This window comes from Bacteroides sp. AF25-5LB (assembly GCF_003602965.1).
GTDB lineage: Bacteria > Bacteroidota > Bacteroidia > Bacteroidales > Bacteroidaceae > Bacteroides > Bacteroides uniformis.
Genome location: NZ_QTMC01000013.1, coordinates 1 through 115,343 on the forward strand (window position 1 = coordinate 1; position 115,343 = coordinate 115,343).

Annotated in this window: 98 protein-coding genes, 3 pseudogenes and 1 riboswitch (1 of these 102 running past the window's edge); of the genes and pseudogenes, 69 read left to right on the forward strand and 32 right to left on the reverse strand. The window is 46.0% G+C overall.

Features of this window, described 5'->3' with window-relative positions; genetic code table 11:
- From DWY57_RS14205 to DWY57_RS20940, 4 genes and pseudogenes are all read right to left on the reverse strand, one after another.
- Positions 1-542: outer membrane beta-barrel protein (locus DWY57_RS14205; protein ID WP_147392722.1), on the reverse strand; the 542-nt coding region annotated here is incomplete at its 3' end.
- A gap of 42 nt (positions 543-584) precedes the next feature.
- On the reverse strand, positions 585-1,508 hold the full coding sequence (locus tag DWY57_RS14210) for a DUF3869 domain-containing protein (protein WP_119961958.1): 924 nt from the start codon (positions 1,506-1,508) through the stop codon (positions 585-587).
- Between the two features lie 13 nt (positions 1,509-1,521).
- Positions 1,522-2,505 (reverse strand): annotated as a pseudogene (locus tag DWY57_RS14215) (hypothetical protein); the annotation flags it as partial.
- Between the two features lie 455 nt (positions 2,506-2,960).
- Positions 2,961-3,164, reverse strand: coding sequence for a hypothetical protein (locus tag DWY57_RS20940; protein WP_165853611.1), 204 nt, complete (start codon positions 3,162-3,164; stop codon positions 2,961-2,963).
- Between the two features lie 205 nt (positions 3,165-3,369).
- On the opposite strand from DWY57_RS20940, the gene DWY57_RS14220 reads away from it, so the two are divergent.
- The 18 genes from DWY57_RS14220 to DWY57_RS20950 all read left to right on the forward strand — a co-directional run bounded on the left by DWY57_RS14220 (position 3,370) and on the right by DWY57_RS20950 (position 22,917).
- Positions 3,370-4,374, forward strand: coding sequence for a site-specific integrase (locus DWY57_RS14220; protein WP_243634691.1), 1,005 nt, complete (start codon positions 3,370-3,372; stop codon positions 4,372-4,374).
- A gap of 429 nt (positions 4,375-4,803) precedes the next feature.
- Positions 4,804-5,697 (forward strand): phage integrase SAM-like domain-containing protein, encoded by an 894-nt coding sequence (locus tag DWY57_RS14230; RefSeq protein WP_004289225.1) that lies wholly within the window; start codon positions 4,804-4,806, stop codon positions 5,695-5,697.
- Between the two features lie 46 nt (positions 5,698-5,743).
- The gene (locus DWY57_RS21375; RefSeq protein ID WP_004289226.1) at positions 5,744-6,073 is read left to right on the forward strand and encodes a hypothetical protein; all 330 of its coding nucleotides are present in this window, start codon (positions 5,744-5,746) and stop codon (positions 6,071-6,073) included.
- A gap of 386 nt (positions 6,074-6,459) precedes the next feature.
- Positions 6,460-6,652, forward strand: a riboswitch (cobalamin riboswitch).
- 154 nt (positions 6,653-6,806) lie between these two features.
- Positions 6,807-7,724, forward strand: coding sequence for a DUF4465 domain-containing protein (locus tag DWY57_RS14240; RefSeq protein ID WP_118431864.1), 918 nt, complete (start codon positions 6,807-6,809; stop codon positions 7,722-7,724).
- Between the two features lie 64 nt (positions 7,725-7,788).
- Positions 7,789-9,570: a PKD-like domain-containing protein gene (locus DWY57_RS14245; protein WP_004293827.1), complete on the forward strand. Its 1,782-nt coding sequence runs from the start codon at positions 7,789-7,791 to the stop codon at positions 9,568-9,570.
- A 14-nt stretch (positions 9,571-9,584) separates the two neighbouring features.
- On the forward strand, positions 9,585-11,675 hold the full coding sequence (locus DWY57_RS14250) for an epidermal growth-factor receptor (EGFR) L domain protein (protein WP_118431866.1): 2,091 nt from the start codon (positions 9,585-9,587) through the stop codon (positions 11,673-11,675).
- 28 nt (positions 11,676-11,703) lie between these two features.
- Positions 11,704-12,804, forward strand: a complete 1,101-nt coding sequence (locus DWY57_RS14255) for a YncE family protein (protein WP_004293828.1) — start codon at positions 11,704-11,706, stop codon at positions 12,802-12,804.
- Positions 12,805-12,822: 18 nt separating this feature from the next.
- The gene (locus DWY57_RS14260; protein ID WP_004311295.1) at positions 12,823-14,901 is read left to right on the forward strand and encodes a TonB-dependent receptor; all 2,079 of its coding nucleotides are present in this window, start codon (positions 12,823-12,825) and stop codon (positions 14,899-14,901) included.
- Positions 14,902-14,912: 11 nt separating this feature from the next.
- Positions 14,913-16,052 (forward strand): ABC transporter substrate-binding protein, encoded by a 1,140-nt coding sequence (locus tag DWY57_RS14265; RefSeq protein ID WP_004289233.1) that lies wholly within the window; start codon positions 14,913-14,915, stop codon positions 16,050-16,052.
- The gene (locus tag DWY57_RS14270; protein ID WP_004311292.1) at positions 16,053-17,033 is read left to right on the forward strand and encodes an iron ABC transporter permease; all 981 of its coding nucleotides are present in this window, start codon (positions 16,053-16,055) and stop codon (positions 17,031-17,033) included.
- On the forward strand, positions 17,030-17,788 hold the full coding sequence (locus tag DWY57_RS14275; protein ID WP_004289235.1) for an ABC transporter ATP-binding protein: 759 nt from the start codon (positions 17,030-17,032) through the stop codon (positions 17,786-17,788). Before DWY57_RS14270 ends, DWY57_RS14275 begins: the two co-directional genes overlap by 4 nt.
- Complete coding sequence (locus DWY57_RS14280) at positions 17,785-18,351, forward strand: DUF2284 domain-containing protein (protein ID WP_004289236.1); 567 nt, start codon at positions 17,785-17,787, stop codon at positions 18,349-18,351. The genes DWY57_RS14275 and DWY57_RS14280 overlap by 4 nt, the downstream gene beginning before the upstream one ends.
- A gap of 1,203 nt (positions 18,352-19,554) precedes the next feature.
- Positions 19,555-19,842 carry a hypothetical protein gene (locus tag DWY57_RS14305; protein ID WP_178285291.1) on the forward strand — a complete coding sequence of 96 codons (288 nt, stop codon included), beginning with the start codon at positions 19,555-19,557 and terminating at the stop codon, positions 19,840-19,842.
- Between the two features lie 120 nt (positions 19,843-19,962).
- Entirely contained in the window at positions 19,963-20,379 is a 417-nt protein-coding gene (locus tag DWY57_RS14310; protein WP_004329593.1) for a DUF3408 domain-containing protein, read from the forward strand.
- Positions 20,380-20,408: 29 nt separating this feature from the next.
- On the forward strand, positions 20,409-20,795 hold the full coding sequence (locus DWY57_RS14315; RefSeq protein WP_004329592.1) for a DUF3408 domain-containing protein: 387 nt from the start codon (positions 20,409-20,411) through the stop codon (positions 20,793-20,795).
- A gap of 27 nt (positions 20,796-20,822) precedes the next feature.
- A complete protein-coding gene (locus tag DWY57_RS14320) occupies positions 20,823-21,611 on the forward strand; it encodes a ParA family protein (protein ID WP_004329591.1) in 789 nt (262 codons plus the stop codon).
- Between the two features lie 146 nt (positions 21,612-21,757).
- Complete coding sequence (locus DWY57_RS14325; protein ID WP_004329590.1) at positions 21,758-22,687, forward strand: amidoligase family protein; 930 nt, start codon at positions 21,758-21,760, stop codon at positions 22,685-22,687.
- Complete coding sequence (locus DWY57_RS20950; protein ID WP_004329589.1) at positions 22,684-22,917, forward strand: hypothetical protein; 234 nt, start codon at positions 22,684-22,686, stop codon at positions 22,915-22,917. Before DWY57_RS14325 ends, DWY57_RS20950 begins: the two co-directional genes overlap by 4 nt.
- 863 nt (positions 22,918-23,780) lie before the next feature.
- On the opposite strand, the gene DWY57_RS14340 is transcribed toward DWY57_RS20950, so the two are convergent.
- Together DWY57_RS14340 and DWY57_RS14345 are read right to left on the reverse strand one after the other, a co-directional pair.
- Complete coding sequence (locus DWY57_RS14340; RefSeq protein ID WP_243634692.1) at positions 23,781-24,788, reverse strand: IS110 family transposase; 1,008 nt, start codon at positions 24,786-24,788, stop codon at positions 23,781-23,783.
- A 254-nt stretch (positions 24,789-25,042) separates the two neighbouring features.
- Positions 25,043-26,008: pseudogene (locus tag DWY57_RS14345) on the reverse strand (IS110 family transposase).
- 261 nt (positions 26,009-26,269) lie between these two features.
- Here DWY57_RS14345 and DWY57_RS14350 point away from each other — a divergent pair.
- Together DWY57_RS14350 and DWY57_RS14355 are read left to right on the forward strand one after the other, a co-directional pair.
- Complete coding sequence (locus tag DWY57_RS14350; protein ID WP_005680425.1) at positions 26,270-26,878, forward strand: master DNA invertase Mpi family serine-type recombinase; 609 nt, start codon at positions 26,270-26,272, stop codon at positions 26,876-26,878.
- A gap of 2 nt (positions 26,879-26,880) precedes the next feature.
- Positions 26,881-27,822 (forward strand): annotated as a pseudogene (locus tag DWY57_RS14355) (TaqI-like C-terminal specificity domain-containing protein); the annotation flags it as partial.
- Here the strand turns inward: DWY57_RS14355 and DWY57_RS14360 are convergent.
- Complete coding sequence (locus DWY57_RS14360; protein ID WP_119961960.1) at positions 27,819-31,595, reverse strand: TaqI-like C-terminal specificity domain-containing protein; 3,777 nt, start codon at positions 31,593-31,595, stop codon at positions 27,819-27,821. The pseudogene DWY57_RS14355 and the gene DWY57_RS14360 overlap by 4 nt on opposite strands.
- 661 nt (positions 31,596-32,256) lie before the next feature.
- Between DWY57_RS14360 and DWY57_RS14375 the strand changes: the two genes are divergently transcribed.
- A complete protein-coding gene (locus tag DWY57_RS14375; protein WP_032849094.1) occupies positions 32,257-32,460 on the forward strand; it encodes a helix-turn-helix domain-containing protein in 204 nt (67 codons plus the stop codon).
- Between the two features lie 12 nt (positions 32,461-32,472).
- A complete protein-coding gene (locus DWY57_RS14380) occupies positions 32,473-32,766 on the forward strand; it encodes a helix-turn-helix domain-containing protein (RefSeq protein WP_004311261.1) in 294 nt (97 codons plus the stop codon).
- A gap of 64 nt (positions 32,767-32,830) precedes the next feature.
- Here DWY57_RS14380 and DWY57_RS14385 read toward each other — a convergent pair whose 3' ends face one another.
- Positions 32,831-34,042 (reverse strand): site-specific integrase, encoded by a 1,212-nt coding sequence (locus tag DWY57_RS14385; protein WP_004311260.1) that lies wholly within the window; start codon positions 34,040-34,042, stop codon positions 32,831-32,833.
- A gap of 19 nt (positions 34,043-34,061) precedes the next feature.
- Positions 34,062-35,291 carry a site-specific integrase gene (locus DWY57_RS14390; RefSeq protein ID WP_119961961.1) on the reverse strand — a complete coding sequence of 410 codons (1,230 nt, stop codon included), beginning with the start codon at positions 35,289-35,291 and terminating at the stop codon, positions 34,062-34,064.
- Positions 35,292-35,497: 206 nt separating this feature from the next.
- Here DWY57_RS14390 and DWY57_RS14395 point away from each other — a divergent pair, with 206 nt between their 5' ends.
- The 5 genes from DWY57_RS14395 to DWY57_RS14420 all read left to right on the forward strand — a co-directional run bounded on the left by DWY57_RS14395 (position 35,498) and on the right by DWY57_RS14420 (position 40,285).
- Complete coding sequence (locus DWY57_RS14395; RefSeq protein WP_310591600.1) at positions 35,498-35,746, forward strand: tyrosine-type recombinase/integrase; 249 nt, start codon at positions 35,498-35,500, stop codon at positions 35,744-35,746.
- A 342-nt stretch (positions 35,747-36,088) separates the two neighbouring features.
- Positions 36,089-37,336 carry a hypothetical protein gene (locus tag DWY57_RS14405; protein ID WP_119961963.1) on the forward strand — a complete coding sequence of 416 codons (1,248 nt, stop codon included), beginning with the start codon at positions 36,089-36,091 and terminating at the stop codon, positions 37,334-37,336.
- Between the two features lie 13 nt (positions 37,337-37,349).
- Positions 37,350-38,225: a DUF3869 domain-containing protein gene (locus tag DWY57_RS14410; protein ID WP_005827864.1), complete on the forward strand. Its 876-nt coding sequence runs from the start codon at positions 37,350-37,352 to the stop codon at positions 38,223-38,225.
- Positions 38,226-38,265: 40 nt separating this feature from the next.
- Positions 38,266-39,405 carry an OmpA family protein gene (locus tag DWY57_RS14415; RefSeq protein ID WP_005827866.1) on the forward strand — a complete coding sequence of 380 codons (1,140 nt, stop codon included), beginning with the start codon at positions 38,266-38,268 and terminating at the stop codon, positions 39,403-39,405.
- A 127-nt stretch (positions 39,406-39,532) separates the two neighbouring features.
- Positions 39,533-40,285: a YjbH domain-containing protein gene (locus DWY57_RS14420; RefSeq protein WP_034523133.1), complete on the forward strand. Its 753-nt coding sequence runs from the start codon at positions 39,533-39,535 to the stop codon at positions 40,283-40,285.
- Positions 40,286-40,359: 74 nt separating this feature from the next.
- On the opposite strand, the gene DWY57_RS14425 is transcribed toward DWY57_RS14420, so the two are convergent.
- The 9 genes from DWY57_RS14425 to DWY57_RS14465 form a co-directional block, all read right to left on the reverse strand.
- Complete coding sequence (locus DWY57_RS14425) at positions 40,360-41,325, reverse strand: PCMD domain-containing protein (RefSeq protein ID WP_117600909.1); 966 nt, start codon at positions 41,323-41,325, stop codon at positions 40,360-40,362.
- Positions 41,326-41,350: 25 nt separating this feature from the next.
- Positions 41,351-42,457, reverse strand: coding sequence for a sulfotransferase (locus DWY57_RS14430; protein ID WP_057256401.1), 1,107 nt, complete (start codon positions 42,455-42,457; stop codon positions 41,351-41,353).
- Between the two features lie 55 nt (positions 42,458-42,512).
- Positions 42,513-43,976, reverse strand: coding sequence for a sulfate adenylyltransferase subunit CysN (gene cysN, locus DWY57_RS14435; RefSeq protein ID WP_117600910.1), 1,464 nt, complete (start codon positions 43,974-43,976; stop codon positions 42,513-42,515).
- Between the two features lie 40 nt (positions 43,977-44,016).
- On the reverse strand, positions 44,017-44,928 hold the full coding sequence (cysD, locus tag DWY57_RS14440; RefSeq protein ID WP_005826557.1) for a sulfate adenylyltransferase subunit CysD: 912 nt from the start codon (positions 44,926-44,928) through the stop codon (positions 44,017-44,019).
- Positions 44,929-44,934: 6 nt separating this feature from the next.
- The gene (gene cysC, locus DWY57_RS14445; RefSeq protein WP_117600911.1) at positions 44,935-45,540 is read right to left on the reverse strand and encodes an adenylyl-sulfate kinase; all 606 of its coding nucleotides are present in this window, start codon (positions 45,538-45,540) and stop codon (positions 44,935-44,937) included.
- A gap of 20 nt (positions 45,541-45,560) precedes the next feature.
- Positions 45,561-47,114, reverse strand: coding sequence for an SLC13 family permease (locus DWY57_RS14450; RefSeq protein WP_117600912.1), 1,554 nt, complete (start codon positions 47,112-47,114; stop codon positions 45,561-45,563).
- Between the two features lie 7 nt (positions 47,115-47,121).
- Positions 47,122-47,946: a 3'(2'),5'-bisphosphate nucleotidase CysQ gene (gene cysQ, locus DWY57_RS14455; RefSeq protein WP_117600913.1), complete on the reverse strand. Its 825-nt coding sequence runs from the start codon at positions 47,944-47,946 to the stop codon at positions 47,122-47,124.
- 535 nt (positions 47,947-48,481) lie between these two features.
- Entirely contained in the window at positions 48,482-48,982 is a 501-nt protein-coding gene (locus DWY57_RS14460; RefSeq protein WP_117600914.1) for an SPOR domain-containing protein, read from the reverse strand.
- Positions 48,983-49,029: 47 nt separating this feature from the next.
- Entirely contained in the window at positions 49,030-49,434 is a 405-nt protein-coding gene (locus tag DWY57_RS14465) for a lipocalin-like domain-containing protein (protein WP_171030443.1), read from the reverse strand.
- Positions 49,435-49,608: 174 nt separating this feature from the next.
- Here DWY57_RS14465 and DWY57_RS14470 point away from each other — a divergent pair, with 174 nt between their 5' ends.
- The 4 genes from DWY57_RS14470 to DWY57_RS14485 all read left to right on the forward strand — a co-directional run bounded on the left by DWY57_RS14470 (position 49,609) and on the right by DWY57_RS14485 (position 51,835).
- Positions 49,609-50,886, forward strand: a complete 1,278-nt coding sequence (locus DWY57_RS14470; protein ID WP_117600916.1) for a DEAD/DEAH box helicase — start codon at positions 49,609-49,611, stop codon at positions 50,884-50,886.
- Between the two features lie 93 nt (positions 50,887-50,979).
- On the forward strand, positions 50,980-51,189 hold the full coding sequence (locus DWY57_RS14475) for a YtxH domain-containing protein (RefSeq protein WP_005826568.1): 210 nt from the start codon (positions 50,980-50,982) through the stop codon (positions 51,187-51,189).
- 19 nt (positions 51,190-51,208) lie between these two features.
- Positions 51,209-51,562 (forward strand): phage holin family protein, encoded by a 354-nt coding sequence (locus DWY57_RS14480; protein ID WP_005826569.1) that lies wholly within the window; start codon positions 51,209-51,211, stop codon positions 51,560-51,562.
- A gap of 12 nt (positions 51,563-51,574) precedes the next feature.
- On the forward strand, positions 51,575-51,835 hold the full coding sequence (locus DWY57_RS14485; RefSeq protein ID WP_005826570.1) for a hypothetical protein: 261 nt from the start codon (positions 51,575-51,577) through the stop codon (positions 51,833-51,835).
- A 75-nt stretch (positions 51,836-51,910) separates the two neighbouring features.
- Here DWY57_RS14485 and DWY57_RS14490 read toward each other — a convergent pair whose 3' ends face one another.
- Positions 51,911-52,882, reverse strand: a complete 972-nt coding sequence (locus tag DWY57_RS14490) for a type I phosphomannose isomerase catalytic subunit (RefSeq protein WP_117600917.1) — start codon at positions 52,880-52,882, stop codon at positions 51,911-51,913.
- Between the two features lie 197 nt (positions 52,883-53,079).
- Here DWY57_RS14490 and DWY57_RS14495 point away from each other — a divergent pair, with 197 nt between their 5' ends.
- From DWY57_RS14495 to DWY57_RS14590, 20 genes are all read left to right on the forward strand, one after another.
- Complete coding sequence (locus DWY57_RS14495) at positions 53,080-54,177, forward strand: aldose epimerase family protein (protein WP_117600978.1); 1,098 nt, start codon at positions 53,080-53,082, stop codon at positions 54,175-54,177.
- Between the two features lie 42 nt (positions 54,178-54,219).
- Positions 54,220-55,530 carry a sugar MFS transporter gene (locus DWY57_RS14500; RefSeq protein WP_005826573.1) on the forward strand — a complete coding sequence of 437 codons (1,311 nt, stop codon included), beginning with the start codon at positions 54,220-54,222 and terminating at the stop codon, positions 55,528-55,530.
- A gap of 49 nt (positions 55,531-55,579) precedes the next feature.
- Positions 55,580-56,734: a galactokinase gene (gene galK / locus DWY57_RS14505; RefSeq protein ID WP_117600918.1), complete on the forward strand. Its 1,155-nt coding sequence runs from the start codon at positions 55,580-55,582 to the stop codon at positions 56,732-56,734.
- Between the two features lie 266 nt (positions 56,735-57,000).
- Positions 57,001-58,140: an aldose epimerase family protein gene (locus DWY57_RS14510; protein WP_119961964.1), complete on the forward strand. Its 1,140-nt coding sequence runs from the start codon at positions 57,001-57,003 to the stop codon at positions 58,138-58,140.
- 27 nt (positions 58,141-58,167) lie between these two features.
- Positions 58,168-59,862 (forward strand): sodium:solute symporter, encoded by a 1,695-nt coding sequence (locus tag DWY57_RS14515; protein ID WP_119961965.1) that lies wholly within the window; start codon positions 58,168-58,170, stop codon positions 59,860-59,862.
- 59 nt (positions 59,863-59,921) lie between these two features.
- Positions 59,922-60,599, forward strand: coding sequence for an NUDIX domain-containing protein (locus DWY57_RS14520; RefSeq protein WP_117600921.1), 678 nt, complete (start codon positions 59,922-59,924; stop codon positions 60,597-60,599).
- A gap of 42 nt (positions 60,600-60,641) precedes the next feature.
- Positions 60,642-61,328, forward strand: coding sequence for an L-ribulose-5-phosphate 4-epimerase (locus DWY57_RS14525; RefSeq protein ID WP_119961966.1), 687 nt, complete (start codon positions 60,642-60,644; stop codon positions 61,326-61,328).
- A gap of 38 nt (positions 61,329-61,366) precedes the next feature.
- A complete protein-coding gene (araA, locus tag DWY57_RS14530; RefSeq protein ID WP_117965442.1) occupies positions 61,367-62,875 on the forward strand; it encodes an L-arabinose isomerase in 1,509 nt (502 codons plus the stop codon).
- 110 nt (positions 62,876-62,985) lie between these two features.
- Positions 62,986-64,584, forward strand: coding sequence for an FGGY-family carbohydrate kinase (locus DWY57_RS14535; RefSeq protein WP_119961967.1), 1,599 nt, complete (start codon positions 62,986-62,988; stop codon positions 64,582-64,584).
- A 23-nt stretch (positions 64,585-64,607) separates the two neighbouring features.
- Positions 64,608-66,152: an alpha-N-arabinofuranosidase gene (locus tag DWY57_RS14540; protein ID WP_117965446.1), complete on the forward strand. Its 1,545-nt coding sequence runs from the start codon at positions 64,608-64,610 to the stop codon at positions 66,150-66,152.
- Between the two features lie 190 nt (positions 66,153-66,342).
- Positions 66,343-68,352 (forward strand): transketolase, encoded by a 2,010-nt coding sequence (locus tag DWY57_RS14545; RefSeq protein WP_117600924.1) that lies wholly within the window; start codon positions 66,343-66,345, stop codon positions 68,350-68,352.
- A 90-nt stretch (positions 68,353-68,442) separates the two neighbouring features.
- Positions 68,443-68,880: a ribose 5-phosphate isomerase B gene (gene rpiB / locus DWY57_RS14550; protein ID WP_117600925.1), complete on the forward strand. Its 438-nt coding sequence runs from the start codon at positions 68,443-68,445 to the stop codon at positions 68,878-68,880.
- Positions 68,881-69,055: 175 nt separating this feature from the next.
- On the forward strand, positions 69,056-69,331 hold the full coding sequence (locus DWY57_RS14555; RefSeq protein ID WP_005826598.1) for a tetratricopeptide repeat protein: 276 nt from the start codon (positions 69,056-69,058) through the stop codon (positions 69,329-69,331).
- Positions 69,332-69,347: 16 nt separating this feature from the next.
- Complete coding sequence (locus tag DWY57_RS14560) at positions 69,348-69,575, forward strand: 4Fe-4S binding protein (RefSeq protein WP_005826600.1); 228 nt, start codon at positions 69,348-69,350, stop codon at positions 69,573-69,575.
- 19 nt (positions 69,576-69,594) lie between these two features.
- Positions 69,595-70,680: a 3-methyl-2-oxobutanoate dehydrogenase subunit VorB gene (locus DWY57_RS14565; protein WP_117600926.1), complete on the forward strand. Its 1,086-nt coding sequence runs from the start codon at positions 69,595-69,597 to the stop codon at positions 70,678-70,680.
- Positions 70,677-70,850, forward strand: coding sequence for a hypothetical protein (locus tag DWY57_RS14570; protein ID WP_005826603.1), 174 nt, complete (start codon positions 70,677-70,679; stop codon positions 70,848-70,850). Before DWY57_RS14565 ends, DWY57_RS14570 begins: the two co-directional genes overlap by 4 nt.
- Positions 70,851-70,862: 12 nt before the next feature.
- Positions 70,863-71,624, forward strand: coding sequence for a thiamine pyrophosphate-dependent enzyme (locus tag DWY57_RS14575; protein ID WP_117600927.1), 762 nt, complete (start codon positions 70,863-70,865; stop codon positions 71,622-71,624).
- Positions 71,625-71,646: 22 nt separating this feature from the next.
- On the forward strand, positions 71,647-72,192 hold the full coding sequence (locus DWY57_RS14580) for a 2-oxoacid:acceptor oxidoreductase family protein (RefSeq protein WP_005826606.1): 546 nt from the start codon (positions 71,647-71,649) through the stop codon (positions 72,190-72,192).
- Between the two features lie 254 nt (positions 72,193-72,446).
- A complete protein-coding gene (locus DWY57_RS14585; protein ID WP_117878056.1) occupies positions 72,447-74,657 on the forward strand; it encodes a putative porin in 2,211 nt (736 codons plus the stop codon).
- Positions 74,658-74,668: 11 nt separating this feature from the next.
- Complete coding sequence (locus DWY57_RS14590; protein WP_119961968.1) at positions 74,669-75,499, forward strand: transporter substrate-binding domain-containing protein; 831 nt, start codon at positions 74,669-74,671, stop codon at positions 75,497-75,499.
- 273 nt (positions 75,500-75,772) lie between these two features.
- On the opposite strand, the gene DWY57_RS14600 is transcribed toward DWY57_RS14590, so the two are convergent.
- A complete protein-coding gene (locus DWY57_RS14600) occupies positions 75,773-77,698 on the reverse strand; it encodes an NAD(+) synthase (RefSeq protein WP_119961969.1) in 1,926 nt (641 codons plus the stop codon).
- Positions 77,699-77,994: 296 nt separating this feature from the next.
- On the opposite strand from DWY57_RS14600, the gene DWY57_RS14605 reads away from it, so the two are divergent.
- The 6 genes from DWY57_RS14605 (at position 77,995) to DWY57_RS14630 (ending at position 81,526) form a co-directional block, all read left to right on the forward strand.
- Positions 77,995-78,429, forward strand: a complete 435-nt coding sequence (locus DWY57_RS14605) for a transcriptional repressor (protein WP_117600930.1) — start codon at positions 77,995-77,997, stop codon at positions 78,427-78,429.
- A 26-nt stretch (positions 78,430-78,455) separates the two neighbouring features.
- Positions 78,456-79,013, forward strand: a complete 558-nt coding sequence (locus tag DWY57_RS14610; RefSeq protein ID WP_005836026.1) for an NADH peroxidase — start codon at positions 78,456-78,458, stop codon at positions 79,011-79,013.
- 124 nt (positions 79,014-79,137) lie between these two features.
- Entirely contained in the window at positions 79,138-79,662 is a 525-nt protein-coding gene (locus DWY57_RS14615) for a sigma-70 family RNA polymerase sigma factor (RefSeq protein WP_119961970.1), read from the forward strand.
- Positions 79,659-80,117, forward strand: coding sequence for a hypothetical protein (locus tag DWY57_RS14620; RefSeq protein WP_005826626.1), 459 nt, complete (start codon positions 79,659-79,661; stop codon positions 80,115-80,117). Before DWY57_RS14615 ends, DWY57_RS14620 begins: the two co-directional genes overlap by 4 nt.
- A 12-nt stretch (positions 80,118-80,129) precedes the next feature.
- Positions 80,130-80,600 (forward strand): DUF4252 domain-containing protein, encoded by a 471-nt coding sequence (locus DWY57_RS14625; protein WP_005826627.1) that lies wholly within the window; start codon positions 80,130-80,132, stop codon positions 80,598-80,600.
- A 20-nt stretch (positions 80,601-80,620) separates the two neighbouring features.
- A complete protein-coding gene (locus tag DWY57_RS14630; protein WP_119961971.1) occupies positions 80,621-81,526 on the forward strand; it encodes an outer membrane beta-barrel protein in 906 nt (301 codons plus the stop codon).
- A gap of 111 nt (positions 81,527-81,637) precedes the next feature.
- Here DWY57_RS14630 and DWY57_RS14635 read toward each other — a convergent pair whose 3' ends face one another.
- Positions 81,638-83,299 carry an outer membrane protein transport protein gene (locus DWY57_RS14635; RefSeq protein WP_119961972.1) on the reverse strand — a complete coding sequence of 554 codons (1,662 nt, stop codon included), beginning with the start codon at positions 83,297-83,299 and terminating at the stop codon, positions 81,638-81,640.
- A gap of 36 nt (positions 83,300-83,335) precedes the next feature.
- Positions 83,336-84,700, reverse strand: coding sequence for a hypothetical protein (locus DWY57_RS14640; RefSeq protein WP_119961973.1), 1,365 nt, complete (start codon positions 84,698-84,700; stop codon positions 83,336-83,338).
- A gap of 281 nt (positions 84,701-84,981) precedes the next feature.
- On the opposite strand from DWY57_RS14640, the gene prmA reads away from it, so the two are divergent.
- Positions 84,982-85,824: a 50S ribosomal protein L11 methyltransferase gene (gene prmA / locus DWY57_RS14650; protein ID WP_119961974.1), complete on the forward strand. Its 843-nt coding sequence runs from the start codon at positions 84,982-84,984 to the stop codon at positions 85,822-85,824.
- 54 nt (positions 85,825-85,878) lie between these two features.
- Here the strand turns inward: prmA and DWY57_RS14655 are convergent, their stop codons facing one another.
- Together DWY57_RS14655 and DWY57_RS14660 are read right to left on the reverse strand one after the other, a co-directional pair.
- Complete coding sequence (locus DWY57_RS14655) at positions 85,879-86,751, reverse strand: glycoside hydrolase family 25 protein (RefSeq protein ID WP_165853613.1); 873 nt, start codon at positions 86,749-86,751, stop codon at positions 85,879-85,881.
- A 69-nt stretch (positions 86,752-86,820) separates the two neighbouring features.
- On the reverse strand, positions 86,821-88,467 hold the full coding sequence (locus DWY57_RS14660; RefSeq protein WP_117600938.1) for a diphosphate--fructose-6-phosphate 1-phosphotransferase: 1,647 nt from the start codon (positions 88,465-88,467) through the stop codon (positions 86,821-86,823).
- A 307-nt stretch (positions 88,468-88,774) separates the two neighbouring features.
- Between DWY57_RS14660 and DWY57_RS14665 the strand changes: the two genes are divergently transcribed.
- Both DWY57_RS14665 and DWY57_RS14670 read left to right on the forward strand, forming a co-directional pair.
- Positions 88,775-89,080 carry an RNA-binding protein gene (locus DWY57_RS14665; RefSeq protein ID WP_117600939.1) on the forward strand — a complete coding sequence of 102 codons (306 nt, stop codon included), beginning with the start codon at positions 88,775-88,777 and terminating at the stop codon, positions 89,078-89,080.
- Between the two features lie 79 nt (positions 89,081-89,159).
- On the forward strand, positions 89,160-89,666 hold the full coding sequence (locus DWY57_RS14670; protein WP_119961975.1) for a cold shock domain-containing protein: 507 nt from the start codon (positions 89,160-89,162) through the stop codon (positions 89,664-89,666).
- Positions 89,667-89,747: 81 nt separating this feature from the next.
- Here DWY57_RS14670 and DWY57_RS14675 read toward each other — a convergent pair whose 3' ends face one another.
- Genes DWY57_RS14675 through DWY57_RS14685 form a run of 3 tightly spaced genes read right to left on the reverse strand, consistent with a single transcriptional unit; the run spans position 89,748 to position 95,534 of the window.
- Positions 89,748-91,124, reverse strand: a complete 1,377-nt coding sequence (locus tag DWY57_RS14675) for an efflux transporter outer membrane subunit (RefSeq protein ID WP_117600941.1) — start codon at positions 91,122-91,124, stop codon at positions 89,748-89,750.
- Positions 91,125-91,141: 17 nt separating this feature from the next.
- A complete protein-coding gene (locus DWY57_RS14680; RefSeq protein ID WP_117965466.1) occupies positions 91,142-94,252 on the reverse strand; it encodes a multidrug efflux RND transporter permease subunit in 3,111 nt (1,036 codons plus the stop codon).
- Positions 94,253-94,259: 7 nt separating this feature from the next.
- A complete protein-coding gene (locus DWY57_RS14685; RefSeq protein ID WP_117600943.1) occupies positions 94,260-95,534 on the reverse strand; it encodes an efflux RND transporter periplasmic adaptor subunit in 1,275 nt (424 codons plus the stop codon).
- A gap of 303 nt (positions 95,535-95,837) precedes the next feature.
- Between DWY57_RS14685 and DWY57_RS14690 the strand changes: the two genes are divergently transcribed.
- From DWY57_RS14690 to DWY57_RS14700, 3 genes are read left to right on the forward strand one after another with little or no spacing between them, the layout of a single operon-like run.
- On the forward strand, positions 95,838-96,107 hold the full coding sequence (locus DWY57_RS14690; RefSeq protein WP_117600944.1) for a hypothetical protein: 270 nt from the start codon (positions 95,838-95,840) through the stop codon (positions 96,105-96,107).
- Position 96,108: 1 nt separating this feature from the next.
- Positions 96,109-96,663 (forward strand): 1-acyl-sn-glycerol-3-phosphate acyltransferase, encoded by a 555-nt coding sequence (locus tag DWY57_RS14695; protein ID WP_117600945.1) that lies wholly within the window; start codon positions 96,109-96,111, stop codon positions 96,661-96,663.
- Between the two features lie 22 nt (positions 96,664-96,685).
- Positions 96,686-97,492, forward strand: a complete 807-nt coding sequence (locus DWY57_RS14700; RefSeq protein WP_117600946.1) for an amidohydrolase — start codon at positions 96,686-96,688, stop codon at positions 97,490-97,492.
- Here the strand turns inward: DWY57_RS14700 and DWY57_RS14705 are convergent.
- Positions 97,464-98,165 carry an SIMPL domain-containing protein gene (locus DWY57_RS14705; RefSeq protein WP_117600947.1) on the reverse strand — a complete coding sequence of 234 codons (702 nt, stop codon included), beginning with the start codon at positions 98,163-98,165 and terminating at the stop codon, positions 97,464-97,466. The genes DWY57_RS14700 and DWY57_RS14705 overlap by 29 nt on opposite strands.
- Before the next feature lie 498 nt (positions 98,166-98,663).
- Here DWY57_RS14705 and DWY57_RS14710 point away from each other — a divergent pair, with 498 nt between their 5' ends.
- Positions 98,664-100,655, forward strand: a complete 1,992-nt coding sequence (locus DWY57_RS14710) for a glucosamine-6-phosphate deaminase (RefSeq protein WP_117600948.1) — start codon at positions 98,664-98,666, stop codon at positions 100,653-100,655.
- 88 nt (positions 100,656-100,743) lie between these two features.
- On the opposite strand, the gene DWY57_RS14715 is transcribed toward DWY57_RS14710, so the two are convergent.
- Positions 100,744-102,555 (reverse strand): glycoside hydrolase family 2 TIM barrel-domain containing protein, encoded by a 1,812-nt coding sequence (locus tag DWY57_RS14715; protein WP_117600949.1) that lies wholly within the window; start codon positions 102,553-102,555, stop codon positions 100,744-100,746.
- 140 nt (positions 102,556-102,695) lie between these two features.
- Here DWY57_RS14715 and DWY57_RS14720 point away from each other — a divergent pair, with 140 nt between their 5' ends.
- The 5 genes from DWY57_RS14720 to DWY57_RS14740 all read left to right on the forward strand — a co-directional run bounded on the left by DWY57_RS14720 (position 102,696) and on the right by DWY57_RS14740 (position 108,795).
- Complete coding sequence (locus DWY57_RS14720) at positions 102,696-105,617, forward strand: xanthan lyase (RefSeq protein WP_119961976.1); 2,922 nt, start codon at positions 102,696-102,698, stop codon at positions 105,615-105,617.
- A 126-nt stretch (positions 105,618-105,743) separates the two neighbouring features.
- On the forward strand, positions 105,744-106,064 hold the full coding sequence (locus DWY57_RS14725) for a hypothetical protein (protein WP_117600951.1): 321 nt from the start codon (positions 105,744-105,746) through the stop codon (positions 106,062-106,064).
- Positions 106,065-106,280: a sulfurtransferase TusA family protein gene (locus DWY57_RS14730; RefSeq protein WP_117600952.1), complete on the forward strand. Its 216-nt coding sequence runs from the start codon at positions 106,065-106,067 to the stop codon at positions 106,278-106,280.
- Positions 106,280-108,115 carry a YgiQ family radical SAM protein gene (locus tag DWY57_RS14735; RefSeq protein WP_117600953.1) on the forward strand — a complete coding sequence of 612 codons (1,836 nt, stop codon included), beginning with the start codon at positions 106,280-106,282 and terminating at the stop codon, positions 108,113-108,115. The genes DWY57_RS14730 and DWY57_RS14735 overlap by 1 nt, the downstream gene beginning before the upstream one ends.
- Positions 108,116-108,150: 35 nt before the next feature.
- Complete coding sequence (locus DWY57_RS14740) at positions 108,151-108,795, forward strand: hypothetical protein (protein WP_119961977.1); 645 nt, start codon at positions 108,151-108,153, stop codon at positions 108,793-108,795.
- Between the two features lie 18 nt (positions 108,796-108,813).
- On the opposite strand, the gene mfd is transcribed toward DWY57_RS14740, so the two are convergent.
- The 3 genes from mfd to DWY57_RS14760 form a co-directional block, all read right to left on the reverse strand.
- Positions 108,814-112,203, reverse strand: a complete 3,390-nt coding sequence (mfd, locus tag DWY57_RS14745; RefSeq protein ID WP_119961978.1) for a transcription-repair coupling factor — start codon at positions 112,201-112,203, stop codon at positions 108,814-108,816.
- Between the two features lie 752 nt (positions 112,204-112,955).
- Complete coding sequence (locus DWY57_RS14755) at positions 112,956-114,959, reverse strand: hypothetical protein (protein ID WP_119961980.1); 2,004 nt, start codon at positions 114,957-114,959, stop codon at positions 112,956-112,958.
- Between the two features lie 2 nt (positions 114,960-114,961).
- A protein-coding gene (locus tag DWY57_RS14760; RefSeq protein WP_131226002.1) for an O-antigen ligase family protein crosses the window boundary here: on the reverse strand, positions 114,962-115,343 show its 3' end. Its footprint extends 1,232 nt past the window's final position; the window shows 382 of its 1,614 coding nt (coding positions 1,233-1,614); its start codon lies off the right edge, out of view; it ends in the stop codon at positions 114,962-114,964.

Below are 115,343 nucleotides of genomic sequence, written 5' to 3' on the forward strand. Positions count from 1 at the left end.
TCTACGTCAATGGCCCACTTGGTGTTGATATTGAACTTCAAGCCCAAACCGGCAGAAGCACCTACACGTGCTCTAGCCTTTTCATCTCCATCAGGAATCATTGTTCCATCGTTTTGAATCAGCACATTTGCTGACTTTGCAACAGTTACTTGAGGACCCAAGAATCCATAAACTTCAAAGAAACGGTTAGGATTAACGCCTGCGAACAATGTAGAAAGATTGATCATTGCATCAATGTTACCACCAAAGTACGTCTTATTGTGTTCCCAATATGAGTTATCCAGACACAAGTGCTGAGTAACGCCATTGAACTGGGCACGTACACCCCATGTCGGAGTAATCAACTTACCAACTGATACGCTGAAATGCGGAGCCAATTTATTGAAACCATCATTGTTGATAGCGTGGACACCACCACCTACACTCACGAAAATATTATCGCTCCATTTCGGAGTGTAGTAGTTCGTTTTTTCTTGTGCATTCAGATTTGCTGCACAAGCGCCTGCTAATAATAAGGAGGCTATTACTAATTTACTTTTCATTATTCTTTTAGTTTAAAATTAAAATAATAACTAAAACTATTATTATTCAGCAGCACCGTCACCACCACCGGCATTGTTACCATTGCCATGACCGTGACCATGACCATGACCATGTTCAGTTGAAGTAAAGACTGGATCTACAACAGTCTTAACTACCTTCTTAATCTTTACATTAGGAATAGTGTACAGTTTGCCATCCACCACTGTAGAGATTGTATTATCAGAAGTTTCGTATTCTGTAGTAGTCTTCAAAGTTACAATAGTATAAGCAGGAACTGTTACTTTCTTAGTATAAGTTACATCTGTGATACCCGGGCTATATGATTTAACCAATGCTTTCAACACCTTTTTTACTTCATCATCAGACAATCCTCTAGTTATAGGCATAGCATCAATCGATGCATTTACAGCAGCAATATTAGTAACTTCTTGTCCAACTTTTGCTGTATATGGCAGATCCATTTCTTTTTCTTTACTACTTGTATTTTCACCACCTTTTTGTTCTCCTCCAACTTCACTAGGGGTAATAGTTTCCTCATCCTGATCAACAACAACATCTTCAGCAGCATTCAGTTCTTGTTGCAAGAAAATACTTACCGGAATCAAAGCAAATTGTCCTTTATTCAAAGCAGGAACAGTAGCTTGGCCTTCTCCAGACAGATACTCGTCTTTTGTAGCTGCAAAAGTTCTTGTTGTAGCAGCAATCTTTCCATCTGAACCAGCTTCAATTACGAAAGGATTGCTAGTAATAGCAGCACCATTTTCTGTAATGCTTGCACCATTTATGATAGAACCATCTGATAAATCATATACAGTAATAGCAACAGTAGCACTTGCAGGGTCCAATTCTACAGGCGCAACATTGAATTCTTCTTTTTCGCAGCTTGTGAACATCACACTTGTCAAAGCCACTGCCGCCAATGCTAATTTAGCATTTACGCCACTTAAAAAAATTTTCTTTTTCATCTCAATTAATTAATTAAAAATTTAACAATTCTGACTTAATAAAATATGGGTTAAAACTATTTCTTTCCATTATATTATCACTTGCTTCTGCCTTATAGTCCTTATAATAATACCTTTCATTACCCGCATTATAAGCAATGCCCATGTTAGTAGAAGTATTCACACGTGGGATATGCCCCCTTCTTTTATATTTGTAAGGAGGCAATGCCACTTGAAACCGAAATCCTCCATTTGCTTTGGCATGCTCCGCCTTCATCGCATAAAAGCCTATCGAACAATAGCGGAAATGACGGATCATTTCAAACCGAACCCCCTTTTCCTTCAACAAATACTGTTCAGCCTTCAGTGTGAACAGTGTATTAAATCGTGGCCAATAGAAATTTCCACCCAAAGACCACGTCATACGCCATAATGAAGGATCATATTGGAACCTAAATCCGTCCCAACGTCCAGCTCCCGTATATCCTATTCTTGCCAACAAAGAAAAACGTTCATCTTTAAAGGGGCGAAAGAAATCTACATCAGCACCATATCGGTTACCACTAAAATAGCCTACAGAGAATTTACCAAAAACATTATAAGGCAACCTGAAACGTTGTGAAAGAGTTAGGAAACCCGGATGAACCTTTCCTTCCCGAGCTCCATATCCATCATTATAAACCGGTATCTTCACTTGTGCTGTGGCTTTCATCCCCTTCCATAACGAAATTTCTATTGCAGGGCTCAAATCAAATAGAATTTGATAAATCTGCGTAATAATCACGTTCTTGAAAGAGAATTCCGGATACACCAATATATCAATCTTGAACAAAGAACTATTTTTCAACTTTATTTTTCGTGCATTTTTCCAAGTATCACCCAATTCATAGCTTACATTCCAGTCATCACGTTCTGCTTGGAGCACCGAATCTCCCTTTATGGGATGATAATAAAGAGAAATCTGGGGTACATTATTATCCAGAACTATTATGCGGCATGACTTTTCTTCCGGTACACCTGCTAATAAATGGGCTTTCTATCTAAAACACAGACAATCCTTGGCTTCTTTCTCTTTGTTTGTCTGCTGTTGCATAGGGGATTAATGACGCCTAACGGCCATGAACAACTCTGCTAATGGTCGTCAAACGATTGCTTTATGGCCGTAAGCAGGGTTGTTCATGACTGTTAGGCGTCACTAACCCCAAGACTTTTCGGATGAAGTACGTAGCTTGCATCTATTGTGGATAGGGCGCAAATGTATTGTACAACAACTTAAAGGACATTAGACGGCATTATTCATAGCCATGAGTTAGAAATCATCCGCTTGAATGGCTCACTCTACCGGTACCTTTCATAGTCCCTGCGGAATGATGCGTCCTACCGCTCAACTCAATATCCACCGATTTCGTAGAAGAGCAAGCTCGAAAATGCAGGAAAAACGAACTGATTAATTTATGTAGCTCTTACGTAATATTATGCTAGTAAACAGGTGGTTACTGCAAAACCTCGGCGTTTCAGGCAGGTGGAAGCAAATTTTGCTTCCACCTTTTCGGCTTGCTTCCACCGCAGGGCAAATGCCGATGGATAGGGGAATGCAGAAGGTGGGTGGAAGTGTGGAAGCAAAGTGATGGAAAATAAATTTCCAGAGAAAGTTTCCGCCGCCATAGCAATAGCCACACTCTTGATAGTTTAATTGTTACTGGCTTATTATTATATTTGTTCTTTCAGTAACGCTGTGCCCTATACTGTAAATATTTGATAATTAATAAGGTAATTATAAAAAAAGACAAGAGTGATAGAACATGAAAGCAATTTGTTGGATTGATTTTTGTTACTGCTTTGTTACTACTAATAATAAACTGTATGTTTTTATTTAAAGAATATGAAAAAGCAATTGAATTTAAAAGAGCCAATAAAGGTGAGAACAAAAAAATTGGTTAATGGATGCCAATCCATATATCTGGATATTTATATGAATGGAAGGCGGCAATACGAATTCTTAAAGTTGTATATTATCCCTGAACATAATCAAGCTGATAAAAAAAGAAATGTCGAGACGCTAAATTTGGCAAATGCGATAAAGGCTCAGAAGGTTTTGGAAATATATAATCAAACTTACGGATTTAATCATAACAGATTGTCCAATATGAAGCTGACTGGCTATATGAAATTAATAGCAGAACAAAGTGTGAACAATAGAGTACGGAAAAATGCCATACATGCCGTTGTATGCCATTTGGAAAGATATACTCCGAATGGAATATTGCTAAGGAAGGTGGACAAGACTTATTTGTTGGGTTTTATAGATTACTTGAAGAAAACAAAACAAGAACATTGTAAGAAGGAAAAGACATTGCATGTTAACACCCAATTCTATTATTTGAAAACGCTGCGTTACTGCTTGAATAGGGCCGTCTCTGAAGATTATATAACTGTTAATCCAATGAATAAGATAAAGAATGAGGACAAACCAAAACGTAATAGAACAGAAAGGGATTATCTTACTATAAAGGAATTGACCAGATTGGTTCATACTCCTTTTTATAATACCTTATTAAGGAAAGCATTTTTATTCAGCTGTTTTTGTGGATTGAGGCATTGTGATATTATTGCATTGAGATGGGAAGATATACGCTATGATGAAAATGGCAATGCACTATTGAGTATTATTCAGAAGAAGACGAAAGAAGCCATATCGCTTCCACTCTGTTCGGAAGCCATAAAACATCTGCCAGACAGAGGAAATGCACCAGAAACGGAAAAGGTGTTTGCCGGATTGGTCTCACTGGGGAGAAGTAATGTAATTTTACACAAATGGGTTGAACAAGCTGGGATATCAAAGCATGTAACATTTCATACAGCGAAACATCATACAATCTCTATCTAATTGAAAATTAAACAGTTATTTCTGTTTAATTAATATCAGGTAACGATTTAGAAACGAGCGAATTACAATATTCTGTTTTCTTTTGCCTCTGTCAAAGAACGATTCTTTCAATGCAAATATACACTTTACTTGTGACAAAAGCAATCTTTTTCTACATTTAATCGACTTACAGTCAGCCTTAAAGAGGGTATCTGGTCTCATTCCATCTTCTTCCTCAAAAATAACATAGCAGTCTAAATTGGTTTATGTATGGGATAGGTCTTGTTCATTCGATCCGGTAGACTACTATACATAAAAGTATAAAGGCGAGATACGACAAGGAGATGCCATGCTTTTGTGTAAGGGGAATCTCTCTTAGCTTATCGCAGACCATGTATAGCTAAGTGTTTTGAGAATAAACAGTCTGTAAAAAACGGAAAGACACCGATTATGGGCCGTATCACCATCAATGGAACCCAAGCCGGTTTCAGTTGTAAGAAAGAAGTGTCCCTCGCTTTGTGGGACGTCAAAACCAACCGGGCCAAAGGCAAATCCGAGGAAGCCCGTACACTCAATCAGGAACTTGACAATATCAAGGCGCAAATCACCAGGCACTACCAGTACATCTGCGACCACGACAGTTTTGTTACAGCCAAGAAAGTCTATAACCGCTATGTCGGCTTCTCAGAGGAATGCCACACCCTTATGAACCTTTTCAGGGAACAGCTGGAACCGTATAAAAAGAAAATCGGCATAGAGAAAGCCGAAAGCACCTACTGCGGTCTGGTTGCCGATTACAAGAGTCTCCTGCTTTTCATGAAAAGCAAGAAGAATGCAGAGGATATTGTCATCGAAGAACTTGAGAAATCATTCATCGAGGATTACTACAACTGGATGCTCGGTACATGCGCTTTGGCAAACTCCACTGTCTTCGGGCGTGTCAATACCTTGAAGTGGCTGATGTATATCGCGCAGGAAAAAGGCTGGATACGGGTTCATCCGTTCGCATCATTCGAGTGTATGCCCGAATACAAGAGGCGTTCTTTCCTTTCCGAAGAGGAACTGCAAAGGATAATCCATATAGAACCGAGATACAAACGCCAGCGTGCCATGCGCGACATGTTCCTGTTCATGTGCTTCACCGGTCTTTCCTATGTGGACTTGAAAGCCATAACATACGATAATATCCATACCGACTCCGACGGCGGTACATGGCTGATGGGCAACCGTATAAAAACGGGAGTGGCGTATGTCGTAAAATTATTGCCCATTGCTATCGAACTGATTGAAAAATATAGGGGTACGGATGAAAAGAAAGACTCCCCGAATGTGTCTTTCCGGTAGGTGAATACAATGCCATGCGGCTCAGTCTTGGAATCATAGGCAGGAAATGCAACTCCGGGGCGAGGTCACCCCGCACATCGGACGCCACGCATTTGCCGTTCTGGCCATACTCAAGGGGATGCTGCTGGAAACTCTTCAGAAAGTGTTTGGGCATAAGTCCATCACATACGTCCTGCGCATCCATTCACTTGTCCGGCGCAGGCGGGGCAATCTTTTTCTGGAAGTCGCCCATCTGTACGACCAGCGTGCTGACCAGCTTTCTCAACTCCTAATACGCGCTTGTTTCAATAATTGTCAGTTCCATACTAAAATTCTTTTTAAGATTCTGAATATGCGACAAAGTAACGCACATCCTATATCCTTTCCAAACAGATAATATCAGAGTCTTCCGTTGGCGTGCATTGGCGTATCCAACGTTAAAAGAGAAGGTCCTTCACCTGCATCCATGCGGCAACGGAACTTCCATTCCCTTACTTGTTTTCCATAAATTTATAGGATTAATTTCTGGTGCATGATATTAATAGTCATTATTCTGTCTGCTTTTTTTGCTTGCATAATTGCAGCTAACAGTTATCTATTCCAGAACGCATTGTTATGGAAAATGGCAAGCTGTTTTGTTGGTTTATGGATATTGTGTATGATAATTACCGTCTTCGTTTGTCGTAAACTTGAATGCTCTAATTAAAACAGTACGGTTGTCATGCTTTGTGTGTTTTATTATAAATATTATGAATTATTTGGAATTGATATGTAATATAGATAATTTTGCAGTCGGGAAATGGTTTCGGGAGGTTTACGCCTTCCGAATGAAAAGGGAACCCGGTGAAAATCCGGGACAGTACCCGCTGCTGTGAGTCCACAAAAACGGACATCGAACTTTTGCCACTGGTGTAATACCGGGAAGGCACGATGACCGGGACGAGTCAGAAGACCTGCCATGACCGGAATGAGATTTACACCTGCGGGATATACGGGTCGTAATCAAATAAGGAATAGCTCATCGGCCATTCAATATTTGAAGACAGACATATTCCCGTTCGTGTAAGTCCGCACGAACGGGAATTTTTTGTGTTTGTTAATAATATGTTTTACATTAAAATGAGTGACCTATGAAAAGAAAATTACGCTTTCTGGCAGGTGCCTGTCTATTTACCGCAACCGCCTTGTTCTCTGGCTGTAGTTCGGACGATGACTTTTTGATGGACCCGGTTGATTCCGGAACTTCGCAAACCCGTGCTGTGACAAATCCGGACGGTACTTTAACTATCACTTTCGATGATTTCGATCCCGGCATGTTAGCAGGACCTACCTCGGCCGGAGAAAATCTTTATTCGTACCAAGGGTATCCTCAAGTAACCACCATTTACGACAATACTCCGGAAGAATATCTCTTCCTTTCAATGTTTAATACTGTAGGTGGAAGCACAGAGTATTCCAGCGGCGGCATCGCACTTTCCAACTGGAACATCCGCTCCAATCAGTCGGGAAATACCGGAGACTGGTGGTATTCTTATCTAAACCAATGTTCTGTCTATAACACTGCGGTGGAAGCGGAAGGACAGAATAAGGAAGCCGGGCACAGCGGTTCCAATTTCGGTGTCGTTTACGGATATGTGGATGCTTACAATCAGGCATGGATGGCTAAACCAGAATTTTATTTCAATGTTCCCCGGAAATTGGTCGGCCTGTGGATCTGCAACACCTCATACACTTATGGTGTCATTACTTATGGTAATCAGTTCGGTTCTACGGGGGTAGCGACTCCTCTGAAAGAGATGAAAGGGTATTTCCAAGTGAATCTGGAATGTTATGATGCGAATGGCGGTCTGATCCGCACTTACAAACGTCTTTTAGCCGATTATCGTAACGGCCAACAACAGGTTGATCCTATCACGACATGGAATTATTGGGAAATCAATGCCGAAGGGGTGCAAAGTGTGAAATTCAACTTCGAGGGTTCGGATTCGGGAGCATACGGTTTGAATACTCCAGCTTATATCTGTATTGATGATATCACCATACAATAAAAAGAATACAAGGATATCCCTTCTGTCGGGGGTATCCCTGTTATTTTTCTAAAATCCACACATCATGCATCGTTTTCACTATTTTATTATTTCTGCCTGTATGCTGTTCACCTCCTGCAACAAGGATGAAGTCATTACCGAGGAAGTAGGAGGACAACCTATAATAGAACTTGACAGCGAGACCGGTATTTACACGGTCAAGGTCGATCACGAATTGACTATCGCCCCGACATACCAGAATGTTGAAGATGCTCTTTTTGCTTGGACGATAGACGGTACGCTGGTTTCTTCGGGTCCGTCTCTTCAACGTACATGGAATGAATGCGGGGATTTTTATGTCAAACTAAGAGTAGACAATGCGGAAGGCTATGCCGAAGAGGAACTGAAAGTAGAAGTGAAAGAACTCACCCCTCCGGTCATCTCACTGGCACTACCTTCGCAGGGGCTAAAAGTCGTCCGGAATACCGATTACACATTTACTCCCGATATTCAGCATTCGGATGTCGAAGGGTTCAAAATCGAATGGGTACGGGAAGGAAAAATCGTTTCCACCGAGAATACTTATACTTTCAATGAAAAAGAACTCGGTGTTTATACGGTGACAATCAACGCTTCCAATATAGATGGGACAACAACGAAAGACGTAAGCGTAGAGGTCGTGGAAACGATGCCCTACGTTGTCAAATTCCCGACCCCGTCTTACCTGCAAACATCCACGGACAGGTACACTTTTGCCGACCGTCCTGTTTTCCTGCGTCCGTTGTTGGAGTATTTCGACAATCCCCGTTTTGAGTGGAGTGTGGACGGTCAGGTCATGGAAGGAGAAGTGGAACGCATGTTCAAGTTCACGCCGTCCGCACCCGGAGAATACACCGTCTCCTGTACTGTGTCGGAAGACACACCGACGGAAAAAATAAGCAGGAATATCGACAAAGGGAAAACGGCTGTCACTGCCACCGTAAAAGTCGTTTGTGTGGACAAAAAGGAACAAGACGGCTTCCGGGCTTCGGGAAGTTCCAAGCTCTGGAATAAAGTCTATGAATATACCCCAGCTCCCGGCCAATTTATCAACGAGACGAGCACGATAGGCGGTATGACCGGCAACGAAACATCCCCTGAAGCGGCTGTCGCATGGGCAACACAGCGTTTGAAAGACAAACTGCACGTCTCTTTAGGTTCTTTCGGGGGTTATATCATCGTCGGCTTCGACCACAGTATTCCCAATTCGGGTAACCAATATGATTTCTGTGTTCAGGGGAACGCCTTTGACGGCAGTTCCGAACCGGGTATCGTATGGGTCATGCAAGATATAAACGGAAACGGATTGCCGGATGACGAGTGGTACGAACTGAAAGGATCTGAAGCAGGCAAGGAAGAAACAATACAGAATTTTGAAGTGACCTATTACCGTCCGGAAGGCAAAAAAATGGATGTCCAATGGATCAGTTCCGACGGTAGAAACGGCTGGGTAGACTATCTGTCCGCTTATCATACACAAGACTATTATTATCCGGCTTGGATTTCGGAAAACAGTTATACCCTGACAGGCACTTGTCTGGCCGCCCGCAACACCCAAGATTCTCAAACCGGTTATTGGGATAATCAGAGTTATGACTGGGGGTACGTGGATAATTTCGGAAACGACCAGATAGAAGGCGGCAGTACGGTGGATGGAAGCGGACAAAGGAACGGTTTCAAAATTTCCAATGCCATCCATGCCGATGGAACGGAAGCCAATCTGCAATATATTGACTTTATCAAAATACAATGCGGTGTTCTGGCCAAAAGCGGCTGGCTGGGCGAAGTTTCTACGGAGGTATTTTCTTTTGAGGATCTAACCAAATAATAAAAATTACAAGTATGAAAATTTATTTTCTTCCCATGCTCCTATCCTTGTTCTTTTTGGGAGCGTGTGACAAAAACGATGAAATTATACCTGAAGATGCAGATGAAAATTTCATCACATCGGTCGTGATGACCGTGGACGGGAAATCGTACACGGCCGACATTACGGACAATACAGTAACAATAACCGTTCCCTATACGGTATCGCTGAACAACGCCGAAGTGGAATTCAAGTACACAACTTCTGCAACAATCATACCTGATCCTGAAACGGTAACGGACTGGGATAACGAACGAACCTTCCGGGTGACATCCTATAACGGAGATGCCCGCGAATATACCTATAAGGTCGTGAAAAGCGAGATAGAATCTGACGGAGATGTGGAGTTGAAGACCACCGAGGAGGTAGCTTCTTTTGCCGCAACCAAAACAACCGTTGTCAAAGGGAACCTGATTATCGGCTCTGATGCGGAAGAGGCAGAAAAAATCACTGACATATCTGCATTGGCATCTTTGAAAGAGGTTACTGGCAACATTGTCATTCGTAACAGTTACAACGGTGCAGACTTGACAGGGTTGGATAATATCGTTTCTGCCGGAGGTTTACAGGTAGGTTCGACCGATGTCGCCTCGAAAGCTACGGAACTTCACATGATTTCCATGAAAGCATTGGAAACGCTCTCCGGAGACATATCGGTATATAACGACCAAGTGACGTATGTCCTATTCGAGAAACTGGCAACTATTGAAGGAAGCGTGATGTTCAATGCGTCGTCGTTACAGAGTTTTGAGTTTCCGGTTCTGACTACTGTAGGTCAGGATCTGAATCTTCAAGGACTCAATGAAGAGAACACAGCAGCCGGTTCGATTGCGTCTTTGGAAATACCGGAACTGACAAGTGTCGGAGGGGTCTTGTCCGTAAACAATCTTGCCAAGCTGACTTCCATGAGCTTCCTTAAGCTGAAAGAGACCGGTGGCCTTGATTTCCATACCGTCCCCGTGATGTTGGAAACCATCAACCTTCCGGAAATCGAAACAGTAAACGGAAGTATTATTATGGAAGCCAATATGGAAGCTCCTCCTACCGGTAGTTTTGTTCCCCAACGAAATGACGTGCTTCAGGCTTTCGGTGGAATGGACAAACTGACAACGATAAAGGGACAGATAAAGATAAAGAATTTCACGGCACTCAAACAACTTCCCGACTGGAGCAAGATCACCACACTTGGAAGCATCACGCTGGATTATCTTGAAGATGTGAGCGGAACACTGCTGTTGCCGAACGCCCGATTTGAAACCTTCGGAGAAACAGCGCCCCAGATTGAAATTATAAACAAGGTGCAGCTCTCCAAAATTGAAACAGCCGAAGATTTGTCAAATGTAAATTTTGTCATCACCAGTCTCACGAATAATAAGTTCCCTGAAATCACGTTCAAGAATATCAAAGACTTCACTTGTAAGCCAACCACCAACAATACCGATTATACCATATCGACAATTCAACATGTATATGGAAATCTAAATGTGACAGGCCAAATGCGAAGCAATGCCAAATTTCCTGACTTGGAAATCATAGATGGATATGGATATATCCAAATACCCATGTTTGCTTCAATCACAATGCCAGTCTTGAAAGAAGTGGGAGGACAGTTCTATTTATCTGGAAATTTTACCAGTTGTAACTTGCCCTTACTATCCAAAGTTTGTTGTTCAGCTTCTCCTGTATATTATAGAGAGGGAGAGGGTTCGTTAGCAATATCTTTACAAAGTAAATCGCTGGATATTCCGGAATTGCTTCACGTAGGAGGTGAAGGGTTGTTCGTTAATAAAGCAACAGGCATTACTTGTGATAAATTACAGACTATAGATGGTACGCTACAGATAAAAAGTGCGACTTCTCTTTCTCAGGAAACACTTTCCATGGAGAAGTTGGAGACCTTGCATGGGGTTGTTTTTGACGGTTTGACGAAATTTACCGACTACACTTTCTTCGGCAAGTTTATAGAAAACGGAATGATTACGGGGGAAAGTTGGAGCGTGACGAAATGTGGGTATAACCCAACCTTCCAAAATATGAAGGACAAACAATATACGCAGCAGGATTAAACCTTATACCTTAACCAGAGTACCCGTAATGATTCGGGTACTCTTTTTTATCCGAATGACAATGAGCAGAACAATACAACGGATTTGCCTTTTTCTTTTCTGCCTGCCAGTTTTCGGCAGTTGCATGAAATGGGATTACGGAGAGATGGAAGATTTCTCTGTATCGGCCTCTGGTCTTTTCATTACCAACGAGGGGAATTTCCAGTACAGCAATGCCACGCTTTCCTACTACGATCCCGCCACGTGCGAAGTGGAGAATGAAGTGTTTTACCGTGCCAACGGGTTCAAGTTGGGCGATGTGGCCCAGTCTATGGTTATCCGGGACGGTATAGGCTGGATCGTGGTGAACAACTCGCATGTGATTTTCGCCATCGACATCAATACTTTCAAGGAAGTGGGCCGTATCACAGGTTTCACCTCACCCCGGTATATCCATTTTCTGTCGGATGAGAAAGCCTATGTGACGCAGATATGGGACTACCGTATCTTCATCATCAACCCCAAGACATACGAGATTACCGGCTATATCGAATGTCCAGACATGGACATGGAATCGGGTTCCACCGAACAAATGGTACAATACGGCAAGTACGTCTATGTGAACTGCTGGTCGTACCAGAACCGCATCCTGAAAATCGACACGGAGACGGACAAGGTCGTGGACGAACTGACCATCGGCATACAACCTACTTCGCTGGTCATGGACAAATACAACAAGATGTGGACCATCACGGATGGCGGTTACGAGGGCAGCCCATACGGTTACGAGGCACCGTCTCTCTATCGTATAGACGCCGAGACTTTCACCGTAGAGAAACAGTTCAAGTTTAAGCTGGGCGACTGGCCTTCGGAAGTCCAGCTCAACGGTACACGGGATACACTTTACTGGATCAACAACGATATTTGGCGAATGCCGGTGGAAGCCGACCGTGTTCCCGTCCGGCCTTTTCTGGAGTTTCGGGACACCAAATACTACGGCCTTACGGTCAATCCCAACAACGGGGAGGTATATGTGGCCGACGCTATTGATTACCAGCAACAAGGTATCGTGTATCGCTATTCGCCGCAAGGCAAGCTGATCGATGAATTTTACGTGGGAATCATTCCGGGAGCTTTCTGCTGGAAATAACGAGGAAGGAGGACAAAAATGAAAAGACATCTTATTCTATTGTTCGTGGGGGTAAGCCTGCCCTTTCTGCTTGCCGCCCAGCAGAAAAATTCCGTCAGCATTACCAAAAGGGTACTACGTATTCCGGAGGTTACGGTGGTGGGCAAACGACCTATGAAGGATATAGGCGTGCAACGAACCCGTTTCGATTCCATCGCCATGAAAGAGAACATCGCCTTGTCTATGGCCGATGTGCTGACATTCAACTCATCCGTTTTTGTCAAGAACTACGGACGCGCCACGTTATCCACCGTGGCTTTCCGGGGTACCTCTCCCTCGCATACCCAAGTGACGTGGAATGGTATGCGCATTAACAACCCGATGCTGGGTATGACGGATTTTTCCACCATCCCTTCTTACTTTATCGATGATGCCTCGCTGCTGCACGGAACGTCATCGGTAAACGAAACGGGCGGAGGCTTGGGTGGTCTGGTCAGGCTCTCCACTTCTCCGGCCAACCATGAAGGGTTCGGGTTGCAGTACGTGCAGGGAGTGGGGTCGTTCAGCACGTTCGACGAGTTTCTCCGCCTGACCTACGGTGACAAACACTGGCAGTCCTCCACCCGTGTGGTGTATTCCTCTTCCCCCAACGACTACAAATACCGAAACCGGGACAAGAAGGAAAACATCTATGACGAGGACAAGAACATCATCGGTTCCTATTACCCGACGGAACGCAACCGCAGCGGGGCTTATAAGGATCTGCACGTCTTGCAGGAAATTTATTATAACACGGGCGAAGGCGACAAGTTCGGGCTAAACGCCTGGTATATCAATTCTAACCGGGAACTGGCGATGCTCAGCACGGATTACGGGAACGACATGGACTTCGAGAACCGCCAAAGGGAGCAGACGTTTCGCGGCGTCCTCTCGTGGGATCGCGTGCGGGAGAAATGGAAGGTCGGTGTAAAAGGCGGCTATATACACACATGGATGGCCTATGATTACAAGCGGGACAAGGGAAACGGCGAAATGGCTTCGATGACCCGCTCACGCAGTAAGATTAACACGTTCTACGGAAGTGCGGACGGGGATTATGCTCCTTCAGAGAAATGGCTGTTCACGGCCGGTGTTTCCGTACACCAGCATTTGGTGGAAAGCGCGGACAAAAATATCATCTCGCAGGAAGGTAACAAGGCTGTTGTCGGGTATGACAAGGGACGTGTCGAGTTTTCCGGTTCCGTTTCTGCGAAATGGCGGCCTGTCGATCGTTTTGCCGCCTCGCTTGTCCTTCGCGAGGATATGTTCGGTACGGAATGGGCCCCGGTTATCCCGGCTTTCTTCATCGACGGGGTACTGTCGAAAAAAGGCAATATCGTGGCGAAAGCATCCATCTCCCGGAACTACCGTTTTCCCACGCTGAACGACCTCTATTTTCTGCCGGGCGGTAATCCCGACCTGAAAAGCGAGCACGGCTTCACATACGACGTGGGGTTGTCGTTCTCGGTGGGGAAAGAAAATGTATATGCTTTGAGCGGTGGTATCAACTGGTTCGATTCGCACATCGACGACTGGATCATCTGGCTACCCACAACCAAGGGATTCTTCTCCCCCAGAAACCTCAAAAAGGTACATGCTTACGGGGCAGAGACCAACGCCCACCTTGATATAATGCTCGGAAAGGACTGGAAACTGGATATGAACGGAACTTTCTCGTGGACTCCCTCGATCAACGAGAGCGAACCGATGAGTCCGGCAGACCAATCCGTCGGCAAACAGTTGCCATACGTGCCGGAGTTTTCCGCAACGGTGACCGGACGTCTGTCATGGCGGACATGGAGCCTGCTTTACAAATGGTGTTATTACAGCCAGCGTTATACCATGTCGAGTAATGACTATACCCTGACGGGCTATCTGCCCCCTTACTTCATGAATAACGTGACACTGGAAAAACAGCTCTCTTTCCGATGGGCCGATCTGTCGCTAAAGGGCAGCATCAACAACCTGTTCGATGAAGAATACCTTTCCGTATTGTCCCGTCCCATGCCGGGCATCAATTTCGAGATATTCATCGGCATAACACCCAAGTTCGGAAAAAACAAAAATAGTAAACGATAATCTGCATCAATATGAACGCATTAAAGAATTTAAGCCTGATTTTGTTGCTTTCTCTGGCATTTACAGGCTGCCACAACAAAAGCTCAAAAATCAATGATTTCAACCTGCTGCTTTATGCTCCCGAATATGCCTCCGGCTTCGACATCAAAGGGGCGGGCGGGAAGGAAAGTGTACTGATAACCGTCAGGAATCCCTGGCAGGGAGCGGACAGTGTAACCACATGGCTGTTTATCGTCCGCAACGGTGAAGAGGTTCCCGAAGGGTTTGCAGGACAGGTACTCAAAGGAGACGCCAAACGCATCGTGGCGATGTCTTCCACTCATATCGCCATGCTTGACGCAATCGGTGAAGTCCGGTGTATAACCGGCGTTTCGGGAATCGACTACATTTCCAACCCAGACATCCAAGCCCGCCGCGACAGTATTGGCGATGTCGGCTATGAAGGGAACATCAACTACGAGTTGCTGCTCTCGCTCGATCCCGACCTCGTTCTGCTCTATGGGGTGAACGGCGCAAGCGCAATGGAAAGCAAACTCGAAGAACTCGACATACCGTTCATGTATGTCGGCGATTATCTTGAAGAGTCGCCTCTCGGCAAGGCCGAATGGATGGTAGTGCTTTCAGAAGTCACAGGAAAACGTGAGAAGGGTGAAAAAGCCTTTGCCGCAATCCCGGTCAGATACAACGCCTTGAAAAAGAAAGTGGCCGACAGTACCCTCGGCACTCCTTCGGTTATGCTTAATGTTCCCTATGGCGACTCGTGGTTCATGCCTTCAACCCAAAGTTATGTAGCCCGCTTGATTACTGATGCGGGAGGCCGCTATATCTACCAGAAGAACACGGGAAACGCTTCTATCCCCATTGACTTAGAAGAAGCATATCTGCTCGCGTCGGATGCGGACATGTGGCTGAACGTGGGAATGGCGAACTCCCTTGACGACTTGAAGGCATCATGTCCGAAATTCACCGATACCCGATGTTTCAAAAATGGAGAGGTGTATAACAACAACGCCCGTACCAACACAGCCGGGGGTAACGACTATTACGAGTCTGCCGTCGTGAATCCTGACATCGTGCTCCGCGACCTCGTGAAGATATTCCATCCTGAACTGGTGCAGGAAGAGTGTGTGTATTACAAGCAACTGAAATAGATGCGTTCCCGTTCGACTATATTATTCTCCATATTGATTACGCTCACGGTCGGTCTTTTTTTACTGGACTTGGCCGTGGGAGCTGTCAACATTCCGATCCGCGATGTATGGGCAGCACTGACCGGGGGAAATTGTTCCCGTGCCACGGAAAAAATCGTACTCAACATACGCCTCATAAAAGCTATAGTGGCACTGTTGGCCGGGGCTGCCTTATCGGTCAGCGGTCTTCAGATGCAGACCCTCTTCCGTAATCCTCTTGCCGGTCCCTATGTCCTTGGCATCAGTTCCGGTGCAAGTCTCGGTGTGGCACTTGTGGTACTTGCCGGGATCGGTTCATCAATAGGCATTGCCGGAGCAGCGTGGGTGGGTGCGGCTGTCGTGTTGCTCGTGATAACTGCCGTCGGACAGCGAATAAAAGACATCATGGTAATCCTGATTCTGGGCATGATGTTCTCATCGGGCGTAGGTGCTGTCGTGCAGATATTGCAGTACCTCAGCAAAGAGGAATCGCTGAAAGCCTTTGTCATTTGGACGATGGGGGCTTTGGGTGACGTCACCTCCGGACAACTTCTGATTCTTGTTCCATCGGTGTTTGCCGGACTGCTGTTGGCGGTACTGACCATCAAACCGCTTAACCTCCTGCTGTTCGGAGAGGAATATGCCGTAACAATGGGACTGAATATTCGGCGTTCACGCAGCCTGTTGTTTCTCTCGACAACGCTGCTCGCCGGAACGATAACCGCTTTTTGCGGTCCGATAGGTTTCATAGGTCTCGCTATGCCTCATGTCACAAGAATGCTTTTCCAAAATAGCGATCATCATGTCCTTCTGCCCGGAACAATTCTTTCGGGAGCATCGATATTGCTTCTTTGCGACATCATTTCTAAAATATTCACCTTGCCGATCAACGCCATTACAGCTCTATTGGGAATCCCAATCGTCGTATGGGTGGTTTTACGCAACAAATCCATCACCGCATGATAGAATTACAGCATTTTTCCATAGGTTACAAAGAAAACTCGTTGCTCCACGAGGTAAATGCCACGATAAAAAAAGGTCAACTGACAGCCCTTATCGGAAGAAACGGGACAGGAAAATCGACGTTGCTCCGCGCCATAGCCGGTCTGAACCGGTGTTATTCCGGAAAAATCATTCTCGACGGGCACGACATCGCCTGCATGAAAACCGAAGATATGGCAAAAACGCTGGCTGTCGTCACGACCGAGCGCACGCGCATCGCCAACCTGCGGTGCAAGGATGTCGTAGCCATAGGCCGTGCTCCTTATACCAACTGGATAGGTAGGATGCAAGAAACAGATAAGGAGATAGTCATGCAATCGCTCATTTCGGTGGGAATGGAGGCTTATGCAAACCGCACGATGGATAAAATGTCGGATGGCGAATGCCAGCGTGTGATGATTGCTCGTGCATTGGCACAGGATACTCCTATCATTCTCCTTGATGAACCGACTTCCTTTCTTGACATGCCTAATCGCTACGAACTTGTGGCGTTGCTTCGTAGGCTTGTCCACGACGAGAAAAAATGTATCATGTTCTCGACACATGAACTTGACATCGCGTTGTCCATGTGCGATTCGATAGCATTGTTAGATACCCCGAATTTAAGTTGCTTGACCGCGTCTGAAATGCAGAAAAGCGGATACATTGACAGACTTTTCCAAAATGAAAACATCCGTTTCGACTCCTTATGCGGTACAATGATTTTGAAACAATGAGTATATACACTGTAGAAAATTTTACTTCAGACATCACTGTTGAAGGATATATCGCCGAATTCCGTGACGAACCACATTTTCTTGAACTTTGCAAACAATGTACCAATTACGGTAAAAGTTGGGGGTGTCCTCCATTTGATTTTGATACGGAATCGTTTCTCCGACAATACAAGTATGCACATCTTATGGCAACGAAGATAATCCCTGAAGACAAAGATATTCCGATTGAATATACACAAAAACTCATTTTACCGGAACGGATACGAATCGAGAGCGAATTATTGGATATGGAACGGAAATATGGAGGGCGTTCATTTGCCTATATAGGTAAATGTCTTCACTGCTCAGATAACGAGTGTACGCGTAACTGCGGCACACCATGCCGACACCCGGAAAAAGTGCGTCCGTCACTCGAAGCCTTCGGATTTGACATAGCCAAAACGCTTTCTGAACTTTTTAACATCGAACTTCTTTGGGGAAAGGATGGCAAATTACCTGAATATCTTGTTCTCGTAAGCGGATTTTTTCATAATGAATACGAACTTTGCAACATAGCATACTAATGATTCGGACATGAAATAAACAGACAAACTAACCACATTCGGTTCAATCTGTTTTGTGATTTCAAATGAATTATAGTTAGATATGTAAAAAGCGACGCTGGAGCTTGAAATAAGTAACGGTTTATCGGTGTATTCTCCGTTAAACCGTCCTGTTTTCGTTAAACGAAAACACAACTTGCTGTCCCCTAATGGGGACAACATTCTCCAATAGGAATTGTGTATCAGCCCATTGTACGGCTATTCTCCTGTGATTTTCGGGTCATTTCCATCAGGCATTTGCCGGCTGCTCTCCCCATAAAAAGGTGGCTGTCTCTCCTGAATCATGTGACTTACGCCCATAATTCAGGAATAAGGGAGACGTATGTACTGGAAATCTGCCCTTTCCATACCCTATTCTCCATTAATGGATTGTTATTTTTACACTTCTGCAAATGGAGAATGGCAGGTAGCCGTATACACCTTATTGTTTTTCTTCATTGTCTCCATTAATGGATTGTTACTTTTACACATCTACAAAAGGAGAATGGGCTGTGAACCGTATATGCCTTATGGCTTTCCTTCATTGTCTCCATTAACGGATTGCTACTTATACACATCTGCAAATGAAGAATGGGCATGTAACCGTGTATGTCTTATGGTTTCTTTTCCTTGTCTCCATTGATGGATTGCTACTTCTACACATCTGCAAATGAAGAATGAGCATGTAACCGTGTATGCCTTATGGTTTTCCTTCATTGTCTCCTTTGACGGATTGTTACTTCTACACTTCTGCAAATGGAGAATGACAGGTAGCCGTGTATGCCTTATGGTTTTCCCTCATTGTCTCCTTTGATGGATTGCTACTTTTACACTTCTACAAATGGAGAATGGGCAGTGAACCGTATATGCCTTATGGCTTTCCTTCACTGTCTCCTTTGATGGATTGCTACTTTTACACTTCTACAAATGGAGAATGGGCAGTGAATCGTATATGCCTTATGGCTTTCCTTCACTGTCTCCTTTGACGGATTGTTACTTTTACACTTCTACAAATGGAGAATGGGCAGTGAACCGTATATGCTTTATGGCTTTCCTTCACTGTCTCCTTTGACGGATTGTTACTTCTACACTTCTGCAAATGGAGAATGGGCATGTAACCGTGTATGCCTTATGGTTTTCCTTCATTGTCTCCATTAATGGATTGTCACTTCTACACTTCTGCAAATGGAGAACGTGCATGTAGCCGTGTACGCCTTATGTTTTTTCTTCCTTGTCTCCATTAACGGATTGATATTTTTACACTTCCACAGACCGATAATTCAAGAATCCGTATCAGGACGGATGCATGCTCCCACACCTGCCCATAAGGATTTGAAAGGGGCGGTGGACAAGGAACGGAATCCCGCCGCTTTTCCACGCCGCTACGGACAGCAGGATTCTGACGTCACTCCTGCATGGGAAGAACCATCCGGATGGAACCATATGTTCGTCCCCCCGTCATGTGTATCATGACAATCCCCGACTTTGGATGACTATAAGTGACAGGTGGTTCCGTCCTGTCCTCTTCTTTTTTTATTTTGTATTCCGAAACAATGCCAGTTGTGTAATTTAATAATTTAAGATTTTAAGACAATGGATTCAGAAAAGGAAAAGAACCGGCTTTCCGATATCGTTCTCGAGAGGGTCGGACTCACGGGAAACCTTCTGTCAGCTCCCGTTTCCCCATCCCCGGAACCGGCGGTGGATATGCCGGGTCATGAAAGGCAGGTCCGTGCAGGGAAAGTGACAGCCCCGGAAGAATACAAGAGGAGGTTTCTGGTTCCCGCTCCCAAGTCTGTGGAGTGGAAGACCGCGTATATTGACGGGAGGCTGCACCGCCGGATCGCCATGCTGGTCAGGGCCGCCGGTTGCGGCAGCATCTCCGGGTTTATCATCCGGCTGCTGGAGCTCCATATGGAGGAACATAGGGAGGATATCGCCGCCCTGCTCGGTGAGGTCTACCGTCCCTGGGATGAGGACGGGCAGCCGGGAGAACCGGCCCGCCGATAAAATGTTGTCATTGTCCAAGAAGATATATCATGACAGGAAAGAACGTAAAAGACCGGATGGGTCCCGGCGGGATGGACGCGGACCGCATCCGTGAGATCATGGGGGAAGCACCTGCCTGTCCCCGGAAGGGACGTGGAACGTCCGGTAACGACATAATGCGTCCCGCAAGGAAAAGCGGCCCCATGCAGCCGTCCGTCTATGGGGAGGAATACCTGCATGGCATTGCGGGCGTGCAGCGCCGGTCACTGCATATTCCTGCCGCCCTGCACCGGAAACTGTCCATCCTGGCGGGAGCCTCGAGAAATGGAACGGTCACGCTGGAGGGGTTCATCAACCACCTTGTATCGCGGCATCTGGAAGAATACAGGGAAACGGTGGAGATGATTCTGGAAGAGTCCCTGCCCGACCGGTCATAATAGTGTTTAACATTTAATGCAAGAAGTATGATGAAAAAAGAAAAAGAGTTGTTGGTTGCCGTCGCCAGCCAGAAGGGTGGCGTGGGAAAATCCGTCTTTACGGTACTGCTGGCCAGTGTGCTGCATTACCGCAAAGGCCTGCGTGTGGCGGTTGTGGACTGTGACTACCCGCAGCACAGCATCGCCCTGATGCGTGAGAGGGACATGGAGAGTGTCATGAAAAATGACGACCTGAAGGTGAGCCTTTACCGGCAGCACGAGAGAATCCGGAAGCCTGCCTATCCGGTCATCAAAAGCGATCCGGAAAAGGCGGTGGAGGACCTGCATCGTTATATGGACGAAAAGGGGGAAACTTTCGATATCGTGCTTTTCGACCTTCCCGGAACGCTCCGCAGCGAGGGGGTGGTCTATACTGTTGCCGCGATGGACTACATTTTCGTCCCGCTCAAGGCGGACAACATCGTCATGCAGAGTTCCCTGCAGTTTACCAAGGCTCTGGAAGAGGAGCTGGTCGCCAGGAAGAACTGCAACCTGAAAGGGACCTGGCTGTTCTGGAACATGGTGGACAGGAGGGGGCGGAAGGACCTGTATGACGCCTGGAACCGGGTCATCGACAAGATGGGGCTGCGGCTGCTGTCCTCACACATTCCGAACACCCTCCGCTACAACAGGGAGGCGGACCCTGTCTGCAAGGGTGTCTTCCGTTCCACGCTGTTTCCACCCGATCCCCATCAGGAGAAAGGCTCCGGCCTTCCTGAACTGGTGGAGGAGATATGCCGTACCATCGGCCTGGAGGAACCCGATACCGACCGGTAGCGGATGTCAGGGTATAGACACCTTAAATAAGGACTTTTAGCCTAAGATAAAGTAAGCTAATGGCGTGATAATAAGGATCTTATAATTACGACATCTCCTGTAAAAGCATTACCTTAGTAGTGTAATAATAAAGGAGGTAATAAATTATGAACGAGCAAATCAGAAGCATTTTAGCACAAGAAACGACAAAGACGAGCAAGATCCGGCAACTGTATCTTCTGGGTGTTCCCCGTGCGGAAATCGCACGAATGGTGACCAACGGAAACTACGGCTTTGTAGTGAACGCCCTGCGCCGTATGAGTGAATGTGAGTGCGGTCCGAACATCCAACCGTTGGCAGCCGCACCGGATTACACTTTCAACCGCAAGTTCGGTATCGAGATCGAGGCTTACAACTGTTCCCGCGAACGGCTCGCACGCGAGCTCAGGGAGTCCGGTATCGAGGTTGTGGTGGAAGGTTACAACCATACCACCCGTCCGCATTGGAAACTCGTGACAGACAGTAGTCTGAACGGGAATGACACCTTCGAGCTGGTCAGTCCGATCCTTGTCGGCGAAGCCGGGTTACGTGAACTGGAGAAGGTCTGCTGGGTGCTTGAGCTGTGTGATGTGAAGGTGAACGGGAGCTGCGGGCTTCACGTGCATATCGATGCCGCCGGTTTCAGCATGGAGACCTGGCGCAACCTGGCCCTGAGCTACAAACACCTGGAACCGGTCATCGACAGGTTCATGCCTGCATCCCGCAGGGACAACTACTATTGCCGTGGGCTGGGCCATGTCTCTGACGGGATGATACGTTCCGCCCGGACGGTGGACGAGCTGAAAGGAAGGATCGGTGACCGTTACCACAAGGTGAACCTTGAGGCCTACTCACGGCACAAGACGGTCGAGTTCCGGCAGCATTCGGGAACGACCAGCTTCACAAAAATGCGAAATTGGGTGCTGTTTCTCCACAAATTGGTTACCTTTGCCACAAGGGGACAGGTGCCTGCGGGCACCGCGCTCCAGGACATCCCCTTCCTGGATGGTGAACAGAAACTATATTATAAACTGAGAACTAAAAAATTATCGGCATGAACAGGCATATGTATATTTTGGCGGATGGCGGCAGGATTGCCGCCTCCGGCCCTTCCGAGTTTGTACGCCTCCTGCGTGAGGGCAGCTGGTTTGACAGCGGGTGCACCGATAAGGAGTACATGATGAATTTCTCCGGGCGGTACAGGGAACTGCACGGGGTGACGGTGAGGACCGACACGCCGGAGCATTTCATGGACGACCTGAAAAAGTACGGTTACATCAAGGGTTGAGAGGCCCGTTCCTTTATTGTTACGTTCCCTGCCGGTTCATTCATCTCCGGTGGGGATTTTTTTCTTTTTTCACGGTATCTGATCTCCGCCGTATCCTGTTTTCCGGAGGCTGGTTTCACGACCTCCTTCCTCAATCATTTTTTTCTCTTTTCATACTGCTATCAACGGATTGTCGTACTTTTACACACAATCCCGGCAATATCGGGAAGAATCCCGGGCTCTCGCCGGACTGCCATTTGTCATATCTTTTGCCGGCATTGACTATTTATGTCTATATATGACTATAACTGACAAGGTATTCCCTCATACATTTACTCTTTTTTTCTTTGCGGCGTAGGACGACAATCCGCCACCGGGAACGTCCGCCTGACCAAACACCCGGTTATCACATGGAATTAATGTATAAATCAGAAGTTATGGTTATGGACAGCATTGAAAGGAACCCCCAAATCCGTATCATATCGACGGGAAGAAGATGCCGGATATACGTTGCTGCTAAAGGTTCATATTTGAACCGCATTTCCGGGGACCGGAAAGAGGTGGCGCCCACAAGGACTTTTCATCACCGGTCGGAAAGTAAAAAGGCGATAACGGAGAAACGGTAAAAAATATATTGAACTCCTTCTTCAAACAGCTCCGGAGGGGGAGTCGGAAACCACGACACCCAGCCGGAAGTGCCTTTGGAAAGTATTTTGAACTGTATTTCAATAATTTGAGTTTCTGACAGGAAGCTATTTAAAATGGAAAGAAAAATGGACTATAATAAGAAAACTGAATATGGTTAACGATAATTAGTATATTTATGCAGTTGTCGTGCATGGAAAGCTCGTCGGGGCTGACTGCTCAGCCCCTATTCTTATGGATTACGCAAGCGAATTTTGATAATTTCTCGAAAAAAAAGCATCCGCCCTAATTACAGCGAACATAATCGTAACTAATTTCGCTCTAACTGCATTCAGAACCGACATCTTATTTTTTCCCTCTTCGACCTTTCTGTCACAATATTTCTTCAATGGACTATTTTTCACTTGTGAAACAGATAGTGCCGCCATATGTAGCAAATGCTTGATGCTTTTGTCAGCCCTATTAGATACTCTATTTTTAGAACGTTGGCTACTTCCTGACACATAGACGAACGGAACAACTCCTGCATGACAGCAAAACTTCCTGGGATCAGTAAAAGAAGTGAAAGCATCTGTTTCCATGATCATCTTCAGTGCAACACGTTCCCCAACTCCATCCACAGACATGAGTAAATCCATTTGATGAGCAATGACAGGTGCTTGATTTATAAGTTCTTTTATTTCAAGGTCTATTTGTGCTATGTAATCCGTAAATGTATTGATAATCCCTTCAACTCTATTGCATTTAGCAATATATATTGAGTGTTCCATATAGTCTACCTGATCTTTTAGCTGGGATTGATATTTAGCCCTATCTGCAACAAGCATACTGCGTTCTGTTGATAAGTTTTTGAGTTTTTGTATTATAAGCTCTGATGCGGTATACGGTTGTAGGCAATCATTATATCTTTCTGCATACATTGCTATTCGGCAGGCATCTATTTTATCATTTTTGCCACGAGGTATTCCATGACAATATTTTATTTTAGCTGCATCTTCCAAACATAAGTAGACTCCTATACTTTTTGTTGCACAGACCAAAGGATAGGTATATTGCCCTGTATGTTCCGCACAGACAACCAAACTGTCCTCAGAGAGGAAAAATTTCTCAAACGTTCTTGTTAACCAAGATTTAATAGAGGATAGATCATTAGGAATAACATCATAAAGGATGTCCTTACCGTTACTCCTTAAACATAAATCCAATTTTTTCTTACTCACATCAACTCCTAAATAAAAAACTTTCATACTTTTGTTTTTGAACATTAAACAAAAAAGAAAGGACCTGAACTTGACCTAATAATCTTAAACAGGTTTACTGAAATTCTTATATGGGTTTGAGTTCAAGGAAGGAGCAAAAGGACCGAATAGGGACTTAGACTTGACTTCTATTGCCGCTGATGGTTTTCCTTTTGCTTTCCTTTCAATATCAATTCAAAGATAAATATTTTGATGCTGCAAATCTAAGGTTGCCGCATGGCGTTCCCTCCGCAGATGAGTATTTACGGTTTCTCGGACTTGAACCCATCGACATACGGTTTTCCTTGCGTGACCACAGCGAAGGCTTGCCTTATAAGTTTGTTGGCGACAGCAACGACCGCCACCTTGCCTGGCTTGCCGTTAGACCGCAAACGGTCGAAACAAGCCTTGCACTCGGCATTACACCTGAGTGACGAGAAAGCCGCCACATAGAGCTGGCTTCTGAGGTTTGAATCCCCGTTCTGGTTGATGTGACCTTTGACATTGACTGACGTACCGAACTGTTGGTAAATAGGTGACAGGCCCAGATAACGGGTCAGTTGCTTGGCATTATCAAAATAGGTGAACCCGCCTGTGGCCACGATAAGCGCGGCTGCCAGTGTAACACCGATGCCTTTGATGGAGGTGAGCAAGTCCATCTGTTTCCTGTACTCGCCTTACGCCAAGGAAGTGATATTCTCTTCCATTGCCTTGATTTGCTTCTCGAGGAAAGCAATCGTCTTTTCGATGGTTTTCTTGCATTCAGGGTCAAAAGAAGAAAGAACTCCATCGAGCCTTTAAGGTTGCGTGTTGCCACAAGTTGCTTCTTTAGCTGGCGTAGTACCGTTCGTTTCTGCTTCAGTACGAGGATTGAGTCACTGCGGAGCTTATAAGGATCCGGCTGCATCCTCTCCCCGTACAGGGCTATCAGACGGGCATCTATCTCGTCCGTCTTGGTGACGAAGAGCATGGCACGGGCGAAGTTCTTTATCTTCAGCGGATTCTCAAGGCTGACGGTTATCCCTGCTTCGGAAAGCAGATAGACGAGCAACGCACTGTAATTGCCTGTGGCTTCTAATACTCAATGGTGCTCTGCTACTGAAATGGTTTGGATGAACTCATGGACACCCTTAACCGTGGTTCTTGAATGTTTTTGTCCTGCCGGTCTTGGCGGACGAATAAGCGACAACAAAGGTCGCCTTGCTGACATCGATTCCAACGTAGGTCATAGTCTGAAACTTTAATTAAACAACATCACTACATCGTGAGCCATCATTACGAATGCGGGGGCTCAAAAGCCCATTGAACTATCCGGTTTCTGATGTAAGAGTGTGGGGGCTAAACATTTTTCACGGTCTTTACGACTAATGGAAATTGAAAGTTCATTAAAAACGAAATGGCAAAGAATTAAATGTAAAATCAACGCTCTCTTAGGTTTCTATAGAAAAACTATCCATATTATATATCTATAAACATTTATAATTAGACATATGATATACGGATACATTAGAGTAAGCAGTGATAAGCAGACAGTAGAAAACCAACGTTTTGAAATCAAGAATTTCTGCGACAATCAAAACATAAAAATTGATGGTTGGATAGAGGAAACCATTAGTGGAACAAAAGCCTATAACAAACGTGAACTCGGAAAATTGCTCAATAAGGTACAGAAAGATGATTTGATTATCTGCGCTGAATTGTCCAGATTGGGTCGTAATCTCTTTATGATAATGGAAATTCTGAATATTTGCATGAGCAAGGAATGTAGGGTTTGGACTATCAAAGACAACTATAAGTTAGGAGAGGACATTCAAAGTAAAGTGTTGGCTTTTGCTTTTGGACTGTCAGCAGAGATTGAACGTAACCTTATTAGCCAACGAACAAAAGAAGCCTTAGCACGAAAGAAAATAGAAGGGGTAATATTAGGACGTCCTAAAGGGAAAAAAAGTGCTCCAGAGAAGTACAAACTCCACGATAAGAGGATTCTCATACAAGAACTATTGAAAGCTGAAGTTTCACAACGCAAAATCGCTAAAATTTGTAAAGTGGATAGAAATACGCTCGCTCGATTTATTAAGACTTTTATGGTAGAAGCATAAGGAGCGATTTCGTGCAGCAACAAGGCGTGAAGTGTAACTTTGCAGATTCTATCCCATGGGTGATATTGTCTCCCATTGAACAGAGCATCAAGCAGAAGATTGAGTCTGTGGGAATACCCTTGAAGGATTGGAACATCCAAATCAACTATGGGATAAAAACTGGTTTCAATGATGCTTTTATCATTTCTACCGAAAAGCGTGATGAGATACTAGCGAATTGTCAAACAGAAGATGAACGTGTTCGGACGGCTGAACTTATACGACCGATTTTGCGTGGCAGAGATATAAAGAGGTATGGATATGACTGGGCAGGGCAATGGCTAATATATATCCCTTGGCATTTCCCATACCAATTTGATGAATCTATAACTGGTGCTTCTGAAAAGGCAGAAAAAGCGTTTAAAGAACAATATCCTGCTGTATATAACCATATGTTGGAATATAAAGAACCACTTTCTAAACGAAACAAAGCAGAGACAGGAATTCGATATGAGTGGTATGCTATGCAACGTTGGGGGGCCAAGTATTGGGAGGATTTTTCTAAGCCAAAAATCATATGGGGAGAAATATCTGATAAATCAAAATTTGCTTTCGACTTTTTGGGAGAATATATACCAGAAGCAACTTCTTTTTACATGAAAGGCGAGTGTATTGAATACCTTTTGTCTGCTTTAAATTCGTCCGTGTCTGAATGGTTGTTTTCTAAAGTAGGGACAACTACAGGAGTAGGGACTATTAGATGGAAAAAGTATACCATAGAACAGCTTATTGTTGCTAAGCTATCTACTGAACAACTAAATACTCATCTTGCTGCTTTCAATGATTTGAAAGTAGGCAAGATGAGCATTACGGATTTTGAATGTTTTAGCAATAAGTTGATGTATGATGTTTATAAACTTACCTCAGATGAAATTCAATATATTGAAAACCAGCAAATTGTCTAAATAGACTTTCGGAGTGAAGAAACAAATGAATGTAGAAAATTAGTTTCTTCACTCGTGAATCCATATATCATTGAAACCAAACCCTCTATTTTAGAGTCAATAAATGGTAGATTGATATTTTTATTTATTATACTGTTTGCAAGTTCTGCTAATTCAATGAGTTCTATTTTATTGGCATCATAAAAAGGTATAGGGAAAGTCGCTATATTTTGACCTCCAACTTGAACATCTCCAACGCCAGTTTTATTCATATTAGTCACATAGCTATACCATGTTATAGCTTGTGAATTCAATACTGCCAACAGATAATCCAAATGATCGCCTGTCATAATATAACAGGCATTGTTCATTACATAATTGTTGGCATCATATGCAAAAGCCATTTGGTTTCCGATTATTTTCCATACAATTTTTGGCTTAGAAAAATCCTCCATATAAGCACAGTTACGAAGGTTATATGGCGTATCTCCTTTGTCTGTTCTTTTCGATATTTTATCCCAATATAAATCTAAATGAGCTTTTATGGCAGGATAATCTTCGATTTTGATGCGAGGTAATTTACCTTTTATACCATTATGAATGTTGATAATCCATAATTCAGCCCATTTATACCCGTATCTCCTAATATCTCTGCCACGCAAAATCGGTCGTATAAGTTCAGCCGTCCGAACACGCTCGCCTTCTGTCTGGCAATTCGCCAATATCTCATCACGCTTTTCGGTAGATATGATAAACGCATCGTTATACCCGGTAAGGACTCCACGATAAATGTTTATATCCCAATCTTTGAGTGGTGTACCAATAGATTCAATCTTACGCCTGATACTTTGTTCAATGGGAGACAATATCACCCACGGGATAGAATCTGCAAAGTTACACTTCACGCCTTGTTGCTGCACGAAATCGCTCAAATTATTCAAGCCATTCGAATCTTGTACCAAACAAGCTTGTGTGTTAAAAATATTTGCTGCTTTTTGAGATAAAAGAATATTTGCTTCTACCGTTATTGCATCGAATATTTTTATACCTGCAAAATCTACCAACATAATAGGATTGGTCTTGCTTGCGAAATAACCTCGCAAGGCTTCACCATACCCCGCACGCATCCATTTATTAGACGTGATATAGCAAAGAAAACCATTGGGAGTAAGCAGGTTCATACCCAACTCATAGAAGAGGCAGTAAATATCACCAGTGCGTGCATAAGTTATGTAACCCATGCATTCTAATACATCGGCACTCTTACCCATAGATTGTAACTGAATGTAAGGTGGATTGCCAATGATACAGTCAAATCCCAAGAAGTTGCCTTCGGCATCGAGTACTTCTGGAAACTCTATACGCCATTCGAATGCACCAAGATAAATTTTGTTGGAGCGTATTTCCTCAAATATATTTTCTAAAGTCGCAATTTCTTTCTTTAAATCGGCAATGCGCTTGTCCGACGCTTTCTTTTCCTTTTTTGTCGGTTCAAACAGTTGAGGCGCTTGTAAGTTTGCCAACTCAGAGCGGCGTTTGTTCAATCTAACCAATCGTGCATCCCGGCGGTTGATCTCTGTTTTCAGTTTCGACTTGATTTCTGTTATAAACGTTTCCAAATCCTGCTTTTCGCTTTTACTTTGGGCATTTTTATATTTAGCTACAGCCTCCTTATATTGGCTGATGCTGATACTAGACTCTCGCAGTACGGTCTGAATACTGTCTGTCAAAGCGAATCGGTGAAGCAAAGAATTTCCACATTTGATGTTAATGTCGATATTTGGTAAGGTTTCTAAATAAGTGTAATTACTTTCAGCCGTATAGTAAGCATTCTTCAACAATTCAATCCACAGTCGTAGGCGGCAAATCTTCACAGAGTTGGGGTTAATATCAACGCCAAATAAACAGTTCTCAATGATTTGACGCTTCTCCTTGAAAAGAGTTTCCTGCATGCGGCGACTTTCCGCATTGAGTGGGTTGTAAGCAAATAAATTACCTTCGGTATCGGTAACAATTAGCTCGTCATTTTCAATGGCAAGTTGATAGTCCGCTTTGCGGATACGCTTACCGGTAGCATCTACCAAAATACCTAATTCGTATTTCAAGAGTATCAGTTCATTGAGAGCAGACACAAGAAAGTGACCCGAACCAACAGCTGGATCACACAGTCGCAAACTGTTAATTAGTTCATTAGCTTCGACTATATTGTCAATATGGTTGTATAGTTCTATACGGGTGGTACAATTCCAGCCATAATAACCATTAAACTTTTGCAACACGGTCTTGGTGATTGCTTCACGGCACATGAACATAGTGATAAAGCCTGGAGTGAATACTGAACCATCCTTGTGACCATTTATTTTCTCGAATATAAGCCCTAAAACAGAAGCATTGATGAGTGTTTTAGCCTCTTCTTGCACTTCTTCACTGCCTTCGCTCGCAAAGTTATAAGCGTCGAGAAAAGCAAACAAATATTGCAGGGTGGGTAATGCGTTGACTTGTAGATTGCGTTTTTTATTTCGTAATACGCTACTCGCCAAGACAGGAAGTACCGTACGTTGTGAAAGGCTGTTTATCTTAATTGTTTTACTTTCCAAATCTGTCACCTCGAAAAGAGAACTGTTAAGATAGGGAACGTAAGCAAAATCACGCATAATGGAGTGTGTGCGGCTGCCCATGTCACGTGCAAGCACTTGGAAAAAGAGTGTGTTGAGATCATCATAGTCATGAATCTTAGTTATTGAAAGAAATTTATAGATTGCATCTCCATTGTGGTATTTCAACATCTGAGCCTCCAACAGTTTCAAGAAAAGGATACGATTCATCCAAGTAATACACAATTCCATTGCAACATTGAATAACCGTTCCTCATAATCATTCCCATACAAACTACCATTTATGTGACGCAAACAATCTTCTGCATCCAGTTGGTTAATAGTATTCTCTAGTAATGAAGCCTCGTCACGCCGTTCCACAGCTTTGCGTACAATCACGGTTTTATTATTCTCTTTGCGTTCCTCAATACCAATAATGTGTAGCAGCTCAGTGTAGAATCCACGGTTGAGCGAATTGCTGTCATTTTGGAACGATAGCTTCAAAAGATGTGTATCGCTGAATATCTTATAAAGTTCGATAAGTTTGCGTGAAGCGCTACCGTCTGTTCTATCAAGCAGGTGTTGATAGTCTTGTAAGTTGAAGTAAGTGTATTCAAGGCTATCTTTCACCTCCTCAATATAGGTTGTTGCAATTTCAGTATAGAAGAAATCGGTTTTGTTACTGGTTTTGCGTCCATCCACAAAGTCTTGAAACTCACGACGTAATTGTTTGTTCTGATAGAATTTGCGTTCAAACTCATGGGCATCAAAAATAAAGAATTCATGAATATTAGTAGCGATGAGATATTTAATATCATTGTTCTTCTTATTGACACGTTCTTTAAGATAGTATAGCAATAATTCCTGCAAAGCCTTACGATTAAGATTGTCATTAGAAATCATCTCACCTTTGTTGGTGGTACTCTTTACTTCAATCAATAACCCTATATTGGACTTGATAGTTTTATCCAATCGGATAGCCAAATCAATATCTTCTTCGGGAGCCATGTAGTATGGCTTGTAGAACGTTTCACTCAGAAAATTACGTAAATGTTCTTTTTGCGTGTGTTCTCTTTGCCCATCCACAATATTGTCTCTCAATGTGCGAAGGGCATTTTTGAATAAGTCAAAATCTGTTGTTTCAATCGCAACCTGTCTATATGCTTTGTTCAAAACTTGATTCGGTTTGAGTAGTCCCATAATGTTTGGTAAATGAGTTAATAAAATACAAAGGTAGTCTAAAAACTTGATAATAAAGAATGAACGTATTGGTTTAACGAAAGTTTGTTCTACTGCCAGCCATTATCAACAAACAATAGCAGCAGTAGATTTGACATGATTCTACTTATTATATTGTAATAGCCAGCCAAAGTAATCTTTTCACATCCGGATCTATCACAGGTTGGATAAGTTGTTAACCTGAAGGTAACCGACCTGATGGTATAGGAACAGGAAGAAGTCTGTAATCATGGCATTTACCCGGATAGAGAAGCCACATTTTTTATTGCCGGACTTCCGGCATTGCCTCATCCATGTGTGAAAAGGAGTTTTTTCTTTCACCACAACGTTCCTTTCACATACCCAAAGGGGGTAGTGGATCCAGACCTGCTTCGGCTTTCTTTTTCCTTCCCATATGACAAAAACCGACTATCCATGACTATTCCTGCCAGTGTGCCGGTCGTGCTTGCCTCTCATGGTTTCTTCCCTTATATTCGCACTGATATTTAAACGAGTTGAAAATATGGAAATATGCTACATCGAGGCCGGTGTCCTTGAGAGGATGCTGGCGCGCGCCGAGAACCTGTCCGCACGTGTGGACAGATTGTATGAGAGAAACCGCTGTAAGGAACCCGGAGAGTGACTGGACGGCCAGGATGTCTGCCTGCGCCTTGACATCTCGCCGCGTACCCTGCAGACTCTCCGCGATACCGGACGGCTGGCGTTCACCCGCCTCCAGCGCAAGTTCTATTACAAGCCCGGGGATGTGGAGAAGTTGATGGTCTACGTCGGCATCAGACGCAAGGAGAAGGAGGTGAGAGAAAGAAGGAAGAACGGAAACCTTTAAAGAGCGGAAGAGATGGAAGGCATTATCGACAAGGAGAACGAACGTGTCCGCAGGTTCTTTGCCCTGCTGGACGACATGGAGAAAAAAGTGGAACGTCTTGCCCGTGACAACCGTCCTCCCTTCAACGGGGAACGGTTCCTGACCGACAGGGAGCTTTCCGGGATGTTGAAGATCAGCCGCAGGTGCCTGCAGGATTACAGGGACCAAGGACGGATTCCCTATATCCAGCTTGGCGGGAAGATCCTGTACAGGCAGTCGGACATCGAGAGGCTGCTGGAGGAGAACTATCACCCTGCATTGGTATAATATCGTATTTAAGTTTAAGGATTGTCGCCGGAATTGCATTTACGATTCCGGCGGCAGTTTTTATTTAGCCTGCGGCTTCCTTGCCGGCCGCGGGCTTTCTTCTTTCCATCAGCCGGTTCATGTCCGAGGATATCTTCCGGTCGGTGACCTGGGCGTAGACCTGCGTGCTGTCGATGTTCGTGTGGCCCATCATCCTGGCGATGCTCTCTATCGGAATACCTGCGGTCAGTGTCAGGGTCCCGAACGAATGCCGGGCCATGTGGTAGGACAGGTTCTCTTTCATGCCTAATGCCACGCCCATTCCATGTACCTCATACCAGAGGACGTCGCGGACCGGCAGCGGGAATACCGGCCTGTCGTCATCCGTGGTGTTGTAAAGCTCCAGTATCTGTCCGGCTATGGGATGCAGCGGGATGAACGCCTCCACGTCCGTTTTGGCGCGGCGGATGCGGATATACCTTCTTCCTTCCGAAGTCGTTCCGATGTGACGGGGATGGAGAGCCCTCGTATCCGCGTAGGCCAGACCGGTCAGCGAGGAGAAGATGAACGTCCTGCGTGCCAGCTCCATCATCGGGTCGGGCAGCGGGGTTTCCATCATCCGCTTCAGTTCACTGCGGCTGATATGCCTTAGTTTAGGTGTTTCTTTCCTCTCGTATGCCACGTCCTCTATCGGATTGGCTCTTAGTATTTCCCGGTCCACGGCGATGTAGATGAGCCGGTTGAGCCAGCACAGGCAGTGGTTCACGTGTCCGTTCCTGTGTCCCAGCTCCTTCTTGAGAAAGACCTTGAACGATTCGGCGAACTCCTCGGTGATGTCCGAAAAGGCGATGTCCTTCATCCCGCGGGATTCGATGAACTGCCTGAGGTTGAGCTGGGTGGTCTTCGACTGGCGGTAGGTGGAAGTGGAGTTGATCTCCTTGGAGCGGACCCTGAGCCGTTCGCGTTCCACCTCTCCGGCCTGCAGGAGGTATTCCGGTACGGAATTGGCGCCTGACACGGTGGTCTTGAGCAGTTCGGCCGTGACCACTCCCTGGTTCCTCAGCAGGTTCCCGTACGCCTCTTCCAACCGGCTGCGGAAGGCGGCAAGGCGGTTGTTCTCCCTGGCTGTTTTGATTTCACACTTCTTGCTGTCCCAGTCCCCGGGTTTGCAATAGACGCCTGTCGTGACTGCCGATTTCTTTCCGTCGATGCTGATCCGGCAGAGGACGGCGGTCGTGCCGTCCGATTTCACCTTGTTACGGTTGATGTAGAATAAGAGCTTGAATGTACTGCGCATGATAATGATTGTTTAGGGATTAAAGGATAAGTTTCAAATCGCGGGTTGCCTCGACGAACCTGTCCATGTCCTCGAACAGCTTCTTCGGGGTTACGCGCGCGTATATCTGGGTGGTCTTTATGTTGGAGTGTCCCAGCATTTTGCAGATGGTCTCTATCGGCACTCCCTCCTCGAGCGTGACCAGCGAGGCGAAAGAATGCCGTCCCATGTGGTAGACAAGGTCCTGGCTCAGCCCTGCCATCAGGCGCAGGGATTTCATATTGGCCCTGAGCGTGTGGTAGTCCTGCGGCGGGAAAAGAGTCTCGCGGGTATCGTCCCGGTATTTCTCAATCAACGCGACGGCTTCCGGAAGCAGCTTGACACGTCCGAGGTAGTCGGTTTTCTTTCGCTGGTATTTCAGCCAGAGGCTGCCCTCGTCATCCCGGAAGAGGTTCTTCCGGGTGATGCTTACCGCATCGGCATAGGCGGTGCCGGTGTAACAGGCGAAGAGGAAGAGGTCCCGGGTGATGACATGTGACCTGCGTTTTTCCGGTATCTCCAGATCACGCAGCTTCTCGAAATTCTCACGGCTGAGTGCTTTCGGTGTTGTCTCCTTCTGCTTGGGCAGCTTGAAGTGGCAGAAATGGTATTTCTCCGAGTGGCCCTCCTTGTAGGCGATGCGGCAGATCTTTTTCAAGATGGCCAGGTAGCCGCGAAGCGTGTCCACGGCATATCCCTTTTCCAGAAGGATGAAATCCTGATATTCGCGGATGAACTGCTCGTTGAGCTGCCCGAAGACAAGGTCCGGAACCTTGAATTTCGCCTTGATGAATTCGGAAAGCGTGCGGTAGGTGAAGAGGTAGGTCGAGAGTGTGGTGGGCGCACGGTCCACACCGACACGGGCCTTCATTTCCCCGTTATGCCGGTCGAGAAGTTTGAGCAGGGTCATCTGCATGCCCGCATTGCCCTGGAACATGTCCCTGACCGCGGCGGCATCGAAATCCCTTTTTCTTTCCATGAGGGAATTGAAGGCCGAGTGTACGGCAAGCAGCAGTCTTTCTATTTTTTCATTGGTCTCCACCGCTTCCCGGCTCTTGCCGTTCAGCCGGCTCTCACGCGCGTTCCACAGCCCGGGGGTGCAGGAGAGCTTGCAGCTGAACTGCGCCATCGTGCGGTTGAGGGTGATCCGTCCCATGATCGGGGCTTTGCCGGTCTTGTCCGGCTCGCTCTTTTTCAGGTAGAGCAGCACCTTGAATTTTTCCACTTTCATAACGCTCTTTTTTAGGTTGTAAAAATACTCCTTTGAAAAGCGTCCTTTGGCATGCAAAACATTGAGAAACAGTGAATACAAATCCGCTTTGTTCTTATCGGTAAAAATTCGGTTACCTGCCGTCGTTTCCGAAACAGGCGGCTAACAGTCTGGTAACTGAAACGTCGCAATATTTTGTTTTCTTTTGCAGGTCTGTCTGTTCTGCAATTCTCGCAAAATGCTTAATTATAAACGTTTTACGTTTAATTATCGTCATTCTGTTTTTTATTGCATTTCTAAATATTACTTACACAGCGCGCCACACACATGCAACAATGATGCTGACACTGGGAGTAGATTTATATACGGTCTCCAAACTATTGGGACATACCAATATACAAACAACACAAATTTATGCAAAGCTTGTAGATGAAAGTAAAAAGAAAGCTATTGATTTAATTCCTAATATATCATAGGGGTTGGTTAAATGCGAAGTGCAATTTGTCATTCTCTTTAATTCTTGCAGATATTTCTTCTATTTATCCTTTTTCAGAGAAAAGTGAATTAGCAAAAACATCTGAAAAATGACTATTTGGCACAAAAAACAACATTCTGTATAGTAATTATGCACAGCTATATTAAGGATTTTAAGATAGCTAATATACTTCAAATAAACATTCTGAGTATTTGTTGGGGGCTTTTGAAGAAAAAACAACATTATTTCATTTTTTCATATAAAAATCTTTGGTATTATTAAAAATGTGTCTATTTTTGCAGCATATTTTGTGTTATACGAACACAAAAAATGGTTGAAAAAGATGAGGTATAAAAACTCTAACATAAGAAAGTGCCTAAATACTAAAACAATAGCACAGTGTGCAGCGTTCTTTTTATACTGTTTGCTCCCTTTAAAAGGGATTTGCCAAACGGGGGAAAGTACTGTAGATGCTTTAGTGGAAATGGGATTTGAAAATGTTGGATGGACAGAAGATGGCAATGAACGTGTGTATGTTCTGCAGAACTCTGCATATCGTTTGCAAGGCGTAGGCATAGGCAAAGCGGTGGATGTTATTCAAAAGATGGGTTTACCGGAAGAAAAGTCATGCCGGATAATAGTTCTGGACAATAATGTACCTCAGATTTCTCTTTATTATCATCCCATAAAGGGGGATTCGGTGCTCCAAGCAGAACGTGATGACTGGAATGTAAGCTATGAATTGGGTGATACTTGGAAAAATGCACGGAAAATAAAGTTGAAAAATAGTTCTTTGTTCAAGATTGATGTATTGGTATATCCTCAATTTGCTTTCAAGAATCTGGTGATTACACAGATTTACCAGGTCTTGTTTGATTTGAGTCCTGCGATAGAAGTTTCGTTATGGAAAGGTATGAAATTAACGGCACAGTTGAAAATACCGGTTTATAATGATGGGTATGGAAGGTTTGAAGATAAAGTTCATCCAGGACATATTACAATTTCACAGCGTTTTAGATTACCGTATAATGTGTTTGGTAAAGTGACTGTGGGATGTTTTAGTGCTGACCAATATGGAGTGGACGCCGAATTTTATCGCCCTTTTAAGGATGAACGCTTTTCCTTAATGGCTCGGATTGGGTATACAGGAATGGGATATTGGAGCGGATTTCGCTATGTATATGATCCTTCGACAGCACTTGTAACTTGGTCTTTGGGCGGTAGCTTTTATTGGCCGCAATTTAACACTCAGTTTAATCTGAAAGCAGAACAGTATTTATTGAAGGAGAAAGGTGTTAAATTTGAAATGATTCGCCATTTTCGCTATTGTTCGATTGGTTTCTATGCAATGAAAGCAGAACATGCAAAGATGAATGGAGGCTTCCGATTTCAAGTGGCATTACCTCCTTATAAATATAAAAGGAAAGGATATATACCTCGTGTGAATACCTCTGCTAATATGGGCATTGTTTATAATGCAGGTAATGAAAGGTACTATTATAGACAGTATAAAGCGGAAGTTAGTGACAATATAATGGAAGAAAATAGTTTTAACCCATATTTTATTAAGTCAGAATTGTTAAATTTTTAATTAATTAATTGAGATGAAAAAGATTAAATTCTTAAACGGCATAAGTGCAGTATTTGCGTTAGCCGTAGTAGCTTTAGCTACAACTTTAACTTCTTGTGAGAAGGAAGAGTTCAACGTTAATGTAACTCCTACTAATGCACAAGCTGTTATTAGTCCGATTGTGCTTGCTATAGAGGATGGTGTTACTACAGATGTAACTGGCCAAGCCACTATCGCACCTGCAGAGTTGACATTTACTGGTAATCCTACTCTGGCTGCTAAGAGTGTTGATGTTACAGCTTCTTATAATGGTTTGAGTGCAACTGTTACAGTTAAGGTTCCTGCTTTGCAAGCTGGGCAATTTGCTACTCTGACTCCGACTATCATTCTTCAGGAAGAAGATGCTGAGACTAAGATTGTAGCAGAATCTACAAAACTTGAACCAGTAACGGATCCTAAAGTTAAGACTTGGGATAACTACGAGCTTTATTGGTTTGACATTCCATCATTCCCTTATGTAGTAAAAGAAGGTGCAAAAGTAGGTGCAAAGAAAATCAATACAACTGATCTTATTGAACGCGCAGCTATTGAATCTTTCTTTAACACGCTTGAGAATACATATGAGGAAACGACAGTAACAACACCGGAGAATAAGTATAAAGTTTATGCTAACTCTAGAACAACTGCATCTATTACTTATACTGTTGTAACAACTGAATATAAAGTAGTGAAGAAGGCTGTAACAAAAGCTGAAACAGAGCCTTTAGCTTCTATTGAAGTAGATGATTATACAACTTCTACACTGTTTGTTCTTGAAAATCAAGATATTCCTGGTCACGGTCATAGCCACGGTCATGGTCATGGTCATGGTGAAGGCAATGCCGGTGGTGGTGTTGGTGAACTTGATTAATAGAAGTTTTAGTTGTAATTTATCTTAAACTCAAGAGAAAATGAAAAGTAAATTAATGATAGCCTCCTTACTATTGGCAGGCGCTTGTGCAGCAAATCTGAATGCACAGGAAAAAACGAACTACTACACTCCGAAATGGAGCGATAATATTTTTGTCAGTGTAGGTGGTGGTATCCACGCCATCAACAATGACGGTTTCAATAAGATTGCTCCGCATTTCAGCGTGTCAGTTGGTAAGCTGATTACTCCGACTTGGGGGGTACGTGCTCAGGTAAACGGTATTACTCAGCATCTGTGTTTGGATGATGCATACTGGGAACACAACAAGACTTATGTAGGTGGTAACATTGATGCAATGATCAATCTTTCTACATTGTTTGCCGGTGCTAATCCTAACCGTTTCTTCGAAGTTTACGGTTTCTTGGGACCTCAAATTTCTGTAGCAAAATCTCAAAATGTGGATGTTACAATTAGTGCTGATGGTACTTCGCAGTCTATGGCTCCTGCCGGTGAAGCAGAAATGCGTGCACGTATCGGCGCTTCTGCCGGTTTGGGCTTGAAGTTCAATATCAACACCAAGTGGGCCATTGACGTAGAAGCTCGCGGTGCCATCGCTCCGTCCATTTTCGGTAATATCAGCAGCCATCGCAAGGCTGAAGGTACAGGTATGCTGACCGCAGGTGTTAGCTACATCTTCGGCGGTAAGAAGTTTATTCCGGTTTCTAAGATTGACGAAGACGCAGTCAATGCGGAAATCAACAGATATAGAAGTGAACTGGCTCAGGCTCAGGCTGACCTAGCTAACTGCAAGAATGCACTGGCCAACGCTAAACCTGAAGTTAAGGAAGTGACCAAGGAAGTTGAAGTTGCCGGTCCGCGTGCCATCTTCTTCAAGATTGGCAGCGCCCGTCTGGATGACTATGGCAAGGTTAACATCGAACTGGCTGCCAAGATTCTGAAGGCTAATCCGGACAAGAAGTACAAAGTTGCAGGTTATGCAGACAAGGCTACCGGTAGCGCTTCTTGGAACCAGAAGCTGTCCGAAAAGCGTGCCCAGGTTGTTTACGACGCTTTGATTGCTCAGGGTGTTGACAAGGACCAGCTTGAACTCGTAGGATTCGGTGGTACTGAAAACATGTTCGGCAAGAACTTCCTGAACCGCGTAGTTATCCTGGAATAATACACTCCAAGTGACAAATAGACTCTAAAAATGAAGGCGTCTGGGACTCAGACGCCTTTTTTTGGTACTATGTCCGATGCACGTTATAAAGCAACCCATTTTTTATCAGCGACTGAATTTATATGTGATGATGAAGTTTAAGCTATTCTTTATCGTTCTGTTTTGCAGCCTTTCCCTTTCGGCCTTTTCCCAGTTGACGTATGGTACAACCGGGCTGTTGCATGCGCCCTCTGCTGAGATGCAGCGCGACAAGACTTTCATGGTCGGCGGCAACTTCCTGAACAAGGAGCTCACACCGCCCACCTGGTACTATCATACCTACAACTATTTCCTGAACGTCACCATCTTCCCCTTTCTGGAAGTGGCCTACACGTGTACGCTCTTCAAGGCGGAGGCGTTGGGATTGAAGCCATACGGGTATAGCGGGTTCACGAACCAGGACCGCTACTTTTCCGCCCGTCTACGTGTGTTGAAGGAGGGGCAGTTCTGGAAATACATGCCGGCTGTCGTGCTGGGGACGTCCGACCCGTTCACTTCCTCCGGCGGCGGCCAGGTAGGCACCACGGAAGGTAACGGCTATTACAGCCGTTTCTATATTGCCGCCTCCAAGCATATACCCGTTGTGGGTAAGGAGGAGATCGGTGTCCATCTTTCCTACCTTTACAACAACCGCAAGGAGTACAAACTGAATGGCTTTGCACTGGGTGTCACCTACAATCCCTCCTTCCATCCGCAGTTGAGGGTGATAGCGGAGTACGACTCCAAGGACTTTGCTTTGGGAGCCACTTATCTGCTGTTCAAGCATCTGCATGTGCAGGTCGAAATGCAGAGGATGAAATATTTCACGGGAGGGCTGACATACAAAATTCATTTGAAATAAGAAGTAAGTCAAAGTCTCGTTGACTCCATAAAAAAAGCAGCTAAAGTATGACATCAACTTTAACTGCTTTTATTCTAATAGACCAATTTTACATTGTCAATCCATAGCGAATTGCCAGGAGAACCTATATAAGCACCACCATGACTAGAGGTGAATTGCAACAGCAAATGAGTGGGCACATCGTCCTTCGTCCCCCAGGCAACCTCCTTAATAGGCACACTCTCTCCTTTACTGTTAACTGCATAGCGTTCTTCAACCTGAAGACGCATCATGTGGGCCTTGTATGCAGGGTCGCCGGTGATATCACCGTACATGATGGAATAAGTGGCATTATTATGCCAATCGGTAGTAGTATAATATCGTACGACCATCGTTCCTACACGCTTGGCATAGATATTCCCCTTCTCATCTTCCCAACGCTTTTGCAGAAACAGATTCACTTCCGGGAAGTCCTTTCCCTCAACATCTGTGATACGGCTAAAGCCCGTTGCACGGATACGCTTCTCGCGGTCGGACATCTTTACTTTATAATCAAACTGTATGGCGATAGGTTTCTTTGTAAACGGTATGCCGGAATTCAGCATTTTCTGCGGATTCTTGGTCCCCTTGATAGGTTCGTGCACCTCACCCAGAAACATGGAGCCGGCAGCCAGCACCGTGATATCCACTATTCCAAAAACCTTCACACTCTCCATACGGGTGTCCATACGGGCACAGAAACCATCCCCTCGCTTTTCCGGGAAAACAGAAGTATTGGTTTTCGTGATACCGGCTACCCGGGCCATCACATTGGATGTCGCCCACGGCGAACCTCCCATATTCTTGTATGCCTTGGTCTCGGTGACAGTAGCAGTAGGCCCGATAGCATATACATTCTTCGTGGTACCGCCAATAATACCGGATTCCTTGATTTGGCGGTCAATCCATTGATCCATATTTCCGAAAGGAATCATCTCTACCTCGTGCTGCTGTGCAGAAACTGCTCCGCAACAGAGCATGGCAGACAGCATTCCCAATATACGAACTTTCTTTTGAATCATTTCTCTCATTAATAATTGACAATCATTATAAATCGTACTTCCACTGTTCCAGCGCAAAATTCCAGTTATCCTGAACCAACTGCACTGTACGCTCATCATACTTGTATTTATTCTTCTTATATCCTTTCTTTCCGCCTACATACTTTTCAATATCGGCACGTGCCTCTGCAAAGCCCGGAATGGACAAAGCCTTGTAGATATGTTCAGTCATTCCCATTGCATCCGCTTCGAAGTCTTCAAACTTCACCTCTATCAAGTTTCCTTCAGGAATACATGTCTTGTCCGCTTCGTACTTATGATACAGTTTGGCATAAATGGACAAAATATTCTTTTCAAGCTCCTCATTACTGATATCCTGCAACTTCAACGGCTGAATGGTATTAGTAAAGAAACTACGTGTACTTTCGAAAACAGTATAAGGATTACGCATCAGATAGATAAACTTAGCATTGGGGAACATCTTGACAAGCTCTTTCACACGTCCCGTATGAGGCGGATTCTTACTAAGAAACTGAGTTCCCTTCGTATTCCAAAGAGAGATTTTTATCAATTTGACGAAAGTCTCCTCAAACACTTTCAGTTCTTTCTCTGTAATATCATCAAACAGCAGATATTTATCGGCATACTCTTGCTGATATTCGGGCAGGAACCAGAAATTATAATAGGTGTAGGGCATCATATTTGCCAAAGCAAACTCCTCTTCTTGCGGAAGGTCGACGGCAAGCTCCATATTGTCCGTGGGGCGTTTGTCCGGCATCAGCCAGCTCATGTTCTTCTTAAAGAAAGGCTGCCCCCACATCATGAGATGCGGAAATACAGTCTGGTATGTCGTGTTGTAGCCGAAATGCTTGTCGCAGGAGAAAACATTATGCACAAACGTAGTCCCGCTACGCCAATGTCCCAAAATGAATACCGGATCATGCTCCAGGGGCTTATCTGCCAGGAGCTTTTCATAACGTCTGTCCTGCAGAGGAGCCAAAGTGGACAGCAGGCGGCAGACAGCTTTTGTCAGCCGATACTTGCCTTTGTAGGCAGCACCGATGTCACGACCGCCCGTTATATCCTTGAATGTTTTCCAATCTGCGCCTACCAATGTGTTTATAGGAAGCTTGTTGAATTCTAATAGTCCCATTATAGTCTATATATTAATATATTACAGTTTCTCTCCCACTCTATCAAAAAGCTGTTTATTCTTTTTCCACAACCACTGCAATGCCTTGGCGCTCCAACTCCTTCACAGCCTTTTCTATGGCTTCGTAATGTTCGGGAGCTATACCCAGCTTAGACAAATTCAGTATAGGCAGGTCTTCGGACAAGTGCATCTCCTTATCCTCCACCCTATCGATAATCATACCTACAGCACTGGTATTGTTGGTTATCGGGTCTATCAGGATGAACGAACCGGTAGCCTTATTCTGCCGATAAGGGTCAAAGAAAAGCTCTTTGGCAGTGGTCAGCACCACGCGCGCAATCTGATTGAGCTGCATCGGCAATGTTTCCTTGCTCAACTTTCCGTTGTCAATGGAAAGATGCTCCATCGTATTGACATCCACTTTATACTTGATGCTGTCGATGCGGGTGCGGCTTATATTGGTGGTCTGTTTGATGAAGAATGATTTGTTGATATCCATCGGCTCTTCATCCATCCAAACCAGCATCGTTTCAAAATTGCGGTCCATGACGGGCAGGTTATCCGGATGTACCAGCATTTCCCCTCTCGACACATCTATTTCGTCCTCCAAAGTCAAGGTGACGGACTGGGGCGGAAAGGCGTAATCCAATTCACCGTCGTATGTAACTATACTCTTGATATGCGACTTCTTACCGGAAGGCAATGCCATCACTTCATCTCCCTTACGAACAATACCCGAAGCCACCTTGCCGCAAAAACCACGGAAATCAAGATTGGGGCGCAAGACGTATTGAACCGGGAAACGAAAATCCTTCAAATTATGATCGTTGTCAATATGTACCGTCTCCAGGAAGTCAAGAAGTGAAATACCCTCATACCAAGGAGTACGTTCCGATTTCTCCACTACATTGTCCCCGTCCAAAGCTGACAGCGGAATGCAGTTTACGTCAGGAATACCCAATGGAGCTATAAACTTCCGATATTCATCGACTATCTCATTAAAACGTTCTTCGGAGAAATCCACCAGGTCCATCTTATTGACAGCAAGCACCACATGCTTGATGCCAAGCAACGACACCAGGAAAGTATGCCGGCGCGTCTGCGTAATGACACCCATACGTGCATCCACCAGAATAATTGCCAGGTTAGCCGTAGAGCCTCCGGTAATCATGTTACGTGTGTACTGCTCGTGTCCCGGAGTGTCGGCAATGATAAACTTACGGTTGTTGGTCGAGAAGTAGCGGTATGCCACGTCGATGGTGATGCCTTGTTCGCGCTCTGCCTTCAAGCCGTCCAGCAAAAGGGCGTAGTCAATGTGGTCGCCGGCATTTCCCATGCGCTTGCTGTCGCGTTCCAGTGCGTCCAGCTGATCCTCATATAGTTTCTTGCTGTCGAACAACAGACGGCCTATCAATGTGGATTTTCCGTCATCCACAGAACCGGCAGTCAGTAAGCGCAATAAGTCTTTCTGCTCATCCTTATCAAGAAAAGCCTTTATATCAAGTGTAGAATCGTTCATCCTTAATGATTTAATTTTTAATTCTTAATTTTTAATTCCTTTAGAAGTATCCCTCGCGCTTCTTCTGCTCCATGCTTGCGTCTTGGTCGAAGTCAATGACACGGGTCGTCCGTTCACTCTTGGTGGTGGTCATCATTTCCTCGACAATCTTCTCGATGGTATCGGCATCGCTTTCCACAGCACCGGTCAACGGCCAGCAACCCAGCGTACGGAAACGCACCATACGCATCTTTATCTGGTCGCGGTACTGTTCAGGCAAGCGGTCGTCATCCGCCATTATCAGATTTCCGTCAATCTCCACACAAGGACGTTCCTTGGCAAAATACAACGGCACAATAGGAATATTTTCCAAACGTATATATTGCCAGATGTCCAGCTCCGTCCAATTACTTAACGGAAATACTCGGATACTCTCTCCTTTATGTACCCGGGCATTATAAATATCCCACAATTCGGGACGCTGGTTTTTGGGGTCCCATTGATGGAACTTGTCACGGAAGGAGAAAATACGCTCTTTGGCGCGTGACTTCTCCTCGTCGCGGCGAGCGCCACCGAATGCCGCATCAAACTTATACTTATCCAATGCGTGGAGCAAAGCCTGCGTTTTCATCAGGTCCGTATGCACCTTGCTGCCATGCGTAAAAGGTCCGACACCTGCATTGAAAGCTTCCATATTGCTTTCCACTATCAGGTTCCAACCATACTTCTTGGCATACTCGTCACGGAACTGTATCATCTCCTTAAACTTCCACTTGGAATCGATGTGCATCAACGGGAACGGCACTTTGCCGGGAGCAAACGCCTTTTCGGCCAAGCGCACCATAACCGAAGAATCCTTGCCGATACTATACAGCATCACCGGATTCTCAAACTCCGCTGCCACTTCACGGATAATATGAATGGACTCTGCTTCGAGTTCCTTCAAATGGCTCAATTTATATTCTTCTTTCATTATATCTTATTTCTTCTGAATTCTTGGTAAAATGAGTTCCAACAATTTATTGACCGATTCTTCCAGGCTGAGAACAGAGGTGTCCAACGTCAGAGCCGGATGAGCCGGTTCCTCAAAAGGAGCGGAAATGCCCGTAAAATTTTTAATTTCTCCCTTACGTGCCTTGGCATAAAGCCCCTTCACGTCACGGCGCTCACACTCTTCAAGCGGGGTGCTGACATAAACTTCCAGAAAATCGTCTTGTCCGATAATATCAGCTGCCATTTCACGAATATCGTTATTAGGACTGATAAAAGCCGCGATTGTTATAACCCCCGTATCAAGAAAGAGTTTGGAAACTTCGGCTATACGCCGGATATTCTCCACACGGTCGGCCTCCGTAAAGCCGAGGTTACTGTTGATGCCACTGCGGATGTTGTCACCATCCAGGATACGGCAAAGCAATCCCCTTTTATGAAGTTCGCGCTCCAAGGCAATGGCTATCGTACTTTTGCCGGAGCCGCTCAAGCCGGTAAACCAAATCATCACGCCGTGCTGCTTCAACAAGTCTTCTTTGTCCTTCCGCATCAGCATTCTGTCGAATATCGGATATATGTGGTTGTTTTCTTCCATATGTTATTATTTCTTCTTTTTTAAAATGGCCAAATTAAAGGAATCAAGAAAATGGATATCAGGAAAGTAATGATATTCAAAGGTAACCCGATGCGTACAAAATCCGTGAACTTATAGTTACCGATACCTTGTACAATCAAATTAGTCTGATACCCTATAGGAGTAGAGAAACTGGCGGAAGCCGCCATACAAATTACAACGAAGAAAGGCATCGGGCTGACTCCCATCTGTGAAGAGATGGAAAGTGCCAATGGAAAAGCGAGTGCCGCAGCCGCATTATTCGTAATCAGTTCCGTAAACAGGTTCGTTATGATAAACATAGCAGCCAGTAACACGTGGGGGCCATAATGATGGCTCATCCCTATAATGAAATGCGCCACAGCGTCTGCCACTCCGGAATTCACCATCGCCTTGCTGATAGCAAAAGCACAAGCAATCGTTATCAGAATATCCCAAGATATATATTTGGTATACTTGCGGGCCGGGAATATCTTTGTCCAGGCCATAATGATAGTAGTAATGGAAACGAAGAAAAACATATCCAGCTTGATTTCCGGGAAAGCTTCCTTGACAGCCGGAAGTTCACCGACCGTTGCCCCCACTATCATCAATATCAGCAAAGCCAAGGCAAACCAGCGCTTTCCCTTTCCGGGCACCGGCTCCGTATCCTTGCCATTGGCCAGCAACACGAACACCGAAGATTCCCCCCAGGTCTTTATAAAAGAGTCATCAGCCATCACCACCAGCGTGTCTCCTTCGCGGAGATATTCATTTTCCAGATTTCCGGCAATGCTCTGACCGCTACGCTTAATCTCCTTCACTTCGGCCCCATAATGCCGCTTGAAGTTAAAATCACCAAGTTTCTTGTTGATACCGGGAAAACGGGCGCCGAGTACAGCCTCCACCCGATGCAAATCTCCATGCTCCTCCGGCTCCTCATCCAGCTTTACCGCATCCGTACGAACATCCGGCAAAAGCCTTGAGGAGAAAGCGAACAGATAAAGGATACCCGCAATCGCGACGAAAATTCCTACTTTGCCCAACTCGAACATAGTGAAACCTTCATATCCGGCTTCCAATATCATGCCATGCACCACCAGATTGGTTGATGTGCCTATTAATGTACAGATACCACCAAGTATTGTAACGTATGAAAGAGGTATAAGAAACTTGGTAGCAGGCAATTTTACCGATTCAGCCCAACGCTTGATAATGGGAGCAAAGATAACAACCACCGGAGTATTGTTTAGAAAAGCTGAAATGAAGGCAATGGTGGGCAACATGCGGAACTGCGCTTTAAAGACTGTAGTCTTACCCTGCGGAAGCAGCTTCTTGATTATTTGCCCCAAAGCACCCGACTGCCTGATGCCTTCACTGACAAGAAACAGCATGGCAACAGTCATCATCCCCTTATTACTGAACCCTTCCAACATCTCCTTAGGAGTAAGGATGCCTGCACACAAGAACAATACTACGACAGAAAAGAGCACCATGCCCGGACGCATTTTATCCAGAACCAAGGCAATCACCATACCCAACAATGCCAATAGTACAAACAATATCTCAAATGTCATACAGTCGTTATTTTATTTCAGTATGCTTGGGCTCTACGATAAACCACGGATTCAGCAAATCCTCCTTATTATATTGCAAAGGTTCTTCCTTCCCCACCTGATAAATTTCCATTCCGGCAGCACGTGCAATAGCATGCCCAGCCGCCGTATCCCATTCCATCGTAGGGGCAAAACGAGGATATACATCAGCCTTACCTTCAGCTACCAGACAAATCTTGATGGAACTTCCACTTGATATAAGCTCAACTTCCGCATGGCTGCATTTCATCTTCTCGATATAATCTTCTGTCTCGGGCGTCAGATGCGAACGGGAAGCCACAATGACAAATCGTTCGTGCATACCTGTTTCCGGCAGCCGGACAGCTTTCGCAATCAATTCATCCCAGGACATTCCATTACGCGCAGTAATACCGGATAGCTTATAAGCACCCGAATCATGCACTCCAAAATAGAGCTCCTTTTTTACCGGCACATAAATAACTCCCATTACCGGTACCGAGTGATGCACCAAAGCTATATTCACCGTAAACTCACCGTTCCTCTTGATGAACTCCTTCGTACCGTCCAAAGGGTCTACAATCCATAAGGTTTCCCAATTTCTACGCTCTGAAAAAGGCAAATGTTTACCTTCCTCGCTTAGCAGAGGGAAAGGTGTATCAGCCAAAAAACGGCAGATAGTTTCATGAGCTTTACGGTCGGCAATAGTAAGAGGAGAATTATCCGCTTTTTTTTCTACCTGAAAATCCGATGCCGGATCATCGTAAATGGAAAGAATTTTCTCGCCAGCCTGCAAAGCGGCATCAATCGCATTCAGTATATATCGTCGTTCCATACTATATTCTTCTCAAAGATAAAGCACAAAATTAAAAACTTTTTTAGGTCCAAAAGTTTCCACCTCTTGTTTTATAACTTCTTTTAAACGAAAGAGAGAATATTATAAGCACTTTTCACAATCAGGAAAATCAATCCGGAGCAGAAAAATAGAGTGAAGTATTCACGAAGGAGAAGGAAATAAAGAAACTGTGACAACATGAGTTTATCAGAGCCTTTCCTCAGTTAGTTCATTAGTTCACAGCACTGAACACTTTGTTTCAGCATAGGAAAACAAGTTGTTTCAGTATATAACAACATTTTGTTTTTATGCAATAGGACGAGATGTTTTGTTAAGAGAAACAAAGTGTTCTCTTTAATGAAACAAACTGTTCCGTTAAAGGAAACACTTTGTTTTGCCAAACCAAACACATGACAGCGCCAGCCTTCACATTCTTTCGGCATATCATGAAAAAGGCAGTAACTTCGCAGTTACTGCCTCATCTTGAAAGGAAACATACATTCCTTTCTGTTATGAATTACCAAAAAGAATTCTATTAATTGATGCTGTACAGCAACCATGCCTTCTGGAAGTCATCATTCGAAGGATGTTTAGCTTTGAAAGAGTCACGCAGATTCTCGGCGGATGCTCTGTCATCGAATGTACCGATAACTACACGATACAGATTTCTTTCTGCATTGTAAACCACCATTGCAGTATAACCTTCATTCACCAATGTCTGCTTCACACCTTCCGCATTAGCTTTCACGCTATAAGCTCCGCAAACTACACTAAAGGTTTTCAAGCTGGTACCACCTGATACCACAGTCACCTTTTCCTGACGCATGTCGGCAGGTGCACTTTCCACTACCTTTACTTCTACCGGAGCGGTAACTACTGGAGCCACCTCTTCAACAGGGGCAGTTGTCTGCGGCTCCGCCAATTCCTGCTGTTTTGCCTTTTCATATGCTTTCTTATAAGCACTTTCACTTGATTTACAAGAAGAGAATGCCAGAGCTATACATACTCCCATTCCCAATACGGCTAATTTTTTCATCTTTTCTATTGTTTTTATTAGTAAAATCGTCTATTCTTATCTTTATCTCAAAATTTCCGAAATACAGATTTCGTACCCTCATATTCCAAACGCAATGAAGAGTAGGATAAATCTTCTACTTTAAAGATACGTTTTCCTTCCGGCCACCCGAAATAAGTATCATAGTTTTTATCGTTAACACTTTCAGGCAACAAAATAATGGAAATTTCAGCACCTTTCAAAGAATAATTTCCAAAAAACGTAGTCGCCCCCCCATCTTTCAACAAACATATGGCAGAAAAACTTCCTTTTTGAAAATTATAAAATACACTGTCCACTTTCTCTGATGTACCGTCGGCATATTGGTACTGACGCAACTGCCACTTACCCGCCAAGTCACCCCCACCATTCATACAAGCAGTCAAGGTACAAGTCACCAATACAATCCAAAGGTATTTTAAATGCAATTTCATCATTTTTCCATGCCACTATCTAAATATGGAACAAAAGTACACCATAACATGCGATTATACCTCAGCATCCTTAGTTAAATATAATTAAACCACTCCATAAAAAGAGATTTCCCGGAAGACTTGACGTATATTTGCCAAATATAAACAGAGCATGAGGCTCACTTAATTGATTACATGACATTTGAAAATTTGAATTTGATAGAACCTATATTGAAGGCTCTTCAAGAAGAGGGGTATTCCACCCCTACCCCAATCCAGGAAAAATCGATCCCTATATTACTTCAAGGAAAAGACTTATTAGGATGTGCTCAAACCGGAACAGGCAAAACCGCCGCATTTTCCATCCCTATCTTGCAAAAGTTATATAAAACGGATAACCGCAAAAGTATCAAAGCACTCATTCTGACGCCGACCCGCGAGCTGGCCATACAGATAGGAGAATGCTTCAGTGCATATGGTAAGTATACCGGATTGAGACATGCCGTCATCTTCGGCGGTGTAGGACAAAAGCCACAGACAGATGAACTGAAACGTGGAGTACAAATACTGGTTGCAACTCCCGGACGACTGCAAGACCTGGTCAACCAAGGTTTCATTAACCTAAAAGCGCTCGAGTTCTTCGTATTGGACGAAGCAGACCGGATGCTGGACATGGGATTCATACATGATATCCGGCGCATATTAAAGTTATTGCCCGCAAAACGGCAGACTCTCTTCTTTTCGGCCACAATGCCTCCGGAAATAGAGACCTTGGCAAACTCCATGCTGACGCACCCCGAGAAAGTGGAAGTCACCCCTGCATCGTCTACGGTTGACACAATCTCCCAATCAGTCTATTTCGTTGAGAAAAAAGAGAAAAAAGACTTACTCATTCATCTGCTGAAGAATCCGGCTATCGAGTCCGTACTTATCTTCACCAGAACTAAATATGGAGCAGACAAACTTGCACGTATCCTCAGCAAGTCCGGAATAAGAGCCGAAGCCATACATGGAAACAAATCGCAGAATGCCCGACAGCGAGCACTGACCGGCTTTAAGAACCATGAACTGCGCGTACTGATAGCAACCGATATTGCAGCACGAGGCATCGACGTGGACCAACTATCACACGTCATCAACTACGAGTTGCCCAACATTCCGGAAACATACGTACACCGTATCGGACGAACCGGACGTGCCGGCCACGACGGTATTGCTCTCTCTTTTTGCGAATCGGAAGAACTGCCTTACCTGAAAGATATCCAAAAATTGATAGGGAAAAGCATCCCAGTAATAAAAGAACACCCTTTTGTCACCGCCGATGGCTTAAAAGCCCAAGAAATCAAGACTGAAGAAATTAAAGCTAAAACCAAGGAAAACAAAATCTATCGCGGGAGCCGTACGAATGGAGACTTTTGGAGAAGAAAAAAGCAAACCTCGCAAAACAACACCCAAAAAGGAGTTGGAAGATAAGGACAATCATAAAAAAACTGATATTCCGAACAAAGTTTCAAAAAAAATTGTTAGTTTTGTCGTACGAACCTCAAAAAAGAAAGGAATATCATTATGAAAGGATTAAATGTTTTAGCAGCTTTCCTGGGTGGCGCCGCAGTAGGTGCAGCCCTCGGTATCTTATTTGCTCCTGAAAAAGGAGAAGACACCCGTAACAAAATCGCAGAAATTCTCCGTAAGAAAGGGATTCGTCTGAACCGAAGCGAAATGGAAGACTTGGTAGATGAAATTGCTGCGGAAATCAAAGGCGAGGTAACGGAATAAGGTAAAAAGCAGAACCACTATGTTTGCAGACGACAAAAGTATAGAAAATATGCAGCAGCTCTTCATTGAATTCAAGAAATACCTGGAGCTGCAAAAAGAATACACCAAACTGGAAGTCACCGAAAAACTGTCCAAACTGCTTTCTACGCTTTTATTGGTGCTATTGGTCGTTATACTCGGCGTAGTGGTTCTGTTTCATCTGTCGTTTACGCTGGTCTATATCTTAGCTCCGCTGGTAGGTGGGCTAATGATGAGTTTTGCACTTATCACGTGCTTCCATATCCTACTCATCGTTCTGCTTGTCCTATTCCGCAAAAAACTCATTATTGACCCGACAGTAAAACTTATCGCAGAATTATTCTTAGACAATTAATTCGAAATATTCATGGATAATACGACCAATACCACTCCCGTCACTTTAGAAAGCATCGCCCAGAAAAAAGCCATGCTGCTACAAGAAATACGACTCCAGAAAGAAATCATGACTGGGCTTACACAAGAAATTTTTGCTCCACTGGAACCAGCTACCAACAAGGCAAATGCCATGATGAGAGCATTCAACACCGGTATGGCTGTTTTTGACGGTATAGTATTGGGGGTAAAGGTAATGAAGAAATTCAGAAAAATATTTGGAAGAAAGAGATAGAATATCGGATAAAAAAAGAGGGGATGACTGTTATGGTCATCCCCTCTTTTTTTATCCGATATAGTCTGAGCACTTTTATACGTACGTCTCAAGCAACTTCACTGCTCCTTCAGGCACAATCGTCACTTCTTGGGTTGCAGCCGGCAGCAGGATTGTTTCGCCCGCCTGTACGGAAACTTCATTCTTCTCATTATCAATAATACGGCAAGAGCCCTCCACACAAATAAAGATAACAAAAGAATCCAGTTCAGAATAGTCACAAGTGATTTCTTCCGTCATGTCATAGATTGAAGTCGTGAAATACGGGCTTGCCACCATTTCTACCGGTTCATTCTGCACCTGATCGTATTCCGTACGAAAATCGTCCTGCACATCTGCAAAATTAATGGCATCAATAGCCTGGCTTGTATGCAGTTCTCTTGATTTACCGTCCTTATCCTTACGATTGTAATCAAAAATACGGTAAGTGATATCCGACGTTTGCTGTATTTCTGCTACAAAAGCTCCCGCACCGATTCCATGTACACGACCTGCAGGCACATAAAACACATCGCCCGGTTTGATGGCACAAGTCTGCAGAACATCCGCAAACGTACCATTATACACTCGTTCCTTATATTCTTTCGGAGTAATCTGCTCTGCAAAACCGGAAATCAGCTTGGCACCCTGGTCAGCAGCAATAACATACCACATTTCATTTTTACCAAAACTGTTATGACGTTTCTTAGCCAACTCGTCACCCGGGTGTACCTGAATCGACAAGTCCAACTTGGCATCAATAAACTTTATCAACAAAGGAAACTTATTTCCGAAACGTGCATAGTTAGCTTCTCCTACCAGGTCTTCCTTATACTTTCTGACCATATCCGGCAGCGTTAATCCTTTGTCAGCACCATTGGCCACTATAGACTCACTACCTTCTACTGCCGACACTTCCCAACTCTCGCCTACATTAGCAAGGGTATCATTCAAATGTTTGAATGGAATAATCTTGTCGCCTCCCCAAAGCGTCTGCTTCAGAATAGGCTCAAATTTTAGAGGATACATTCGTTGTTTTTATTAGAACTTTCTGTTAATGATGTGATTTTTTAGATTTCGGGAGCAAACATACAAAAAATATCAATTTGTATTCCATTTGTTAAACGCTAAACTTTCCTAAAATGTTCTCCACATTTCCTTCCAATTGCTTGGGGGAACAAAAGAATTTCTTTTTATTTGCAAGAAATTTAATTAATACCATGGATATGATAAACACTACTCCAACAGAAAGTAATTTGTCCGGTTTAAGCCCAAAAGACTTTCAAAAGGATATAAATAACAAAAAGACAGATTTGTTTATCCTGAAGAATGCCCAGGGAATGGAAGTTGCAGTTACTAATTACGGTTGTGCAATACTTTCCATCATGGTACCCGACAAAAATGGCAAATATGCCAATGTTGTATTAGGACACGACAGTATTGAACATGTAATCAACAGTCCGGAACCTTTTCTAAACACTACCATCGGACGCTACGGCAACCGGATAGCCAAAGGAAAGTTTACTTTATACGGCGAAGAGCACCAATTGGCAATCAACAACGGTCCCAATTCATTGCACGGTGGTCCGACTGGCTTCCATACCCGTGTATGGGATGCTGTCCAGCCAGAGCAATCAACAGTCATCTTCAACTACACATCCGCTGACGGCGAAGAGGGCTTCCCCGGAAATCTCGAAGTAGAAATGACTTATCGCCTGGAGGATGAGACCAATGCTCTGGTCATCGAATACCGGGCTACTACCGATAAAGCCACCATCGTCAATCTGACCAATCACGGTTTCTTCAATCTTGCCGGTATAGCCAATCCCTCTCCTACAGTATTAAACAATATCGTTACCATCAACGCAGATTTTTATGTACCCATCGATGAAGTATCCATTCCTACCGGAGAGATATTGAAAGTAGAAGGTACTCCAATGGATTTCCGTACTCCCCATACTCTTGGTGAACGAATTGATGAGAAGCATACACAAATTGTGAATGGCGCAGGATATGACCATTGCTATGTACTGAACAAGACTGAAAGTGGAGAGTTGAGCCTTGCAGCCACCTGCATGGAGCCCAACAGCGGACGAACCATGGAAGTATATACCACTGAAAATGGCGTCCAGCTCTACACTGGAAACTGGCTCGGAGGCTTTGAAGGTGCCCATGGAGCCACTTTCCCTGCAAGAAGTGCAGTCTGCTTTGAGGCCCAGTGTTTTCCCGATACACCCAACAAGCCCCATTTTCCGTCGGCAGTATTGCTACCGGGTGATGAGTACCAGCAAGTGACAATCTACAAGTTTGGCGTACAAGAATGAAATAACTAATCCAATTTATAAACTTATTAATTTTACAAAACCATGACACAACAAAAACAGAATGGTAAACTCATCGCAATTATCACGATGATCTTCCTTTTTGGTATGATTTCATTTGTTACCAACCTTGCTGCCCCTATGGGAATCGTACTGAAAAATCAGTTTTCAGTATCCAACGCTTTAGGAATGTTGGGTAACTTTGGTAACTTTATTGCATATGCAGTGATGGGAATACCAAGCGGCATCTTACTACAACGGGTAGGGTATAAAAAAACGGCATTGATAGCAGTAGCTGTAGGCTTTATCGGTGTAGGTATCCAATATTTATCCGGTCATTCAAGCCCTGATATGGCTTTTGCCGTATATTTGATTGGCGCTTTCATCGCCGGTTTCTCCATGTGTTTGCTTAATACAGTGGTCAACCCGATGCTGAACAAGCTCGGCGGTGAAGGTAACAAAGGAAACCAGCTTATCCAAGTGGGCGGCTCTTTCAACTCCGTAATGGCCACCATTACTCCGATGTTCGTAGGTATCCTGATTGCCGGTTCCATTGAAAAAGCTACCATCTCTCAGATATTCCCTGTAATGTACACGGCAATGGCTGTATTTGCCATCGCGTTCTTCGTTCTTCTGATTGTGCCCATACCGGAACCCAATGCTGCAACTTCAACAGAACCTATCGGTAAGTTGATGTCAGGCGCTTTAAAATTCCGCCACTTCATTTTGGGAGCTATAGCAATCTTTGTATATGTAGGTGTTGAAGTTGGTGTACCGGGCACCTTGAATTTGTTCTTAACCGACCCTATTGAAAAGGGAGGAGCCGGCATTTCTTCCACTATTTCCGGTTTTGTTGTAGGTACATATTGGTTCCTCATGCTGATTGGACGTCTGGCCGGTGCTTCATTGGGTGCAAAAATCTCCAGTAAGGCAATGCTTACCTTTACTTCCGCATTAGGTTTACTTTTGGTATTCCTTGCCATCTTCTCATCTACCGGTTCGCTTGTCAATCTGCCAGTACTCCAACAAAGCGCTACGGGAGGTCTCTCTTTCGGATTTGCAGAAGTACCTATCAATGCAATGTATCTGGTACTGGTAGGTCTGTGTACTTCCATCATGTGGGGTGGCATCTTTAATCTGGCCGTAGAAGGATTGGGTAAATATCTGGCAGCCGCTTCCGGTCTGTTCATGGTATTGGTATGCGGCGGCGGTATCTTGCCCGTTATCCAAGGTTTGGTGGCCGACATTGCAGGTTTCATGCCGAGTTACTGGGTTATCATCGCAGCCCTTGGCTATCTGTTGTTCTACGGTTTGGTAGGCTGCAAAAATGTTAATAAGGACATCAAGGTTGATTAACAAGAAAATATAGGTAATTTATTTATTCACCTTATAAAATATAAATATCATGGATATAGAATACGTAAGAAGCCGTTTCATCAAGCACTTTGACGGAACAACGGGAGCTGTTTATGCTTCTCCGGGTCGCATCAACCTTATCGGTGAGCATACAGACTATAACGGTGGTTTTGTATTCCCCGGAGCAATCGACAAAGGAATGATTGCAGAAATAAAACCCAACGGCACAAACACAGTAAAAGCTTATTCCATCGACCTGAAAGATTATGTGGAATTTGGTTTGAATGAAGAAGATGCACCCCGCGCAAGCTGGGCAAGATATATCTTTGGCGTGTGCCGGGAAATGATGAAACGCGGTGTAGATGTAAAAGGCTTCAATACTGCTTTTGCAGGCGATGTGCCCCTAGGTGCAGGAATGTCCTCTTCAGCAGCTTTGGAAAGTACCTATGCCTATGCTTTGAACGACTTGTTCGGTGACAACAAAATAGACAAATTTGAATTGGCAAAAGTGGGACAATCTACAGAACACAACTATTGTGGCGTAAACTGTGGTATTATGGACCAATTTGCTTCCGTATTCGGAAAGAAAGGAAGCCTCATCCGCCTGGATTGCCGTTCACTGGAATATCAGTATTTCCCATTCGACCCGCAAGGCTATCGTCTGGTTCTTGTAGATTCTGTAGTGAAACACGAACTTGCATCTTCAGCATACAACAAACGCCGTCAAAGCTGCGAAGCCGCTGTTGCTGCTGTCCAGAAGAAGCATCCACACGTAGAGTTCCTGCGCGACGTTACCATGGGCATGCTGGAAGAAGCCAAAGCCGACATCAGCGCAGAAGACTATATGCGTGCAGAATATGTCATCGAAGAGATTCAACGCGTACTTGACGTTTGCGATGCCCTGGAAAAAGGCGACTATGAAACTGTAGGCCAAAAGATGTATGAAACACATCAGGGCATGAGTAAGTTGTACGAAGTAAGCTGCGAAGAACTCGATTTTCTGAATGACCTTGCATTCGATTGTGGAGTTACCGGTTCACGTGTCATGGGCGGTGGATTCGGTGGATGTACAATCAATCTGGTAAAGGATGAATTGTACAGCACATTCATCGAAAAAGCAAAAGATGAATTCAAGAAGAAGTTCGGCAGAAGCCCGAAAGTATATGATGTAGTCATCAGCGACGGTGCCCGCAGATTAGAATAACAGACATCAGTATTCAAATAAAAGGCGTTTCCCAGCAATGGGAAGCGCCTTTTTCTTCCCCCCTATTCCACCGTTTTCCACTCTAAAAAAACAAGATCATCCGAGAAGTTTATTCCGGACGTGCCTATCTATACAGCCAGTTGACACAGATATGTTTTTGACACTTATGTTGCATAACATATAAAAGTGTACAGCCTACACTAAAGAAAAGTGTTATTTTTACACCAAAAGAAGATAATCATCTCATTTACATTAAATACAAAACCATGAAAAGACATGTTCTACTTGCAGGAATTGCCGCAATGATGCTAGCTGCGTGCAATCAAAAGACAGAAACAACGCTTACGCTGTCCGGTCTTGATCCAGTAAAATTCCAAACAACGGTCAATGACGCCCAAACACATCTTTATACGCTGAAGAATAAAGCGGGCATGGAAGTATGCATCACAAACTTTGGAGGACGTATTGTATCCATTATGGTGCCCGACAAAAACGGAGCTATGCAAGATGTAGTATTGGGCTTTGACAGCATTGCCGATTACATCAACATTCCAAGTGACTTTGGTGCTTCTATCGGCCGCTACGCCAACCGGATTAATCAAGGGAAAATCGTTCTTGACGGAGATACCATACAGTTAGCACAGAACAATTTCGGACATTGCCTGCACGGTGGTCCCAAAGGATGGCAGTACCAAGTATACAATGCCAATCCCATTGACAGCACAACTCTGGAGCTTACCCGCATTTCACCGGATGGAGACGAGAATTTCCCGGGCAACGTTACGGCAAAAGTACTTTTCAAGTTAACGGATGACAATGCCATTGATATAAAATACAGTGCAACAACAGACCAAAAGACGGTCATCAATATGACTAACCATTCTTACTTCAATTTATCTGGTGATCCTTCAAAGGCAGCAACAGACCACATCTTATACATCAATGCAGACAACTATACTCCGGTAGACAGTACTTTCATGACAACGGGTGACATCATCTCCGTCAAAGAAACACCAATGGACTTTACCACTCCCAAGAGTGTAGCACAAGACATCAACCGGACGGACTTTGAACAAATAAAGAACGGAAACGGATATGACCATAATTGGGTACTGAATACTAAAGGTGACCTATCCCAAGTGGCAGCTAAACTGACATCGCCTATAAGCGGCATCACTCTGGAAGTTTATACCAATGAGCCAGGCATACAAGTATATACCGGGAATTTCCTGGACGGCACCGTAAAAGGTAAAAAAGGCATTACTTACAACCAACGCGCTTCCGTATGCCTCGAGACACAACATTATCCGGATAGCCCCAACAAAGCCCAATGGCCTTCTGTCGTACTGGAACCCGGACAAATTTACAACAGTGAATGTGTCTTCAAATTTTCCGTAGAAAAATAACAGTAACCTTATAAATCATTTATTATCGTGGAAACATTAGATTGGCTAGTCATTGGAATCTTTTTCCTGGCTTTAATTGGAATTATTGTCTGGGTTGTCAAACAGAAACAGAATGACTCAGCAGACTATTTTTTAGGCGGTCGTGATGCCACATGGCTTGCTATCGGTGCATCTATCTTTGCATCCAACATCGGTTCCGAACATTTAATCGGACTAGCCGGTGCCGGTGCTTCCAGCGGTATGGCGATGGCACATTGGGAAATACAAGGTTGGATGATCCTTATCTTAGGCTGGGTATTCGTACCGTTCTATTCGCGAAGCATGGTATTCACGATGCCTGAATTCCTAGAACGCCGCTATAATCCACAATCACGTACAATATTGTCTGTAATATCTTTAATCAGCTATGTACTGACAAAAGTTGCCGTGACGGTTTATGCAGGAGGATTGGTATTCCAACAAGTATTCGGTATAAAAGAACTTTGGGGGATCGACTTCTTTTGGATTGCCGCCATCGGTCTGGTTATACTGACTGCGCTCTACACAATCTTCGGAGGAATGAAGTCGGTACTTTATACCTCCATCCTGCAGACCCCCATCTTGCTGTTAGGTTCACTGATAATCCTGGTACTCGGCTTCAAAGAATTGGGAGGCTGGGATGAGATGATGAGAATCTGCGGTGCAGCCACAGTGAACGATTATGGCAACACAATGACAGAACTTATACGCAGTAATAACGACCCTAACTTCCCTTGGTTGGGTGCACTGATTGGTTCAGCCATTATCGGATTCTGGTATTGGTGTACAGACCAGTTCATCGTGCAACGCGTACTTTCCGGAAAGAATGAAAAGGAAGCACGGCGCGGTACCATCTTCGGAGCTTACCTGAAATTATTGCCCGTATTCTTATTCCTTATCCCAGGCATGATTGCTTTCGCATTACACCAAAAATATCTCGGAACCGGGGGAGAAGGTTTTCTACCTATGCTGGCAAACGGAAATGCCAATGCAGATGCTGCTTTCCCAACTCTAGTAGCAAAATTACTTCCTGCAGGAGTCAAAGGTTTGGTTGTTTGCGGTATTCTTGCAGCATTGATGAGTTCTCTCGCATCTTTGTTCAACTCATCTGCTATGCTTTTCACCATTGACTTCTACAAACGTTTCAAGCCGAACACTTCTGAGAAAAAACTGGTAGGAATTGGACAGATGGCAACTGTTGCGATTGTGATATTGGGTATACTCTGGATTCCCATTATGCGCAGTGTAGGCGATGTCCTTTACACCTACTTACAAGATGTACAATCTGTATTAGCACCAGGCATTGCCGCAGCCTTCCTCTTGGGGATCTGCTGGAAACGCACCTCTGCACAAGGCGGTATGTGGGGACTGATTGCCGGAATGATTATCGGTTTAACCCGTCTGGGGGCAAAAGTATATTACAGCAATGTAGGAGATGTGTCAAGCAGTACCTTCAAGTATCTGTTCTATGATATGAACTGGCTGTTTTTCTGCGGATGGATGTTCTTGTTCTGCATCGTAGTGGTTATCGCAGTCAGCATGTTTACAGCTGCCCCAAGCGCTGAAAAGATTCAAGGGCTGGTATTCGGAACTTCAACTCCCGAACAAAAAGCAGCTACACGTGCGAGTTGGAATAAATGGGATATCATTCATACCCTTATCATCCTGGGTATTACTGCTGCTTTTTATTGGTATTTCTGGTAAATCGGTATGTTGCCATGATATATATCCATGCAGCATACCCCTTAAACAAAAATTAAGATATGAGTAATTACTATAGTTCAAATCCGAAACTTTATGTAAGTATCGACTGCATTATTTTCGGTTTCAATGAAGGAGAATTGAACCTGCTGTTGCTGAAGCGTAACTTTGAACCGGCAATGGGCGAATGGTCGCTGATGGGTGGATTCGTGCAGGAAGACGAAAGCGTGGATGATGCAGCCAAACGAGTCCTGAATGAACTAACCGGACTGGAAGATGTATATATGGAACAAGTCCAAGCTTTCGGAGCCATAGATCGTGACCCAGGAGAACGCGTAGTCTCCATTGCTTACTATGCGCTCATCAACATCAACGAATACGACAAAGAATCCGTACAGCAACACAATGCTTTCTGGGTAAATATCAATGAACTGCCAGCGCTAATCTTTGATCATCCGCAAATGGTGGAGAAAGCTCGGAAGTTGATGCAACAAAAAGCGTCCACCGAACCAATCGGCTTTAATCTACTACCTAAACTGTTCACGCTGTCACAACTGCAAAGCTTATACGAAGCTATATACGGCGAGAGCATTGACAAACGAAACTTCCGAAAACGCATAGCAGAAATGGACTATATAGAAAAAACTGACAAAATAGACAAAACGGGGTCCAAACGTGGAGCTGCTTTATATCAGTTTAATGAGAAGGCATACCGCAAAGCTCCGAAATTTAAGCTCTGAAAACCTAATATTCAACAACTTGTAATTAGTAATTTAAATAATATGCTGGAAGCACTGAAAGACAAAGTATTCCATGCTAACCTTGAACTGGTGAAGCACGGATTGGTTATCTTCACATGGGGCAATGTATCGGGCATTGACCGCGAATCCGGTCTGGTAGTTATCAAGCCCAGTGGGGTGAGTTACGATGAAATGAAGGCAGAGGATATGGTGGTAGTGAATCTTGACGGCAAGGTCGTGGAAGGACGGTTAAAGCCCTCTTCAGACACGCCGACCCACCTGGTTCTCTATAAATCATTCCCCGAAATCGGCGGTGTGGTGCACACGCACTCTACTTACGCCACAGCCTGGGCACAAGCCGGATGTGACATACCGAATATCGGGACTACACATGCCGATTACTTCCACGACGCCATACCCTGCACAGCAGACATGACGAAGGAGGAAGTGGAAGGAGCATATGAACTGGAAACGGGAAATGTTATCGTAAAACGCTTTGAGGGGCTGAACCCGGTACATACTCCCGGAGTATTGGTAAAGAACCACGGTCCTTTCTCGTGGGGAAAAGACGCACACGAGGCGGTACATAATGCCGTAGTGATGGAACAGGTGGCAAAAATGGCAAGTATAGCCTATGCCGTGAACCCCAATCTGACCATGAATCCGCTGCTGATAGAAAAACATTTCAGCCGCAAGCACGGTCCTAACGCTTATTATGGACAGAAATAACTATCATTCTTTAAATATAAACTATAAAAATAAATCGTATGAACGCATTTGAACAATATGAAGTATGGTTCGTAACCGGAGCACAGCTCTTGTACGGAGGTGACGCAGTTATCGCAGTAGACGCACATAGTAATGAAATGGTGAAAGGTCTGAATGATTCCGGGAAACTGCCCGTAAAGGTAGTATATAAAGGTACGGTCAATTCATCCAAAGAAGTAACCGCTACCTTCAAAGCCGCCAACAACGACGATAAGTGTATCGGAGTCATCACCTGGATGCACACCTTCTCTCCTGCCAAAATGTGGATTCACGGTTTGCAGGAACTGAAGAAGCCATTACTACACTTCCATACACAGTTCAACAAGGAAATTCCCTGGGAGACGATGGACATGGATTTTATGAACCTGAACCAATCGGCTCACGGCGACCGCGAGTTCGGACACATCGTGACACGCATGCGAAAGAACCGCAAAGTGGTAGTAGGCCACTGGCAGGACGAAAAAGCCCAAAACCAGATTGCCGCATGGATGCGCGTAGCTGCCGCATGGGCTGATGCGCAGGATATGCTCATCATCCGCTTCGGCGACCAGATGAACAACGTGGCTGTGACAGACGGTGACAAGGTCAGCGCCGAACAAGTATTGGGCTATCATGTGGACTACTATCCCATCAATGATGTGATGGCATACTACAATGCTGTCAGCGACGAGGACGTGAAGGCACTCGTAGCAGAATACTTCAAGCTCTACGACCACGCTCCCGAACTGGAAGACGCACGTACGGAAGCCTACACCAAAGTATGGAACTCCGCCAAGGCCGAAATCGCCATTCGTCGCGTGCTGAAAGACACGGGTGCCAAAGGCTTCACCACCAACTTCAACGATTTGGGTGACTTTGACCAAATCCCCGGACTGGCCTCACAGCGACTGATGGCGGAAGGTTACGGCTTCGGTGCCGAAGGCGACTGGAAAACTGCGGCACTGTACCGTACCACTTGGGTGATGAGTCAAGGCATGCCGAAGGGGTGCTCCTTCCTCGAAGACTATACACTGAACTTCGACGGAGAAAAGAGCGCCATCCTGCAGGCACACATGTTGGAAGTTTGTCCACTGATTGCCGAACAGAAGCCGAAACTGGAAGTGCACCGTCTGAGCATCGGTATCGACAGCGAAACAGCCCGCCTGGTATTTACCAGCAAGCAAGGTGAAGGTGTAGCCGCTACCATCGTAGACCTGGGCAATCGCTTCCGCCTCATTGTGAACAAAGTAGAATGCATCAAGAGTAAGCCTCTGCCCAAGTTGCCCGTTGCCAGCGCACTGTGGATTCCAATGCCCAACCTCGAGGTGGGCGCTGCAGCCTGGATTCTGGCCGGAGGTACACATCATACCAGCTTCTCCTACGACCTGACGGTGGAATATTGGGAAGACTTTGCCGAAATGACCGGCATCGAAATGGTGGTCATCGATGAAAATACCACCATCAGCGAGTTCAAAAAAGAACTGCGCATGAATGAAGTCTACTATATGCTGAACAAGGCACTTTGCTGATAATCATTACGGATTACTAATTACGCGTACCACAAACGTAACCAGTAGTTTGCAATCAGTAATCCGTAGTTTATAATCGTACTATAAATCCGTAATTTATCATTAATACCATGAAATTAGATGCAAAATCAACCATTGAGGCAGGTAAGGCCATCCTTGGCATAGAACTCGGTTCCACACGAATCAAGGCGGTTTTGATTGACCAGGAAAACAAACCCATCGCCCAGGGAAGCCATACTTGGGAGAATCAGTTAGTCGACGGACTGTGGACATATAGCGTCGAAGCTGTCTGGTATGGGTTGCAGGATTGCTACGCAGACCTTCGTGCTAATGTAAAGAGCCTTCACGATACAGAGATAGAAACCCTGGCAGCCATCGGTGTCAGTGCTATGATGCACGGCTATATGGCATTCAACGAAAAAGAAGAAATCCTTGTACCCTTTCGTACCTGGAGAAATACCAATACCGGCCAGGCTGCCGCAGCCCTATCCGAACTATTTGCCTACAACATCCCTCTGCGTTGGAGCATTTCCCACCTCTACCAAGCCATCCTGGATAATGAAGAACACGTTCCATCCATCAATTACCTGACCACCCTTGCAGGTTTTGTCCACTGGCAAATAACCGGTCAAAAGGTACTGGGCATAGGAGATGCCTCCGGTATGCTCCCTATCGATCCCATCACCAAAAACTATTCTTCTGAAATGGTGGATAAGTTCGACAGACTTATTGCTCCGAAAGGATACGACTGGAAGCTTCGGGATATTCTGCCGAAGGTATTGTCGGCCGGTGAAAACGCAGGCTTCCTTACTCCCGAAGGAGCCAGTCGCCTCGACGTATCGGGACATCTGAAAGCAGGAATTCCCGTCTGTCCGCCCGAAGGTGACGCTGGAACCGGCATGGTTGCCACCAACGCCGTAAAGCAGCGCACTGGAAACGTATCGGCAGGCACCTCCTCTTTCTCAATGATTGTATTGGAGAAAGAATTGTCCAAGCCCTACGAAATGATTGACATGGTAACCACCCCCGACGGAAGCCTCGTAGCTATGGTGCATTGCAACAACTGCACTTCCGACCTCAATGCCTGGATCAATATTTTCAAAGAATACCAGGAACTGATGGGTATCCCCGTAGATATGGACGAAATCTACGGAAAGCTCTATAACCACGCTCTGATAGGCAATGCAGACTGCGGAGGCCTCATCTCATACAACTACATATCAGGCGAACCTATAACGGGACTGGCAGACGGACGTCCACTGTTTGTACGTTCGGCAAACGACAAGTTCAACCTTGCCAACTTCATGCGCACCCATCTGTATGCTTCAGTGGGAGTTCTCAAAATCGGCAACGACATCCTTTTCAATGAAGAGAAAATCAGAGTAGACAGAATCACCGGTCACGGAGGACTCTTCAAAACCAAAGGAGTAGGCCAGAGAATACTGGCAGCTGCCATCAATTCACCCATTTCCGTTATGGAAACAGCCGGCGAAGGTGGTGCCTGGGGTATTGCCCTCCTCGCTTCCTACCTTGCAAACAACGGAAACGACCAATCCCTTGCCGACTTCCTGGACAAGCATGTATTCACCGGAAATGCCGGTATTGAAATCTCACCGACAGCCGAAGATGTAAGCGGATTCAACACCTACATCGAAAGCTATAAAGCTGGTTTGCCCATCGAAGAAGCAGCAGTAAGATTCAAGAACTAAGTATTTAATAACACTAAAAAACTATGAACACAAAGTTATTTATCAGTAGCATATTTCTCTCCACCTCGTTGTCACTCTTCGCACAGAAAAGTGCCACTATTACTTTACACACAGACCAGAGCGAGCAAATCATTCCCAAAGAAATCTACGGCCAATTTGCAGAGCATTTGGGAACTTGTATCTATGGTGGACTTTGGGTAGGTGAAAACTCCGATATTCCCAACATCAACGGTTATCGCACCGACGTATTCAATGCACTAAAGGAGCTCCGTGTACCCGTCCTTCGCTGGCCAGGAGGCTGCTTTGCCGATGAATACCACTGGATGGACGGTATCGGCCCTAAAGAAAACCGCCCCAAAATGGTGAACAACAACTGGGGAGGCACTATCGAAGACAACAGTTTCGGAACCCATGAGTTCCTCAATCTCTGCGAAATGCTGGGATGTGAACCCTATATCAGTGGAAACGTAGGCAGTGGTACCGTAGAAGAACTTGCCAAATGGGTGGAATACATGACCTCCGAAGGAGACTCCCCCATGGCACGCCTGCGCCGCCAGAACGGTCGCGACAAAGCCTGGAAAGTAAAATACCTCGGCGTGGGTAACGAAAGCTGGGGTTGCGGTGGAAGCATGCGTCCCGAATATTATGCCGACCTCTACCGCCGCTATTCCACCTACTGCCGCAACTATGACGGCAATAGCCTTTTCAAGATAGCCAGCGGTGCCAGCGACTACGACTATAACTGGACCAAAGTGCTGATGGACCGCGTAGGCGGCCGTATGCACGGTCTTTCCTTGCACTACTATACCGTCAGCGGATGGAACGGCAGTAAAGGCGCCGCCACCCGATTCAGTAAAGACGATTATTACTGGACACTGGGCAAATGCCGCGAAATAGAAGATGTCATCAAGAAGCATTGCACCATTATGGATAAATACGACCCTCAAAAGAACGTGGCTCTTATGCTTGACGAATGGGGAACCTGGTGGGACACTGAACCGGGTACCAATCCCGGACATCTGTACCAGCAGAATACATTGCGTGATGCTTTTGTCGCCTCCCTCAGCTTCGACATCTTCCATAAATATACCGACCGTCTGAAAATGGCAAACATTGCCCAAATCGTCAATGTATTGCAATCCATGATTCTGACCAGCGGAAAAAACATGGTACTCACCCCCACTTATTATGTATTCAAAATGTACAATGTACACCAAGATGCCACGTACATCCCTCTTGAGCTGAACTGCGACATGATGGATGTACGCGACAACCGCAGAATACCAATGGTCAGTGCTACCGCCTCCAAAGATCAAAACGGCAAGATACACATTTCCATGTCCAACGTAGATGCAGACAATGCACAGGAAGTGACCATCAATCTGTCTGGAACGAAAGCCAAGAAAGCAGTTGGTGAAATATTGACTTCCACCAATCTGACGGACTACAATTCATTTGAAAATCCCGACAATGTGAAACCCGTTCCGTTCAAAGAGGTAAAAATTAATAAAGATATTCTCAAGATTAAACTTCCGGCCAAATCAATCGTTACTATTGAATTACAGTAAAACTACCGTGCACCGCACAAAATCAGCTAAATACGTTTAGTATCATTTTAGCAGCAAAAAGGCAGTAATACTGATAAAAAAGACACTCTTCGAGTGTTGTGAATTACGCATAAAGAGTTATCTTTGCCCTTGGAAAACCTACAAGGCCCCAATAACCCATTGATAATATTCAAAATTAATTAGATTCAATATGAACGACAACAAACTTATGAACCGTGCGGCGGACAATATCCGTATCCTTGCTGCATCCATGGTTGAGAAAGCCAACTCCGGGCATCCGGGCGGTGCCATGGGTGGTGCTGACTTTGTAAATGTACTCTTCTCAGAGTTCCTGGTATATGACCCTGAAAATCCGGCTTGGGAAGGTCGTGACCGTTTCTTCCTCGACCCGGGACACATGTCACCGATGCTTTACTCTACATTGGCCCTGACCGGCAAGTTCACGCTGGACGAACTGAAAGAATTCCGTCAATGGGGAAGCCCTACTCCGGGACATCCCGAACGTGACATCATGCGCGGCATCGAAAACACTTCCGGACCGCTCGGCCAGGGACACACATTTGCAGTCGGTGCAGCCATCGCAGCTAAGTTCATGAAGGCACGTTTCGAAGAAGTAATGCCACAGACCATCTACGCTTATATTTCTGACGGTGGCATCCAGGAAGAAATCTCCCAAGGCTCAGGCCGTATCGCCGGAGCATTAGGGTTGGATAATCTCATCATGTTCTATGATGCCAACGACATTCAGCTTTCTACCGAAACAAAGGATGTGACCATCGAAGATACCGGCAAGAAATACGAAGCTTGGGGCTGGAAAGTCATTAAAATCAATGGTAACGATCCCGATGCCATCCGCGGTGCACTGAACGAAGCCAAAGCTGAGAAAGAGCGTCCGACGCTGATTATCGGCCATACCGTAATGGGTAAAGGTGCCCGCAAGGCAGACGGCAGCAGCTACGAGGCCGATTGTGCCACACACGGTGCTCCTCTGGGCGGCGACGCTTATGTAAACACCATCAAGAATTTAGGTGGTGACCCGACAAATCCGTTTGTCATCTTCCCCGAAGTGGCCGAACTATATGCCAAGCGTGCAGCTGAGCTGAAGAAAATCATGACTGAAAAATATGCAGCCAAAGCCGCATGGGCAAAAGCCAATCCGGAAAAGGCTGCCAAACTGGAAATGTTCTTCTCCAGCAAGACTCCCGAAGTGAATTGGGCCGCCATCGAACAGAAAGCAGGCGTTGCCACCCGCGCAGCATCCGCCACTGTACTCGGTGCTCTCGCCACTCAAGTAGAAAATATGATTGTTGCTTCTGCCGACCTTTCCAATTCCGACAAGACAGACGGATTCCTCAAGAAAACACATGCCTTCAAGAAAGGTGACTTCAGCGGTGCATTCTTCCAGGCCGGTGTTGCCGAGCTGACTATGGCTTGCTGCTGTATCGGTATGGCACTGCACGGCGGTGTAATCCCCGCTTGCGGAACATTCTTCGTATTCTCAGACTACATGAAACCTGCCATACGTATGGCAGCCCTAATGGAAGTTCCCGTGAAGTTCATCTGGACGCACGATGCCTTCCGTGTAGGTGAAGACGGCCCTACCCACGAACCGGTAGAACAGGAAGCTCAAATCCGCCTGATGGAAAAGCTGAAAAACCACAAGGGACACAATTCCATGTTGGTGCTCCGCCCGGCAGATGCAGAAGAAACAACTGTAGCATGGAAGCTGGCAATGGAAAATACCAAAACCCCAACCGGTTTGATTTTCTCCCGCCAGAACATCGCCAACCTGCCCGAAGGCAACGATTACGAACAAGCTGCCAAAGGCGCTTATATCGTAGCCGGCTCCGATGAAAATCCGAATGTAATCCTCGTTGCTTCAGGCTCGGAAGTTGCCACATTGGTAGCCGGCGCTGAATTGCTGCGCAAGGATGGCATCAAGGTGCGTATCGTGTCCGTCCCTTCCGAAGGCCTGTTCCGTAGCCAAGCTCCGGGATATCAAGAAGGCATTATCCCGTGTGGTGCCAAGGTATTCGGCCTGACAGCCGGTCTGCCCGTCACACTGCAAGGGCTGGTAGGTCCCCGCGGTAAAGTATGGGGATTGGAATCATTCGGATTCTCGGCACCTTATAAAGTGCTGGACGAAAAGCTCGGTTTCACCGCAGAGAACGTTTACAAGCAAGTAAAAGCAATGTTATAATCATTATCCGATGTGCTGATGTGCTGATTGCCCGCGCCCCACAACTGCAGGCATCAGCACATTGGCACATCGGTATATTAACTGACCATCATGAAAACAATAGGAATCTGTTCCGACCATGCAGGCTTCGAATTGAAGGAATATGTCCGCGGCTGGTTGGAAGCCAAAGGCTGGGCTTACAAGGACTTCGGGACCTACTCAACCGAGAGTTGCGACTATCCCGACTTTGCACATCCGTTGGCACTGGCCGTTGAAGCCGGAGAGTGCTATCCGGGAATTGCCATCTGCGGAAGCGGTGAAGGTATCAGTATGACGCTGAACAAGCATCAGGGTATCCGCGCCGCTCTCTGCTGGACGGCAGAAATAGCCCATTTGGCACGCCAGCACAACGATGCCAATGTACTCGTCATGCCAGGGCGATTCATCAGTACCGAAGAAGCCGACATGATTATGAAGGAATTCTTCAGTACACCATTCGAAGGCGGACGCCACCAACGAAGAGTGGACAAGATACCGGTACACTTGTAAAGCAGTAGAACCATATTCTTTATGATATCTGCCCGAAGTTCTGACATTCTGATAGAATCGTGAGAAACTTCGGGCTTTTTATTTGCCCCTTTTTCTTATTTTTCACAATGAAGATGCTCATTATCTTCAAATAAAAACTATCTTTGTGGTTCGATAACCCGGATATTTTTTAGATATGGAACGACTGAATACCATAAAAGAGCTTATCAACCAGGGAAATGTAGAACAAGCCATTCAGCAGCTTGACGAAATACTGCAAACAGACTTTCCCGGCAAAGACGAAGCTTACTACCTGCGGGGAAATGCCTATCGGAAACAAGGCAACTGGCAACAAGCGCTGAACAACTATCAGTATGCCATCGACCTGAACCCCGAAAGCCCGGCACAGCATGCCTATCAAATGGCTATGGACATCCTGAACTTCTACAACAAGGATATGTACAATCAATAAATAAAGAACGTAAATTATGGCAAAAATCAAAGGAGCAATCGTAGTAGACACCGAACGTTGCAAAGGCTGCAACTTGTGTGTGGTAGCATGTCCGCTCAACGTAATAGCCCTCACCAAGGAGGTGAATGTGAAAGGGTATAACTATGCCCACCAGATATTGGAAGATACTTGTAACGGCTGCGCCTCGTGCGCCACAGTATGTCCGGACGGATGTATCTCAGTATATAAAATAAAAGTAGAATAAATCTGTAAATCAGTAGAATATGGCAGAAGAAGTTGTATTAATGAAAGGAAACGAAGCCATCGCCCACGCAGCCATCCGTTGCGGTGCAGACGGTTACTTCGGATATCCCATTACTCCGCAATCGGAGGTATTGGAAACTCTTGCCGAACTGAAACCTTGGGAAACGACCGGCATGGTGGTTCTTCAGGCAGAAAGTGAAGTGGCAGCTATCAATATGGTGTACGGCGGTGCCGGAAGTGGTAAAATGGTCATGACCTCCTCCTCCAGCCCCGGTGTCAGCCTGAAGCAGGAAGGTATCTCCTATCTGGCAGGTGCCGAGCTGCCTTGCTTGATTGTAAACGTTATGCGCGGCGGTCCCGGTCTGGGAACCATCCAACCGAGCCAGGCCGACTATTTCCAGACAGTAAAAGGAGGCGGCCACGGTGACTATCGTCTGATTGCCCTTGCTCCGGCTTCCGTACAGGAAATGGCAGATTTCGTAGGACTGGCATTCGAACTTGCCTTCAAATACCGCAACCCGGCAATCATCCTTGCCGACGGTGTCATCGGCCAGATGATGGAAAAAGTGGTGCTCCCGGCACAAAAGCCACGCCGCACCGATGCGGAAGTCATCGAACAATGCCCATGGGCCACTACCGGCAGAACCAACGGCCGCAAGCCCAACATCATCACCTCATTGGAACTGAAACCGGAAGAAATGGAAAAGAACAACATCCGTTTCCAGGCCAAATACAAGCAGATAGAAGAGAATGAGGTTCGCTTCGAGGAAATTCATTGCGATGATGCCGACTACCTGATTGTAGCCTTCGGCTCCATGGCACGCATCGGACAGAAAGCAATGGAGCTGGCGCGCGAAGAAGGAATCAAGGTAGGTATGCTCCGCCCCATCACGTTGTGGCCGTTCCCGACCAAAGCCATTGCCGCGTACGCCGACAAGGTGAAAGGCATGCTCGTTACAGAATTGAATGCCGGACAGATGGTAGAAGATGTCCGCCTTGCAGTGAACGGTAAAGTGAAAGTGGAACATTTCGGACGTCTCGGCGGCATTGTTCCCGATCCGGATGAGATAGTAGATGCATTGAAAGAAAAACTGATTAAGAAATGAATCCTGATAAAATAAGAAACGTACTGAACATTCTCTTCATGGTACTCGCCCTAGCAGCTATCATTATATATTTTGCTGCAAAAGATGACTTCAAGCTGTTCATCTACGTCTGCGGCGCGGCGATATTCGTCAAGCTGATGGAGTTTTTCATACGGTTCACCAACAGATAAGGAGAAGTGATTATGACAAAAGAAGATATTATAAAGCCCGAGAATCTGGTTGCCAAGAAACCGACTCTGATGAACGACAATCCCATGCACTACTGCCCGGGATGCAGCCACGGCGTAGTTCATAAACTCGTAGCCGAGGTTATCGAAGAAATGGGACTGGAAGACAAAGCAATAGGCATCTCCCCCGTGGGATGTGCCGTGTTCATCTATAATTATATAGACATCGACTGGCAGGAAGCCGCCCACGGACGTGCGCCCGCACTTGCCACTGCCATCAAGCGCCTTTGGCCGGACCGCCTGGTGTTCACTTACCAAGGAGACGGCGACTTGGCTTGCATCGGTACTGCCGAAACCATCCACGCCTTGAACCGCGGCGAAAACATCACCATCATCTTCATCAACAATGCCATCTATGGTATGACCGGGGGACAAATGGCTCCCACTACCCTTGTAGGCATGAAGACTGCTACCTGCCCCTACGGACGCGACGTGCATCTGCACGGCTATCCGCTGAAGATGGCCGATATTGCTGCACAACTGGAAGGCACCGCTTATGTGACACGCCAAAGCGTACAGTCTGTTCCTGCCATCCGCAAAGCGAAAAAGGCCATCCGCAAAGCATTCGAGAACTCTATGGCAGGCAAAGGTTCCAACCTTGTGGAAATCGTCTCCACCTGTAACTCCGGCTGGAAGATGTCTCCTGCGAAATCCAATGAATGGATGGTAGAGAACATGTTCCCCTTCTATCCGCTGGGCGACCTGAAAGATAAATAATCATGCTAAAGACAGAAGAACAATGAAAGAAGAAATCATTATAGCAGGCTTCGGTGGACAAGGTGTATTGTCCATGGGAAAGATTTTGGCATATTCCGGATTGATGGAAGGCAAAGAGGTGACTTGGATGCCGGCTTACGGACCGGAACAACGTGGTGGTACAGCCAACGTAACAGTCATCGTGAGTGACGAGAAAATATCCTCACCCATCTTGAGCAAGTACGATGCTGCCATCATCCTGAACCAGCCGTCACTGGAGAAATTCGAAAGCAAGGTAAAACCCGGAGGCGTACTCATCTACGACGGTTACGGCATCATCAACCCGCCGACGCGCAAGGACATCCACGTTTACCGCATCAACGCCATGGATGCCGCCAATGAAATGAACAATGCCAAGGCGTTCAACATGATTGTATTGGGTGGATTATTGAAAATCAAGCCGATGGTTACACTGGACAGTGTACTCAGAGGATTGAAGAAGACACTGCCCGAACGCCACCACCACTTGATACCGATGAACGAAGAAGCTATCAAGAAAGGAATGGAACTTATTCAGGAAATGAAATGAAAGGCTGTGTAAAGCCACTCCCCCATAAGAGGAGGAACTTTACGCCAGAATAAGAGATAAAGGAAAGCGGATAAGCCCTTGTGATATTGATTTATTGCAAGGGCTTATTTCATTTCAAGCCCCCAAAGCATGGATTCAAGGGCAGAGAACCGGAAGCAGTATAGGGCAAAACAGAAAACAAGACATTTTAAAAGAAGCAAAAAAGGCTGAATTCAGTAAGCAAATAATTTTTTATTGTATCTTTGCGCCTAATTATGAGACGAATTGTACTGACATATATATTTCTGTCCGTTATAGGGATATGGGGGGCTATGGCGCAAAACACCTTAAACCCAATGAACAATCGCGACCGGTTCGGTAACCAGATTGACCCGAATACCCAGCCGGACAATCTGGAAGACAGTACCAATACTGAGATTCAAAGTCTTCCGCCAAAGCTTTACATGTGGAAACTAAGTGAGACACTAGGCAACCGTACCATCATACCTGCCGATACAGCCAGCCTCAACTTCCAGAGTACCAATCTGGTGGAAGGAATGTTCGGCCACTACAATTACTTGGGGAATTTAGGTTCTCCACGTCTCTCACGTCTGTTCTTCGAACGAGAGGAAAGCGAACCCACCATCTTCATGGCTCCCTTTTCGAGTTTTTTCATACGTCCCGACCAGGTGCTTTTCACTAACAGCAACGTGCCTTACACCAATCTTACCTACTACAAGGCCGGCAACAAAGTGAACGGTGAAGAACGCTTCAAGTCCTACTTCTCCGTCAACGTCAACAAACAGCTGGCATTTGGCTTTAACATCGACTATCTGTACGGGCGCGGTTATTACCAGAACCAGTCCACCTCGCACTTCAATGCAGGTCTGTTCGGTAGCTATATCGGTGAAAAATATCAGGTACAAGCAGTCTACAACAATTTCTTCCTGAAAATGAACGAAAACGGCGGTATTGCAGACGACCAATACATCACCCGTCCCGAAAACATGTCTGGAGGAAAGAAAGAGTATGAATCCACCACTATACCGGTCAAATTGGAACGGAGTTCCAACCGCAACAAGGATTTTTATATCTATCTGACACAGCGCTATCGTCTTGGTTTTACGCGGAAAGTACGGAGCACACAGGAAGGCAAACCGACGGAATCCGCACCCCAAGCTTCTTCCTCCCCGTCCTCCGAAGCCAAAATATCCGCTTCGAACAACGACATAGCATTGCCAAACGACAGCATAGCATCAAAATCGGTCGGCACACTTGCAGCCGTCAATGACAGCTTGCCGTCTGTTTCTACCGCAGACAACGACTCACTTTTCGAAGAAGAGTTCGTCCCCGTCACCAGCTTTATCCATACCCTGAAAGTAGAACGGTCGCGGCACCAATTCCGTTCGGGAAGCGAGCCCGAAGGATTCTTCCCGGAAGACTACAAACTTTACAAGAATTACAGTAACGACTCTACCACTGCATTCAGTGTAAAGAACGTGTTCGGAATAGCCTTGCTGGAGGGCTTCAACAAATATGCCAAAGCCGGACTTACGGCTTATATCTCCCACAAGTTTAGCCGGTACGACCTGATGAACACGGACACGCTTACCGACATGCGCCGCATCCGCTACACCGAGCAGGAAATCTTTCTGGGTGGCGAACTCGCCAAGCGCGAAGGCAAACTGCTACACTACAACGTAAACGGTGAAGTGGGCTTGGTAGACAAAGCCATCGGGCAGTTCCGTGTCAACGCCAATCTGGACCTGAACTTCCGTCTATGGAAAGATACGGTGAACTTCTACGCCCGCGGTTATGTGAGCAACACGCTTCCTTCCTTCTATATGCGCCATTATCACTCCAACCACTACAACTGGGACAATGACAACATGGACAAAGAATTCCGCACGCGTGTGGAAGGCGAACTGAACATTTCTCGTTGGGGAACCAATCTCCGTGCCGGTGTAGAGAATATCAAGAACTACACCTACTTCAACCAAAGCGCCCTGCCCGAACAGAACGGAGGCAACATACAAGTGCTGTCTGCTACGCTGAAACAAGACTTCCGCCTCGGTATCTTCCACCTGGACAACGAAGTGACCTGGCAGAAGACGAGCAATGAAACAGTACTTCCATTGCCCCAACTCTCGCTCTACCATAACTTCTACATACTGGCCAAACTCGCCAAGAAGGTGCTAACCGTTCAGTTGGGTGCCGATGTCCGTTACTTCACCAAGTACAACGCACCCGCCTATGCACCCGGCGTCCAGCAATTCCATCTGCAACCTACGGACGACTTGGTGGAAATAGGCGGTTACCCCATCGTAAACGTATATGCCAACCTGCACTTGAAGCGGACGCGTATCTTTGCCATGATGTATCATGTCAACGCAGGTATGGGAAGTGCCAATTCCTTCCTGGTGCCGCACTACCCCATCAATCCGCGCCTGTTCAAGATTGGTGTCTCATGGAACTTCTATGACTAACAGATGGGCGTATGACGAAAAGCAGACTGCTCAAATACGCATTTCTGGGGATTACAGCGGCTCTCATAGCCCACTATCTCATCAAGAAAGAAGAAAAGCCGAAAGGTCATCCGCGCGACTATGCCGAAATAGCTGCCGAAGGCATCATACATGCTTCGACGGAATACAACTCCATCAGCTTCTATGTGGATGATGACACCTTGTCCGGTTTCCACTACGAGCTGATAGAAGCTTTTGCACGCGACCACGGACTGCAAGCTGCCATATCACCGGAAATGAGCTTCAACAAGCGGCTAGAAGGCCTGGCCGATGGGAAATATGACGTGATTGCCTACGGCATCCTTGCCACCAGCGAGCTGAAAGACTCCTTACTGCTTACCACCCCCATCGTATTGAACAAGCAAGTGCTGGTGCAGCGCAAGCTCGAGAATGTTCCCGACTCATCACTGTTCATCAAAAGCCAACTGGACCTGGCGGGCAAGACACTGCACGTAGTGAAAGGCTCCCCTTCCATACTACGCATCCGCAACCTGGGAAATGAAATAGGCGACACCATCTACGTTGAGGAGATAGAAAAGTACGGTCCCGAACAACTGATTACCTTGGTAGCCCACGGAGACATCGACTATGCCGTATGCGACGAAAGCATTGCCCGTACCGCAGCCGACAGTATTCCTCAAATAGACATCAATACCGCCATCAGCTTCACGCAATTCTATTCCTGGGGGGTAAGCAAACAGTCCCCTATCCTGCTGGACAGCCTCAACACATGGCTGGATAGTTTCAAAAAGGGAAAGGAATACAAGAAAATCTACAAACGATACTACGGGAAACGAAACTAAGCTGCACTTTTCCATACACGCAGCATATCCCTACTTTTACAACTACTTATTAATCAACAGCTTATTACTGCAAAATCCTGCATACATTTTGCAGTGCCACTGCAAAGCCGTTGCAGTGGCGCTGCACACCGATATGCAGTACGACTGCAACAGTTATGCAGTGATACTGCAACACGTTTGCAGTCGCACTGCAAAACACATGCAGCAAGAATGCAAACAAGATGCAGTCATCAAATACCCATATCGATATTACGGCATACCCGAAGTAAAGAATTAGGGTCCTTCCACCTCCCTTAGCCACATCTCCGACGAAGCATCGCTCGGCATTCTCCAATCGCCGCGCGGGCTCAGAGAGATACTGCCCACCTTCGGACCATCCGGCAAGCAGGAGCGCTTGAACTGCTGGTTGAAGAAACGACGGCAGAAAGTCTGCAACCATTTTTTGATGGTTTCTTCATCATACATCCCCTTGAATGTGCGTGCTGCCAGGAAAAATATCTTGGAAGGACGGAAACCGCAACGCAGGAAGTAATAAAGGAAGAAGTCGTGAAGCTCATACGGACCCACCAAGTCCTCGGTAATCTGCTGGATATTACCGTTCTCATCTGCCGGAATCAGTTCCGGGCTGATGGGAGTATCCACAATGTCGAGTAAGGTAGCACGTGAAGCATCGTCCATATCATGCTCCGCCACCCATTTCACCAAGTGCTTCACCAGAGTCTTGGGGACGCCGGCGTTCACACCATACATCGACATGTGGTCGCCGTTGTAAGTGGCCCATCCTAAGGCAAGTTCCGAAAGGTCGCCGGTACCGATGACCATTCCCCAGGTCTGGTTGGCAATATCCATCAGGATTTGGGTACGCTCCCGTGCCTGCGCGTTCTCGTAAACCACGTCGTGCACATGGATGTCATGGTCTATATCCTTGAAATGCTGTACGCAGGCCTCCTTGATACTGACTTCGCGGACGGTCACACCGAGGGAATTCATCAAGTCAATGGCATTCGTATGAGTGCGGTCGGTCGTCCCGAAGCCCGGCATAGTGATGCCGATGATGCCCTGGCGGGACCATCCCAACTTATCGAAAGTCTTTACGCAAACCAGCAACGCCAGCGTAGAGTCCAGTCCGCCCGAGATGCCGATAACGGCACTCTTCGCCTTGGTATACACCAGCCGCTGCGCCAGTCCGGACACCTGAATGGAAAATATCTCTTCACAACGCTCGTCCAGCGCCGCCCCCTGTGGGACAAACGGATGCGGTTCAAAAGTACGCGTCAGATTCAAATCCTTGCTGTTGACATACTCCGTAGAGATTCGTACCGGAAGCTCCGAAGCACAATTTGCATGGCAGGCGGCAAAAGTCGTATTCACCCGGCGCTCCATGCGCAAGTGTTCCACGTCAATTTCGCTGACAACCACCTGCCCGTCGAAAGAAAAACGTTCGTTTGCCGCCAGCAGAGTCCCGTTCTCATAAATCAACCCGTTACCGGCAAACACCACATCCGTAGTGGATTCTCCGAAACCGCATGAGCTGAACACATAACCGGCAATGCAACGTGCTGACTGCTGGCTGATGAGCGAGCGCAAATAATTGTGCTTGCCAATGCCTTCATTGTCAGCCGAAAGATTGAACAAGATTTCCGCACCTTGCAGTGCCAGCGTCGAGCTAGGCGGTATGGGCGCCCACAAATCCTCGCATATCTCCACTCCGAAAGTGGTATCCGCTGTTTCGAACAGCAGGTTTCTCCCCATCGGAATAATCTGCCCGCAAAGGCGCACACTGTTTTCCGCCACATCACAAGCGGAAGTAAACCAGCGTTTCTCATAAAATTCCTTATAATTGGGAAGATAAGTCTTCGGAACAATGCCCAGCACTTTCCCCTTCTGAATGACAACCGCCGCATTCAACAACACACCGTTCAGTGCAACGGGCATGCCCAATATCGAAATAATATCCATCTGGCGCGTATTGTTCAGAATCTGTATCAGCCCCATTTCCGCCTCTTCGAGCAGAAGTTGCTGGGCAAAGAGGTCGCCACAGGTATATCCGGTAATGCATAACTCCGGAAAAGCTATGATTTGCACACCTTTCCCGTCGGCTATAATAATCTCTTTTTCAATCTCTGAGGCATTGAACTTACAGTCAGCCACCTTGACACGGGGCACAGCCGCCGCTACTTTTACATATCCGTAATTCATAAGGATGTTATATTATTTATTCGATGCAAAGATACGGCAAAATTCTGATTAAGAGAGATAAGAGAAAAACGTTTTCTCTATATCGGCACGAGAAACTGACTAAAGCCGGGTGCATCCTATCTTCGCTTTTATGACAAAAATACGGCAACCTACCTACAAGAAGAGGAACACATATAAACAATTTTAATGACCGCAACTAAAAATTTTCCGGAAATCTTTTGGAGAATTATAGGAACTTCTTACCTTTGCAAAAGAATTAAAAATGTAATAATTACAAGTTTGAATATCAAGTTGGCATGGATGTAGTAAAACGATTGCAGAATCATAACATTAAGCCTTCAGTGCAGCGCATAGCCATTATGAACTACCTGATGGAGCATCGTACGCATCCCACGGTGGATGAAATATATACGGCATTGTCTCCCTCCATACCGACACTGTCGAAGACAACGGTATACAATACCTTGAAACTACTAAGCGAGCAAGGTGCCGCACTGACTCTGACCATTGACGAGCGCAATACGTGTTATGACGCCGATACCAGTCCGCACGGTCACTTTTTGTGTAAACGTTGTGGAAAGATTTATGACTTGATGTGCAATAATAGCATCAAGAAGGTAGTCGACATGGATATGGACGGACATGATGTGCAGGAAATCCACTACTATTATAAAGGAATCTGTAAACATTGCATAGAAGAAGAACGTTTAAGAACAACAAAGAATAACTAATTCAACTAATTAAAATCTGAGAGAAAATGAAAAAATTTAGATGTACTGTATGCGGTTACGTATACGAAGGAGATGCAGCTCCCGAAAAGTGCCCATTGTGTAAAGCTCCCGCAAGCAAGTTCGTAGAAGTTGAAGAAGCAACAGCTGACGGCCCGTTGGTATTTGCCGACGAACACGTAATCGGCGTAGCCAAAGGTTGCGACGACGAAATGATTAAGGACCTGAACAACCACTTCATGGGCGAATGTACAGAAGTTGGTATGTACTTGGCAATGAGCCGCCAGGCAGACCGTGAAGGTTATCCCGAAGTTGCAGAAGCTTTCAAGCGTTACGCTTGGGAAGAAGCAGAACACGCTGCTAAATTCGCTGAACTGCTGGGTGACTGCGTATGGGACACCAAGACTAACCTCGAGAAGAGAATGAACGCAGAATCAGGTGCATGCGAAGACAAGAAGCGTATCGCTACCCGTGCCAAAGCATTGAACCTCGACGCTATCCATGACACCGTTCACGAAATGGCTAAGGACGAAGCCCGTCACGGTAAAGGTTTCGAAGGTCTGTACAACCGCTATTTCAAGAAATAATCCTATACTTTTATAGTAATGTGAAGAAAAGGGACTGCTAATGTTAGTAAGTCCCTTTTTTTATTCCAACTTTTTTCACTTTACAATGTCACGTTTGTATTTCCCATTCGTCTTATCTGTGTAAATGGAACTCAAAGAATTCAAAATAACCGTTCTTCCACTCCGTGCCAAGCTGTTGAACTATGCACGGAAGTTGACCGACGAACCGGAGGATGCAGAAGATGCCGTCCAGGAGGTACTGCTCAAGCTATGGAACAAAAGGCTTGAACTGGAGCAATACCGGAGCATCGAAGCATTTGCCATGACGTTGACGCACAACATCTGTATAGATATGTGGCGCTACAAACGCAACGACACCCTATCTCTCGACATAGTGCAGGCGGCATCCCCCACCGGAACACCGGAACGGCTGTTGGAAATCAAAGATGAAATCCGTCTGATGCACGAAATCATCGACTCGCTGCCCAATCTTCAACGCACCATCATGCGGATGAAGGACATCGAAGGATACGAAACGGACGAAATCGCCGAAATCACGGGATGCGGACCGGAAGCCATCCGCAGCAATCTGTCAAGAGCCCGGAAGAAAGTGAGAGACGTTTACCTGCGAACCATACAAGAAAGAAAAGAAAGGAGAAATGAGCCATGAAGATAGATGAACTGCTGGATAAATATTTCGAAGGGGAAACTTCCTGCGAAGAAGAGCGTGAACTGCGCCGTTTCTTTACCGAAGAGGAAGTGCCGGAGCACCTGCAAACGTACCGCCCCCTATTCGCTTATCTGAACCGGGAAGCAACTTCAATGGCAGAACCGACAGAGGAAAAATCCGTAACAACAGAATCGGCAAAGGAAGTACCCGCACAGCGGAAGCCTTTCCGTCTCTATCGCACATTCTATGCTGTCAGCGGCATTGCCGCCGGATTGCTCCTGCTTCTCGGGGTAGCTAAGATTATATTTCCGCTTTCCGGTGTTCCCGAAAATTATGTCGTCATCGACGGCCAGCGGTATACAGACGAGAAACTGGTGGAAGCCAAAGCACTAGAAGCCCTGCAGAACGCCAGCTTCACGGATGAAGATTTAAGCAACTTACTGTTTCAACACTAATATAACAAGGTTATGAAAACATCTATACTGATTTGCATACGTAGTCTGTGCCTCTTTTCCCTGCTGATTTGCCTGCCAGCCTTTGTACATGCACAAGAGAGACTGCAAATAGCCGACCTATTCAGCAAGTATGGCGAGCAAAAGGACGTGACCAGGGTAGAACTGAACGGCAGTATCCTGAAATCTTACCGCATGACTACCTACAAGAGCCTTGTGTTCAAGAATGTATCCCCCTATCGCCGGGAAATTCAGCAGGCCATTGTACACGACAAGCAAGATAACGCAAAGAAGGCGCAGGAGGTAATGGAAAGCGGTGTGCTGCGCAGCGCTTATTACCAACTGAAAGAGGTGGAACGCAATGGAAAGAAGCTGAACCGCTACATCATTTTCAAGATAGGAAAAGACTCCATGGGCACTTTGATTTACATAGAGGGTCTGCTCAGTGAAAAGGAAATGATGGATATGCTTTACAAATCGGAATAACACTAAAAACAATATACGATATGAAAACCAGAATTATGATTTTGGCCTGCCTGCTTGCTGTGCCGGCCGGCCGCATGGCAGCACAACAACAGACTGACCCTGAACAGAAAGCTACAGTACAGACACAAGGCGACTCCATCATCATCCGGAAAGGAAAAGGAGACATGCGCATCAAGGTGTACGAAGAGCAGTTGGAAGACGGCGAGAAAAAAGAAGTGCAAATCTACGAAGGAGTCTATCTCGAGAAGGTGGATGCAGACAAGCGTACTTTCCTCGATGCCCTGCCATTCATCCCCAAAAAGAGAAGGTACAATGCTTACGAACCGCACTGTTCCGGTCTATTCATCGGCTACAGCCGGCTGGCTGACGACTTCCTCTCCTTCGGAGCAAGCGACAAGATGGGACTCGACTTATCCAAGTCATGGGAATTCGGCTTCAACATCCTCTCCGTATATCACAACTTCAAGAAGAATCCGCATTGGGGAATCAACCTGGGAGTCAGCTGGGGATACCGTTCTTTCAATATCGACGGTAACTATGCTTTACTAAAGGAAAATGGAACCAGTATTTTCACCGCAGGAAATGAAGAGACCAGCTACAGCAAAAGCCGTCTGCGCCATTTCTTCTTCCGTGTACCCGTATTGATGGAATGGCAGCAAAGAGTGGGAAGAAACAAAGTGTTCTTCAATGCCGGTCCCGAATTTGAGATACGTCACAGCGTGAAGTCATTCTCACACATCAACGGAGGCAAGAAGAAAACCGTAGGCAAAGGTATGTATGTGCAGCCCGTCGGCATAAACCTGCTGGCACAAGCCGGTTATGGTAATATCGGCATTTACCTGCGCTACTCCACATACGGATTATTCCAGAAAGACAAGGGACCGGAAGTATCTCCCTATTCATTTGGCGTGGCATGGTATCTGTAATCCCTCCCCTATAACACAAGACTCCCCGAAATGTATTTGTACATTCCGGGGAGTTCTTTTATACCCTAAGGTATTGACAATGAAAGGTTATCTGCAATGAAAATTGTTCTTCTAAAAACGCATGCCCAATGTAAATAGCACTTTACTGCGAGTGTTGGTAACTTCCGTTGTTGGCGGTGTTACCAAGCCATTTATATCATTATAAAACGGATAGAAATCAGATTTATAAGTATCGAATTTATAAGCCAAATCCGCATAAAACGAAGAAAAGCGATAACCGATACCTAAAGTGAAAGTATTCATCGATTTGCTATTGGCAAAATCCGTATCTGTATTTATAGAATTGGAAGGCAATGCCTTAATAGCATCCTTTTTATAGGCTGCAGTACTGTAATTGTAACCGGCACGCAAAGAGAAAGCAGGTATCGGCTTGTATTCTGCTCCTAAACGAAGCGTACTTACCCCCTTCATGCAGAGGTCAGCCTCACCCGTTTCCCATGCCATCTCATCACCTTCAAGATATTTGAACTTCATGCTTGAGTAATCCTCATATTCGTATTCAGCTCCTAAAGCCAGATAATTACCTACCGTATAGCCCAAACTGGCGTTAAACACCCACGGAGTTTGCAGCTTAAAATCACGATCCATGTCTCTACCGCCCAATGCAGAATAAGTATCTACAGTTGTACGGGTAAGATGTTCATTCCCTGCATTATCAGGCAAATACAAATCCGAAGTCAGCAATGCCCCCGTAGTATAAGTCAGTTTGTAATAGATAGGAGTATGCACAGCTAAACCTATACGAAGCGGAGAATCTTCAATTGGCCGGAAAATGGCGCCGAATTTAAAGTCGAAACCCGAACCATGTATACGATTAAAGCTCTCCAAGGAATAACCTTCGTCATCATAAACATGTGTGTCTCCTTCCAATGTATAGGCATACATTTCATCATAGAGAGAATATTTGTTGTAATCCACATCATAGGCTCCAAGAGTAACGCCAAAGTAGAAGCGGTCATTTACATTGAATGAAACATTGAAGTCATACTGGTCAACACCGCCACGCTCACGAGACAAGAAATAAGCATCCGCTTCGGAAGGAATATAAGGAAGATAAGTATTATAGTCCTCACTTTCTATATCTTCAAGAACAAGTGCACCTTGATACCCCATAGTCCCCAGCCATCCAGCATAATTATGTTGATAAATATCCTTGCGACCATAGTCCAAATAATCTCCTTGATCCGGATAATCATATTGAGGACGATGATAGAACGCATAAGCTGCATCCGTAGCCTGTTGTGCCATACTACGCACTTGAGATACATATTGATTATCTATGCTTCCCATCAACCCCTGCATCGTCATATTCTTATAGAACGACTTCGACTTATGGTAATTGAAACCGAAATTCACATATCGCAAAGGAGTATGATTACCTATCTTCGAAGCTATCACAAAGCCGGCATTATCAAAACTCCAGCGACTTTTATTCATTTCAAATTTATTGCCTACATAATTGCTTTCTGTACCCGTCATTGAATAGCCAAAGGTAAGCATGGCATCATTACTACGATAAATACCGATACCGGCAGGATTGGTTCCTATGGTAGAAATATCACCACCCAATGCTCCCATAGCTCCGCCCATTCCGACAAAACGGGCGGTTCCATTCAATTCCTTTTGTGCAATATTCGTTGCATCATATATTGTCTGTGCCCCCGCGCCTACAACTGTAAACATAGCAAGGGCTATCATGATTATCTTCTTCATAATTCTTAGTCTTGTTAAATTAAAACATGCTTATACTTACCTTCTTCTGGAACCACCACTGGAACGACTGACACCGCCGCCACTTGAGTAGCTGGAACGTGAGCCACCACCGGAAGAAAAGCTGGAAGAAGAACGGGTGCTACCGGACGAACGTACAGGAGCAGAATATGAACGACTGCTGCTACGATTGTTGTCATTGGAGTAGCTGCGTGTCGGTGCGGCGCTTGAACCTCTGTTATAAGTCGATGAAGTCCTGCTACGAGTGGAAGTTCCAACAGAAGAACGTATACCGGAAGAACGACTGCTACGAACTCCTTCTACACTACTATTATATGAACTACTACGTGTACTGCTTGGACGGGTGTAAGTGGAACGGCGAGTAGAAGCCGCACTCGAACGGTTTACACTTGAGCGAGTTGCAGAAGAACTTGAACGAACTGTAGACGAACTTCTTGTACCTACCACCCGACGGGTTGACGTACCGGTACTGCTACGTCTCACTTGACCGGAAGTTGTACTGCTACGACGTACAGCCTGCCCTCCATTTACAGCAGAAGAACGGCGGGAAGTAGAGGACGATACTCTGTTTCCGGCATAAGAAGAACGGCTCGAACCGTAAGAACGTCTATTGGTATATGCATTTCCCCAATGGCCACCGCCTCCATGATACCATCCAGGATAATAGTGGTGGTGGTGGTAATGATGATGGTGTCCCCACCAACCACCGCCGTACCAGCCGCCCCAGCTGAAACTCCAACTCGGACCGTACCAGCTGTTCCATCCCCAGCCATAGTAAGGATAGCCGCCCCAACCATAAGAGTTATAGCGCCAGTCCCACCACAAACGATTGGTAAATGTCGGGAAAGCGTATGCATACAGACCATCGGTGTACACGTTCCAATCCCAGGAATTCAAGCCATAGACCACATCCCAATACAGTGGGCTGCTGATGCTGATGGCATAACGGGGATTGCGGAAACGGATAATACGGGTAGCATACTCGTAATCATCCTGCGAACCCTCGAACTCACCGTTCACCCATTCGCCGTCCAGGCCGTCATCTTCTTTTTCATTGATGTAAAGGGTATCGTTCTCCATCACGAAATCATTGTCGCGGGAATCGTAACGACGGTTATATTCGTCCACATCGCGGATTTTCCCCTTACGGTCTTTTACTACAACAGTAGTGCTTCCCGGCGATGAATAAATAGTGGTCGGCGCATTCGACTTTACTACAATCTCTTCTACGGGAGCAGCTACTTTCTTCTCCTGCTTCACCTCTTCTTTTTTCTCTTCCTTATTCTTGGAAGGAGTGTAGTAAAGGTCGTCATCTATACTTTGTGCCACCAGTGTCCATGGGAGGCACAAGGCAAAAAGCGATAAAAAAACAATCTTTTTCATATTAGTTTGGTTTATGGATTTTACGTTTATCTATTTCTTCACGTCACAAAGATAACGCCGGATTTTATCCCATGCAGCAGATTTTCCCCAAAGATTTATAGGGAATTCCCTAAATACCCTATCATTCAATAAATCAAAGGCCCTGCCGGATAAAAAAAGAGCACGTTCGTTTTATTCTACCCCCGGTTTGCATTATCTTTGCAAAAAGATAAACAAATATACGCAGAAACAGGTTTGCTTCTAAGAATCATATTCTGTATTTAACAAACAATCATATTCCGATGAAATATTTAGAATTTACATTCCGCACCGTTCCGTGTACAGAAATAGTCAACGATGTACTTTCCGGCGTCTTGGGCGAAGCCGGCTTTGAAAGTTTTGTCGAGCAGGCCCACGGCATCACCGCTTACATACAGAAAGAACTTTATAGCGAAACCGTCCTCAAAGAGGCACTTGCCGACTTTCCCCTGCCCGACACACAAATAGAATACAGTTATGTGGAAGCCGAAGATAAAGACTGGAACGAAGAATGGGAAAAGAACTTCTTCCAGCCCATCGTCATCGGAGACCGCTGTGTCATCCACAGCACTTTCCACAATGATGTTCCCCAAGCTGAATATGACATCGTCATCAATCCGCAGATGGCATTCGGCACGGGACACCACGAGACCACCAGCCTCATCATCGGCGAACTGCTGGACAGTGACCTGCAAGGCAAATCACTGCTCGATATGGGTTGCGGAACTTCCATCCTTGCCATACTGGCACGCATGCGTGGAGCCTCTCCTTGTACAGCTATCGACATAGATGAATGGTGCGTGCGCAACTCCCTCGAAAATATAGAATTGAATGGAGTGGATAACATTACAGTATCCCAAGGTGATGCCTCCTCTCTGGAAAGCAAAGGTCCGTTTGATATGGTTATCGCCAACATCAACCGTAATATCCTCCTGGCAGATATGAAGCACTACATAGCCCGCATGAATCCCGGTGCGGAGCTGTTGATGAGCGGTTTCTACATAGATGACATTCCCGTCATCCGCGAAGAAGCCGAACGCAACGGGCTGCACCTTGTCCACCACCGTGAGAAGAACCGATGGGCAGCGGTGAAATTCCAGAAATAATAAAGGTCTATACTAAGAAGCTAAAGGTCAATATCAGGAAGCTAAAGTTGACCTTTAGCGTTCTATACAAGGAGTTTTCAACGTAAGCTCCAAAAGTTCCTCCATCGTACCATTAAAGACGTTCAAATCCACCTCTTCTTCGATACCGGGCACAGTGCCTACATCGGTGTGCTGCCAAAAGTGCCACTTGCCCTCATAGCGCACGGAATCTACATAATAATGGGCTATCCAATAAGGATAAGCATTGAAAATGGAATCGCTGAGATAGCGTTTCTTGAATTTATAGGAAGTATAAAGAATGGGCTTTACGCCGTAATGCGCTTCTACCCTATCCAGCCAAGTCTTGACTGCCGCTTTAAGTTCCTGCGGTGACTGCTTGCCGGTAGTCTCCACATCGAGTACGGGAGGCAGGTCTCCCTTTGCCAGCTGCACGGTACGGATAAAGAAATCGGCTTGCTTGTGGGCATCGGTCTTAGGGATAAAATAATGATAGGCACCACGGATAAAACCGTATTTACGCGCCTGGCCGAAGTTCTGCGTAAACGTATCGTCACCATGGTCGCCGCCTTCGGTAGCTTTCAGAAAAATAAAGTGGATGGGAAATTTGGCTTCTCTATTATGTGTCAAGAGTTCCCAATCTATCTTTCCCTGATAGTGGGATATGTCTATGCCATGCACCTCATAGTTGCAAGGCATACATACACCGTAACCTTTCTGGCCATAACAAGGCTTCCAGCGATAAGCATAAGGACGAATGAAAAACCAGTAAAAGCCGGTAGAAAAAACAAGAATGATACAGACCGCCAAAAGATTGCGCAACCATACGGGCATGGTACGCGGCTGCGTTTTCTTCTTGCTCCGCAGAGAGGAAGAACGACGTGCGGCAGTAGTTTTACGCCGGGTATTTGTGGAGGTCTTGGTTGCCATGAGTAAATGAAAAGAAAGGGCGGAATGAACCGCCCCTCCGTTTTATTGTCAACTTGTTGATGCGTCAACTTATTTAGCCTGCTCCAGCTGCAAAGTTTTCGTAGCCTGGTCGCAAACTTCTGTCGGACCGAAGTACTGGATAGGACCCGGATAAACATAGTCTGTTTCCATAGCCCAACGGTCGCGCTGAGCCGCGAATGCCTTGAACGGAGCACCGTCCAGCTTCACCAGAGCCTTCTGGATAACCGGCTTCATTTCACCGTGGCGACGTTCCATGTTCATCATCATAGTGATGGGCACACCGCCTGCAATCCATTCTTCGGCAGGAGCAGTCGTGTTGCGTACAGAAGACATGTAACCGGTCTTTCCGTTAGCAATCAATGCAGATGCTGCATAACCCAAAGAGTAGCAGTAGTCAGCGTCGAAGTTAGACGGAGCAGCGCAACGTCCTTCGTAACCGAAGAAGTGGTGCTGTGCAGCAAACTTGCCTACGAACTTGCCCTCTTCTTTCCACTGAGCCAGCTTAGTGCCAACCATTTCGGACAGCAACTTTTCTGTTTCAATCAGAGATACCTGTACGTTTCCGTGCGGGTCGCGGTCCAGAGACAACTGGCGAGCCACGCCTTCGGGCAAGCTTGCGTAGATGGCCGCATTCTCCGGAGAAAGTTTACGGATGATATAATCGCGTTGGTGAGATTTCTTAATTTGAGCAAACTCTTCTGCATTGGCAGCAAGGAAGTCGTTCAACTCAGCAATCAGACGCTTCATGGCCGGGATGAATTCAACCAATCCTTCGGGGATAAGAACCGTACCGAAGTTGTTACCCTGGGCTGCACGTTCGGCAACGACCTTGGCAATGTTGGTCACAATATCGTCCAAAGACATATCCTTCGCTTCAACCTCTTCAGAGATGATACACATATTGGGCTGTACCTGTAATGCACATTCCAAAGCGATATGAGAAGCAGAACGTCCCATCAACTTAATAAAGTGCCAGTATTTACGGGCAGAGTTACAGTCACGTTGGATGTTGCCGATTACTTCAGAGTAAGTCTTGCAAGCTGTATCGAAACCAAAAGAAGTTTCAATCATATCATTCTTCAAGTCACCGTCGATGGTCTTGGGACAACCGATTACCTGCACACCATAATTCTTGGCAGCATAGTATTCAGCCAGTACGCAAGCATTGGTGTTGGAGTCATCGCCACCGATGATTACCAGTGCCTTGATGCCGAGTTCCTTCAGGATTTCATAACCTTTCTCAAACTGTTCTTCCTTTTCCAGCTTTGTACGGCCCGAACCTATGATGTCAAAACCACCCGTATTGCGGTATTCATCAATGATGTCAGCAGTCAGTTCCATATAATTATGGTCAACCAAGCCGCCAGGACCCAGAATAAAGCCATACAATTTGCTGTCTTTGTTCAGCTTCTTGATACCGTCGAAAATACCGGAAATCACATTGTGGCCGCCGGGAGCCTGTCCACCGGAAAGGATAACACCCACGTTCATTGCGGGGAAGTCAACCGCCTCATCGGTAGTTTCAAACTTAATCAAAGGCATTCCGTACGTGTTGGGGAACAATTTCTTGATTTCTTCCTGGTCAGCAACAGACTGAGTAGCTGCGCCTTCTGCAGCCTTAACAGTTCCTTTCAGCGCTTTCGGAAGTTTGGGCTGATAGGCAGCCCTTGCAATTTGCAATGCACTTTTAGTCATTTCTCTTAATTATTTAAAGGTGTTAGTAAAGTTCCGTTTAAAAGCGTCGCAAATTTCGCTTTTTTTCGTAAGATATGCAAACGAGAAGCCGAAATAATGTATAAAATGACATTTATCGTTTTTTATCCTAAAATAAAAAGGAGAAGAAAGCAATTAACTGATTTATTGTGTTATCTTTGTCGCAAAGTTTGAGTTACGAGTCGTTATCGCATTGTTCTTCTTTTAATATACAACTATTATTAGGCGGTCTCTTCCATAATTATTCTCCATACTCCAATTTAATAATTACAATTAATTAAAATTTCAAATGAACATTTACATTTCAGGTTTAAATTTCAGCACAACAGACGCTGACTTAAACGATTTATTTTCAGAGTACGGAGAAGTTTCTTCTGCAAGAATCATTACAGACAGAGAAACAAGAAGATCCAGAGGTTTTGGTTTCGTAGAAATGCCGGACGATACAGCAGGCCAGAAAGCCATTGACGAATTGAACGGTGCTGAATTTGACCACAAACAAATCTCGGTAAACGTGGCACGCCCCCGCGAAGAAAGACCTTCCAATGGCGGCAATCGCGACAGAAGAGGCGGTTACAACTCTAGAAGATATTAATATTCTTAACTACTGACAGAAGCAGGAGGTGTTGTAGCAATGCCCCCTGCTTTTTTTATAACTAAAAAAATAAAAATACATGGCCAAATCCATCTCCGCAGACAAGCGTGAAAATGAGAAGAAAAGACTCGCCCGACGGGCTGAAAAACAGAAAAAGAAAGAAGAAAAAAAGCTATCCAACAAAGCGAGCAGCTTTGAAGATATGATTGCCTATGTTGACGAAAACGGCATGATAACCTCTACTCCTCCGGCAGAAAACACTCCTAAAGAAGAAATAAAGCTGGAAGAAATCGTCATATCAACTCCCAAAAAAGACAAGGAAGAACCGGTCATCCGCAGAGGACGTATCGAATTTTTCAATGAATCGAAAGGCTTCGGCTTCATCAAGGACTTATCCGGAGTCGAAAAATACTTTTTCCACATTAATAATGTGCTGACAGATATAACAGAAGGCAATATTGTGACGTTCGACCTTGAACGTGGCCTTAAAGGCATGAATGCCGTAAACGTAGCTCTTGAAGTAGAAAAGGCAAAGAAAAAGAAAGAAGACAAGGAGACTCTAAATACAGAATCCCAGATGAAATAAGCCAATTATAGAAAAAGGGCGTGTATGTACCGAAATATTTGATAGTATATACACGCCCTTACAGTTTTCTTTAATCACACGTCATTCGGTTTGCCAGCCGCCCCCCAATGCCTTATAGACATTTACCATGGCAATAAGTTCGTCGCGGATGGCATTGCTTACCCCTATTTGGGCATCAAAATAACCACGCTGGGCGTCGAGCACATCCATATAATTGATGACGCCGTTGATGTATTGCAACTGTGCCAAATCCACATATCCCTTGGCAGAGCGTTCAAGTTTGGCACGCAGTTGGTAGACCTCCTTTATCTTATTGAAATCCACAATGGCATTCTTCGCTTCCTTAAAAGCATTCAGCACAGTCTTTTCATAACTATGCACTTCGGCTTCAAAAGAAGCCTTCTGCGCTTTCAGTGCAGCACGGTTCTTTCCCCAACCGAAAAGCGGTGCCAAGACCGCCCCATTCAATAAGGAATAGGGGGATTCCAGAAAATTGGACAACACATCACTTTCCAATCCAAATTGTCCGGTCAGGGCCAGACGGGGGAACATATTGGTATAAGCAACTTTCACTTTGGCATGTTCAGCCTTCAACTGCTGCTCTGCCGCACGGACATCGGGGCGACGTTCCAACAAATCCGAAGGCAGACCTACCGGTAAGGACTCCGGCACATCCAGTTCCTGCAGAAAATTGACACGCTTGATACGGGTAGGAAATTCCCCCACAAGGAAAGAGATATCATTTTCTTTCAGAGAGATACGGCGCTCCAAATCCGGAACAAGCGTAGCCGTACGGGCTAACTCCACTTGAGCCTGCTGATAAGAGGTCTCCGAGGTCAGCCCGCCTTCAAAACGAATACGGGCCAAGCGCACTCCCTCTTCGCGCGCCTTTTGTGTCTGGCGTACAATCTCCAGTTCCGTATCAAGGGCTACCAGCTCATAATACGCCTGCGCCACTTCCGCAACGATAGTCATGCGCAACGCACGCTGCGCCTCCACACTTTGCAGATATTCGGCCACAGCAGCCACCTTCTTCCATCTCAAGTTTCCCCAAAGGTCCAGTTCCCAAGAGAGCAATGCCTTGGCTTCGTAAGAATTGCCTACATCACGGCTATGACCACCGTAATTCTCCACCTCACGCTCAGCCTCCACTTTTCCGGTGAGCTGCGGCAGAAGGTTAGCAACACTGATACGTTTTTGGGCAGCCATCTCCTTGACACGGGAAGCTGCGATCAGCATGTCTTTGTTATATTCCAGAGCACGGTCTATCAAACCACGCAGCGTGCTGTCCGTATAAACCGCCTGCCACTGTTCATCGGCTATGCTCATGCTATCCTGCTGCTGTGCCAGGCTATCTGGCAATGCCATCTCCGGACGCACATAGCTCTTGCCCACCTTGCATGAGGTAAGGGCAAACATACTCAGCAACAAAATAATATATATGTTCTTTCTTTTCATAAATGTTGTCTTTAAAATCAGTCTTTCTTAATCTTATGCTGCACTTTTGCTTTTGTCTTGTATACCAGGACAAAGAAGAACGGTACAAGCACAATACCGAATACAATGGCAAATATCATTCCGAAGAAAACACCCGTACCGATGGCCTGACGGCTTGCCGAGCCAGGTCCGCTTGCCAATACCATAGGAAGCATTCCCAATACAAAAGCGAGGGAAGTCATCAGAATAGGGCGGAAACGGAGTTGGGCAGCATGGATGGCAGACTGTATCAAGTCTCCTCCCTTGTCGACCTGCACCTTGGCAAACTCCACAATCAAAATGGCATTCTTTGCCGCAAGTCCCACCAGCATCACCAAGCCAATCTGAAAATAAATATCATTCTCCAATCCGCATATCACAACGCCCAGATAGGCACCCAAAGCGGCAACCGGCAGTGAAAGCAATACAGCGATAGGCACCGTCCAACTTTCATATTGCGCAGCCAAAAAGAGGAATACGAAAAGGAATACCAGCGTAAGCACAAGGCCCGTCTGTCCTCCCGCTTTCTTTTCCTGATAGGAAAGGCCACTCCACTCCAGACCAATATTGTCTGGCAAGTGGTCACGCGCAATCTGCTCCATAATCTCCATTGCCTGACCGGAACTGTAACCTTGTGCCGCAGAACCGCGGATGACGGCAGTAGTAAACATATTGAAACGCTTGATACTGCCCGGACCGGTGGTATAAGAGGCATTTCCCAAGGAAGTAAGCGGCACCATCGCTCCGTCCTTTGCCTTTACAAAGAACAAGTTGATATTATCCTTATGCTCACGATAAGGAGCCTCAGCCTGAATATACACCTTATATATACGGTTGAACATATTGAAGTCATTCACATATACAGAACCGGTATAAGCCTTCATGGTAGAGAATACATCCGCCAGGGGCACACCCAGCATTTTCACCTTATCACGGTCCACATCAAAATAAAGCTGCGGTATTTCAGACTGCAAGGATGATGAAAGCCCCGTCAGCTCCTTATGTTTCTGGGCATAATACATCAGTGTATCTGCCGCCTGCACCAGGTTGTCAAACGTTGCTTCTCCACGCGCCTCAAGCTGCATTTCGAAACCTCCCGAAGTACCCAATCCCGGAATGACCGGAGGCGTGGAAAGATAAACCCTGCATTCGGGATATTCCTTCAAATCCTTCTCCACATTCTCCATTATCTTATCGATGGAAATTCCCTTACGTTCTTCCCACGGTTTCAGGATAACCGTCAGCTCACTGCGCGCCTGGTTACTACCCACACGGGGACTGCTACCTGTCACGTTCTGCACATAGGCCACATAGGGATTCTTCTCCAAGTATTGCACAGCACGATCCGTCACCACACGGGTTCGCTCCAAAGTAGCACCTTCCGGCAACTCCAACTCTATCTTAAAATAGCCCTGGTCTTCTACCGGCAGGAAGCTGGTAGGCACCAACCGGTGGATAATGAAAATAGCAACCAGTACCAGCCCGAACGCACTCATTAAGCGGCGGGGATTCTTGATGACCCGATTAATGACAGCCACATATTTGTGATTGCCCAAGTTCAGCCATTCATTGATTTTGCGGAAAACTATGTTCTTTTTCTTTCCATTGTCGGGTTTCAATATGAGCGAGCACATGACGGGACTAAGTGTCAGGGCCACTACCGTAGAAAGCAACACAGAAACGGCGATAGTAATGGTAAACTGACGGTATAACTGTCCGGTGATTCCACTCAAGAAACTTACCGGTACAAATACGGCACAGAGCACCAATGATGTAGCAATCAAGGCACTTGCCAATCCGTTCATCGCCTTTTTGGTAGCTTCATACGGGCTCAATTTCTCCGTCTCCATAAGATGCTCTACGTTCTCCACCACCACAATGGCATCATCCACCACAATACCGATAGCGAGAATCAATCCAAGCAAAGTCAGTATGTTCAGAGAGAAACCGAAAATAAGCATGAAACCGAAGGTACCAATCAGGGAAATAGGTACCGCAACAATCGGTATCACCGTCGCACGCCAACTTTGCAAGGAAAGAAATACGACCAGTACCACCAGAATCAGCGCTTCGAACAACGTCTTGTATACCTCGTGAATGGATTCGGAAATATAAGTCGTCATGTCGAAGGGAATCTCATAACTCATCCCCTCAGGGAAATTTGCACTGATTTCCTCCATAGCAGCCTTCACGCTTTTTGCAACTTCCATTGCATTGGCCCCGGGAAGCATATAAATACCGAGAACAGCAGCATTCTCACCGTTGATTCCACTCTCCGTACTATATGAAGATGCTTCCAATGAAACACGAGCCACATCGCGCAGACGAATAATGGAACCGTTGGCATTGGCACGGACCACAATATCCTCAAACTGCTTTACCGAACTTAAGCGTCCCTGGGTAGTGATAGGGATAGTAATGTCGAGCCCATTCACCGGCTGTTGTCCCAAAACACCCGCAGCAGACTCACGGTTCTGGTCCTTCAGGGCATTCTGCAAATCCTGCACCGTCAGTCCGAAGTTGGCAAGTTTGTCGGGCAACGCCCATATCTGCATGGCATAGTAGCGACTGCCAATGTTGGAAACACGTCCAACACCGGGGATACGGCGCAACAAGTCGAGTACATTGATAGTAGCAAAGTTACTCAAATAAATTTCGTCGAACTTCGGGTCACTGGAAGTCAGACAGATGGTCATCAACTGGCTGGGAGCCTGCTTTTCCACAGAAATACCGTTTTGAATCACTTCGGCCGGCAAACGGCTCTCCGCCAGTTTCACACGATTCTGTATTTCTACGGCAGCCAAATCCGGATCGGCAGACACGTCGAAAGTGACCGTAGCCGAAAATCCTCCAGAATTGGAACTGTTGGACTCCATATATAGCATGCCGGGAGTACCGTTTATCTCCTGCTCGATAGGGGTTGCCACCGCCTGCGAAACAGTCAATGCACTAGCTCCCGGATAGGAAGCACTGATTTTCACTACTGGAGGCGTTATCTGTGGATATTGGTCTACCGGCAGCATGGTCAGGCCAATGATACCGACAATTACAATCACAATCGATATCACCGCCGAGAATACCGGGCGGTCTATAAAGAAACTTACTTTCATAACATCATTACTTTGAAGGGTTGTTGTCCTTTGATTTATTCTCAGTCGGAGTAGTCTGCTTCGTTTCGGAAACAACCTGCTTGTTCAGAGAATCACTCGTCTGTTCTTCCTCCTTTTTAGGAACGGCAACCTGGGCACGTACTTTCATACCCGGAGTCAGCTTGTGGAAACCTTCCGTCACAATTTGTTCTCCGGCAGCCAGACCACGTTCAACCACCCAATTGTTGCCAAATTCAGGTCCCAACTCAATGAAACGCTTTTCAACCGTAGAGTCCCGGCGCATCACAAAAATATATGCACCACCTTTCTCAATGGTAACTGCCTTTTGAGGAACGGCGACAGCACCCTCACGTACATCCAGCAACAGCTTCACCTTTGTAAACTGCCCCGGCAACAACACTCTGTCAGGATTCGGCATTTCTGCACGTACGGAGAATGTTCCCGTCTGCGGGTCCACCTGAGGTTCGGCAAAGTCCACATACCCCTTATAAGGATAAATAGTATTATCCGCCAAAGTAATCGTAATGTTCGGCTGCCAGGAACGCGTCGAGTCCTGACGCCCTATATCGATATTCCGTTCCTTGCTTTTCAGGTAATCCAATGCCGTCATACTGAAGTCTACCAGAACTGTATCGCTTTTCACAATCGTAGCCAGCAAGGACTTGCCTCCCGGTCCGACCAATGTTCCCAAATCCACATTTCTTTCACTGATATGTCCCGATAGCGGAGAACGGACCAATGTATACCCCAATTCCAATTCAGCTTGATCCAAATCGGCCTGGCTCATCGCTACCGAGGCCTCTGCAGTCTCATAAGCAGCCTGGGCATTGTCTAAATCCAGCTGGCTGGCAGCGTTCTGCGCATAAAGGGGGCGGATACGCTCCAAATCACGTTTTGCCTTCAATGCCTGCGCTTCATCCTTCTTTAACTGTGCACGGACTTTGTCAGCCTTTGCCCTATACTGGTCCTGGTTTATTACAAAAAGCACCTGGTTCTTGGTGACATATGTTCCTTCTGCAAAAAGCATATTCTCCAAATACCCTTCCACACGCGCACGTACCTCTACAAACTGCTGGGCACGAATACGTCCCACGTACTCACCATATATCTCTACATCTCCTTTTTCTGCAGATTCTACGATTACGGTAGGAGCTTCCGGTTCAACCTTCTTAGGCCAAGTCAGAATAAAATAACCAGCCAACAATACCGTCATGCAGGCAACCATCATCAGTAGCCTCTTCTTCTTCAGCTTTAATTCTTTTTTCGTAAAAAACTGTTTCATGCTTGTTTGTCTATTAAATTTAACCCTATTTCCTTCTATCAAAGCAAATTCGATGCCAATCCACCACTATCTTATCCGTTACATCTAATAAGCTATATATCAGACAGAAGATAAGATAGTAATTCTTTATTCATGGGGGCATCTTCCATTTTACCTTGTGGAATACATCCACAGTTTGTAGAATTATTCCACAAAAGTAATAAATTAAAAACACATAAAAACCCTTTTTTCCTCTACACTAACAAAGAAAAACATTATCTTTACCGAAAATAACTCAGATTATTCATTTTAAACGTAAAGATTATGGCAAGTAGAAAAGAACTAAAAAAGAATATAAACTATATTGCGGGTGAATTATTCACAGAGTGTCTTGTAAATAGCTTATATGTACCTGGAACAGACAAACAAAAAGCCGATACACTGATGGCTGAAATTCTAAAAATGCAAGATGAATTCATAAGCCGCATCAGCCATACCGAACCAGGAAATGTAAAAGGTTTCTACAAAAAACTTCGTACTGACTTCAATGCAAAAGTAGACGAGATTATTAATGCAATGGGCAAACTGAAATAAGATGAAGAAAGCCTTTTATAGCTTCATTTATTATCGTCTGCTGGGCTGGAAGACAAATGTGACGGTGCCCAACTACGACAAATGTGTAATTTGTGCGGCACCCCATACTTCCAATTGGGACTTATTTATCGGTAAATTGTTTTATGGTGCCATCGGCCGTAAAACCAGCTTCATGATGAAAAAGGAATGGTTCTTTTTTCCTCTTGGAGTGATATTCAAAGCCGTTGGCGGCATTCCGGTGAACCGGGGGCGCAAGTCTTCCTTGGTAGACCAAATGACAGAAAGGTTTGCCGCCAGTAAGCATTTCCATCTGGCCATCACTCCCGAAGGAACCCGTAAAGCCAATCCAAACTGGAAGAAAGGCTTTTATTACATAGCACTGAAAGCACAAGTACCCATTATGCTTATCGGGATTGATTATCCTTCCAAGACCATCTCCTCTACCAAAACTGTCATGCCTACCGGAGACATAGAAAAGGATATGCGCGAGATAAAACTGTACTTCAAGAACTTTAAAGGAAAAAATCCCGAAAATTTTGATTTAGGAAATATCTAATCAGGTATTAAGCATTAATGTCATGCGAATAAGCATTCTGCAAACAGACATTGTCTGGGAAAATAAACAAGAAAATCTCCGTCGTCTCCGCGAGAAGTTAGAAACTCTTCGTGGAACAACGGAGATTGTTGTTTTACCGGAAACATTCTCCACTGGCTTCAGTATGGACACCAGCAGCTTGGCCGAACCTACAACGGGAGAAACCATCACGACTCTGCGCCGATGGTCTGAAGAATACCAACTCGCTCTTACAGGCAGCTATATTGCCTGCGAAACAGCCTCGAAAGGAGGAAATCCCTCCTACTACAACCGTGCATTCTTCCTTACGCCCGAAGGCAATGCCTACTATTACGACAAACGACACCTCTTCCGGATGGGACACGAAACAGAGCATTTCACTTCCGGCTGCCAACGTCCCATTATCCAGTATCGCGGCTGGAACATACTGTTGCTTGTATGTTATGACCTCCGCTTCCCAGTTTGGAGCCGCAATAAGCACAGCGAATACGACCTTCTTATTTATGTTGCCAACTGGCCCGTTTCCCGCCGGAAAGTCTGGGACATTCTGTTGCAAGCACGTGCTTTGGAAAATATCAGTTATGTCTGCGGTGTCAACCGTATCGGCAGAGACGGCAGAGACATTCCACACAGCGGAGGCAGTGTGGTCTACTCTCCGAAGGGGGAAGTGCTTGCCACTGTACCCGACAACGAAGAGACAACTGCCACCGCCTCCCTCAGCCTTTCCTCCCTGCAGGAGTTCAGGTTAAAGTTTCCCGCTTGGAAAGATGCGGACGAGTTCGTTATTTCTTCAAATAATAGTTCACAGTAGTCACTACACGTACGCTTTTTATATAAGGAGTATAAGCATCGCGGTCACTGATGGAAAACTGCCCTTGCGAGGCATTGCGGATTTTTCCCAGTTCACTGTCCGAATCCTTAGCAAATTTCTCGGCTGCGGCACGGGCATTTTTGGTAGCTTCTTCTATCATTTTGGGTTTCACTTCATTGAGACCGGTAAATTCATAAGACACGTTATATTTATAATCCCCTCCCGTGATGGCAATGCCCTGCTTCAAGAGTTCTGCTTGCCCGGACATGAGTTTACGTACCCTATCCACATTCTTGGAAGTGACAGTGATGACAGACGTGGCATTATAACGATAAGCCACGTTGCGGTCAACATAACGTTCGGCCTGCATGTCAATCACTTCGGGTGGTGCAATACTTATTTCCTCCTTCTCAATGCCGTTGTTTTCAAGGAAACCCACGATGGCAGCGTTTTTCTTCTCCATATTGGCATAAAGCAGTGCAGGATCATTACCTATGTCTTTGTAGACAAGAGGCCAGACTACTTTGTCGGCAGGTACTTCCATCTCAGCCAACCCTTTCACACTGACTACACGATCCTTATTCACAAAATTGTTGATACCGCCTTTTACCATGATTCCCAACAAAAGCAACCCCACAGCTATGATGGCTGCTTCTACTTTCCAGCTTTTCATACATTAATATTTTAGAGTTTATAAACACACACAAATATAACAAACCCAAACGACAAAAAGTGCAATGAATGGTCTATTTTTATATGATTATCCTCACTTATACCCCAAACGAACGAGACATTATACAAAATGCACCCAATCCGCTTTTTTAGAGTATTTAATGAAAATACCCCAAAGAAAGAGTACATCTTCTCCAAAAAGTACCTATTTTTGTCCTTCGAAACAATGTCAAAGCGACAACATGATTAATTTAATAATTCTAACCCCTAAATCCTATGTTGACCCAACGTAAAATCCATACTCACGGTGGCGATTGGCCATGACTTTATGGAATGTACCGAAGACACTTTCCGTACGGCTGTCAAACCCCATATGAGATATGGGACGAACAGTATTTCTTAATTAATCTTCAGCAATATGCGGATGAACATTGTTTTTCGTATATTTGTTGATTGAAAGAACAGTACAATACTTAATCATTTATTAATAATAAATTTTATGAAAACCAATCTAAGCTCTCAAATCACTCTCAACAGAGTCTCCCCCAGGTACTACAGACCTGAGAATGCATTTGAACGGTCGGTATTGACCCGACTGGAAAAAATCCCTACAGATATTTATGAGTCTGCAGAAGAAGGCGCCAACCAAATTGCCCTTGACATTGCACAGTTAATCCGTGACAAGCAAAAGGCAGGACGTTTCTGTGTCTTGGCACTGGCAGGCGGTAACTCTCCGCGCAATGTATATGCAAACTTGGTACGTATGCACCAGGAAGAGGGATTAAGTTTCCGCAACGTAGTCATATTCAACCTCTACGAATATTATCCATTAGCTCCCAATGCCATCAACAGTAACTTCAACGCATTGAAGGAAATGCTGATAGACCATGTGGACATTGACAAACAGAATGTTTTCACCCCCGACAGCACCATCGCCAAAGACACCATCTTTGAATATTGCCGTCTTTACGAGCAGCGCATTGAAAGTTTCGGTGGCTTAGATATCGCTTTGCTGGGCATTGGTCGTGTAGGTAACATCGGTTTCAACGAACCGGGTTCACGCCAGAACTCTACCACCCGTCTGATATTGCTGGACAGCGATTCCCGCAATGAAGCTTCCAAAATGTTCGGTAGCATTGAAAATACCCCCATCAGCTCCATCACCATGGGAGTAGCCACCATCCTCTCGGCAAAGAAAATATATCTACTGGCATGGGGTGAGGAGAAAGCACAAAAGGTGAAAGAATGCGTTGAAGGTCCGGTAACAGATACTATCCCTGCATCTTATCTACAGACCCACAACAATGCACATGTAGCTATCGACTTGTCTGCCGCCGCCAACTTGACACGTATCCAACGCCCCTGGCTGGTAACTTCCTGCGAATGGAACGACAAGCTCATCCGCAGCGCCATCGTCTGGCTATGCCAACTCACCGGAAAACCCATTCTGAAGCTGACCAACAAGGACTACAACGAAAACGGTTTGAGTGAACTGCTGGCATTGTTCGGTTCAGCCTATAACGTGAACATCAAGATATTCAATGACCTGCAGCATACCATCACCGGATGGCCGGGCGGCAAGCCGAACGCAGACGACACCTATCGCCCCGAACGTGCAAAGCCCTATCCCAAACGCGTGGTCGTATTCTCTCCGCATCCCGATGACGACGTTATCTCTATGGGAGGTACCATCCGTCGTCTGGTAGAACAGAAACATGACGTGCATGTGGCTTACGAAACTTCCGGTAACATTGCCGTAGGCGATGAAGAAGTTATCCGTTTCCTGCACTTCATCAACGGGTTCAACCAAATCTTCAACAACAGCGAGGACCAGGTTATCAACGACAAATATGCCGAAATCCGCAAGTATCTGAAGGAGAAGAAAGACGGTGACATGGATACACGCGACATCTTGACCATCAAGGGGCTGATTCGTCGTGGCGAAGCACGTACCGCATGTACATACAATAACATACCTTTGGATCACTGCCACTTCCTCGACCTGCCGTTCTACGAAACGGGCAAGATACAGAAGAATCCTATCAGCGAAGCAGACGTGGAAATCGTACGCAACTTGTTGCGTGAAGTGAAACCCCATCAGATTTTCGTTGCCGGTGACCTGGCCGACCCGCACGGAACACACCGTGTTTGTACGGACGCCGTATTTGCCGCCATCGACCTGGAAAAAGAAGAAGGTGCCAAATGGTTGAAGGAATGCCGCATCTGGATGTACCGCGGTGCATGGGCCGAATGGGAAATCGAAAACATCGAAATGGCTGTGCCCATCAGCCCGGAGGAACTGCGTGCCAAGCGTAACTCTATCCTGAAGCATCAGTCACAAATGGAAAGTGCACCGTTCCTGGGCAATGACGAACGTCTGTTCTGGCAACGCAGTGAAGACCGCAACCGCGGAACAGCCGCCTTGTATGACAGCCTCGGACTTGCTTCCTATGAAGCGATGGAGGCTTTCGTGGAATACATTCCGCTATAAACGGATGAAATATAAAAAATAAAAAGAGGCTGTCTCCAAATTTTCATTATGGAGACAGCCTCTTTTTTCAATATGTATCGGACAAATCCTATTTATAACTCTCTTCCAATTCTCTGTACCATTTCTGCAAAACAAAGAAAGCTTTTTTCTTCTGTCCTTTATCAGACACCAGCCCTTTGCGATTAAAATCATCTTGTATTTCGGGTACATGACGCCTCGGAGAGCGGAAATCCTTCAGTATCCACGGTGTAGTACCGGCCAGTCCCGGAATACGCTTCAACATATTCACGTGGCGGATATACAAATCTTCCTGATACTCCTCCGTAAACCGTTCTTTCCTGGAACCGTGCCGTCCATACAAAGCACCTCCTCCAAGTTCGCTGATAAAGACCGGTTTCCGGGCATCGAACACCCAGTTCACACGGTCACATTTTTCCGAATCGCCGTCATACCAACCCACATATTCATTAAAGCTGATAATGTCAAGGAGTTCTCCCAACGGGTCATTCACAGTCATAACGCCCGGACGAACTTCTTCCTTCTCCATCGCCGCACCAACCAAGCGGACATTATCCAAACTCCTGACCTTGTTTGCCAGCTTGGTAAGGAATGCCAGGCGCGGTTCACTAAGAGGCGTTTCATTGGCTATAGACCAGATGATAACGTTACATCGATTCTTGTCACGTGCAATCATATCACACAACTGCTGTTCCGCATTCTGATAGGTATCCTTATTCTCCCAATGAATAGTCCAATACACCGGAATCTCCGACCATACCAAAAATCCCATGCGCTCTGCCTCACGCACCATCTCTTCATTGTGGGGATAATGGGCCAGGCGGACAAAATTGCATCCAAGCTCCTTTGCCCAACTCAGTAAAGTACGGGCATGGTCTCTTGAATAGGCACGCCCGCTATAGTAGGGAGTCTCCTCGTGGATACTGATACCTCTGCAGAATATCTCTTCATCGTTCAACAGTATTTTAGTTCCCTCTGTACGGATAGTCCGGAAGCCGATCTCATCAGAGACTTTATCTGTTTCGGAAGACAGATTCACCACATACAGCTTAGGTTTTTCCGGAGTCCACAAGACCGGTTTGGCCTTTACCTGGAACGAAGCATAACCGTTGGAGTCCGTTACAACCTCTTTCTTCACTTTCAGTTCCGGAATATCCAGCACTATCTTTTGCTCTTTGGCAGAACCATCCAGTTGTACCCAGCCTTCAACCGTATCTTTATCATTCTTCTTCAATTGTACGTAATAATCACGTATGTAAGTCGAAGGCGTTTCAATCAAGGTAACCGGCCGGGTGATGCCACCGAAATTCCACCAGTCGGCATTGACCGTAGGCACAGCTTCGGGATGGCGTTTGTTATCGACTTTCACCACGAGGCTATTGGTACCTTCCCTCAAAAGGCCGGTAATTTCAAAATTAAAAGGAGTAAAGCCACCGATATGCCTGCCCAGACGTTTGCCGTTCAGCCATACAATGGCTTCATAATTAACAGCTCCAAAGTTGAGGAAAAGACGTTTGCCCGGTTGCAGGGAGTATTCAAAATGCTTTCGATACCACACAGTGCCTTCATAATAGTACAACTGAGGCCGTTGTGTATTCCAGTCACCGGGAACAAACAGCAGTTTATCCGTTTCAAAATCATACTCTTGAAGTTGGGTCTTATCAGAATAAGTCTTGTCTTGGGCATAACCGCCGTCATAAGGCTTCAAACGATAGTCATAATAACCGTTTTCAAAGGGATCTACAATCGTTTTCCATTGTCCGTCAAGGGACGTTGTCTGGCGTGCACCGACATTCATGATTTGGAGAACCTGCTGCCCGAAGGCCAAAACCGGTACCAGAAGCAAAAGGAAGGCAATACTGCTTTTCAAAAGTGTCTTCATAAGGTTTACATATTATATATGTCTGCAAAAATAATAAAAAGAAAATAACCGCAATCGTCAACGAAGCTTTCTTTTATGTACTTTTGCACGCATCACTATCTGATAAAAGCAGATATTGACAACTTCATTATTTCATCAATATGAAAAAACTTATCCTAACCGGCATATGGCTCTTATATGGAATCCTCCTTCCGGCACAAGAACTAGAGCAGAATGTGGAAGAACGCCTCCAGACATTCTTTAAGGAATACACCACCCATACGACCAACATCGGTACCTGCAAGCTAGACAGTTTCCGCATTGACTTCCGGAAGAAGAAATTACTTGTCTATGCAAACGAGCGCTTTGCCTACCAGCCTCTACGGCCTGAAACCGTCGATGCCATTTACCGCCATCTGGGACAAATCCTACCAGGACCAGTAAACAACTTCGACCTCACCGTCTTTGCTGATGGGAAAAACATTGAAGAGCTTATCCCCAACCTCTACCGGAAAGGGAAGAAAGACAAGGCACGTACGTTCAGTCACTTGGAATACAAAGGTATACCTTGGGTAACCCGTACTTCACGCCCCTACGAAATCACCCGAGGACTGGAAGGAAATCACATTGCCCTTTGGCAAAGCCACGGGAAATATTACATCAATGACAAGAACAAATGGGGATGGCAACGCCCGAGGCTGTTCTGCACCACGGAAGACCAGTTCACCCAGTCGTTCATCCTGCCCTACCTCCTGCCCATGCTGGAGAATGCAGGAGCCAATGTATTCACTCCCCGCGAAAGGGACACACAAAAGCGGGAAGTCATCGTAGACAATGACGGTAGCCTAAGCAGAGATGGAGGACAAGGTTCCCTCTATCTGGACGTGAAAAGCCGGAAAGCACGTTGGGAACAGACCTCCCAACCCGGATTTGCCCAACGGAAACGAATCTATCAGGACAATGAAAACCCTTTCCTCACCGGTACGGCACGCTTTGCCAAAACTGAAAAGAAGAAAGACAAGACTTTTGCCGAATGGGTGCCCGATATTCCGGAAACGGGAGAATATGCCGTATACGTATCTTATCAGACTCTGCCGGGCAGCGTAAGCGATGCCAAATACCTTGTATTCCACAACGGAGGCGTCACAGAATTCAAGGTGAACCAGCAAATAGGAGGCGGCACATGGGTGTACCTCGGCACATTCACTTTCGACAAAGGCCGGAATGACTATGGCATGGTGGTATTGAGCAACGAAAGCAAGGAGAAAGGCGTGGTCTGTGCCGATGCCGTCCGCTTTGGAGGAGGCATGGGCAACATTGCCCGCGGAGGACAAACCAGTGGCTTGCCCAGATACCTGGAAGGCGCACGCTACTCTGCCCAATGGGCAGGCATGCCTTACTCTGTTTATGGAGGCTACGAGGGGAAGAATGATATGAACGATGACATCAACGCACGTTCCCGTACGGTGAATTATCTTGCCGGGAAATCAGTATTCAACCCGGCAGAAGAAGGCTTGGGCATCCCCTTTGAAATGAGTATGGCCCTGCACAGCGATGCCGGTTTCAGCAAGGAAAATGAGATTATAGGCACTCTAGGCATTTATACCACCAACTTCAACAACGGCAGGCTGAATGCCGGTACAGACCGCCATGCCTCCCGCGACCTCTCGGACGTCCTACTGACGCAGTTGCAGCGTGACATCCGCTCCACCTTCAACGTAGACTGGACACGTCGCAGCCTATGGAACCGCAACTATAGTGAAACGCGCCTGCCCGCCGTTCCTTCCACCATCGTAGAACTGTTGTCTCACCAGAACTTCGCAGATATGCGTCTGGGGCATGACCCCAACTTCAAGTTCACCGTCGGACGTGCACTCTATAAAGCCATTCTGCAATATATATGCAACCAGCACGGGAAAGAGTACATGGTCCAGCCGCTTCCCGTCAGCCACTTTGCCATCCGCTTCGGTAAAAAGAAAAATACTTTAGAGCTCTCCTGGCAAGGCAAGGAAGACCCGTTGGAACCGACTGCCAAACCACGCGAATACATTGTATATACACGTATCGGACGTGGAGGATTTGACAATGGCGTACGTGTCAGTTCTCCGTTCCATACCGTAAAAATAGAACCGGGCATCGTCTATTCCTTCAAAGTAACCGCCGTGAATCGGGGCGGCGAAAGCTTCCCTTCGGAAATCCTTGCTGCCTATAAAGCCAAACGGGAAAAAGGACAGATACTTATCGTCAACGGATTCGACCGTATCAGTGGGCCGGCCGTCATAGACACTCCCGAGACTGTAGGTTTCGACCTATCGCAAGATCCCGGCGTTCCCTATCTCTATGACATCTCCCTCTGCGGTACCCAGCAGAACTTCAACCGGAAGGAAGCGGGAAAACGCCTGGGAGAGAGTGGAGAGGAATACGAAGGTATGAAAATCATCGGAAATACTTTCGATTACCCTTTTGTACACGGCAAGGCCATACAAGCCGCCGGTAACTACAGCTTCGTCTCATGCAGCGATGAGGCTGTGGAAAAAGGCATTCTCTCTTTAGAGGATTATCCGATAGTAGACTATATCCTCGGACTGGAGAAAGAAGACAATTCCAGCAATCCGGCACGCAATACATACTACAAGACATTCTCCTCACCCATGCAGCGCATACTGACCTCATTTTGCCAGTCGGGAGGCAATCTCCTAATTAGCGGCGCATACATAGGCAGCGACATGGACAATTCGCAGGGCAATAGGGATTTTATCCAGAATATTCTGAAGTACCGGTATGGAAATTCCTTGAAAACAGACGGGGATAAAATCGCTGTTCAAGGGCTGGGGCGTACTTTCACCCTTCCCCGACTGCCGAATGAGCAGGACTATCCAGTCACTTCCCCTGATTGTATCCTGCCCATGTCTCCCGCTTTTCCAGTCATGACCTATGCCACCGGCAACGCATCTGCCGCCGTAGCCTATCAAGGCAGCGATTACCGTACCTTCATCATGGGATTCCCTTTTGAAAGTATCAGGGAAGAAACGTCCAGAAATGCAATTATGGCCTCAATACTTCACTTTCTCACCACAGATTAGGCAGAGCAACACAGAGAAAAACAGCAATCCCTATAAATAATCTGTAGAAATCTGTGTAATCTGTGGTGAAAAAACTATCTTTGCTTCTATTAATCATTAAACATTAACCACTAAACATTAAACATCATGTACACCATACAAGCCAACCCCAGCGGAACCCGCAGCTTAGAAGTTTCAGAAGAAAACCTTGCCACCATTGAGAAGTACGGACTCTTCCGCCATCTCATCGACAGTAACGGCATTGTAGACGAAACCGTGCTCGACAAGTTGAAACTGAACATTCGCTCCCTCATCGCCGCACAAGAGGAAGATAGCAAAGACCTACTCGACCTCTGCATCGACGTTATCTATCACAACAACATGAAGGCCTTCGGACTGCAGCAACTCATTAAGCTCTATCTGCAATGGCTTTCCCAACAAGGCACTATAGAAATAGAAGAAGAATAAATGAAAACCATCGATACCTGCGGACAACAGCATTACAGCCCTCTAATCCCTGCCATAAAAGCCATGTGCAAGGCCGGGAAAGGCGAGAAGCTGGAAATCATCATGGACAACGCCACTGCCTTCAATGACATGAAAGAGTATCTTTCCGAGCAGCAGATAGGTTTCCGTGAGATTTACGACGGAGAACGAATGACATTACAGTTTACAATGTATTAATGAAAGAATATCGCCTTACAGACTGGCTTCCCACCACCAAGAAAGAAGTGGAACTGCGTGGTTGGGACGAATTAGATGTAATACTTTTCAGCGGTGATGCCTACGTGGACCATCCGTCTTTTGGAGCCGCCGTCATAGGTCGTATCCTCGAAGAGGAAGGACTACGCGTAGCCATTGTCCCCCAACCGAACTGGCGCGACGACTTACGCGACTTCAAGAAACTGGGACGCCCCCGTCTGTTTTTCGGCATCAGTCCCGGCTGCATGGATTCGATGGTCAATAAATACACTGCTAACAAACGCTTGCGCAGTGATGACGCATATACACCGGACGCACGTCCGGATATGCGCCCCGAATATCCTTCCATTGTATATACCCGGATATTGAAACAACTATTTCCCGATGTCCCCGTCATACTAGGTGGCATCGAGGCAAGTATGCGCCGTTTGACACACTACGACTATTGGCAAGACCGTGTACGCCCCAGTATCCTCCTCGACAGCGGTGCCGATTCACTCATCTACGGCATGGGAGAGAAACCGGTGGTGGAACTTGCGAATAGGCTGAAATGCCAACAAATAATGGACACCAAAGGCTTCAAACAGCTCATTGCCGATATTCCGCAAATGGTCTATCTCGACAAGGAGGTAGCTGCAGAAGAAGGAGATATTACCCTCTTTTCCCACGAAGAATGTCTGAAGGATAAAAAGAAAGAAGCTGCCAACTTCCGTCATATCGAGGAGGAAAGCAACAAATATACAGCATCCCGCATGTTACAAAAGGTCGGCAAACAGACAGTGGTAGTCAATCCCCCCTATCCTCCCCTGACGGAGGCAGAGCTCGACCATTCTTTCGACTTGCCTTATACGCGCCTGCCCCACCCCAAGTACAAGGGAAAACGTATTCCGGCATACGACATGATAAAGTTCTCCGTCAACCTGCATCGCGGATGTTTCGGAGGGTGTGCCTTCTGCACCATCTCCGCGCATCAGGGCAAGTTCATCGTAAGCCGTAGCAAGGAAAGCGTTCTGAAAGAGGTGAAAGCTATCATGGAGCTGCCCGACTTTAAGGGTTACTTAAGTGACTTGGGAGGCCCGTCGGCCAATATGTACCGCATGAAGGGACGGGATGAGGCCGTCTGCAGGAAATGTAAGCGTCCGTCGTGCATCTACCCCAAGGTATGCCCCAATCTGAATACAGACCACCGTCCGCTGCTCGATATCTATCATGCCGTAGATGCCCTGCCCGGCATCAAGAAGTCGTTCATCGGCAGCGGTGTACGCTATGACCTGCTGCTGCACCAGAGCAAGGACCCGAACACTAACAAAAGTACGCAGGAATATACCCGTGAGCTCATTGCCCGCCATGTCAGCGGTCGCCTGAAGGTAGCACCGGAGCATACGTCAGACCGCGTGCTCAACATCATGCGCAAGCCTCCGTTCAGCCAGTTCGGTGAGTTCAAGAAGATATTCGACAGAATTAACCGTGAAGAAGGACTACGCCAGCAGCTTATTCCTTATTTCATCAGCAGCCATCCCGGATGCAAGGAGGAAGATATGGCAGAACTTGCCGTCATCACCAAGCGACTGGACTTCCATCTGGAGCAAGTGCAAGACTTTACCCCTACTCCCATGACCGTTGCCACCGAAGCATGGTACACGGGCTTCCATCCTTATACGTTGGAACCGGTATTCAGTGCCAAAACGCAGCGCGAGAAACTGGCTCAACGCCAATTCTTCTTCTGGTACAAACCCGAAGAGCGCAGGAACATCATAAACGAACTGCGCCGGATAGGACGGACGGATTTGATAGACAAGCTATACGGGAAACGATAAAAATACGATATTTCCAAGAAACTCACAGCAACTGCATGAAACGATTCCTCCTCCTCTGCCTATCCCTACTCTCCATCGGAGTGACAGGGATGCTGGCACAAAGCGAATGCCTACCGCAAAATTACAGCATCATCCTTGGTGGCGGTGTTTCCTTGCCCCATGTAGAAGGAAACCGCAACGACTTCTTCAGCAAGAACGGCAACCGGGTGGGATATGACCTCATGACAGAAGGCCGCTACTACATCACGCCCCTATTTGCCGTGGGACTTCAATATGACTATCTGCGCATGGCCCGCCTGCCGGATAAGGCACATCTGCACTGCATACGCCCCAACATCACATACCGTCCCTTGTGGAGCAACGGTAATCAAGGACTGTTCCTATCATTCGGCATCGGGTATATGAACTATCAAGAACGGACATATAAACGCGGTGAACGGAACGGACACCTTTTCCATAAAGGATATTGTGGAATAACTTTCGCTGCAGGCTATGAGTTCCGCATCAGCTGTAAACTCTCGGGTATGATTCGCTGTGATTTCCTAACAGCAGACTGGTTTGCCAACCCCGATGCACGACTTTACAACACGGACGGCTATGATGACGGAGTAGATCATAGCTGGTTCAAAAACAACATCACTTTCTTCAATTTGGGATTCTCCTTGCAGTTCGGACGTTAGTGGCAGGAGTGGCAACAGTTACTCCTCCACCTGCATTGCCACTACCTCCTGCAACACACAGACAGCTTCTTCCACCGTCCTGACATCCTTCACCAGCATACTCCGTTTGTTGTTCTGCTCGCGCAGGTCGCAACGACGGGTATATTTCATCATGTAGGCAATGACCTTACCGAAAGCCTGGCTCTGATAGTACGGGCTGTCCGGATTGGAGACGAAGAACAGGGACATGCGCCCACCTTTCAGAAAGACTTTCTCCACGCCGAGGCGGGCAGCCAGGCGTCGCAAGGGAACGATGCGCAGCAGTTCTTCCGTTTCGGGAGGAATCGGGCCGAAGCGGTCTTCGAGGCGGGAACGGAAAGCATCCACATCCTTGTCGAGTGTCAATCCGTCCAACTCGCGATAGAGCAACATACGCTCGCTGCTGCCAGTCACGTAATCGGCAGGCAACAGAAGTTCAAGGTCGCTTTCCACCTGGCATTCGTCGACAAACTGTTCTCCACTGATGACGCCTCCGTCTGCTTTCAGTTCTTCGGCATAAAGGTCGGCAAACTCGTCGGTCTTCAGTTCATGCACAGCTTCGGAGAGAATCTTTTGATAAGTCTCGTAGCCCAAGTCAGCAATGAAACCGCTCTGTTCGGCACCGAGCATATTGCCTGCACCACGGATGTCAAGGTCTTGCATGGCAATGTGGATGCCACTGCCCAGGTCGGAGAAGTTCTCGATGGCTTGCAGGCGTCGTTTTGCTTCGGGAGTAAGGGAGGACAAAGGCGGTGCCAGCAGGTAACAGAAAGCTTTTTTATTGCTCCGCCCCACACGTCCGCGCATCTGGTGCAAGTCACTGAGGCCGAAGTTCTGCGCCTGGTTGATGATAATGGTATTGGCATTGGGTATGTCGATGCCACTTTCGATGATGGTAGTGGCAAGCAGCACGTCGTAATCGTAATTGACGAAATCAAAGATTATCTTCTCCAGTTCGGCAGGCTCCATCTGTCCGTGTCCGATACAGACACGGCAGTCGGGAATGTGCCGCTCTATCATGGCCTTCAACTCAAACAGATTGGAAATACGGTTATTCACGAAGAATACCTGCCCGTTACGGCTCATCTCAAAATTGACGGCGTCGGCAATGATTTCCTCGTTGAAGGTGTGCACTTCCGTCTGGATGGGATAGCGGTTAGGCGGCGGTGTCTGGATGACGCTCAAGTCGCGCGCACCCATCAGCGAAAACTGCAAGGTACGGGGAATGGGTGTAGCCGTCATGGTCAGCGTATCCACATTCACCTTCAATTGGCGGAGTTTCTCCTTGACGGAGACGCCGAACTTCTGCTCCTCATCAATAATCAACAAACCAAGGTCTTTGAACTTAACGTCTTTTCCCAGGATACGGTGGGTACCGATAAGAATATTCACTTCCCCTTCGGCAAGCCCTTTCACTACAGCCTTTGCCTGAGCAGCGGTGCGGGCACGACTCAGATACTCCACCCGGCAAGGCAAGCCTTTCAATCGCTCCTTGAAGGTCTGGAAATGCTGATAGGCAAGTACGGTAGTGGGCACTAGTACAGCCACTTGCTTATTGTCCGCCACAGCCTTGAAAGCGGCACGAACAGCCACCTCCGTCTTGCCGAAACCCACGTCACCGCACACAAGGCGGTCCATCGGGCGGGCACTCTCCATGTCAGCCTTCACGTCGGAAGTAGCCTTGCTTTGGTCGGGGGTATCCTCATAGATGAAGGAGGCTTCCAACTCCCGTTGCAGGAAGCTGTCGGGACTGTATTGGAACCCCTTCTCCTCGCGGCGTTGCGAGTAGAGTTTTATCAAGTCGCGGGCAATATCCTTTATCTTCGTCTTGGTGCGGTCTTTCAGCTTCTCCCAGGCTCCGGTGCCGAGCTTGTTGAGGCGGGGCGCTTCACCCTCCTTTCCCTTGTACTTGGAAACCTTGTGCAGAGAGTGGATGGAGACAAACACCACATCTTCGTTCTGATAGACAATCTTCATCACCTCCTGCGTGGTGTCACCGTTGGGGATACGTACCAGTCCGGCAAAACGCCCCACACCGTGGTCGGTATGCACCACATAGTCGCCGGGGGTGAATTGGTTCAGCTCCTTCAGGCTCAAGGCCACCTTACCGCCGCGTGCCTTGTCGCTCTTCAAGTTATACTTGTGAAAGCGGTCGAACAACTGATGGTCGGTAAAGATACAGATACGTAAAGTGTCGTCGGCAAAGCCTTCGTGCAGTGTCCGTTCTACGGCGGTAAAGGATATGTTGTCTCCACGGTCCTCAAAGATGGCACGGATGCGGTCGGTCTGTTTCAGGCTGTCGCTGCATATGTAGATGGTGTAGTGACGGGAGAGGTATTCGCGGAAACTCTCCGCCACCATGTCGAAGTTTTTATGGAAGATAGGCTGTACCGTAGTATGGAACGAGACGGTGGCATCCGGTGTTCCGGTGGGCTTGTTGCCAAACTCCATCCGGCGGAAATCGAGGGCGCGCAGGGTGAACTCGCCACCATCAATCAGCTTGCCTTCCAGCGTGATGGCTCCATTCTCCTCCGACTCACGGGCAGCGATGGCCTGTGGGGTGAGCGATTCGTCGTGCACGGTCTGGATGCGTTCGCGTAGCCAGAGGAAATCGCGCATGGCAAGCAAGCTGTCCGACGGAAGGAAATCGAGGAACGACACCATGCCGCCGCTTCCCCTTTTTTCCAGGCTATGGCTCAAGTCGGGAACTATCACGATGCTTTCTTTCCTCTCCTTCGAGAGCTGTGTTTCCACCTCGAAGGTACGGATGCTTTCCACCTCATCGCCGAAGAAGTCTATACGGAAGGGATATTCGGAAGAGAAGGAAAAGACGTCGATAATACTGCCACGAACGGCATACTGCCCCGGCTCGTAAACGTAATCCACATATTCGAAACCGTAGCTGCGCAATACGTCCGTCACAAAGTCCATATCCCCCCTCTCGCCTGCATGCAGTTTCAGTGTATTCTCCCCCAGTTCCTTACGAGAGACCACCTTTTCGGCCAGCGCATCCGGATAGGTCACCACGCAAAGCCCCTCTTCTCCTTTTTGCAGGCGACTCAGCACTTCTGTACGGAGTATTTCGTTTGCCGCATCCTTCTGCCCGTACTTGATGGCGCGGCGAAATGAAGAAGGAAAAAACAATACCTGCTCTGTCCCCAATATCTGCGTCAAATCATGATAGAAATAACCGGCTTCCTCCATATCGCCCAGAATGAAAACGAGCGGACAAGTAGCCCACTGAACCAATACAGACGAAAACAAAGAAGCGGCAGAGGCATATAAACCTCCGCAATATAGGTGACGGACAGAGTTATCTTTCAGAAGCCTGCACACCCCCTCTACATTGGGATGGGAAGCATAAGATTGTTGCAGTTCAGTTATATTCATTGCTTTGCGCTTTTTCCCCCGGTATTGCCTCTCATAAGGTATCCTACCGAAATAAATTCGGTGCAAAAATACACAAATAATCTTTAGCTTTGACCTGTCGGCAACTATGTTCTCTGAAATAATCTTTCTGCTGTCAGCCTGCACATCCTTCACCTTTTTTCTGTATCGCCCTATTTATCGGGGAAGGCAATGAAACTTCTTTTCCTCCAATTATGAATAACACAGCCTGCACAATCCCTATTCAGGAGTTATGTTACACAAAGTTTATCCCCAGCCTGCGGACATGTATCCCAGGGGTTGGTCTGTCTATCCCAAGGCTTGGGATAGACAGACCAAGACTGAAGAGCACTTTTTCTCCCTATATCTACCCACTTTATCCTTTATACTTCGAAAGTTTTTCTTTAATAGTTTGAATGTTTTCTGTTAATGATTGAAACGGGAATAGCTAAAGATTGAGGCTAAAGTTCAAAGTCAAGCATACGGTTCTTTGATTTAACCTGCATTCCTTATAGTCAGGAGTTAGAAGGAGCTACATTAGTGGCTCAATTTTAATAAAACACCAATGAAAACTTATCATTAAAAATTGAGCGGCCCACCGCATTACAAATCCGACCATAAGGAAAGCAACACCGAAAACGGCAAAGTTTCTGCTATAGCCGAATATCCCTATTAGCAGGCTGGCTACAGACTGGAACATCGTCACCATCAACAATAAGGAAACCGTATCATTCATTTCATGATTCATATCAGATTCACCACCATTCATGCTTTCCATCCTCCTGTGTAAATATACGCACCTCCTGTCCTTTCGTCTTGTTCCTCAACAGAAGCAAGGCATTCCGAGGCACCCTGTCATAGTTCATTGTATACGAACTGTCACCATACTTCTCTCCCAGCGAAACCCAGCCCGCATCAAAATAGAACAATTCATACAGCTCCCCCTTGTTTATCCCATTATCATCATTGTAAGGAGCATATACTATCCTCTTTATTTTCCGGACGCGACCGAATGACAGTCCTACCCAACCACCAGAGGATACAGGCGCATCAAAGTAGGTCAACATATCATGGTCAAACACTTTATATTTGTCACGGCCATTGCCATACCAACTACCATCCGTACCGATTATCTCCCCCTCAACCAAGTTATCCTGCTCGTCATACAATTCCAGCTCTGCCAGAAAGACATTCGAGTCAGGAGCAGACAGGTATCTGAGTGCCGTTGCCTCCACAGGAGTATCAAATACAATCGAAACCGGAGCCAGTGTTTCCGGGAATTCATCTATCGTACATACATCGGTAAATCGCTCGGAGACATCAGCCATTATCTGAAAACGGCCTCCTACCGTCCGACTCCTTGACAATTCATAGACATGCTTCTTGTCGGGATATTTCCGCCTTAAAAAAACAGAAGTAAAGGAGTTGACATCAGGGGCCAATAACCTTGTATCACCGTTCTCCTCCACAATAAAGGGATTCGATGCCGGGTACGTCTTGCCCCGATGGTAATAAGTGGCCAGGTAAGCATTACCCTTTGCGACCTTCTTGAATTCAACTTTTCCATTCTTGATACGGCCCCAGTCTATGGGAATCCATCCCTTATTATTGAACACAGACAAATAAGCATACTCCTTCTTTTCAGGAGGCGAGAACGACAAGTTTACCGTTGCCGCCACCGGAGTGAAATAGAGCTCGGAGACATCTTTCAAATGCTTGTCCTCAAACAGTGGGGGAATCTCCTCCTGCGGCAAAAGGCTTGCCAATGTGCCCTCTTGTTCGCTATACATCCTTCTGTATACCTTTGCCAGCCCGTCACGCTTCCGCATATCCGCAAGGTGTTCACCCAAAGGTACTTTGTCGTAAAAAAGAAACGGAAGCTGATAACCTTTGCCGATCAGTGTACACCAGCTGTGGCCCAAACTCCTTTTTCCCCATTGGGGAGTGAAATCAATGGCAACAGGAATGCCAAGGCTTCTTAACGAATAGACAGTCAACGCCTGTAACTCCTTGCAGTTTCCCAAGCCAATCGTAGAATAAAGCAGTGACGATGGAGAAAGCTCCGGTACAATCGTCGTATAAAAGAAATCCCTTTCCGCATATTTGCGGAGATAATAACTGCAAATGCAGGAATCGGCCATAGCAGTCCTTGCAAACGAGTCAAGAGCGACCTTCATGCTGTTCCTATAGTCTGTCATCCACTCTTCCAGTCTTTCATGCCCTATCCTATGCGGCAGTACATATTCGCAAAAATCCGAAAAATCCAGTTCCTTCGTCCAAGGATAACGCAGCGACTCGAAGCTCATGTCAATGTGTCTTATCAACTGCCCGGCAGTAAGATGTCTCAAATCACATTTTATCACCGAACCGCTTTGAAGTATCTTTCTGTTCAAGCACCGGCTTATACTGTCAACATCCCGCATAAAATCCTCCTGCACGGGAGTCCCGTTTATATTGCTCAGAGAATCTATCACACGCACGTACTCATCCCCATACACATAATCCAAGGAATAGCAGTCCATCATATTCCTTATCAAATAAACCGCCGCCTTATATTTCTGGCGGTCAGGACTGTCCAAAGAGTAGTGCTTCAACACCTTTTCCAGCTCGGACCTGTTCTCTTCAGCAGCCACAAGAGCCCGTTCCAATTTCAAATCAGAAAAGCAGGAGGAACAGGCAAGCAAGACCGCAACAAGCCCTGAAATCACGTTGAAGCCTCCATTCCTAAAATATTTCCGCAATATAAATCCCGCCATCATTTTTAATCTATTTCATCAAGAAACTGTTTCATCCTCCCCCTCACCTTAATGGAAAATGTATTCTCCACTTTTACCCGTTGCGCCAGAATATGCAAAGCCATCTTTCGGGCATTCACAGTATCTTGTTGCAACAGATACAGATTCCACAGTTTATAGTTGGGGCGTATACGTGTAGGAATCATTTCTGCAGCAACTTTATAAGACTCCTCGGCCTGCCCATAGCTTTTCCGTTCCAGATATATATCACCGCGCATACAATATGTTTCGCAAGAAAGCGGCAGCTTTTGTAACAAATCCACCTGCTCCACATTCCTAACCTTCCTGCCAAGCACGTCAATCAACAATGTTGAACTTTCACAGAAAAACAACATTACATGGCCACAC

Bases quoted from the DNA above. Each gene is read 5' to 3' on its own strand.
- DWY57_RS14470 (WP_117600916.1), top strand. From the start codon at position 49,609: ATGACATTTGAAAATTTGAATTTGATAGAACCTATATTGAAGGCTCTT.
- DWY57_RS14280 (WP_004289236.1), top strand. From the start codon at position 17,785: ATGAGTATATACACTGTAGAAAATTTTACTTCAGACATCACTGTTGAA.
- galK (WP_117600918.1), top strand. From the start codon at position 55,580: ATGGATATAGAATACGTAAGAAGCCGTTTCATCAAGCACTTTGACGGA.
- DWY57_RS14255 (WP_004293828.1), top strand. From the start codon at position 11,704: ATGATTCGGGTACTCTTTTTTATCCGAATGACAATGAGCAGAACAATA.
- cysD (WP_005826557.1), bottom strand. From the start codon at position 44,928: ATGAAAGAAGAATATAAATTGAGCCATTTGAAGGAACTCGAAGCAGAG.
- cysQ (WP_117600913.1), bottom strand. From the start codon at position 47,946: ATGGAACGACGATATATACTGAATGCGATTGATGCCGCTTTGCAGGCT.
- DWY57_RS14705 (WP_117600947.1), bottom strand. From the start codon at position 98,165: ATGAAAAGCTGGAAAGTAGAAGCAGCCATCATAGCTGTGGGGTTGCTT.
- DWY57_RS14250 (WP_118431866.1), top strand. From the start codon at position 9,585: ATGAAAATTTATTTTCTTCCCATGCTCCTATCCTTGTTCTTTTTGGGA.
- DWY57_RS14425 (WP_117600909.1), bottom strand. From the start codon at position 41,325: ATGATTCAAAAGAAAGTTCGTATATTGGGAATGCTGTCTGCCATGCTC.
- DWY57_RS14340 (WP_243634692.1), bottom strand. From the start codon at position 24,788: ATGAAAGTTTTTTATTTAGGAGTTGATGTGAGTAAGAAAAAATTGGAT.
- DWY57_RS14475 (WP_005826568.1), top strand. From the start codon at position 50,980: ATGAAAGGATTAAATGTTTTAGCAGCTTTCCTGGGTGGCGCCGCAGTA.
- DWY57_RS14660 (WP_117600938.1), bottom strand. From the start codon at position 88,467: ATGACTAAAAGTGCATTGCAAATTGCAAGGGCTGCCTATCAGCCCAAA.
- mfd (WP_119961978.1), bottom strand. From the start codon at position 112,203: ATGAATATAACTGAACTGCAACAATCTTATGCTTCCCATCCCAATGTA.
- cysC (WP_117600911.1), bottom strand. From the start codon at position 45,540: ATGGAAGAAAACAACCACATATATCCGATATTCGACAGAATGCTGATG.
- DWY57_RS14245 (WP_004293827.1), top strand. From the start codon at position 7,789: ATGCATCGTTTTCACTATTTTATTATTTCTGCCTGTATGCTGTTCACC.
- DWY57_RS14230 (WP_004289225.1), top strand. From the start codon at position 4,804: ATGGGCCGTATCACCATCAATGGAACCCAAGCCGGTTTCAGTTGTAAG.
- DWY57_RS14465 (WP_171030443.1), bottom strand. From the start codon at position 49,434: ATGAAATTGCATTTAAAATACCTTTGGATTGTATTGGTGACTTGTACC.
- DWY57_RS14675 (WP_117600941.1), bottom strand. From the start codon at position 91,124: ATGAAAAGAAAGAACATATATATTATTTTGTTGCTGAGTATGTTTGCC.
- cysN (WP_117600910.1), bottom strand. From the start codon at position 43,976: ATGAACGATTCTACACTTGATATAAAGGCTTTTCTTGATAAGGATGAG.
- DWY57_RS14540 (WP_117965446.1), top strand. From the start codon at position 64,608: ATGAACACAAAGTTATTTATCAGTAGCATATTTCTCTCCACCTCGTTG.
- DWY57_RS14520 (WP_117600921.1), top strand. From the start codon at position 59,922: ATGAGTAATTACTATAGTTCAAATCCGAAACTTTATGTAAGTATCGAC.
- DWY57_RS14480 (WP_005826569.1), top strand. From the start codon at position 51,209: ATGTTTGCAGACGACAAAAGTATAGAAAATATGCAGCAGCTCTTCATT.
- rpiB (WP_117600925.1), top strand. From the start codon at position 68,443: ATGAAAACAATAGGAATCTGTTCCGACCATGCAGGCTTCGAATTGAAG.
- DWY57_RS14680 (WP_117965466.1), bottom strand. From the start codon at position 94,252: ATGAAAGTAAGTTTCTTTATAGACCGCCCGGTATTCTCGGCGGTGATA.
- DWY57_RS14610 (WP_005836026.1), top strand. From the start codon at position 78,456: ATGAAAAAATTTAGATGTACTGTATGCGGTTACGTATACGAAGGAGAT.
- DWY57_RS14210 (WP_119961958.1), bottom strand. From the start codon at position 1,508: ATGAAAAAGAAAATTTTTTTAAGTGGCGTAAATGCTAAATTAGCATTG.
- DWY57_RS14275 (WP_004289235.1), top strand. From the start codon at position 17,030: ATGATAGAATTACAGCATTTTTCCATAGGTTACAAAGAAAACTCGTTG.
- DWY57_RS14685 (WP_117600943.1), bottom strand. From the start codon at position 95,534: ATGAAACAGTTTTTTACGAAAAAAGAATTAAAGCTGAAGAAGAAGAGG.
- DWY57_RS14575 (WP_117600927.1), top strand. From the start codon at position 70,863: ATGACAAAAGAAGATATTATAAAGCCCGAGAATCTGGTTGCCAAGAAA.
- DWY57_RS14265 (WP_004289233.1), top strand. From the start codon at position 14,913: ATGAACGCATTAAAGAATTTAAGCCTGATTTTGTTGCTTTCTCTGGCA.
- DWY57_RS14420 (WP_034523133.1), top strand. From the start codon at position 39,533: ATGATGAAGTTTAAGCTATTCTTTATCGTTCTGTTTTGCAGCCTTTCC.
- DWY57_RS14320 (WP_004329591.1), top strand. From the start codon at position 20,823: ATGATGAAAAAAGAAAAAGAGTTGTTGGTTGCCGTCGCCAGCCAGAAG.
- DWY57_RS14545 (WP_117600924.1), top strand. From the start codon at position 66,343: ATGAACGACAACAAACTTATGAACCGTGCGGCGGACAATATCCGTATC.
- DWY57_RS14390 (WP_119961961.1), bottom strand. From the start codon at position 35,291: ATGAAAGTGGAAAAATTCAAGGTGCTGCTCTACCTGAAAAAGAGCGAG.
- araA (WP_117965442.1), top strand. From the start codon at position 61,367: ATGAACGCATTTGAACAATATGAAGTATGGTTCGTAACCGGAGCACAG.
- DWY57_RS14720 (WP_119961976.1), top strand. From the start codon at position 102,696: ATGAAAAAACTTATCCTAACCGGCATATGGCTCTTATATGGAATCCTC.
- DWY57_RS14615 (WP_119961970.1), top strand. From the start codon at position 79,138: ATGGAACTCAAAGAATTCAAAATAACCGTTCTTCCACTCCGTGCCAAG.
- DWY57_RS14630 (WP_119961971.1), top strand. From the start codon at position 80,621: ATGAAAACCAGAATTATGATTTTGGCCTGCCTGCTTGCTGTGCCGGCC.
- DWY57_RS14590 (WP_119961968.1), top strand. From the start codon at position 74,669: ATGACGAAAAGCAGACTGCTCAAATACGCATTTCTGGGGATTACAGCG.
- DWY57_RS14585 (WP_117878056.1), top strand. From the start codon at position 72,447: ATGAGACGAATTGTACTGACATATATATTTCTGTCCGTTATAGGGATA.
- DWY57_RS14620 (WP_005826626.1), top strand. From the start codon at position 79,659: ATGAAGATAGATGAACTGCTGGATAAATATTTCGAAGGGGAAACTTCC.
- DWY57_RS14535 (WP_119961967.1), top strand. From the start codon at position 62,986: ATGAAATTAGATGCAAAATCAACCATTGAGGCAGGTAAGGCCATCCTT.
- DWY57_RS14315 (WP_004329592.1), top strand. From the start codon at position 20,409: ATGACAGGAAAGAACGTAAAAGACCGGATGGGTCCCGGCGGGATGGAC.
- DWY57_RS14640 (WP_119961973.1), bottom strand. From the start codon at position 84,700: ATGAAAAAGATTGTTTTTTTATCGCTTTTTGCCTTGTGCCTCCCATGG.
- DWY57_RS14415 (WP_005827866.1), top strand. From the start codon at position 38,266: ATGAAAAGTAAATTAATGATAGCCTCCTTACTATTGGCAGGCGCTTGT.
- DWY57_RS14690 (WP_117600944.1), top strand. From the start codon at position 95,838: ATGGCAAGTAGAAAAGAACTAAAAAAGAATATAAACTATATTGCGGGT.
- DWY57_RS14525 (WP_119961966.1), top strand. From the start codon at position 60,642: ATGCTGGAAGCACTGAAAGACAAAGTATTCCATGCTAACCTTGAACTG.
- DWY57_RS14360 (WP_119961960.1), bottom strand. From the start codon at position 31,595: ATGGGACTACTCAAACCGAATCAAGTTTTGAACAAAGCATATAGACAG.
- DWY57_RS14700 (WP_117600946.1), top strand. From the start codon at position 96,686: ATGCGAATAAGCATTCTGCAAACAGACATTGTCTGGGAAAATAAACAA.
- DWY57_RS14490 (WP_117600917.1), bottom strand. From the start codon at position 52,882: ATGTATCCTCTAAAATTTGAGCCTATTCTGAAGCAGACGCTTTGGGGA.
- DWY57_RS14350 (WP_005680425.1), top strand. From the start codon at position 26,270: ATGATATACGGATACATTAGAGTAAGCAGTGATAAGCAGACAGTAGAA.
- DWY57_RS20950 (WP_004329589.1), top strand. From the start codon at position 22,684: ATGAACAGGCATATGTATATTTTGGCGGATGGCGGCAGGATTGCCGCC.
- DWY57_RS14730 (WP_117600952.1), top strand. From the start codon at position 106,065: ATGAAAACCATCGATACCTGCGGACAACAGCATTACAGCCCTCTAATC.
- DWY57_RS14240 (WP_118431864.1), top strand. From the start codon at position 6,807: ATGAAAAGAAAATTACGCTTTCTGGCAGGTGCCTGTCTATTTACCGCA.
- prmA (WP_119961974.1), top strand. From the start codon at position 84,982: ATGAAATATTTAGAATTTACATTCCGCACCGTTCCGTGTACAGAAATA.
- DWY57_RS14560 (WP_005826600.1), top strand. From the start codon at position 69,348: ATGGCAAAAATCAAAGGAGCAATCGTAGTAGACACCGAACGTTGCAAA.
- DWY57_RS14715 (WP_117600949.1), bottom strand. From the start codon at position 102,555: ATGAAGACACTTTTGAAAAGCAGTATTGCCTTCCTTTTGCTTCTGGTA.
- DWY57_RS14450 (WP_117600912.1), bottom strand. From the start codon at position 47,114: ATGACATTTGAGATATTGTTTGTACTATTGGCATTGTTGGGTATGGTG.
- DWY57_RS14580 (WP_005826606.1), top strand. From the start codon at position 71,647: ATGAAAGAAGAAATCATTATAGCAGGCTTCGGTGGACAAGGTGTATTG.
- DWY57_RS14625 (WP_005826627.1), top strand. From the start codon at position 80,130: ATGAAAACATCTATACTGATTTGCATACGTAGTCTGTGCCTCTTTTCC.
- DWY57_RS14495 (WP_117600978.1), top strand. From the start codon at position 53,080: ATGATAAACACTACTCCAACAGAAAGTAATTTGTCCGGTTTAAGCCCA.
- DWY57_RS14605 (WP_117600930.1), top strand. From the start codon at position 77,995: ATGGATGTAGTAAAACGATTGCAGAATCATAACATTAAGCCTTCAGTG.
- DWY57_RS14260 (WP_004311295.1), top strand. From the start codon at position 12,823: ATGAAAAGACATCTTATTCTATTGTTCGTGGGGGTAAGCCTGCCCTTT.
- DWY57_RS14460 (WP_117600914.1), bottom strand. From the start codon at position 48,982: ATGAAAAAATTAGCCGTATTGGGAATGGGAGTATGTATAGCTCTGGCA.
- DWY57_RS14670 (WP_119961975.1), top strand. From the start codon at position 89,160: ATGGCCAAATCCATCTCCGCAGACAAGCGTGAAAATGAGAAGAAAAGA.
- DWY57_RS14220 (WP_243634691.1), top strand. From the start codon at position 3,370: ATGAAAAAGCAATTGAATTTAAAAGAGCCAATAAAGGTGAGAACAAAA.
- DWY57_RS14555 (WP_005826598.1), top strand. From the start codon at position 69,056: ATGGAACGACTGAATACCATAAAAGAGCTTATCAACCAGGGAAATGTA.
- DWY57_RS14710 (WP_117600948.1), top strand. From the start codon at position 98,664: ATGAAAACCAATCTAAGCTCTCAAATCACTCTCAACAGAGTCTCCCCC.
- DWY57_RS14405 (WP_119961963.1), top strand. From the start codon at position 36,089: ATGAGGTATAAAAACTCTAACATAAGAAAGTGCCTAAATACTAAAACA.
- DWY57_RS14385 (WP_004311260.1), bottom strand. From the start codon at position 34,042: ATGCGCAGTACATTCAAGCTCTTATTCTACATCAACCGTAACAAGGTG.
- DWY57_RS14410 (WP_005827864.1), top strand. From the start codon at position 37,350: ATGAAAAAGATTAAATTCTTAAACGGCATAAGTGCAGTATTTGCGTTA.
- DWY57_RS14270 (WP_004311292.1), top strand. From the start codon at position 16,053: ATGCGTTCCCGTTCGACTATATTATTCTCCATATTGATTACGCTCACG.
- DWY57_RS14570 (WP_005826603.1), top strand. From the start codon at position 70,677: ATGAATCCTGATAAAATAAGAAACGTACTGAACATTCTCTTCATGGTA.
- DWY57_RS14565 (WP_117600926.1), top strand. From the start codon at position 69,595: ATGGCAGAAGAAGTTGTATTAATGAAAGGAAACGAAGCCATCGCCCAC.
- DWY57_RS14430 (WP_057256401.1), bottom strand. From the start codon at position 42,457: ATGGGACTATTAGAATTCAACAAGCTTCCTATAAACACATTGGTAGGC.
- DWY57_RS14510 (WP_119961964.1), top strand. From the start codon at position 57,001: ATGAAAAGACATGTTCTACTTGCAGGAATTGCCGCAATGATGCTAGCT.
- DWY57_RS14325 (WP_004329590.1), top strand. From the start codon at position 21,758: ATGAACGAGCAAATCAGAAGCATTTTAGCACAAGAAACGACAAAGACG.
- DWY57_RS14725 (WP_117600951.1), top strand. From the start codon at position 105,744: ATGTACACCATACAAGCCAACCCCAGCGGAACCCGCAGCTTAGAAGTT.
- DWY57_RS21375 (WP_004289226.1), top strand. From the start codon at position 5,744: ATGCAACTCCGGGGCGAGGTCACCCCGCACATCGGACGCCACGCATTT.
- DWY57_RS14740 (WP_119961977.1), top strand. From the start codon at position 108,151: ATGAAACGATTCCTCCTCCTCTGCCTATCCCTACTCTCCATCGGAGTG.
- DWY57_RS14755 (WP_119961980.1), bottom strand. From the start codon at position 114,959: ATGATGGCGGGATTTATATTGCGGAAATATTTTAGGAATGGAGGCTTC.
- DWY57_RS14635 (WP_119961972.1), bottom strand. From the start codon at position 83,299: ATGAAGAAGATAATCATGATAGCCCTTGCTATGTTTACAGTTGTAGGC.
- DWY57_RS14380 (WP_004311261.1), top strand. From the start codon at position 32,473: ATGGAAGGCATTATCGACAAGGAGAACGAACGTGTCCGCAGGTTCTTT.
- DWY57_RS14485 (WP_005826570.1), top strand. From the start codon at position 51,575: ATGGATAATACGACCAATACCACTCCCGTCACTTTAGAAAGCATCGCC.
- DWY57_RS14735 (WP_117600953.1), top strand. From the start codon at position 106,280: ATGAAAGAATATCGCCTTACAGACTGGCTTCCCACCACCAAGAAAGAA.
- DWY57_RS14600 (WP_119961969.1), bottom strand. From the start codon at position 77,698: ATGAATTACGGATATGTAAAAGTAGCGGCGGCTGTGCCCCGTGTCAAG.
- DWY57_RS14695 (WP_117600945.1), top strand. From the start codon at position 96,109: ATGAAGAAAGCCTTTTATAGCTTCATTTATTATCGTCTGCTGGGCTGG.
- DWY57_RS14305 (WP_178285291.1), top strand. From the start codon at position 19,555: ATGGAGAACGTGCATGTAGCCGTGTACGCCTTATGTTTTTTCTTCCTT.
- DWY57_RS14500 (WP_005826573.1), top strand. From the start codon at position 54,220: ATGACACAACAAAAACAGAATGGTAAACTCATCGCAATTATCACGATG.
- DWY57_RS14655 (WP_165853613.1), bottom strand. From the start codon at position 86,751: ATGGCAACCAAGACCTCCACAAATACCCGGCGTAAAACTACTGCCGCA.
- DWY57_RS14665 (WP_117600939.1), top strand. From the start codon at position 88,775: ATGAACATTTACATTTCAGGTTTAAATTTCAGCACAACAGACGCTGAC.
- DWY57_RS14310 (WP_004329593.1), top strand. From the start codon at position 19,963: ATGGATTCAGAAAAGGAAAAGAACCGGCTTTCCGATATCGTTCTCGAG.